108 protein-coding genes, 1 tRNA gene and 1 pseudogene (1 of these 110 running past the window's edge) are annotated in these 114,068 nt (G+C 54.4%); 61 read left to right on the plus strand and 49 right to left on the minus strand.

All coding sequences use genetic code 11. The features are described 5' to 3' along the window. Positions 1-217 (minus strand): annotated as a pseudogene (locus tag ATO67_RS23445) (hypothetical protein); the annotation flags it as partial. 259 nt (positions 218-476) lie between these two features. Here ATO67_RS23445 and ATO67_RS03820 point away from each other — a divergent pair. Together ATO67_RS03820 and ATO67_RS03825 are read left to right on the plus strand one after the other, a co-directional pair. Beyond that, the gene (locus ATO67_RS03820; protein ID WP_067644608.1) at positions 477-1,136 is read left to right on the plus strand and encodes a TetR family transcriptional regulator C-terminal domain-containing protein; all 660 of its coding nucleotides are present in this window, start codon (positions 477-479) and stop codon (positions 1,134-1,136) included. Between the two features lie 98 nt (positions 1,137-1,234). Further along, positions 1,235-1,648, plus strand: a complete 414-nt coding sequence (locus tag ATO67_RS03825) for a DUF2325 domain-containing protein (RefSeq protein WP_067644611.1) — start codon at positions 1,235-1,237, stop codon at positions 1,646-1,648. Positions 1,649-1,651: 3 nt separating this feature from the next. Here the strand turns inward: ATO67_RS03825 and ATO67_RS03830 are convergent, their stop codons facing one another. From ATO67_RS03830 to ATO67_RS03840, 3 genes are all read right to left on the minus strand, one after another. Continuing rightward, the gene (locus ATO67_RS03830; protein ID WP_067644614.1) at positions 1,652-2,020 is read right to left on the minus strand and encodes a DUF423 domain-containing protein; all 369 of its coding nucleotides are present in this window, start codon (positions 2,018-2,020) and stop codon (positions 1,652-1,654) included. Beyond that, a complete protein-coding gene (locus ATO67_RS03835) occupies positions 2,017-2,418 on the minus strand; it encodes a group II truncated hemoglobin (RefSeq protein WP_067644617.1) in 402 nt (133 codons plus the stop codon). Before ATO67_RS03835 ends, ATO67_RS03830 begins: the two co-directional genes overlap by 4 nt. Positions 2,419-2,521: 103 nt before the next feature. After that, positions 2,522-3,937, minus strand: a complete 1,416-nt coding sequence (locus ATO67_RS03840) for a phosphomannomutase (RefSeq protein WP_067644620.1) — start codon at positions 3,935-3,937, stop codon at positions 2,522-2,524. A gap of 212 nt (positions 3,938-4,149) precedes the next feature. On the opposite strand from ATO67_RS03840, the gene ATO67_RS03845 reads away from it, so the two are divergent. Then, entirely contained in the window at positions 4,150-4,359 is a 210-nt protein-coding gene (locus tag ATO67_RS03845) for a hypothetical protein (protein WP_067644623.1), read from the plus strand. On the opposite strand, the gene ATO67_RS03850 is transcribed toward ATO67_RS03845, so the two are convergent. The 3 genes from ATO67_RS03850 to ATO67_RS03860 are packed head-to-tail and all read right to left on the minus strand — an operon-like array spanning position 4,332 to position 6,709. Further along, on the minus strand, positions 4,332-4,883 hold the full coding sequence (locus ATO67_RS03850) for a hypothetical protein (protein WP_067644626.1): 552 nt from the start codon (positions 4,881-4,883) through the stop codon (positions 4,332-4,334). The two genes, ATO67_RS03845 and ATO67_RS03850, sit on opposite strands and share 28 nt — an antisense overlap. A 3-nt stretch (positions 4,884-4,886) precedes the next feature. Then, positions 4,887-5,918 carry an SAM-dependent methyltransferase gene (locus ATO67_RS03855; RefSeq protein WP_067644629.1) on the minus strand — a complete coding sequence of 344 codons (1,032 nt, stop codon included), beginning with the start codon at positions 5,916-5,918 and terminating at the stop codon, positions 4,887-4,889. A 2-nt stretch (positions 5,919-5,920) separates the two neighbouring features. Beyond that, entirely contained in the window at positions 5,921-6,709 is a 789-nt protein-coding gene (locus tag ATO67_RS03860; protein WP_067644632.1) for a DUF1295 domain-containing protein, read from the minus strand. A gap of 176 nt (positions 6,710-6,885) precedes the next feature. On the opposite strand from ATO67_RS03860, the gene ATO67_RS03865 reads away from it, so the two are divergent. From ATO67_RS03865 to ATO67_RS03875, 3 genes are read left to right on the plus strand one after another with little or no spacing between them, the layout of a single operon-like run. After that, positions 6,886-7,257 (plus strand): DUF2147 domain-containing protein, encoded by a 372-nt coding sequence (locus tag ATO67_RS03865; RefSeq protein ID WP_067644635.1) that lies wholly within the window; start codon positions 6,886-6,888, stop codon positions 7,255-7,257. Positions 7,258-7,280: 23 nt separating this feature from the next. Beyond that, positions 7,281-7,697 carry a DUF2177 family protein gene (locus ATO67_RS03870; RefSeq protein WP_067644638.1) on the plus strand — a complete coding sequence of 139 codons (417 nt, stop codon included), beginning with the start codon at positions 7,281-7,283 and terminating at the stop codon, positions 7,695-7,697. Positions 7,698-7,738: 41 nt separating this feature from the next. Continuing rightward, positions 7,739-8,743, plus strand: a complete 1,005-nt coding sequence (locus ATO67_RS03875; RefSeq protein WP_067644641.1) for an alpha/beta fold hydrolase — start codon at positions 7,739-7,741, stop codon at positions 8,741-8,743. A 50-nt stretch (positions 8,744-8,793) separates the two neighbouring features. On the opposite strand, the gene ATO67_RS03880 is transcribed toward ATO67_RS03875, so the two are convergent. Then, positions 8,794-9,582 (minus strand): DUF4394 domain-containing protein, encoded by a 789-nt coding sequence (locus ATO67_RS03880; RefSeq protein ID WP_067644644.1) that lies wholly within the window; start codon positions 9,580-9,582, stop codon positions 8,794-8,796. A gap of 186 nt (positions 9,583-9,768) precedes the next feature. Between ATO67_RS03880 and ATO67_RS03885 the strand changes: the two genes are divergently transcribed. The 4 genes from ATO67_RS03885 to ATO67_RS03900 all read left to right on the plus strand — a co-directional run bounded on the left by ATO67_RS03885 (position 9,769) and on the right by ATO67_RS03900 (position 13,144). Next, positions 9,769-10,329, plus strand: coding sequence for a sigma-70 family RNA polymerase sigma factor (locus ATO67_RS03885; protein WP_425352180.1), 561 nt, complete (start codon positions 9,769-9,771; stop codon positions 10,327-10,329). After that, complete coding sequence (locus tag ATO67_RS03890) at positions 10,326-11,033, plus strand: anti-sigma factor (protein WP_067644650.1); 708 nt, start codon at positions 10,326-10,328, stop codon at positions 11,031-11,033. Before ATO67_RS03885 ends, ATO67_RS03890 begins: the two co-directional genes overlap by 4 nt. A 301-nt stretch (positions 11,034-11,334) precedes the next feature. Next, positions 11,335-12,105: an FRG domain-containing protein gene (locus ATO67_RS03895; protein WP_067644653.1), complete on the plus strand. Its 771-nt coding sequence runs from the start codon at positions 11,335-11,337 to the stop codon at positions 12,103-12,105. Then, on the plus strand, positions 12,098-13,144 hold the full coding sequence (locus ATO67_RS03900; RefSeq protein WP_067644656.1) for a DUF262 domain-containing protein: 1,047 nt from the start codon (positions 12,098-12,100) through the stop codon (positions 13,142-13,144). The genes ATO67_RS03895 and ATO67_RS03900 overlap by 8 nt, the downstream gene beginning before the upstream one ends. A 43-nt stretch (positions 13,145-13,187) precedes the next feature. Here ATO67_RS03900 and ATO67_RS23450 read toward each other — a convergent pair whose 3' ends face one another. Then, positions 13,188-13,439 (minus strand): helix-turn-helix domain-containing protein, encoded by a 252-nt coding sequence (locus ATO67_RS23450; RefSeq protein ID WP_067645580.1) that lies wholly within the window; start codon positions 13,437-13,439, stop codon positions 13,188-13,190. Positions 13,440-13,585: 146 nt separating this feature from the next. Between ATO67_RS23450 and ATO67_RS03910 the strand changes: the two genes are divergently transcribed. The 3 genes from ATO67_RS03910 to ATO67_RS03920 are packed head-to-tail and all read left to right on the plus strand — an operon-like array spanning position 13,586 to position 16,064. Next, positions 13,586-14,299 carry an FmdB family zinc ribbon protein gene (locus ATO67_RS03910; RefSeq protein ID WP_158667338.1) on the plus strand — a complete coding sequence of 238 codons (714 nt, stop codon included), beginning with the start codon at positions 13,586-13,588 and terminating at the stop codon, positions 14,297-14,299. A gap of 11 nt (positions 14,300-14,310) precedes the next feature. Next, positions 14,311-14,643 carry a zinc ribbon domain-containing protein gene (locus ATO67_RS03915; RefSeq protein ID WP_067644662.1) on the plus strand — a complete coding sequence of 111 codons (333 nt, stop codon included), beginning with the start codon at positions 14,311-14,313 and terminating at the stop codon, positions 14,641-14,643. After that, a complete protein-coding gene (locus ATO67_RS03920; protein ID WP_067644665.1) occupies positions 14,643-16,064 on the plus strand; it encodes a hypothetical protein in 1,422 nt (473 codons plus the stop codon). The genes ATO67_RS03915 and ATO67_RS03920 overlap by 1 nt, the downstream gene beginning before the upstream one ends. Positions 16,065-16,147: 83 nt before the next feature. On the opposite strand, the gene ATO67_RS03925 is transcribed toward ATO67_RS03920, so the two are convergent. Together ATO67_RS03925 and ATO67_RS23035 are read right to left on the minus strand one after the other, a co-directional pair. Then, positions 16,148-16,399: a hypothetical protein gene (locus tag ATO67_RS03925; RefSeq protein WP_067644668.1), complete on the minus strand. Its 252-nt coding sequence runs from the start codon at positions 16,397-16,399 to the stop codon at positions 16,148-16,150. 44 nt (positions 16,400-16,443) lie between these two features. Continuing rightward, complete coding sequence (locus ATO67_RS23035) at positions 16,444-17,091, minus strand: hypothetical protein (RefSeq protein WP_158667339.1); 648 nt, start codon at positions 17,089-17,091, stop codon at positions 16,444-16,446. Positions 17,092-17,640: 549 nt separating this feature from the next. On the opposite strand from ATO67_RS23035, the gene ATO67_RS03935 reads away from it, so the two are divergent. Beyond that, positions 17,641-18,192 carry a recombinase family protein gene (locus tag ATO67_RS03935; RefSeq protein ID WP_067644674.1) on the plus strand — a complete coding sequence of 184 codons (552 nt, stop codon included), beginning with the start codon at positions 17,641-17,643 and terminating at the stop codon, positions 18,190-18,192. A gap of 105 nt (positions 18,193-18,297) precedes the next feature. Here the strand turns inward: ATO67_RS03935 and ATO67_RS03940 are convergent, their stop codons facing one another. Genes ATO67_RS03940 through ATO67_RS03950 form a run of 3 tightly spaced genes read right to left on the minus strand, consistent with a single transcriptional unit; the run spans position 18,298 to position 21,426 of the window. Next, entirely contained in the window at positions 18,298-19,179 is an 882-nt protein-coding gene (locus tag ATO67_RS03940) for a hypothetical protein (RefSeq protein WP_067644677.1), read from the minus strand. Between the two features lie 18 nt (positions 19,180-19,197). Continuing rightward, a complete protein-coding gene (locus ATO67_RS03945; RefSeq protein WP_067644680.1) occupies positions 19,198-19,920 on the minus strand; it encodes a hypothetical protein in 723 nt (240 codons plus the stop codon). A 27-nt stretch (positions 19,921-19,947) separates the two neighbouring features. Next, on the minus strand, positions 19,948-21,426 hold the full coding sequence (locus ATO67_RS03950) for a KAP family P-loop NTPase fold protein (protein ID WP_067644684.1): 1,479 nt from the start codon (positions 21,424-21,426) through the stop codon (positions 19,948-19,950). 1,164 nt (positions 21,427-22,590) lie between these two features. Between ATO67_RS03950 and ATO67_RS03955 the strand changes: the two genes are divergently transcribed. Together ATO67_RS03955 and ATO67_RS03960 are read left to right on the plus strand one after the other, a co-directional pair. After that, positions 22,591-23,274 (plus strand): HNH endonuclease, encoded by a 684-nt coding sequence (locus ATO67_RS03955; protein ID WP_067644686.1) that lies wholly within the window; start codon positions 22,591-22,593, stop codon positions 23,272-23,274. A 162-nt stretch (positions 23,275-23,436) separates the two neighbouring features. Continuing rightward, positions 23,437-23,820 (plus strand): hypothetical protein, encoded by a 384-nt coding sequence (locus ATO67_RS03960; protein ID WP_157940988.1) that lies wholly within the window; start codon positions 23,437-23,439, stop codon positions 23,818-23,820. 114 nt (positions 23,821-23,934) lie between these two features. Here the strand turns inward: ATO67_RS03960 and ATO67_RS23040 are convergent, their stop codons facing one another. The 3 genes from ATO67_RS23040 to ATO67_RS03970 all read right to left on the minus strand — a co-directional run bounded on the left by ATO67_RS23040 (position 23,935) and on the right by ATO67_RS03970 (position 25,970). Continuing rightward, on the minus strand, positions 23,935-24,117 hold the full coding sequence (locus ATO67_RS23040; protein WP_158667340.1) for a hypothetical protein: 183 nt from the start codon (positions 24,115-24,117) through the stop codon (positions 23,935-23,937). Between the two features lie 92 nt (positions 24,118-24,209). After that, positions 24,210-25,499 (minus strand): DUF6538 domain-containing protein, encoded by a 1,290-nt coding sequence (locus ATO67_RS03965; protein ID WP_342585709.1) that lies wholly within the window; start codon positions 25,497-25,499, stop codon positions 24,210-24,212. A gap of 394 nt (positions 25,500-25,893) precedes the next feature. Then, positions 25,894-25,970 (minus strand) — tRNA-Arg (locus ATO67_RS03970). Positions 25,971-26,418: 448 nt separating this feature from the next. On the opposite strand from ATO67_RS03970, the gene ATO67_RS03975 reads away from it, so the two are divergent. Continuing rightward, positions 26,419-26,928, plus strand: a complete 510-nt coding sequence (locus tag ATO67_RS03975) for a MarR family winged helix-turn-helix transcriptional regulator (RefSeq protein WP_082760150.1) — start codon at positions 26,419-26,421, stop codon at positions 26,926-26,928. Positions 26,929-27,006: 78 nt separating this feature from the next. On the opposite strand, the gene ATO67_RS03980 is transcribed toward ATO67_RS03975, so the two are convergent. From ATO67_RS03980 to xylF, 3 genes are all read right to left on the minus strand, one after another. Further along, positions 27,007-27,789: an ATP-binding cassette domain-containing protein gene (locus tag ATO67_RS03980; RefSeq protein WP_067644695.1), complete on the minus strand. Its 783-nt coding sequence runs from the start codon at positions 27,787-27,789 to the stop codon at positions 27,007-27,009. Positions 27,790-27,808: 19 nt separating this feature from the next. Then, positions 27,809-29,122, minus strand: a complete 1,314-nt coding sequence (locus ATO67_RS03985) for a sugar ABC transporter permease (RefSeq protein ID WP_067644698.1) — start codon at positions 29,120-29,122, stop codon at positions 27,809-27,811. Between the two features lie 136 nt (positions 29,123-29,258). Continuing rightward, positions 29,259-30,299 carry a D-xylose ABC transporter substrate-binding protein gene (xylF, locus tag ATO67_RS03990; protein ID WP_067644701.1) on the minus strand — a complete coding sequence of 347 codons (1,041 nt, stop codon included), beginning with the start codon at positions 30,297-30,299 and terminating at the stop codon, positions 29,259-29,261. 226 nt (positions 30,300-30,525) lie between these two features. On the opposite strand from xylF, the gene ATO67_RS03995 reads away from it, so the two are divergent. Both ATO67_RS03995 and ATO67_RS04000 read left to right on the plus strand, forming a co-directional pair. Further along, positions 30,526-31,746, plus strand: coding sequence for an ROK family transcriptional regulator (locus ATO67_RS03995; protein WP_067644704.1), 1,221 nt, complete (start codon positions 30,526-30,528; stop codon positions 31,744-31,746). Between the two features lie 28 nt (positions 31,747-31,774). Continuing rightward, positions 31,775-32,005, plus strand: a complete 231-nt coding sequence (locus tag ATO67_RS04000; RefSeq protein ID WP_067644707.1) for a hypothetical protein — start codon at positions 31,775-31,777, stop codon at positions 32,003-32,005. Here the strand turns inward: ATO67_RS04000 and ATO67_RS04005 are convergent, their stop codons facing one another. Together ATO67_RS04005 and ATO67_RS04010 are read right to left on the minus strand one after the other, a co-directional pair. After that, positions 32,006-32,455, minus strand: coding sequence for a hypothetical protein (locus tag ATO67_RS04005; protein WP_067644709.1), 450 nt, complete (start codon positions 32,453-32,455; stop codon positions 32,006-32,008). A gap of 76 nt (positions 32,456-32,531) precedes the next feature. Continuing rightward, on the minus strand, positions 32,532-33,524 hold the full coding sequence (locus tag ATO67_RS04010; protein ID WP_067644712.1) for a LysR family transcriptional regulator: 993 nt from the start codon (positions 33,522-33,524) through the stop codon (positions 32,532-32,534). Positions 33,525-33,787: 263 nt separating this feature from the next. Here ATO67_RS04010 and chvE point away from each other — a divergent pair, with 263 nt between their 5' ends. From chvE to araD1, 4 genes are all read left to right on the plus strand, one after another. Next, positions 33,788-34,852, plus strand: coding sequence for a sugar ABC transporter substrate-binding protein ChvE (chvE, locus tag ATO67_RS04015; RefSeq protein WP_067644714.1), 1,065 nt, complete (start codon positions 33,788-33,790; stop codon positions 34,850-34,852). Positions 34,853-34,940: 88 nt separating this feature from the next. Beyond that, positions 34,941-36,476 (plus strand): sugar ABC transporter ATP-binding protein GguA, encoded by a 1,536-nt coding sequence (gene gguA, locus ATO67_RS04020; protein ID WP_067644717.1) that lies wholly within the window; start codon positions 34,941-34,943, stop codon positions 36,474-36,476. Beyond that, complete coding sequence (gene mmsB / locus ATO67_RS04025; protein WP_067644720.1) at positions 36,476-37,672, plus strand: multiple monosaccharide ABC transporter permease; 1,197 nt, start codon at positions 36,476-36,478, stop codon at positions 37,670-37,672. The genes gguA and mmsB overlap by 1 nt, the downstream gene beginning before the upstream one ends. Positions 37,673-37,771: 99 nt before the next feature. Next, positions 37,772-38,767 (plus strand): AraD1 family protein, encoded by a 996-nt coding sequence (gene araD1, locus ATO67_RS04030; RefSeq protein WP_067644722.1) that lies wholly within the window; start codon positions 37,772-37,774, stop codon positions 38,765-38,767. A gap of 478 nt (positions 38,768-39,245) precedes the next feature. Here araD1 and ATO67_RS04035 read toward each other — a convergent pair whose 3' ends face one another. The 4 genes from ATO67_RS04035 to ATO67_RS04050 form a co-directional block, all read right to left on the minus strand. After that, on the minus strand, positions 39,246-43,085 hold the full coding sequence (locus tag ATO67_RS04035; protein ID WP_067644725.1) for a beta strand repeat-containing protein: 3,840 nt from the start codon (positions 43,083-43,085) through the stop codon (positions 39,246-39,248). An 845-nt stretch (positions 43,086-43,930) separates the two neighbouring features. Then, positions 43,931-44,752, minus strand: coding sequence for a transglutaminase family protein (locus tag ATO67_RS04040; protein ID WP_067644728.1), 822 nt, complete (start codon positions 44,750-44,752; stop codon positions 43,931-43,933). 27 nt (positions 44,753-44,779) lie between these two features. Then, positions 44,780-45,721 carry an alpha-E domain-containing protein gene (locus ATO67_RS04045; protein ID WP_067644731.1) on the minus strand — a complete coding sequence of 314 codons (942 nt, stop codon included), beginning with the start codon at positions 45,719-45,721 and terminating at the stop codon, positions 44,780-44,782. Between the two features lie 3 nt (positions 45,722-45,724). After that, on the minus strand, positions 45,725-47,134 hold the full coding sequence (locus ATO67_RS04050; protein ID WP_067645584.1) for a circularly permuted type 2 ATP-grasp protein: 1,410 nt from the start codon (positions 47,132-47,134) through the stop codon (positions 45,725-45,727). 372 nt (positions 47,135-47,506) lie between these two features. On the opposite strand from ATO67_RS04050, the gene ATO67_RS04055 reads away from it, so the two are divergent. The 4 genes from ATO67_RS04055 (at position 47,507) to ATO67_RS04070 (ending at position 50,787) form a co-directional block, all read left to right on the plus strand. Beyond that, on the plus strand, positions 47,507-48,127 hold the full coding sequence (locus ATO67_RS04055; RefSeq protein WP_067644734.1) for a L,D-transpeptidase: 621 nt from the start codon (positions 47,507-47,509) through the stop codon (positions 48,125-48,127). A 68-nt stretch (positions 48,128-48,195) separates the two neighbouring features. Continuing rightward, positions 48,196-48,993, plus strand: coding sequence for a class II glutamine amidotransferase (locus ATO67_RS04060; RefSeq protein WP_067644737.1), 798 nt, complete (start codon positions 48,196-48,198; stop codon positions 48,991-48,993). Between the two features lie 33 nt (positions 48,994-49,026). After that, positions 49,027-50,226, plus strand: a complete 1,200-nt coding sequence (locus ATO67_RS04065; protein WP_245303826.1) for an MFS transporter — start codon at positions 49,027-49,029, stop codon at positions 50,224-50,226. Positions 50,227-50,397: 171 nt separating this feature from the next. Then, positions 50,398-50,787 (plus strand): DoxX family protein, encoded by a 390-nt coding sequence (locus tag ATO67_RS04070; RefSeq protein WP_067644741.1) that lies wholly within the window; start codon positions 50,398-50,400, stop codon positions 50,785-50,787. A 55-nt stretch (positions 50,788-50,842) separates the two neighbouring features. Here the strand turns inward: ATO67_RS04070 and ATO67_RS04075 are convergent, their stop codons facing one another. Next, positions 50,843-54,490, minus strand: a complete 3,648-nt coding sequence (locus ATO67_RS04075; protein WP_245303828.1) for a response regulator — start codon at positions 54,488-54,490, stop codon at positions 50,843-50,845. A gap of 486 nt (positions 54,491-54,976) precedes the next feature. Here ATO67_RS04075 and ATO67_RS04080 point away from each other — a divergent pair, with 486 nt between their 5' ends. Then, positions 54,977-56,512, plus strand: coding sequence for a DEAD/DEAH box helicase (locus ATO67_RS04080; protein ID WP_067644747.1), 1,536 nt, complete (start codon positions 54,977-54,979; stop codon positions 56,510-56,512). A 53-nt stretch (positions 56,513-56,565) separates the two neighbouring features. Here ATO67_RS04080 and mnmC2 read toward each other — a convergent pair whose 3' ends face one another. Then, positions 56,566-57,288 carry a tRNA (5-methylaminomethyl-2-thiouridine)(34)-methyltransferase MnmC2 gene (mnmC2, locus tag ATO67_RS04085; RefSeq protein ID WP_067644750.1) on the minus strand — a complete coding sequence of 241 codons (723 nt, stop codon included), beginning with the start codon at positions 57,286-57,288 and terminating at the stop codon, positions 56,566-56,568. Here mnmC2 and ATO67_RS04090 point away from each other — a divergent pair. The 8 genes from ATO67_RS04090 (at position 57,287) to ATO67_RS04120 (ending at position 62,525) form a co-directional block, all read left to right on the plus strand. Beyond that, positions 57,287-58,480 (plus strand): NAD(P)/FAD-dependent oxidoreductase, encoded by a 1,194-nt coding sequence (locus ATO67_RS04090; protein ID WP_067644753.1) that lies wholly within the window; start codon positions 57,287-57,289, stop codon positions 58,478-58,480. The two genes, mnmC2 and ATO67_RS04090, sit on opposite strands and share 2 nt — an antisense overlap. A gap of 105 nt (positions 58,481-58,585) precedes the next feature. After that, on the plus strand, positions 58,586-59,293 hold the full coding sequence (locus ATO67_RS04095) for a DUF1045 domain-containing protein (protein ID WP_067644756.1): 708 nt from the start codon (positions 58,586-58,588) through the stop codon (positions 59,291-59,293). A 75-nt stretch (positions 59,294-59,368) separates the two neighbouring features. Then, a complete protein-coding gene (gene puuE / locus ATO67_RS04100; RefSeq protein WP_067644759.1) occupies positions 59,369-60,292 on the plus strand; it encodes an allantoinase PuuE in 924 nt (307 codons plus the stop codon). Next, complete coding sequence (gene uraD, locus ATO67_RS04105; protein ID WP_067644762.1) at positions 60,292-60,789, plus strand: 2-oxo-4-hydroxy-4-carboxy-5-ureidoimidazoline decarboxylase; 498 nt, start codon at positions 60,292-60,294, stop codon at positions 60,787-60,789. The genes puuE and uraD overlap by 1 nt, the downstream gene beginning before the upstream one ends. A gap of 4 nt (positions 60,790-60,793) precedes the next feature. Continuing rightward, on the plus strand, positions 60,794-60,922 hold the full coding sequence (locus ATO67_RS23690) for a ribonuclease HepT family protein (RefSeq protein WP_280940003.1): 129 nt from the start codon (positions 60,794-60,796) through the stop codon (positions 60,920-60,922). Positions 60,923-60,925: 3 nt separating this feature from the next. Then, positions 60,926-61,426, plus strand: a complete 501-nt coding sequence (locus ATO67_RS04110; RefSeq protein WP_067644765.1) for an ureidoglycolate lyase — start codon at positions 60,926-60,928, stop codon at positions 61,424-61,426. After that, the gene (gene uraH, locus ATO67_RS04115) at positions 61,423-61,779 is read left to right on the plus strand and encodes a hydroxyisourate hydrolase (RefSeq protein ID WP_067644768.1); all 357 of its coding nucleotides are present in this window, start codon (positions 61,423-61,425) and stop codon (positions 61,777-61,779) included. Before ATO67_RS04110 ends, uraH begins: the two co-directional genes overlap by 4 nt. 5 nt (positions 61,780-61,784) lie before the next feature. Further along, on the plus strand, positions 61,785-62,525 hold the full coding sequence (locus ATO67_RS04120; protein WP_067644771.1) for a metallophosphoesterase family protein: 741 nt from the start codon (positions 61,785-61,787) through the stop codon (positions 62,523-62,525). A 7-nt stretch (positions 62,526-62,532) separates the two neighbouring features. Here the strand turns inward: ATO67_RS04120 and ATO67_RS04125 are convergent, their stop codons facing one another. Beyond that, positions 62,533-63,798: a D-alanyl-D-alanine carboxypeptidase gene (locus tag ATO67_RS04125; protein ID WP_106404895.1), complete on the minus strand. Its 1,266-nt coding sequence runs from the start codon at positions 63,796-63,798 to the stop codon at positions 62,533-62,535. A gap of 175 nt (positions 63,799-63,973) precedes the next feature. Here ATO67_RS04125 and ATO67_RS04130 point away from each other — a divergent pair, with 175 nt between their 5' ends. Continuing rightward, on the plus strand, positions 63,974-64,546 hold the full coding sequence (locus ATO67_RS04130; RefSeq protein WP_067644777.1) for a TetR/AcrR family transcriptional regulator: 573 nt from the start codon (positions 63,974-63,976) through the stop codon (positions 64,544-64,546). Further along, positions 64,543-64,887 (plus strand): DMT family transporter, encoded by a 345-nt coding sequence (locus ATO67_RS04135; RefSeq protein ID WP_067644780.1) that lies wholly within the window; start codon positions 64,543-64,545, stop codon positions 64,885-64,887. The genes ATO67_RS04130 and ATO67_RS04135 overlap by 4 nt, the downstream gene beginning before the upstream one ends. 15 nt (positions 64,888-64,902) lie before the next feature. Here the strand turns inward: ATO67_RS04135 and ATO67_RS04140 are convergent, their stop codons facing one another. Continuing rightward, the gene (locus ATO67_RS04140) at positions 64,903-66,039 is read right to left on the minus strand and encodes an alpha-hydroxy acid oxidase (RefSeq protein WP_067644783.1); all 1,137 of its coding nucleotides are present in this window, start codon (positions 66,037-66,039) and stop codon (positions 64,903-64,905) included. Positions 66,040-66,290: 251 nt separating this feature from the next. On the opposite strand from ATO67_RS04140, the gene ATO67_RS04145 reads away from it, so the two are divergent. Continuing rightward, entirely contained in the window at positions 66,291-66,809 is a 519-nt protein-coding gene (locus ATO67_RS04145; RefSeq protein WP_067644786.1) for a hypothetical protein, read from the plus strand. A 118-nt stretch (positions 66,810-66,927) separates the two neighbouring features. Here ATO67_RS04145 and guaD read toward each other — a convergent pair whose 3' ends face one another. The 7 genes from guaD to ATO67_RS04180 form a co-directional block, all read right to left on the minus strand. Beyond that, positions 66,928-68,235: a guanine deaminase gene (gene guaD / locus ATO67_RS04150; protein ID WP_067644789.1), complete on the minus strand. Its 1,308-nt coding sequence runs from the start codon at positions 68,233-68,235 to the stop codon at positions 66,928-66,930. Next, positions 68,232-69,479, minus strand: a complete 1,248-nt coding sequence (puuD, locus tag ATO67_RS04155; protein WP_067644792.1) for a urate hydroxylase PuuD — start codon at positions 69,477-69,479, stop codon at positions 68,232-68,234. The genes guaD and puuD overlap by 4 nt, the downstream gene beginning before the upstream one ends. 92 nt (positions 69,480-69,571) lie before the next feature. After that, complete coding sequence (locus tag ATO67_RS04160; RefSeq protein ID WP_067645588.1) at positions 69,572-70,465, minus strand: LysR substrate-binding domain-containing protein; 894 nt, start codon at positions 70,463-70,465, stop codon at positions 69,572-69,574. 224 nt (positions 70,466-70,689) lie between these two features. Continuing rightward, complete coding sequence (gene xdhC / locus ATO67_RS04165; RefSeq protein WP_067644795.1) at positions 70,690-71,541, minus strand: xanthine dehydrogenase accessory protein XdhC; 852 nt, start codon at positions 71,539-71,541, stop codon at positions 70,690-70,692. A gap of 61 nt (positions 71,542-71,602) precedes the next feature. Beyond that, entirely contained in the window at positions 71,603-73,942 is a 2,340-nt protein-coding gene (gene xdhB / locus ATO67_RS04170; RefSeq protein WP_067644798.1) for a xanthine dehydrogenase molybdopterin binding subunit, read from the minus strand. A gap of 2 nt (positions 73,943-73,944) precedes the next feature. Beyond that, complete coding sequence (gene xdhA, locus ATO67_RS04175; protein ID WP_067644801.1) at positions 73,945-75,414, minus strand: xanthine dehydrogenase small subunit; 1,470 nt, start codon at positions 75,412-75,414, stop codon at positions 73,945-73,947. A gap of 24 nt (positions 75,415-75,438) precedes the next feature. Then, positions 75,439-76,215, minus strand: coding sequence for a 3-hydroxybutyrate dehydrogenase (locus ATO67_RS04180; protein WP_067644804.1), 777 nt, complete (start codon positions 76,213-76,215; stop codon positions 75,439-75,441). A gap of 158 nt (positions 76,216-76,373) precedes the next feature. Between ATO67_RS04180 and glpK the strand changes: the two genes are divergently transcribed. From glpK to sbmA, 6 genes are all read left to right on the plus strand, one after another. Continuing rightward, positions 76,374-77,873: a glycerol kinase GlpK gene (gene glpK, locus ATO67_RS04185; RefSeq protein WP_067644807.1), complete on the plus strand. Its 1,500-nt coding sequence runs from the start codon at positions 76,374-76,376 to the stop codon at positions 77,871-77,873. A gap of 63 nt (positions 77,874-77,936) precedes the next feature. Further along, entirely contained in the window at positions 77,937-78,404 is a 468-nt protein-coding gene (locus ATO67_RS04190; protein ID WP_067644810.1) for an SRPBCC family protein, read from the plus strand. A 165-nt stretch (positions 78,405-78,569) separates the two neighbouring features. Continuing rightward, a complete protein-coding gene (locus ATO67_RS04195; RefSeq protein WP_067645590.1) occupies positions 78,570-79,631 on the plus strand; it encodes an LLM class flavin-dependent oxidoreductase in 1,062 nt (353 codons plus the stop codon). Positions 79,632-79,649: 18 nt separating this feature from the next. Next, on the plus strand, positions 79,650-80,402 hold the full coding sequence (gene map / locus ATO67_RS04200; RefSeq protein ID WP_067644813.1) for a type I methionyl aminopeptidase: 753 nt from the start codon (positions 79,650-79,652) through the stop codon (positions 80,400-80,402). A gap of 75 nt (positions 80,403-80,477) precedes the next feature. Then, on the plus strand, positions 80,478-81,665 hold the full coding sequence (locus ATO67_RS04205) for an MFS transporter (RefSeq protein ID WP_067644816.1): 1,188 nt from the start codon (positions 80,478-80,480) through the stop codon (positions 81,663-81,665). Positions 81,666-81,809: 144 nt separating this feature from the next. Then, a complete protein-coding gene (gene sbmA / locus ATO67_RS04210; protein WP_067644819.1) occupies positions 81,810-83,081 on the plus strand; it encodes a peptide antibiotic transporter SbmA in 1,272 nt (423 codons plus the stop codon). A 53-nt stretch (positions 83,082-83,134) separates the two neighbouring features. On the opposite strand, the gene ATO67_RS04215 is transcribed toward sbmA, so the two are convergent. Next, positions 83,135-84,118, minus strand: coding sequence for a polysaccharide deacetylase family protein (locus tag ATO67_RS04215; protein ID WP_067644822.1), 984 nt, complete (start codon positions 84,116-84,118; stop codon positions 83,135-83,137). A 216-nt stretch (positions 84,119-84,334) separates the two neighbouring features. On the opposite strand from ATO67_RS04215, the gene ATO67_RS04220 reads away from it, so the two are divergent. From ATO67_RS04220 to ATO67_RS04235, 4 genes are all read left to right on the plus strand, one after another. Further along, positions 84,335-84,919, plus strand: a complete 585-nt coding sequence (locus tag ATO67_RS04220; protein WP_067645592.1) for an NnrU family protein — start codon at positions 84,335-84,337, stop codon at positions 84,917-84,919. Between the two features lie 154 nt (positions 84,920-85,073). After that, entirely contained in the window at positions 85,074-85,745 is a 672-nt protein-coding gene (locus ATO67_RS04225; RefSeq protein WP_067644825.1) for a tetratricopeptide repeat protein, read from the plus strand. A 33-nt stretch (positions 85,746-85,778) separates the two neighbouring features. After that, positions 85,779-87,212 (plus strand): ribosome biogenesis GTPase Der, encoded by a 1,434-nt coding sequence (gene der / locus ATO67_RS04230; RefSeq protein WP_067644828.1) that lies wholly within the window; start codon positions 85,779-85,781, stop codon positions 87,210-87,212. A gap of 209 nt (positions 87,213-87,421) precedes the next feature. Further along, positions 87,422-88,030, plus strand: coding sequence for a DUF2026 family protein (locus ATO67_RS04235; protein WP_067644831.1), 609 nt, complete (start codon positions 87,422-87,424; stop codon positions 88,028-88,030). A gap of 140 nt (positions 88,031-88,170) precedes the next feature. On the opposite strand, the gene ATO67_RS04240 is transcribed toward ATO67_RS04235, so the two are convergent. Both ATO67_RS04240 and ATO67_RS04245 read right to left on the minus strand, forming a co-directional pair. Further along, positions 88,171-89,259, minus strand: coding sequence for a bifunctional monoglucosyl/glucuronosyl diacylglycerol synthase (locus tag ATO67_RS04240; RefSeq protein WP_082760151.1), 1,089 nt, complete (start codon positions 89,257-89,259; stop codon positions 88,171-88,173). Between the two features lie 99 nt (positions 89,260-89,358). After that, on the minus strand, positions 89,359-90,276 hold the full coding sequence (locus tag ATO67_RS04245) for a sugar kinase (RefSeq protein WP_067644834.1): 918 nt from the start codon (positions 90,274-90,276) through the stop codon (positions 89,359-89,361). Positions 90,277-90,437: 161 nt separating this feature from the next. Between ATO67_RS04245 and bglA the strand changes: the two genes are divergently transcribed. Further along, positions 90,438-92,105: a beta-galactosidase BglA gene (gene bglA / locus ATO67_RS04250; protein WP_067644837.1), complete on the plus strand. Its 1,668-nt coding sequence runs from the start codon at positions 90,438-90,440 to the stop codon at positions 92,103-92,105. Between the two features lie 31 nt (positions 92,106-92,136). Here the strand turns inward: bglA and ATO67_RS04255 are convergent, their stop codons facing one another. From ATO67_RS04255 to ATO67_RS04265, 3 genes are all read right to left on the minus strand, one after another. Further along, on the minus strand, positions 92,137-93,087 hold the full coding sequence (locus tag ATO67_RS04255; RefSeq protein ID WP_158667341.1) for an HD-GYP domain-containing protein: 951 nt from the start codon (positions 93,085-93,087) through the stop codon (positions 92,137-92,139). Between the two features lie 96 nt (positions 93,088-93,183). Then, complete coding sequence (ade, locus tag ATO67_RS04260; RefSeq protein WP_067645594.1) at positions 93,184-94,893, minus strand: adenine deaminase; 1,710 nt, start codon at positions 94,891-94,893, stop codon at positions 93,184-93,186. 127 nt (positions 94,894-95,020) lie between these two features. Next, positions 95,021-96,127: an ABC transporter substrate-binding protein gene (locus ATO67_RS04265; protein ID WP_067644843.1), complete on the minus strand. Its 1,107-nt coding sequence runs from the start codon at positions 96,125-96,127 to the stop codon at positions 95,021-95,023. A 292-nt stretch (positions 96,128-96,419) separates the two neighbouring features. Between ATO67_RS04265 and ATO67_RS04270 the strand changes: the two genes are divergently transcribed. Beyond that, on the plus strand, positions 96,420-97,589 hold the full coding sequence (locus ATO67_RS04270; protein ID WP_067644846.1) for a DUF3095 domain-containing protein: 1,170 nt from the start codon (positions 96,420-96,422) through the stop codon (positions 97,587-97,589). 110 nt (positions 97,590-97,699) lie between these two features. Here the strand turns inward: ATO67_RS04270 and ATO67_RS04275 are convergent, their stop codons facing one another. The 4 genes from ATO67_RS04275 to ATO67_RS04290 all read right to left on the minus strand — a co-directional run bounded on the left by ATO67_RS04275 (position 97,700) and on the right by ATO67_RS04290 (position 101,445). Continuing rightward, a complete protein-coding gene (locus ATO67_RS04275) occupies positions 97,700-98,020 on the minus strand; it encodes an ArsR/SmtB family transcription factor (RefSeq protein WP_067644850.1) in 321 nt (106 codons plus the stop codon). A gap of 479 nt (positions 98,021-98,499) precedes the next feature. Next, a complete protein-coding gene (choV, locus tag ATO67_RS04280; RefSeq protein ID WP_067644853.1) occupies positions 98,500-99,546 on the minus strand; it encodes a choline ABC transporter ATP-binding protein in 1,047 nt (348 codons plus the stop codon). Continuing rightward, entirely contained in the window at positions 99,543-100,394 is an 852-nt protein-coding gene (choW, locus tag ATO67_RS04285) for a choline ABC transporter permease subunit (protein ID WP_067644856.1), read from the minus strand. Before choW ends, choV begins: the two co-directional genes overlap by 4 nt. Positions 100,395-100,485: 91 nt before the next feature. After that, the gene (locus tag ATO67_RS04290) at positions 100,486-101,445 is read right to left on the minus strand and encodes a choline ABC transporter substrate-binding protein (protein ID WP_067644858.1); all 960 of its coding nucleotides are present in this window, start codon (positions 101,443-101,445) and stop codon (positions 100,486-100,488) included. 228 nt (positions 101,446-101,673) lie between these two features. On the opposite strand from ATO67_RS04290, the gene ATO67_RS04295 reads away from it, so the two are divergent. From ATO67_RS04295 to ATO67_RS04310, 4 genes are all read left to right on the plus strand, one after another. After that, complete coding sequence (locus tag ATO67_RS04295; RefSeq protein ID WP_067644861.1) at positions 101,674-102,252, plus strand: thymidine kinase; 579 nt, start codon at positions 101,674-101,676, stop codon at positions 102,250-102,252. A 104-nt stretch (positions 102,253-102,356) separates the two neighbouring features. Continuing rightward, positions 102,357-102,806 (plus strand): pseudoazurin, encoded by a 450-nt coding sequence (locus ATO67_RS04300; RefSeq protein ID WP_067644865.1) that lies wholly within the window; start codon positions 102,357-102,359, stop codon positions 102,804-102,806. 95 nt (positions 102,807-102,901) lie between these two features. Further along, positions 102,902-103,927 (plus strand): hypothetical protein, encoded by a 1,026-nt coding sequence (locus tag ATO67_RS04305; protein WP_067644868.1) that lies wholly within the window; start codon positions 102,902-102,904, stop codon positions 103,925-103,927. Between the two features lie 223 nt (positions 103,928-104,150). After that, entirely contained in the window at positions 104,151-105,317 is a 1,167-nt protein-coding gene (locus tag ATO67_RS04310; protein ID WP_067644872.1) for a DUF2333 family protein, read from the plus strand. 32 nt (positions 105,318-105,349) lie between these two features. On the opposite strand, the gene ATO67_RS04315 is transcribed toward ATO67_RS04310, so the two are convergent. Further along, positions 105,350-106,066, minus strand: coding sequence for a helix-turn-helix transcriptional regulator (locus tag ATO67_RS04315; protein WP_067644875.1), 717 nt, complete (start codon positions 106,064-106,066; stop codon positions 105,350-105,352). 541 nt (positions 106,067-106,607) lie between these two features. Here ATO67_RS04315 and ATO67_RS04320 point away from each other — a divergent pair. Then, positions 106,608-108,857, plus strand: coding sequence for a TonB-dependent hemoglobin/transferrin/lactoferrin family receptor (locus ATO67_RS04320; protein WP_067644878.1), 2,250 nt, complete (start codon positions 106,608-106,610; stop codon positions 108,855-108,857). A 56-nt stretch (positions 108,858-108,913) separates the two neighbouring features. Here the strand turns inward: ATO67_RS04320 and ATO67_RS04325 are convergent, their stop codons facing one another. Further along, a complete protein-coding gene (locus tag ATO67_RS04325; RefSeq protein ID WP_067645595.1) occupies positions 108,914-109,726 on the minus strand; it encodes an extensin-like domain-containing protein in 813 nt (270 codons plus the stop codon). Here ATO67_RS04325 and ATO67_RS23045 point away from each other — a divergent pair, their 5' ends adjacent. The 5 genes from ATO67_RS23045 to ATO67_RS04345 all read left to right on the plus strand — a co-directional run. After that, the gene (locus ATO67_RS23045; protein WP_157940984.1) at positions 109,727-109,906 is read left to right on the plus strand and encodes a hypothetical protein; all 180 of its coding nucleotides are present in this window, start codon (positions 109,727-109,729) and stop codon (positions 109,904-109,906) included. A gap of 86 nt (positions 109,907-109,992) precedes the next feature. Further along, positions 109,993-112,182, plus strand: coding sequence for an anthranilate synthase (locus ATO67_RS04330; RefSeq protein WP_067644881.1), 2,190 nt, complete (start codon positions 109,993-109,995; stop codon positions 112,180-112,182). Between the two features lie 69 nt (positions 112,183-112,251). Continuing rightward, positions 112,252-112,956: a TIGR02117 family protein gene (locus ATO67_RS04335; RefSeq protein WP_245303831.1), complete on the plus strand. Its 705-nt coding sequence runs from the start codon at positions 112,252-112,254 to the stop codon at positions 112,954-112,956. A 76-nt stretch (positions 112,957-113,032) separates the two neighbouring features. Then, positions 113,033-113,668, plus strand: coding sequence for a LysE family translocator (locus ATO67_RS04340; RefSeq protein WP_067644884.1), 636 nt, complete (start codon positions 113,033-113,035; stop codon positions 113,666-113,668). A gap of 133 nt (positions 113,669-113,801) precedes the next feature. Beyond that, on the plus strand, positions 113,802-114,068 hold the 5' portion of the coding sequence (locus tag ATO67_RS04345) for a cation diffusion facilitator family transporter (protein WP_067645598.1). The gene runs 651 nt beyond the window's last position; 267 of the gene's 918 nt are visible here — the first part of the coding sequence; the start codon lies at positions 113,802-113,804; its stop codon lies off the right edge, out of view.

Raw genomic sequence — 114,068 nt, forward strand, 5'->3', positions numbered from 1 at the left:
GGTGTGTATCGACGCCGATGCTCATGCCCGCTGCTTCGCACCAGCGCTTAAAGAGATTTCGGCCTTCAGCGTCTTCATCGGTCAAGGTCTGGCGGTTGTTGCCGCCAGCAATGCCCGGGCCGATCTTCGCCATGTCCATCAGGCTGTCCCACAGACGGTTGCCATTAATGGTCAGATTTTCCCCGGGTGTCTGTTCTTTCGCGGGTGTTTCCGGCATGCCAGTCTTTTCCTCACCTGTTTTGATCGTCATGATGCAAGGGGCGTGCCGTTCCGTGAGGAAGTGGCAAAATGCTTTCTGAAATCGACGGCCCATAATTTGACCGACTGGTAAACATTGTGAAATTCAGCTTTGGCCCGTAAAAGAAACCGAGGGATTTTTCCCGTGTAAAGCGGTATTTTCTGATTGAGCTTTGATCATCGGCTATTTTTTGCCCATTCTGCCCGAAAACTGCATTTAAAACAGACAGAGACCTTTCATGCCCATACCCAGAGCGGCGAAAACACAGAAGCGAACACGGATACAGGAGGAGAAAGAAGAGACCATTCTCGAGGCTGCACTCGATGTTTTCTCGGCAAATGGCTTTCGTGGCACGACGATTGATCAGATCGCCGATGTCGCGGGTATGTCGAAACCGAATGTTCTCTATTATTTTCGCACCAAGGAAGCGATGCACCGTGCCTTGATCGAACGTGTGCTGGACACCTGGCTGGACCCGCTTCGTGCCTTCGATGCTACGGGTAATCCCGAAACGGAAATCCGCTCCTATCTCCGCCGCAAACTGGAAATGGCGCGTGACTATCCGCGCGAAAGCCGACTGTTTGCCAATGAAGTGTTGCAGGGTGCCCCGCACGTTGAAGACGAATTGAAGGGGCCACTGAAACGGCTGGTGGATGAGAAGGCCGAGGTCATCCGAACATGGGCCAAGGCGGGGAGGATTGCGGCTTGCGATCCCTATCATCTGATTTTCTCAATATGGGCAACAACGCAACACTACGCGGATTTCGACGTGCAGGTGCGCTCCGTTTTAGGTGAAGGCAATTCGGGTGAGGGGCGATTTGAGGACGCCGCCCGCTTTCTGGAACAGCTGTTCATGGGTGGCCTGGGGATAAATCCGGTACCTTTGAGAAAAACATGATCTAAATAATCAACTTTATACTTTACTCTAAAACTCATCTTTATTAACGTGGCACCAACCTGATCGTTCAGGGAGTGTTTTTGATGATGAGGTAAGGCATGGCGCGCAAGGACAAGAAGAAGGCGGAGCGAAACGGAAAGCGGGACAATCGCCCGCAGCAGGCATCGCAACCCGTCGCACAAGTCGCTGCCCCCGCCGGGCCGAGAAGCTTTCTCTATGTCGGCGGGCGTGATTGTCAGGTTGCCCATCTTCGCCAAATTGCCAGCAACTTCGATGCTGAACTCATTCACCACGATGGGGGCTTGCGTGAAGCGGTTTCACGCATCGATACACTGCTTCCATCAGTGGATTGCGTGTTTTGTCCCATCGACTGTATCAGCCACGATGCGTGTTTGCGGGTGAAGTCTGGCTGCAAAAAGTTCGGCAAGACATTCATTCCGCTGCGCAACGGCAGCAAATCCAGCCTTGAGCGTGCGCTTCAGACTATGAATGACCGCGCAGCCGCGAATTGATGGCTACAGGCGCGCCGTTTTGAAAAAAGCGGCGGCGGCCAGCGCCAACCAACCCAGGATCATGCCGACGCCGCCGATGGGGGCGGCCATGGGGAACGCGCCGCTGCCGGTGAAATGGCGTGAAATGAGATCGCCTGTAAAAAGCACGGTTCCGACACCGAGCAAGATCGCTGCCGGTGCTGCGGTTTTAATACGCTCCCAGCCTACGTAGATGCCCAGAAGAATGGGTGCATGGGCAAGACACATGGTGGATGCGTTGCCCAGCAGTTGCGTCGCGCCCGTATGCGTCGCCGCTGCTGCCAGCGCCACGCCGCCGGCACCCAGAAGGCCGGAGAGGAAAAGGCTTGTCGGACGCAGCCAGCTCTTGCTCATGATGCGGTGTCTTCCTGATTTTGCATGTGGAATGCGAGCCGTTCTATTGGCGTCCAGATAATGTCGCGAAGCTTGGGATTCTCGATGGTTTCATCCATTGCGCGGCGGAAGCACAGCAACCACTCGTCGCGCTCCGCAGCGCCGATGGGGGCAACGAAATGCCGTCGCCTCAGCATGGGATGACCGTATTTCTCGACATAAACAGGTGGTCCACCGAGATAGCCGAGCAGATAATCGGTAAATTTGCTTTCGCTGCTGGACAGGTCGGGTGGATGGATGGCGCGACAGCGGGAGGCTTCGGGCAAAGTATCCATCAATTCGTAGAAACGGCTGGTCAGTGCGCGGACGGTGGTCTCACCGCCGATGGCCTCATAAAGCGTGATGGTTTCGTCCGACACCGCGTGCAGTCTCCATTTCCCGTCGGTTTTGCCGATTCATAAAGAAAAGTGCAACAGGGAAAGGCAGGTGCGGCAATTCGCTTCGCCGCACCTAAAAGACATTTCAGCCGAAATTGCGGATGAGATCGAGCCCCTTGTTGAGCAGCGCTTCGGCTTCATCTTCATTGGCCGCTTCTACATAGCAGCGCATTTCCGGGGCATTGCCGGAGGGGCGGAAGTGGATGGTGTTGCCGTTGCTGAGCGTGACCCGCAGGCCATCGATATCGCTGGTTTCTTTGACCGCACCGACGGGCTTGAGGAAGTTTTCGAGATTGGTGGGTGAGGAGCGCAGATGCTCCATCAGGGCGGCACTCTTTTCCTGCGCAAAATCTTGCAGGCGGTCTGCGGCGGCGACCGGGAGTTTGTAGGCAGCGGCGATCTCGGACATCGGTTTTTCCTGTTCGGCTGCGAGTTTCAAGGCGGCGAGCAGAGGCAAGAAGCAATCGCGGGTCGGCAGGGCGGAAACCATCTCGCCATTCAGCGTGAAGGGGGAGGCCGTCAGAAAACCACCATTGGCTTCGAAGCCGATCACGCCCTTATTGCCCTTTGATAGAGCCTCTTCCATGCCCGCGATCACGAAGGGAGATCCGACTTTCGTGCGCAGAACCTCGAAATCGCCGCTGCTTTCGATGCCTGAATTGGAGGTCACCGGCGTAACCACGACATCTGCTTTCAAGAAATTCGCAGTCATGAGGCCGAGCAGATCGCCGCGCAAGGGAACGCCATGCTCATCCGCCAGCAAGGGGCGGTCGCCGTCACCATCAGCTGAAATGATTGCGTCGAGCTTGTGTTCAGCAGACCATGCCTTGAGCTTTTCCAATGTATCGGCAGAAACCGCTTCGGTGTCCACCGGGATAAAGGTTTCAGAGCGGCCCAGCGGCAGAACATCTGCGCCATAATGTGTGAGAGCCTCCACGAAAGCGTCGCGGGCAACCGTGCTGTGCTGATAGACGCCGATCTTGAGGCCGGAGAGCGATTTCTCTGGCAGGAGGGATGCGTTGCGTTTGAGGAAGAACGCATTCGCTTGATCCGCACGGTTTTCGGCTGTTGAAGGTTTGACGGCGACGTCTGCCGCCTCAACCTGTTTTGCGAATTCGGCAATCGCGATTTCGTCCTTCTTATCGATCTCACCATCCGGACGGTAGAATTTGATGCCGTTGCGATCTGCGGGAATATGGGAGCCAGTAATCATCAAGGCCGCTGCCTTGAGAGACAGGCTGTAGAGCGCCAAGGCAGGCGTTGGCAGCGCGCCGCAATCGATAGGCTTCAGCCCTGCCGCTGCGAGTGCGCTGATGCAGGTCTGCGCAATCGCTGGGCTTGAGTCTCTGAAATCCTGCCCGATCAGAATAGGATCGCCAGCTTTTGCCTGTCCGGAAGCGAGAAGATGTCGCGCGAAGGCCGTGGCATATATGGCGGATGCCTTGCCTTTCAAATCCTGCGAAAGTCCGCGAAGACCGCTTGTTCCAAACTTCAGGCTCATGTCGAATGCTTCCTTATTCCGGGTCGTTCCATGCTACTTCGATCAAAGAGATCGCAGACTTAACGCAAAAAGCGCCGCATTGATCCCCAATTTCGATATGCTTCTGGTTGGTACCTGATCGACAATGATCTCTCAAGTTTTGACAGTTCGCGGTGATCCGCCATATATCAAGTCGGTGTCGTAATCGGCAATTTTGATGGGAAGTGGGTCACATGGACACTGTATCGATCGATAATCGTGGTGATTTCGGTCTTTGGGCAATCGAGCGTGCCAAGGCCATTATCGCAGAGGAAGGGTCCGAACTTGCGATAGCGTCGCGGGATGGCGATCAGGATGCGATCCGCGAAGCGGCCAACAATCTGGGGGCGGCAATTTCAGCTGCACTTCTGGAAGTCTACGACGGTCTTGTGCCGGAGGAGTGATCGGCCCGACTGATCCCAGCATAGCGAAGCGCGATAAAGGCCGTGAGACAGGCGACGGCAAAAGCGTTGAGGTTGAAAAGCTTGGCAAGGTCAGGCGCGCTCCAGATGTAGAGCGCATCGCCAACCAGATAGCGGGTGAACAGGAAAGCTGCCAAAACGAAGCCCGTCATGCCGATCTGCCACAGTTTTTCTCCCGTCCGGAACGACAGTGCAACTAGCATGATGCAAGCGGCGAAGAATAGCTCGGTTCCAGCGGCGGTGCCGAACAGCTTGGTCTCGAAAATGGTGTCGATGGTGCCGATTAACGGCAACGAGACGCGGGCTGCAAGTGACGACCGGCGCGCAAGAACTGGAATGGCCAGAAAGAACAGCATGGAGGCGACGCTGATCAACGAGGCCTCGACGCCGTTTCCGACCAGCCACCAGATGGAAAGAGGATAGAACGGCTTGTTGAGAATGATGACCCACGCGACCGTCAGTGTCGCCGCCGTCAGGGGATCATGCGTGCTATCCTTCTCTGTCATGCGTCAGCTTCTCACGGGCGAGAGCAGATAGTGGCCAACGCCCCAGACGGCGCCCTTGTCATGGCCAAACAGCCCGGCGGTTGCCAGGAAGAACAAGCGCCAGCGGCGACGCCAGAGGTTTGCGTCAGGGCCATAGACCTGCTGCAGTATCGGCGTGATCCGAGCAGATTCGCGGTCGAAATTCGTAAGCCAATCCATTGCCGTCCGCCGGTAGTGATCCCCAGGCCACCGCCACTCAGCCTCGACATTGTAGATGTCATCGAAACGGTGGGGCAGGTCATGTGCGGGCATGATGCCGCCGGTGAAGAAATGATGTGCAATCCAGTCGGCCGGATCACTCTGGTCAAAACGATAGGATCGATCCTTGTGGGTGAAGACGTGAATGAAAAGCTTGCCGTCTTCTTTCAACCAGCTGCGCGTCCGTTCCATCAACGCGCGCCAGTTCGACATATGTTCGAACATCTCGACTGAGACGACGCGATCGAAGCTGCCGGATGGTGCAAAATCATTCATGTCTGCGGTGATGACAGTCAGATTGTGGATGCCCTGGCGTTCCGCCTGACTGACGATGTAGGCGCGCTGCGATGCCGAATTGGAAACGGACGTGATACGAGCATTCGGAAACTGACGGGCCATGGAAAGCGAAAGCGAACCCCAGCCACAGCCCAGTTCCAGAATATCCATGCCATCAGAGAGAGCTGCATGTTTGACTGTTTCTGCCAAAGCCGCTGTTTCCGCATCGTCCAGGGTGGTGGTGGCGCTGGGATAATAACAGCAGGAATATTTTCGCTGCGCGCCGAGCACCAGTGAGAAAAACTCAGCCGGCACCTCGTAATGCTGGCGATTGGCCTCATCCGTGTGCATGGCAACCGGGAAATCTGCCATGTTGCGCGCAAAGCCGAGTTCTTCGTCGTAGGGGACTCGCTCCATCTTGCGCTTTGTGCGAGCGCACAGAAAGTCAATGCCGGCTAGCGTCAAGCTGTCGGAGAGTGGTGCTCTTTCGGCGGTGTTGATGGCAAAAGCCAGCATGTTCATTGTTATTCCTCCTCTTTTCTCGGTCCGGGAAAAAATGCGTTGACGCGGCGCTGGAGCGAGCGAAATTTTTCGCCCCGCGATCGCAGCATGTGTTCTTCAAGCGGGGGAATGCCAGAGGCATGAACCAGCAACCAGTACATGAGGGCAGGGGCGAGCAATGCTGCCCAGCTCCATGGTGACGAACCCGTCAGCGCCAGCAATGGCCATGCACACCAGAACAGCCACTCGAAAAAGTAATTGGGATGGCGCGAATAGCGCCAGAGGCCTTCCTCGCAGACTTCAGTTTTTGCCTCCGGTTTCTTGCGAAAATGTGCAAGCTGGCGATCTGACAGAGCTTCGCCGCCCAAAGCCACCAGTGCGACGATGATCCCTGCAATATCCAGAATGCCCGGAAATTCAGAGCCATTGGATGCTGCAACATAGACCGCCAGCACGAGGATGAAGCCTGCGAGCGCCTGAATTTGCAGAAACTGAAACAGGCGGCGGCCCGCTTTGGTGCCCCATTCCTCGACCAGTTTAGCGTAGCGCGGATCCTCGCCACCACCCTTCGTGCGCGAACCGATGTGGCTTCCAAGACGGATCGACCATATTGCAACAATCAGAAAAGCAGCAACGCGCCGCTCGAATGTTCCTTCTGCCGCCAAGATCACGACAAGGCCACCGATTCCGATCGCAAAGGACCAGATCGTATCGATCCAGCCGCTGGCACCGGTTTTTCTCTGAATGGCCCATGCAGCTGTCATCGCCAGACTGAGGCCAACGGCGATTACGATCAGCAATCCATAATTCATCGCAATGCTCTTCCCATCAAATGGCCGTGCTTTCCAATAGACTACGGCGATGGAGCCAATTTGGTTTTCATGTCTGTCTAAAATTGATCGAACGAATACAAGTGATCCAAAATGTCGTCTTGATCGTTCTACTCTGCAAAAGCCGATGCCAACGCATCGCGGTGGAGGAAACTGTCATGAAAGCCTTAGTGAAATATGCAGCCTGCATTGTACTCGCTTGTGCCGGTAGCGCGTCCGCTGCCGATATCAACGGTCAGTGGGCGCGGGGTGATGGGAATGCGAAGGTTCAGATCGCCCCCTGCGGTTCGGACATTTGCGCAACCAACACGTGGATCAAACCCGGCACACCGAAAGAAAAAACTGGCGACCGACTTGTGATGAGCATCAAGCCGACGTCTGACGGCGAATATGCCGGGACCGCATTCGATCCGCAGCGTGATCTCACCTACAAGCTCACCGTTTCGGTAAAAGGCGATACGATGACGACCAAGGGCTGTGTTTTGGCAGGTATCATCTGCAAGGGCGTTGACTGGTCTCGCATACAGTAATGATTGGAAAGGCTAGGCTTGGAATGAAAAAACGTATGGTTGCCTACTTCTCGACGTTGGTCATTTTCATCGCAATTGACTTCGTCTGGCTTAGCGTCATGGCAAATGTTCTCTACAGGCCGGTGCTTGGCGACATGCTGGCAACGGAGTTCCGCCTGATGCCTGCGGTGTTGTTTTACCTGATGTATGCCGCTGGTCTGACCTTCTTCGCGGTACGCCCCGGTCTGGTAACCGCAAAATTCGGCACATCGTTTCTTTATGGCGGTCTGTTGGGCTTCATGGCTTATGGCACTTACGATCTCACCAATCAGGCGACCCTGGCCAACTGGTCCACGACGCTCACGGTCGCTGATCTGATCTGGGGCTCTCTTCTGTCTGCAATTTCAGCCTGTGCCGGGCACTGGGTGACCGAAAAAGTGAGTAGGCGCATCGTGCGTTAATGTTTCATCTTTTACGGTTTTCTCGTCACTGCAGGGTTATCATGGCGTCTTATCTCGTTGGTATGTGTGGTATCGTCTTTGCGGTGATGCTTGGGGGAAGCGCGTTGGCTTCTGAAAAAAATGATAGCGCACTCAAGTCCGGCGAGATCAAAATCGATGTTGGTGGCTTCAAGCTGAACAGCATTCTGCTCCCTGGAAAAAAGGGTGCGACACTTCCGCCTATCGTGTTCATCCATGGTGCCAGCTCCAGCCTTTATGACCCCATATATGCGTTCCGCGACAAGCTGGAAGGCAAGGCAACGCTCCTGTTTGTCGACAGGCCAGGTCACGGGCGGTCCGATGTCGGACCCAAAGACAATATTCAGCCGGATGCGCAGGCCGACGCCATCGCACGGCTGATGAAAAAGCGCGGCATCAGCAAGGCGATCATCGTCGGCCATTCTTTTGGTGGCGCAATAACGGCAGCTTTTGCCATGCGGCACAAGGATATGGTCGAGGGATTGGTGTTTCTGTCGCCAGCGCTTTATCCATGGCCGGGCGGCGTTTCCTGGTATTATGATGCCGCCAGTGTGCCTGTGGCTGGCGTACTGTTTAGCACGCTGATTGCGCCCGCCGCAGGTGCTCTGGTTATCGACGGTGCGGTCAAGTCCGTCTTTGCGCCTAATCCACGCCCTTCGGACTACATATCCAAAACGAAGGCCTATCAGGCCCTGCGCCCCGTTGCCTTTCGCCACAATGCGCAGGAAGTGGCTGGCCTCAATGCCTGGGCCAAAACGGCGTCTGCCGGATTTCGTGATATAAAGGCGCCGACGGTCATCATCGCTGGCGATACCGACAAAGTCGTTTCGACCGAAATCCACTCACGCCATCTGGCACGTGATATCCGTGGTGCAGAACTCATTGTCGTGCGTAATCTTGGTCATAAATCGGACTACGTGGCAAGTGATCTGGCCATCGCCGCAATAGAAAAAATCGCCGGTAAAAAGCGCAATCTGAAAGCCATCGCGAAATTGCTTGAAGCCAAAATCGCAAATGATGGCAAATAGTTGAGAGAAAACTGGCCGGTCTGAAACCGGCCAGTCATTGTTCCACCAGCTTACATGGCGGGGAGAACGGCGATGGCGCGGATCGGAGTCTCGACGCCGGTCACATCACCTGTTTTGGTTGCCTTGCCGGTTTCCAGATCGACGGTGTAGAGCGTCTTGTCTGCTGCCAGCCATGCGGTGTTCTTGCCTTCCGCAGTCGTCTGGATGTCGAAAGCGTATGTTGTCGGCTTGCCATCAATGCCAAGCTTGCCGATTGCCTTCAGCGTTCCATCATTTGGTTTTGTCTGCTGCACCAGCGCGCCGATAGTTGCATCGATGTTGTACATAGCCGTCTTTTCGGGCTTGCCATAGGAATTGGTATAGGCAGCAGCCACGACATTCGGAGTTTCACCCTTGTGCATGTCGCCGTCCTCATAGGCCAGCGTACCATCGACGGTCACTGCACCTGTATCTGGGTGGACGCGGTGGTTGGTTGTGCCGGTCATGTAGCGAAGGCGATCTGCCATGGGGTTGAAGTCCACGATGACAGGAGCCTGTGTCATGGCCAAAGGCTTGTCCATTTTCGCGACCTCGGTGGCGGCACCTGTTTCGAGGTTGATCGAGACGATGGTGTTATCAGGCGTCACACCGATGACGGTCTTGTTGCCGGGACGAAAATCGATGCCGACCAGCTTGTCCACGCCGGTAACATCCATTGTCTTCGTGACGGCAGGTTTTTCGGTATCGAACATGACAAGTGTCTTGTCGCCGGTTAGACCCAGAACGGGTGCTGCCGAGGCAAAGGTAGCGGTTGCTGCAAGCAGGGCAGAGGCAATCGATGCTGTGCGAAGGATGGTCATATCTTTCTCCCGTGTTTAATCCGTTTCAAGAGGCGGCCAGCAAGATGCTTTCCATCGCTCTTGAAGGTTAGACACATGGGGATGGTCGTTTGGATGCAGCCGTCTAGAATTTTTTTGTGATTTGCATCCATGCCCCTCTTTCATGTGTATGATTTCTGAAACGATATGGTCATCAGGAGAGCCTTTTTGGACGTGAAGCAGACACAGGCAGACGATTTTGGCGCAGCGCTTCACGCATGTGCCAAAGGAGATCGAAACGGCTTGCGGTTGATCTTCGACAAGGAGGCCGGGCGGCTGATTGCCGTGGCTGAACGCATCGTGCGCAGACGCGATCTGGCCGAAGAGGTGGTTCAGGAAGCCTTTATCCGCATTTGGAAGAACGCATCTCAATACGCGCCGGAACGCGGGTCCGCTCGCGGCTGGATTTACGCCATCGTGCGCAACCGCGCACTCAACATGCTCAGGGACGGAAGGCGTGAGGATCTGGTCGCCGATGACCGTCTGGATACGTTGCAGGAGGCGCAGCACGTCGAACACATCATGACATCCTGGCACCGGCTGGATCAGAACAGCAGGCTTCGCGATTGTCTTTCCACCCTGGATGAAACGAGGCGTCGGGGCATCCTCATGGCCTATGTGGGCGGCTACACGCACGGCGAAATCGCCGGGCGACTGAAGGTGCCGCTTGGAACGACGAAGTCGTGGATTCGACGTGGCCTGTCTTCGCTTCGGGAGTGCATGGCATGACGATATCAAAGGAAGACATGGCCCGCGTGGCGGATGAATATGTCCTTGGCCTTCTCGATGACGACGAAAGCCGACGCGTTGAGGCCGAAAGCCATAAGGACGAGGAACTGCGCGATGCTATCTCCGCCAGTCGCGAGCGCTTTCTACCGCTCGATCTATCCGTGGAAGAAGCAATGCCGAGCGCGTCGCTCTGGCAGCGGATTGATGCTGACCTGAGCGTCGCTCAAGAACAGCAGAGAGCACCCGTGCGTCCCGCCCCATCCAACGACAACCGTGTCCACGTCTGGAAGCGAACAGCCGTTGCGTCTCTGGCTGCATCGCTGTTGCTCACCGCAGGTCTTGGCTGGTCGCTGATGCGCGAGGTCGATCCGGTCGTCATCGCGATTTTGCTGAACGATGCGGGCGAACCGCAGGCAATCGTAGAGGACTTCAGCAACGAACAAGCCAGCATTCGTCTGCTCGCCGACTTCGTTGTGCCTGAAGGAAAAACCATGCAGGTCTGGACGCTTCCCAACCAGGAAACCGGCCCTGTTTCCCTCGGACTGCTGAACGAGCACCGCTCCGTCAAACTCGCAACGCCATCGCTTCCAAGGCCCAAGGACAAACAGCTCTACGAAATCACACTGGAGCAAAGAGGTGGGTCGCCAACGGGCAGGCCGACAGGGCCGATATTGGTGAAGGGACTGGCGAAGATACCGTTGTAATGGCGCACCCGACAGGTTTGAGCATGTGAATTTTACATAACTGATTCAATGGCATAGCGTGGTTAAAGCTGGAAAGTTCGTAGCATTGTTCGTAGCTTTTTCCAATCGAGGTTGAACACTTGGCGCAACGAAATTGTCTAAGTACCCGTTGAAAGGAGCTCGATGTGTGAATGTGGTGCGTCCTACAGCGAATATAGCGGTTTCTTTCCCATGAGTTCTCAGTTGCAGCGCCTATCGTCATTGACAACTCGTTGTTGTTTAGCGTTTGATGTCGTCGCAATCTGGGAGGGTGTTCAAGGGCATGATTTCGCGCTTCAACGAGTACATACAATATATTGAGAGCTTCAGATCGAAAGCTCCTCCGGGCGTTGAGTTATGGTATCGCGGGCACAGCTCAACGTCCTACAAGCTCGAACCCTACATCCATCGAAATCGGGTTGCTGAACATCGAACCGAAATTGAGGGTATGGAGAAAAGCGTTTACGATGAATTCCTGCGTCGTTCTCCTTTGTTCGACACCTATAAGCGAGATCAATGGGACTTACTCTTTTTGATGCAGCATTATCGGGCACCTACTCGGCTGCTAGACTGGACTGCCAGTCCGCTAGTGGCTCTATTCTTCGCTTTAATGTCAGGAAATGATGCCAACAATGCTATTGTGTGGTGTTTAAATCCGAGCGCTTGGAATGGAATAGTGCTTGATGATATCAAAGAGCCACCAAGAATTTTTGCTACCGATGAAAGTATAATAAAGCAGTACCATCCAACATTCAATGAAAAGAGTAGTAGAAGCGAGCCTCTCGCAATACAGGGCATCATGAATAACCCCAGGATAAACGCACAGAAGGGGCGGTTCGTTATTTTTGGCTCAGAGCCAAAAGATCAAAAAACTTATGCGCAACAATATAAAGTCAAGAATGATGTGCTCCGACAAGCCGTTATAGATAAGAATGCGAAGTCCAAAATTCTGTCTGACCTCGAAAGCTATGGAATCACGTATTCCACCATTTTCCCCGACCTTGAAGGTCTAGCAATCGAAATTCGACGTAGGCATGGAAGATCAAATGTTTGAAATTCAGCATCAACAATTTAAATCAGCGCGTTATTGGTTGACCCGTCGTAGTCAAATCGATCTTTCACCGTCCTACCAGCGAAAGGGTGGTCTTTGGAGAATAGAAGACAGGCAAGCTTTGATTGATACAATGATAAACGGCTATGATATGCCAAAATTGTACTTTGCAGACTTCACAACTATCAAATCGCCGCTGAACATTGCTGGAATGCGATACGCCGTCATTGACGGCAAGCAGCGCATAAATGCGATATTTGATTTTCTGTCTAACAGCATGCCTCTTTCTGAGACATTTGTACTTGAGGAAAACCCAAATCTAAAGCTAGCCGGGATGTATTATAAGGATGTTGCTGAAATTGCTTTCGATTTTGCAGAGAGGGTCGAAGAGTTTCCAATGCCAATTGTTCACGTAGTGACGGACGAATCGGCAAAAATCAGAGAGTTATTTCTGAGGCTGAACAAGGGCATAGTTCTTACCGGACCTGAGAAGCGAAACGCCATGATCGGTGGTGTACCCGAAGCAATTAAGGAACTTGCAGTTCATGAGTTTTTTCTTTCCTCTACGTCCTATAAAGACGACCGAGGGGAAAGTTTGAACAATGCCGCCAAAATTCTTGCTTTTGAACTTGCTGGTGATCCAGTTGAGACAAAGCGCGTCAATCTCGACCGAATGGTTTCCGAATTAGCCAATCAGGCTCAGCAGTTAGAGATTGCCAAACAAGACGCAATGCAAACTTTAGACAAAATGTCCGTAGTTTTCGGTAATCGCGATAGAATGCTCCGCTCGGCAGGTAGCATTCCAGCTTTTTATTGGTTCATCAGGGCTTTGGATGTCGAGGTTCTGAGGCTTGTGAGGTCGTATCTCGACGCAGTAACGACAGAACTTTCGGGTAAGGGAACTCCCGTATTTACGTCCGCGGATGACGCGGATCGTTACAAGTCCGCACTAAGAAATATCAATGATAAAGTATCCCACGCCGTACGAATTGATATTCTTAGCAGAGGCTTCAAGGTTTGGCTCAGTATTATAAAGAAGTGATGTAAATTGAAAATTTTCTGATTTCTGCAATAGCTAGCGTAGCTTATCTTATTTCTAGGATTGTGGGGATCAGCTTCTTTAATTCCTCTGCGGCATCAAATCCTATTGCTGAAGCTATTTGCACATATTCAACTACGTCTATCCTTCTTTCCTTGCTTTCAAGATGCGCCACCCAAGGCTGTGTTTGCCCGAGTGCTTTAGCTACATCTTCTTGCTTAAGCCCAGCCGCTTTCCGTTTCTCGATAATGAGATTGATGAGCGCGCGATGACCGTTTGTCCAGATCGTTTTTTGCAAGAAAAAGCCCTCCTGGTTGAAAGGGCTCTTTAAGTATATGGAAAAATCCGATATGGAAAAATCCCATATATGGAGCAACCACGTGGCTGGAAAAGCGCGGGCTTCTGCACATACGACTGGTTGAATTTGGGGGCTAAAGAGGGATCGTGAAATCAGATAGCTTATGGAAAGCATGCGAAGCCTGCGGCAAGCAGTTTTCGGTGAAGGCGAAGTCATGTCCGCATTGCGGTAAGGACGGCAGACGTTTCTCGAAAGTGAAGTGGGTCGGCGGCGGTTTCGCCGCATTAGTGATTTTCACTGCAATTCTTGGTTCAGGTGAATCAAAGAAAGGCGCGGTCGAGGGCAACAGCAAAATTGCTGTACCTAAGTCAGCCATAGAGTCCGCCGCCGCGCCTTTGCCACAACGACAGGTAAGCTTCATCGCAGCAATCAGCGAGTATAAGACCCGTTTTGACTCTGCGGTAAATGAGCTTCAGCAAAGTGTTCTGCGAGACGAGCGTAGTGTGGCAATCGTGAAAGCGGTCGGTGGGCAGCTTCGCGCCGATGGATGGTTAGGCACCCTTCGCAAGTTGGAGACCAACAGCGACGGCAATGCGGTCGTCATCGTACGTGTCGCGCAAAATATCGATCTGGCGACATGGAACAACGCGATCTCGGACGTTGTGCATTCGACCCTGATTGAAAAGGGAACTCCCCTTTACGCTGCCCTCGTGAACATGTCGGCTGGTGACAAGATAAAGCTCTCCGGCAACTTTATCCGTGCCGAGGCGGACGGATTATTCGAGCAAAGTATCACCGTTCGAGGCGCAATGACGGCTCCCGAATTTCTCTTCAAATTTACCGACATTTCCAAACAATAGGAGAACGAAAAATGGCAATGATCAATTGTCCAGAATGCAATAACAGCGTGAGCGATGCAGCGTACAAGTGCCCAACCTGCGGTGTCCAACTACGCAAAGCAAAGCGCGGCTTCTTTGGCAAGTTATTCAAATGGTCCTTCATTGGCTTTAATGCCTTGATGTTATTTTGGGCTATTGCAGGATTTAACACGGCGACGAAAGACATTGGGGCGCTTACTGGCGCGGAACAAGCGGGAGCCGCAATCGGAACCGGAATTGGTATGGCAATGGTGCTGACTGTCTGGGTATTGGGGGCAATCATTCTTGGGATGTTCGTGCTCTTCACCAGACCGAAGGTCGCCTGATGTATGAAGATCATGGGCGAAATGTTCCGTCCATTAAACTTAATCCGCTGGTGGACTTGCTGATGTTTATAAAACTCTCTGGCATTTCGTTTCTTGCGATTGTGGCATCAGCGATAGCCGCCCATTCTGCCTGTCTTAAAGAAACGGATATCCATCAGCAAAATGCGGATTTGGCATCTCATTCTGAGAATATTGGGCGAGAAGATGGAAGCATCGTTTCGATCTATCGACAGAAAGGCAGCACAAGGTTTGTCGAAGTGGTTCGCTATAATCGTTGTATTGCTACTGTCAAAATCTTGAGCGCTGACGAGTTAGATCGAAAGTACGACCTTATGTCTGAGCTTTGGGATGAGCGCGCCGTTGCTCAGGAAGAAGCTACCGACAACGAGGGTATGTCGGAAGCGGACGATGCCGAAGTCGTTTCGGGTGCTGATCTACCATTTCTGTCGATGGATCGATTTCCCGTGTCGAAAATCCACAAGGGTCCAATCAGGCTTCCCGATTTCAAAGGAAGGGATCGCGACTTTGCCACTTTTCGTACTCGCATTTCCAACGGCATGAAGGCGGGCGTCAATTTCGCCGGTCAATATGCGATTACGCAAGTCGGCTGCGGGTCAAGTTGTTCGATTACCTTTGTGAGTGATCTGAAGACCGGTCAGCAGTTCCGTTTTCCGTATGGTGGTGAAGAATCTGGACCGGTGACGATAAAGCACAGCGCGCGCAGTCGGCTTCTGATCGCAACGTGGCGAGATGGCGATCAATGCACACTTGGGTCTATGACATTCGACGGAAGAACCTGGGAATCGTTAGCGAAGCATCCGATTGGTAATTCAGATGCTTGCTATGAAGAAATTGACGAAAATATCCGCGCTTTCGAAAACAAACGAGAAATGAGCGGCACAAACGATGCGTTCGCTTCAGCAAACAAACGAGCTGACACTGAACGCCTCACAACACCGACAGATAAGGGACAGCCCCTCAACGCCGCCCCGAATGTGGGGATGACCGAATACGACAATATCAATGTCGCAGCTTTGCTGGACCTTTATGAGGGATACGACTCGATCCGTGCTTGCTTCAAAGCCAGAGAAAATCAATCTCCAATTTATTTGTCACAACAAGTGATGGAGAAAGCTGAAACAGATTTCCTGAAGGATGAGGCGGAAATTTTAAAGCGTGACCCAAGGATTGATAAGCAAGCCGTGTCTCGGAAAGCGCACGAGATGAACGCGTTGTTTACAATGGCTGTTATTCTGACGGGGATGAAAGATATGAATTATCAGCACTGGAAGGCATGCCAAAAGCTCGCATCGATTTTTCCACCCGGTATCGAAAACGCGAGACTGAAGAAGCGCGAAGTTGTTGGGCAGAAAAATACGGGCGGGGGGCTCATCGTTCCTCAAGACCCTCGCTTTAGATGAGCTTTTCAGAATGGCATCGCGGGGGGGGGGGAATTGCACGTTCTTGCCAGAGGCGACGGGATGAAACTCGCTTGCTTCCGAGATCAATATTGTGAATTTCCCCAGTCGATGTGCCAAGCGTTCTCTGGAATGTCTTTGAATACGGATGAGAGATGCGAAGTGGCACCCTCATCGTCACCTTTTCGGGTTGAAAGTCTCGACCAAACGAAAGTGTGGCGTCCGTCAATCGTACCTGTGTTGGCAAAGCTACTATGGTTTTCGAATGGCAAGGCGAGACCTTGATCGATGTGAACAACGATCTTTTGTTTGAAACTTCCAAAACCATTTGATTTCATTCGTCTTCCTAATGGTGAGATAAACTGGCGACCTCAGCTCTCGATCATAGTTGGTCACCAAAGCGGCTCCAAAACGGAAAATCGATTGACGACGCCGGGTAGAAATTGAACGGAGCATAATTTGTTCGATTATCTCTCAAGTGCCGTTCAAGTTTCAGCGAATAGCCCAAAAATTGATCGAGGTCGCAGAGGCTGTGCACCGGCTTAAAGTCTATCAATGAAATATCGGCTGTTGGATTAGTAATCTTATATCCGCCCTCTGGGGTAAGAAACCTGCGATTATTGTCTTGGAAATTCCCAAGTGTTCTTTCATGAAACAAGATGGCTCCATGAGCATGAGGATAAAGCGAATTGATGTGAAAACCATTTTCACGACTTCCTTCGATATCGAAAGCTGTGAAAGCCATTGGCTGTAGTTTTTTGTTCCGTCGCGTCACTTTCCCAGTTTTAAGGCATTGAGGTCTTAGTGTTGAAGCGTGATATCTCCCAAATGCTCGTTCAACTCTGCGCTGCCCTTCGATAATGTTGTGATAACCACCGTAATTTCTTAGCTGTACTGTAATAATGAACGAATTATCTGTAATATAATTTTGTAGTCTGTGCTCGTCTTGATTGTCTGAATTTAGTATATCGAATTTTGCTTTATGGATAATATTATCTAGAACCCATTCTTTTGTTTTATCGTTTGTCATCTTTCTCTGTTAATAGGCGATATAAATCTAATTGCGCCAATCATTGAGAGGCGCATGTGAAAGTTAAATAAAGAAAATCAAGATCGCTCTAGTGAGCGGACCCCTGATTGCCGAAAATCGGTCACTTCTTATTTAGTTGAGTTTTTCTTCTGTCGCGATTCAAACTTTACATAGAAGTGATGCCACGGAAGAATTCTATAATAACAAATTTCGTCAATATATTCAACTAAATTATTGAATAATTTGACATTTATTCTTCTTCTATTTCGAACTTGGGTCTCAGTATACGATTTCGCGAGACGCTTTGTCGGAGCATTACACGGCATAGCCCGGAGACAGACAATCCCAAACAACTGAACACCGGTCCGACATTAACAGTCCGATAAAGGTGACCTCAAGACGGATATTTACTTCAGTGACTGCGTCATTTGGGTAAACCGTAGCAAGACAATTGGATGAGACACTTTTCGCGTCTCATTAGGGTTTATTTTAGCCTTACGAGACGGTATGACTCAAACGTCTAGAACCAAATGATACAAGGGAAGTCAGATGTCGGTCATCTACGGATATGCCAGAGTGTCTTCAGTCGATCAGGATTTGACCATTCAGGAAGAGGCCCTTCGATCAGCCGGGGCAACGCTCATTCTGAAAGAGAAGAGAAGCGGCACCACAATAGAAGGCAGAGAAGAGCTTTCTAGATTGCTTGATTTCGTTCGGAAGGGTGACACCATCATCATTACCCGTATCGACCGTCTAGCCCGCTCCATTGGCGATCTGGCAGCTATCGTGAAACGTCTGGAGGAACGAGGCGTCTCGCTCAAGGCAACCGAACAGCCAATCGATACCAGCACTCCAGCCGGAAGAGCCTTCCTACAAATGCTTGGCGTCTTCGCTGAGTTTGAAACAGCTATTCGAAAGGAGCGCCAACTGGAAGGAATTGCCAAGGCAAAGAAGGAAGGCGTCTATAAGGGCAGGAAAGCCAGTGTGGATGGCGGCAAGATCAATGAGCTAGTTACCGCTGGCAAAGGCGCAACAGAGATCGCCAAGACACTCGGCATCGGCAGAGCAACTGTCTATCGGTATCTTGGCGAAAAGGGCTGAATTGATCGTGGATTGTTCAACAATAATGAAACGTCATACTTTTGGGCGATTTTTGCTGAAAATGTGGCAGGTCTCGGCTGGCGTGCGAGTAATGTGGTCAGGCGCTTAAAACAGGCTTGCCGATTCCATTGGTTTGGGTTTCGTCTCCTGCACCACCGCTACGATAATCTTATTCAACACGTCTTGAGAGATGTTGATACCACGGTCCTTCACCTCTTCGTGTACCCTGTCGATAAACCGCGATACATCAATATCGGAGGAGAGATCGAAATTTTCGAATTGCACAAGGGAACTGGCTAAGTTTTTCGCCATCGCCGCTGTTACTAGCATATCCTTGCGGTTCTGCGGTGGAGGATTGCTATTAGGGAGCCGAGAGCTCAAGCGGCTGATCTCACCCTGCAATGATTGTAATTGTTCGATGATATAGCGTTCAGAACTGACTTCCTTTGTTTCCAAGCCAGTGACCTTGAACTTGCCAAAATGACCAAGAAAAGGCGAGTAGGAAGCATCCTCTCTCTTCTTCGCGACGCTTGCTTTGATGGCGGCAGCGACCTTTTTTCCAAAGTCACGGACATCATCGAAGCGTAGATCGGCTCGATAGGATATGTGTTCGATTGGCGATGTATCAAAAGAGTACGCCGTTTGATCGTCCTTGATGACGATAGTTGGTTTGTCAAATGCCAATCGTAACCCAAGTTCAAACATAACGTTGGCATTCTTGCCACTGACATCACACACGACAATTGCATCATCATAGAGGTTTTGAACAATGCGAGCGTGGATCACACCGATATCTTCGCTTTCGCTGACTAAGCGTGGCGTATAGCCAGCATTTGCAATTGCTTCATCGAGAATAATGCGAACGCGATCCCAATGAGACTTTTCATATTGCCCCATAGCGGCAATAGGCATGATGATCCCGCAAAACGGCAGCTTTGCTGGCTGATCGGCATCTTCTGTTTTCGATCTGGCAGACTTCGTGCTCATGGCTTCTTTCCTCAAAAATCACTCATCGCTAATTCGTAACGACGCGAAGAATTTGTCTTTCCTTTCTTCAGGAAGAAAAAATTGTTCCCAAAGCCAACTTTCGGTCTGACCTATGCTCTCTGCTGCATCTTGGCTCTTAATAATGGCAGTCCGATTTCCCGCTCCGTCGCTTTGATACGTCGTATGCGCATCTCTAAGTTGCTCGAGCTCATAAATGACTTGGGCGATCTCACCAAAATATTCGTGCACGTCTCTCCCAAATACGAATGACGCTTTGTGCGTCAAATCGACCATTTCTAGATATGCGTCATCGTATTTTGAAGCTTCGTGCTGTTTACCGAAGGCAATGAACTCTTCGTAGATTTTGTAGCGTTCTTGGAACAGGCTCAGTCGATAAGTCCTCTTCGCGGTCTCTTCTGCCAAGGTATGCTGTTGCTGAAGTAGCCCGCTTTGCTCGTTTATCGTTTTCAACTGCGCATCGACAACCTTCTGATTTTCAGCAAACTGATCGCGAGTATCGGTCAGCTCCTGGCGCTGTGTAAGCACGGCAGCGACGAGCCAAATGAAGGCAAGCGGTGAAAAGAAACCAGCAATGAAGTCACCAACCTCATTCAGAGAATTATTAGCTGGGTAGCGCGCGATTCTATCATAGCCAATCCACCAAAGGAAAATGCCGAGGTAGCCTGCGGTGATGACTCCTGCAAGTATGAGCCAATTGATACCGTTCCAAATCTTTTTCATGCGGTCGTCACCAATGAGTGGCTATAATCATTGCATCGTCTGATTTAAATCAGTGTCAGACTGAACAAATCTGCCTGCCATTTTCACACGAGACGGATATGAAGCCAGCAGCGGTCTTCTATTCCTTCGCCCGTTAGTCCTGTGTTCTCTTTCCATGGTTTCATACGCGACCTGCGATACAAAACTTGTCGAGTTCCATTGAGCCGTGTCGTGAAGTTCCTTTTTCGAGCGTACCGCATCCGCTAGTGAGCTTCGGGTGAACCTACTGATCACATTAAAAAATTCTTGTATATTTCGTCCGCTTACTTCACGGGGTCTCATCGAATTGTTGGCAAGTTTAGTTCGGTAAACTTCGTTAATCTGTTCCGGCGTGTCGAGCGTGTTTCCTTTCAGAAAAGCAACAATCATCGGGAATATCAACGTTGTCTCAACCGGAACCTGTTCGTTCCATGTCGAGCAGATGACCGATAGCAAATCCACCGCTTTTTCAATTTGGCGTATCTCCAAACCGAATTGCATCCCGATTTCTGCAATGAATGTTGCTTCATCAATATCGAGAGAAATATCCCTTTTATCCGCAATCATAGCAGATGTGCTAATAAGATATTTTACCATTTCGATCCGGTCTGGAGCGGGGAGCATATAAGTTCGATCAAAGAACCTTGCCAGATAATGCCTGCTATCGAACTCGCTTCCGTAAACTGCTTTGATAGAATTGGCTAATTGCTTCGTATCGGTTGCGAGAATAAAAACCACGTTCTCCACTTCGAAAAGGTGCTTAATTCGCTCCAACATCTCAATGGCGTACGTTGGTCGGCAGCGGTCAAGCTCATCAACTAAAATGAAGAACGGAGGTTTGAAATCCTTGACAGTTAGTGCTTCGACCGCTTTGCCTAAACTGGTTTGAAAATTATCGAGACTGGTTTTTGCCTCATTGAATTGCGCCAGTTTTCTTTCTGCGAATTTATCGATCTTTGCATCCGTGAAATTGACAACGGCACCGGTAGCATCATCGACAATCGATTCAATGTCACCTGAGACCAATTCTTTCGCAGCCTGCACAACCTCTTCGGCTGCTTCTCCAACAACATAAGTAGCCGCGCGTTTCGCGAGGCCTCTAGCTGTCAGTAATGATAGCTTCCCAACATTGCGTCGAAATTCTTTACCGGCTGCTTTGACCTTCGTCGTAATCGTCCGGTTTGAGGATTTGAATGTGTTCAGAAAATTATCGAATTCGGCAACAACAGCCGTCAATGGGTCATCTGAAAAATCATCACGCCAAGCGTCGATCATAATCGCAGGATGACCGGCTTCTTTCAGGTCAGCAAACAGTCCCTTCATGAAGAAGGTTTTGCCTTCACCCCAAGTCGCATCAATATTCAGGACGTACGAGCCGGTCTTGCCACGCTCAATCCGTTCGGCAACACGTTGCTGTAAGAATTTGATGATGTACGCAGACTCTTCAGCCCGCCCAAGCTTGTCTTCGTTCTTGACCCAATACGACATTCTACCAACCCACTGCTTACTTTACCCAACGCAAACTAAATCACGGGTTGAGAGCGGCTTGCAATATCATTCCGAAATGGAAGTGGTCGTTTGTCGAGATATGCCCAGATAACTGCCAGCGCTGCCAACGCAATGATGGACGCAAGCACAACGGACAATACGCCTTGGGCAGAGACTTCCATTCCTAAGAATTTTATTGTGATTTTGGGCATTGGGCGCACCTTTTCATTTAAAAATCAAATAAAGGTGCTGCTGACTGCTGCGCACTGTGCTGATTTGCGATAACCGGGTCAAGACCTAGTTTGAAAGCTTTTATTAACCACCAGATTTGGTGCGTTGGACCTGTGGAGTACGGTGGAGAACTCGCATTACCGCATCCGGAGAAAAGCCAGCCCTATGATCGCCAGTGACAGAAAGAGCATTATCGATAGCGCAAACGAACCTGATCCGCTTGCTTCAAAAAACCAGATTTTCAGAGATAGTTGCTGTTCCATTTCCAAGCGTCCTTCAATGCGACAAGAGTTTCCGCCACTCTTATATTGATCGAATTCTACACATGGATACTACATATAGTATTAACAGCTTCTTGCTGTTTACATTTTTTTAACAATTTGCAAGGCTTTGAGCCACCGCATCCACAAGACGGATCAACTTCGCTTCCAGACGATGCCTAGAACAATCAGTGCGAGGATGAAGACAAAGCAAACGGACATAGCCCCGTTTGCCGAAGCTTCAAGAATGAAGAGTTTTACTGAGAGTTGATCCATGAGGGCGCACCTTTCCATTTAAAAATAAAATGAAGGTGCTGCTGCTGGCTGCTGCGCAATCTGCCGAAGACGGCATGGATCGTCAACTTACAAAACGAGAACAAAATTGGCTTGGCATCAAAAGTGGACCAATTAACCGCAAACGTCAGCTATTTTGCCTATTGAGCGTTTTCGATATCCGCCAGCTTTTCCAGAATTGTTCGACTCAGCTTACGCATTTCTGCGCTGATTGTCTTATGTTTCATGACCGGTCTCCCGTTTGATCATCAATGATATTGGGATTTTCAGCTTTTTGACGCATAAGCCAAACGCCCATGGCTTCGCTTGTCTCCAAGGCGCTTACTGTTCGTCAATAAGTTGTATTGTAAACCCCTTGAGCACAACTAGAGGGGGGGCAATGACGACACGAACGAGGCTGTATTTCGATCTACTTGATGGGGTTTGGGACGACATTAGAGGTCGGCTTTCCGGAACTTTCACGACGCAGGAATTCCAACGCCTACTTGAAGCGAGTGCTCCTGATGTGTGGGCACCATTCGTTGAAAAATGGGGTCCGGGCGGCAAAGGAAGCGGTAACTTCTATTCGCCTGCGAACGTTCTAAACAATTATCTCAAGGATAAAACGCGAAGTGGGGAGTTGCTAAACCTCCGCTTTGTGCCATCGGCGCAGGGATGGGGTGCCAGAGTAGTAAACCGATGGCAGTTCGTAGTAGCGGACGATATTCCCGCTTCAGAAGAAGACTGGGAATTCACAGAAGGTAGAAAGATTTTGAGATCCCATCTTTTTACCGAGCGAGCGGCTGGAGTGCGTAAGAAGTTACTGCGCTCACGAGGACGCGCCGGGCTATTCTGCGACATCTGTGAAACTACTGGAGAGCATCTTAGCGCAGGACTTCGGGATGCCCTGTTTGAAGCCCACCATTCAAGCGCCCCGATGTCAAACGGCGAACGGACGACCAGAAAGGATGATGTCGCGCTGTTGTGTGCTTGTTGTCACCGGCTGCTGCACCGCCTCGTGTTAGTTTCCGGAAATTGGGTGATGGTTTCCGAAGCGAAGGCGCTGCTCAAGATACAGGGGTAACGCAGTAAGAAATCTTTGATAGATATCGACAAACGGCAAAAAGCCCGTAGTTCAGGAGAGAAGCTACGGGCTTGGAGTTTGACCGTTGTTGACCGGTCGTTTCTTTCCGTAGCAATTTATCGTAATATAAATTTTCATATACTCAACTCAATGGTGACCCCGATGCCACAACTGCTTCAGACGTACACCGATGAGCCGTTGTCCCAACAACAGATGCAGTCAATCGCTGACGGCATGTTGGCGGCACAAGACTACGTATCGAAGAAGTGCGCGGGTTTGTCTGGAGAGATCGCAATCGCGTGTCGGGAAAAATTTCATCAGAGGTTCGTGCTTTGGGAAAGATTGGAAGCCTTCGGGGAAAGCGTTCTCATCCTCGCGTATTTTGCTGTACCTTTGTTGTTGGCTCTTGCCGCAGTGTATTTTTACAGAAGTTATGTCGAGAACTGGTTCGTCAACTTCGTCGCGAGCTTAATCAAGACAAGACGACAAGTCGGTGCGAAATCGGACCAAATCAAAAGCCGCATCAGAGAGAAGGCGAAGGAGTAGCGTTGTCTTGAAGAACAACTTCGTTCACGACATAGCCACGGAATGTCTTATGTCTAAATTCTTCGTAGTTGGCGGTTACGACTGCAATTTTCACAGTTGCCATATTTTTTCCTTTCAATTTAATAGTTCAAATTCGGTGATAATGCGTTTCCGAAGTCCAGCGTGAATAAGTGCGGCTTCTAAATATCCTGCTTGCTTCAATGGTTGGATTATAAGCCTGTCATACTGCTTCAAAAAGTGTTGTTGCAGGGCTATATCCATCATCAAGTCGTGGTAAGTCTTTCCTTTTAGTTTCAATTCATATCCTCTCGGATATGACTTTCTTTCATAATCTAAAGTTGGCTAGTGCCGTCACACGAAGTCATATGTTGGTTGGGGGTTGAAGTTTATTATGCGGGGAGGGCTTTCAATAAAGCGGCTGCTTTCTTCTCAAGGGTGAAGCCAGTGCCATAGCCAGCAGTCATGCCACCGTTGTGACCGACAATCGCCTTGAGAAGGCTGTCTTCAATGCCATCTGCATCTCTCAAAAGATCAAACAGCCGATGCCTGAACGAGTACGTTGTCTTGCCCGGTGCGACCGATTTGATGATCTTGTTGGCAGCGGAAGAGAGAGCTTCGGAGCCGCCTGAACGGCAGTAGCGAGGGAAACCGTTCGGATGACGCTTTGCAGCCTCTAGCGCAACCCCTACAAGCGGTATGTCGCGGTGTCTGGCACCACCGGTCTTCAACTTCTTGCGGTTCTCGTTGACGCCTATTCGAATGAATGGGATTGGAGCATCCAAAACGATGTCGTTTGCCGATGCGAGTACAATCTCCTTGGCATGAGCGCCTGTATTCTGCGCGATCTGAAGAATCGCTATCAATTCGTCGTTCGCATCGCAGTTTTGAAGGCGCTCCGTCACCGCAGCGATTTCAGTTTCCGTAAAGGGCTTGCGAGTTTCCTTGTCGCCCTCATAGTCGATGGAGGCATGTTCGAACGGGTTCGCACGATCAGGAAAGTTAGATTGGAAAACCTTTCTGACCATCGCGGACAAGAAGAGCAGCTTTTTCTTCGCGGTCTCGCTTTTGATTTCTCCACGCTTTATGCGCTCGCCTAGTTTAATGGCGTAGTCGAAAGCATGCTTTGGCTTGATGTCCAGCACGTCCATGTCACCCATGGTGTCTTTAAAATCTTGCACGGGGTTGGCATAGCGGTTCCACTTCTTGTCACGTGCCCGTTCGTCAAGGTCCAGCCATTTCGCGCCAGCCAACTTCTTGTATCGGGTCAGCATGTCGTCGAGGCTCAATTGCTCTGGAATTGCTCCCCCAACGACTGCCACATGCGCCTCATCTGGATTCTTCACCGATTCGAGTGAGGACAAAGACCTGATCAATGTTGTGAGGAGTTCAGAAGCGTTTTGCTGTTTCAGTTTTTCCGCTGGCAGGTAATCGACGCCAATGGCTTTCGCGCTTTCTTGGGCTTTCAAATACGTAAGGTCGTCGCCGCCCAATCCGATTGCTTCGATATTGGCGTGGTATTCGCTAATGTATTTGCCCGATAAAACATGCGCGACATCGCGATTGGACGTTTTCAAGCTTTTCCATATTTCTCTACCCAAACGGCTTTGATGTATTCGGGGAACACAAATGCGTAGGTAGTAAACCTTACCCCTCTGCATAAGACTACAATTTTTCTCCATATTAAATTTCCTTCATAATAGATAGCAACAGCCGGTCCCAACAGGCATCGGCGTGAATTTTGTTTTGAAAATATTTCGGGTTTGTCTCAAGGAAAACAGAAAGTATTTTTCGTTCCTTGGTGATGCCTATAAAATACTTGTCTAAACTTTACTGTCAACTAAAAATACGAAGTTTTTAGTAAATAATTTCAGACGTACATCGAAAACCGAAATATGTTTTCAAAACAACTTAGGTTAGGTGTCTGATTGGACTGGAAATATTTTGGCTGTGGTGAAGACAGCGAGGCGCGAAGGCGCGATTACTGCTGGAACGGAAAGTTCGTAGCAGTTTTCGTAGTAAAACAGGGCTAAATCTGCTGTTATTGAGCTAAGTGTTTGATTTTGTTGCATTTTATGGCGCACCCGACAGGATTCGAACCTGTGACCTTTGGAATCGGAATCCAACACTCTATCCAGCTGAGCTACGGGTGCATCCGTATGTGCGATGAATCGCATCTGGCAGCGATTGGTTCTTAGCCTAGCTTGTCTTTCGCATCAATGCGTAAAATTGAGACGCGGTTCTTCGAAGTGGCGGTTGCACAGTAATTTTAATCTAAATATCGTTTTTTCTCACTCAAGAATTGCACGATAAAAATCATCGCGTTGAAAATCCTGAGCTTTTTTGACAATTTCATCCTTTTTCGTTTGATCCGCGCCTAAATTATTTTCCTTCCCGCTTGAGATACGGATTCTTCATAAAAAGGTTGTTGAGCCAGAACACTGCTGTGCAACCAGCACTATGTTTGCGCTAACTTGAGATGACAATGATTATTCACGGGGAAAACTTTATGCCTTTGCTTTATCTATTATTAAACCTTGTTCTAATAAACGTAATTGGGTAATTTAACGATTATCACGACGAATCAACAAGGGGACGGATATGACGGTAGGTCTCGCATTCGAGCATGGCAGGGGTAAAATTACCTATGTGAAGGCCAATGACGTTCCATTGGTTTCCAAGGGTGAAATCGACTATTCGATTTTGTCCGAGGCTGTTGTTTACCGTCTCAGACGCGCTCAGCTATCGGTTGTAAGTGATTTTAACGAGAGCCTGTTCGAGTTCGGGCTCCGGCCGGCTGATTTTTCAGTATTGATCGTCGTTGCTAACAACACGGGTCTGAAGCAGAGCGATGTTGCAGAAGCGCTCGGTATTCAGCGTGCCAATTTCGTCGCCATTATCGATGGTCTGGAGGACAAGGGGCTTCTGCAAAGGCGCCGTTCCGATTCTGACCGGCGTGTCCACTATATTGAAATGACTGACGAAGGACGTTCCGTTCTGGAGGAGATTTCCGAAATATGGAAACGTCATGAAGCCAAGCTGATTGATCGTCTCGGTGGCGAAAAAGCGCGGGACCAGTTGATTGGCCTTCTTCGTCGTATTCAGGACTGAGCAGCGGCCTGTTCTGACTTCGATGCGAATGTAAAAAGGTGCGGCTCTGTCGCACCTTTTTAATTGCTTGTAGTACTCTCACATTTTCATCGCGCCGGGACCTGCCGTTGCGCCTGGCGGTACTTTGCCAAGAATGATCATGCCGAGCACTTCGTCCTTGGTAACATCCTGCGTTCTGGCATGGCCAACCACTTTGCCGTTCTTCATGACGAAAACACGGTCAGCAAGGTCGAAGACATCGTGGATGTCATGGCTGATCAGAAAAATGCCGATGCCCTCTTTCTTCAATTCCTTGACGAGATCGCCAACCTGAGCGGTTTCCTGCGGACCCAATGCCGCTGTGGGCTCATCCATGATGAGAATGCGGGCGTCGAAGAGGATAGCGCGGGCAATGGCGACCGATTGACGCTGGCCGCCGGAAAGCGCTTTCACCGGCTCCTTGAACCGCTTGAAGTTGGGGTTGAGGCGGCCCATCACTTCGCGAGCGGAGGCTTCCATGGCCACATCATCCAGCGTGCCCCAGGGGGTGCGTAACTCGCGACCCAGATAGAGATTGGCGGCAGCGTCGACATTATCTGCCACGGCCAGCGTCTGGTAGATTGTCTCGATGCCGTATTTCTTTGCATCGCGCGGATTACGAATATCGACGTCCTCACCGTTGATCAGGATTTCGCCGCCATCACGGCGATAGGCGCCCGAGAGAATCTTGATCAGTGTCGATTTGCCTGCGCCGTTGTGTCCCAGCAGCGCCACAACCTCACCAGAGTGGAGGTCGACCGAAGCGTTTTCCACCGCGTGAATGCCGCCGAAAGAGATGGAAATATTGCGCATTTCCACAAGCGGAGTGGATTGGTCCGTCATATCGGAAACTCCTCTTTTATTATTTGGCTCTGGCGCGATAAACGGTGTCCAGCCATACGGCCATGACGAGCACGATGCCGATGACGATACTCTGCAACGGCGTATCCATTCCCAGAAGCACCATGCCGGAATTGAGCGATTGCATGACGACCGCACCTAGAATGGCACCGGCGATCGTACCGGCACCACCGGCGAGCGAGGTGCCGCCGATGACGGCTGCGGCGATTGTGTACAGCTCGTCCAGAGTGCCCTGCGCATTGGTTGCGGCATTGAGGCGCGCTGTGGAGATGGCTGCCGCTACCGCGCAGAGCGCGCCCATCAGCGCGAAAATTCTAACCGTGACCCAGCGTGTCTTGATGCCGGCCAGCACCGCAGCCTCCGGATTGCCGCCAATGGCGAAGACGTACCGGCCGAAACGGGTGCGATTGGTGATGAAGTTCATGACGATTGCGATGCCAAGGGCAATCAGTACCGGTATGGCGATGCCAAGGGATATCTCGAGCCCCGCGTCCGGCCATGCCATGTTGTTGGCCTCGGCATATCTGCGTGCGAGATTGGTGGGCATGTAATAGCTGTTCAGGACCTTCACCGAACCAAGCACAAGGCCACAGCCGATCAGGCCCATAAAATACTCGGCCCAAACAGGCTTCAGGGGAAAGCCGAACCGTTTGCGTTGCCTTCGCGAATTGAGGATGGATAAAACGATCAGGACGCAGGCGATGATGCCGACGACCCAGCTTGCCGTCGCGCCTATGGAGCCATCGGCACCGCCACCCATCAGGCGGAAGCGAGTATCCATGGGTGCAACCGTTGCGCCGCTCGTTACCATCCACGCCGCTCCGCGCCAGACAAGCAGGCCACCGAGCGTGACGATGAAGGACGGCACATTCATGAAGGCGATGATGGCACCCTGAAATGCGCCGATTGCGGCACCCAGTGCAATGCCGATGCTCAAAGCCACCATCCACGACATCGGGTGATCATAGCCAAGCCAGCCGGGCAAAAAGCGTGTTTGCGTGACCGCCATGATCATGCCGACGAAACCGAGGATCGACCCGACAGAGAGGTCGATGTTGCGCGTGACGATAACAAGCACCATGCCGGTTGCCATGACGGAAACGGATGCGGCCTGGACCGAGAGATTCCAAAGGTTGCGCGATGTCAGGAATAGGCCGCCAGACAGGATTTCAAAACCGATCCAGATCGCGAATAGCGCAATCACCATGCCCAGCAGCCGGGTGTCTATTTCCGTCGCGTTCAAGAAACGGCGCAACGGGTTTCCCCGCTCTGTCTGTGCACCGGGCGACGGTGCGGCAATGGTTTGTTCCGCCATATTTCTAAAACTCCCTGAAATCCATCATGACTTGCACGTCCCGTTGACGCCGCAGGGTAAACCCTGCGACGCTTTCGGTTGAGGTCTCCTGAAATGAATGCGATTGGGCTTCACTTCGGGGGGGCTCGTTATGGCTTTATTTGCAAGCGGCGGCAGTCCCGGCCTTAACGCCCTGGCAAAGCTCGCTTTTGGTGATCCATTTGGCGTCCAGAACAACGTTCAGATTGTCCTTGGTGATAGCCTGAGGCTCCAGAAAGTATGAGCTCATTTCAATACCATTGGTGCCGCCCTTGAATTTGACGGTTCCTTCAAGCGTTTCCATCTTCGTACCCTTGGCCAGCGCAACGGCAACTTCGCCCGCCTTCTTGCCCAGCTTACGGCTGTCTTTCCACACGGAAACGGTCTGGGTGCCGAGTGCGACGCGGTTCAGTGCTGCCTTGTCACCATCCTGACCGGAGACCGGTACGGAGCCGGCAAGACCTTGCGCTTCGAGTGCCGCGACAACGCCGCCCGCCATGCCGTCATTGGACGAGACGACTGCATCGACCTTGTTGTTGTTGGCGGTTAGGAATTGCTCCATGTTCTTCTGGGCGATTTCCGGCTTCCAGCCATCGGTATAGGCTTCGCCGACATTCTTGATCTTGCCCGACGCGATGGCGTCCTTCAGCACTTCCATCTGGCCGGAAAAGACGAAGTTCGCGTTCGGGTCTGTCGAGCCGCCCTTGATGAAGACGTAATTACCGGTCGGCTTGATCTTGAAGACTTCTTTGGCCTGCAAGCGGCCGACTTCCTTGTTGTCGAAGGTGATGTAATAGGTGCTGGGGTTTTCGATCAGGCGGTCGTAACCGACGACTGGAATGCCTTCGGCATTTGCCTTCTCGATGGCCGGGCCAATCGCGCTCGAGTCCTGCGCAAGCACGATCAGTGCATTGGCGCCCTGCGCGATAAGGCTTTCAATATCGGTCAGCTGTTTTGCGGCGGATGTCTGAGCATCTGCGGAAATGTATTTGGCACCAGACGCTTGCAGCGCGTCCTTGATGGCGGCCTCATCGGTCTTCCAGCGTTCTTCCTGAAAGTTGGACCACGATACACCGACGATGAGATCGGCGGCAACGGCGACCGTGTGCAGAGAAACGAGTACGGCTGTACCCGCCAACAACTTGGCAAATGAATTCATGATGTCCTCCCGGGTAACGACGAAACGCCAAGGCACCTCCATGCCTGTACGATCGCCTGAAAACCTGTCGAGCTACGCCAAAAGCATTTTTCTCGACAGTCGAGAAATTAAATGTCAGAGAATCCTGAGGCTGTCAACAGCAGGTAGCGGTGGGTTTTACGGCTTCGGTTGCGGCGTGTACCTGCACGGTCTATGGCGGTGGAAACAGGCGGAGGAACCGGACAGCATGTCGGCCATAGCGAGCACCGAACTGGTGCGGCAACAAAACAGTCTGCGTGTGCTCACGGCATTGCGACGCCATGGTGACATTTCGCATACCGATCTGGCCGCACTGACTGGACTTGCCTCGGCAACCGTGTCTGCCATCACTGCAGAGTTGGAGCGGGTCGATCTTATCGAGCGAACCGAACAGCAGGCATCGTCGGGCAGGGGGCGTCCCCGCGTTCTGTTTCAGCCGAATCGGCGCTTTGGTTATGTCGCTGTGGTCGTCATATCGTCTGATGCAGTTCAATATTCCTTGGTAGACTTCACCGGTACACTGATGGACCGTTTTGGGGAGGGCAGGTCGGCTGCAAACGACTCTGATTTTGCCCAAGCCATTCTGGATGGATTGCTGCGTCTGGTCAGCCGCTCGAAGATTGCCCCAAGCGCGGTCCTGCACATTTCCATCAGCAGCAAAGGGTTGGTTGATCCCGCCAGCGCCACGCTGGTCTGGTCCCCTGTTCTCGGCGAGCGGCAGGTCAATTTTCGCGAGATATTATCGGCCCATTTTCGGGCGCAAATCTACCTTTATAACGAAACTCTTCTGGCAGCCGAGGCGCTGTGGGTTCGCATGCGTGCGCAAACAGGCGGAACCGGCGCATTGGCCGCCCTTTCCCTGGGCCATAGTATCGGTCTTGGTGTGGCCCGCGAAAGGGATGGGGAGCGCGCCGATGTCGTGGCACCCAATTTCGGGCACATGCTGCATATGCCGGATGGCGCGCTCTGCCGGTGCGGCGCAAAAGGATGTGTCGAGGCATATTGCGGGTTCTATGGCATATTGCGCACAGCCTTTGAGGTTCCCACAAACACGATCCCTGCGAAGTTCGTCCCCATCGTCGAAGTGGAAAAGATCGCCGCTTCGGCCCGTTCGGGCAATCGCATGGCGGCGTTTGCCTTTCGGCAGGCGGGGCTGGCGCTTGGAAACGGCCTATCACGGCTTTTCAGTCTCTACGGCCATATGCCTGTTTTCGTAACGGGACCCGGCACCCGTTTTTTCGACATCCTCAGGACCAGTATCCACGATGGCATGATGCAGACGAACGCCATACGGATTGGAGGCTTGCCGGAGATCACAATCGTGCAAGATGAGCAGACTTTGGTCTTCGAAGGCCATATGGGGCTTGCATTGTCGCGCCTAGATGGAGATATCGTCATGTCTGGCATGGCAGCGCCACAGATAGTCTAGCGCTGCTGGCACGGTGCATGGAGACGATATGCTGATCATCGATACGAACCATCCGATCTACCGGCCTCTCTGGGTCAGGCTGTTGATCGTCGGCTTTTGTGCGGGTTGGGCTATTATCGAATTCGTCAATCACGAGATTTTTTGGGCAACCGTCGTGGGTGGTGTCGCGGTCTACTCGGCCTATGTCCTGCTGATCACCTTCAAGCCTCCGCAGGAAAAAGTCGAAGAGACTGCTCCCGTCCAACACGATGACGCATAGTCATCTATCGAGAAACCGTATCGCCTGATCGATCAACAGGTTTGCTGCCGTCATACGACGGTTGGCGTTGTCTCTAAATTCTGGCCTTACCGCATCTGGATGATTCGCGCGGGCGAAGCTGCGTCGCTTTTCCCCCAACGTTTCCGCAGTATCTTTTTCAGTGATTGCCAGTTCGTCCGAGACGTCGGAGAGTGATGTTCTTTCCAGATAGGCTGGCATACGTTCCGGCTCAGGTGCGGGCGCAGGTGTCGGCTCCTCCAGAAAATCGAGATAGAAATCCAGCGGGAGATTCGCAGATGAGGGGTCTTGGGTTGTCGTGTCGAAGACGATGCTTGCGCTGAAACTGTTGATGCCGAAGGCAGAGGCGGGCTCTTCTGTAGGCGGAGTATCTTCCACCTCGCGCTCGAGACGTTCCACAACCGACTGAAAAACGGACTGTCCGAACAGCATCTAAATTTTCCTGTTGATGGGGTAGTCGATCACATGAGCGTGGCGCCTGGCTTGCGCGCCAGAGCGGTTCACGGCTTTAATTCCACGTCAGATTGAGGCTTTCCTCCAGCACAAGATCATAAAGCAGTTGCGCGCTGGGCGGCAATGCGCGGTCCTTTGTGACGATCAGGCTATAGGGTTTGACGTTGAGTTCGAACTCCGTGGGAAGAATTCGGATGTCGCCCATCGGCGAATGCTGGCCCGAAACGAACTGCGCCATTTCCAAGGCGATGGGCGCTATCGCGTTGGTTTGCGTCACGATTGCCAGCGTCAGAACGATTGATGGCGTGTTGATGATGTTGCGTGGCAAAGCGACGCCCTGTGCCAGGAAGACGTCTTCCATTGTTCGCCGCAGCAGCGCGCCGGGCGGCTGAAATACCCAGTCATATTGCGACAAATCCTCCAGTTGTGCGTGCGCGGCCTGCAAAAGCGGATGGTCCTTCCTCACCAGAAGACAGGCGCGCTCTATGCCGATTTCATGTGCGTTGAACAGGGCGGGATCGATATCGTCGGGTATGCGACCGATGACGAAATCATGTCGGGCGGCCAGCAGTTCCCGGGCCAGAATGTTGCTGGTCTCAACCTGCACATTGACCTCGATGCCCGGATAGGTATCCATCGCCTTGCGAAGTGCTGGCACCACCAGGCTGATCGCTGGCGCGGTAACGGAGCCGATAAACACCGATCCGCCGCTGCCGGATTTCATTTGCGCCAGTTCTCGGCTGGCTTCCCGCAACTCGAGAAGAATTTTTTTTGCACGTTTTGCAAGCGCCTCACCGAACTGCGTCAGCACTACACCACGGGATGCGCGCTGGCATAAGGGGCTCTTAACAATGGCCTCCATTTCAGACAACATACGTGATGCGGCAGGTTGGGTCATGTTGAGCGCAGCTGCCGCAGCGCTTACCTGGCCGTGTTCTTCAATGGTCACAAGCATACGCAAATGCGACATTTTCAGCCCGGCACGCAACAGTGGGTTGTCTTCGGTCAACGATAAAAATTCGAAACTATTCGTTCCATTTCGTTCCATAAAGCACCGTCCTTACCGGATTAAAAAATGGTTTAGGGATTTATATCGATTTAATATATCAAAAATGATATAGGAAAAGTCTTATATTGTATTTGACAGTTATATGGATTCAGAACAGTTTGCGCCGGTATCGAGGAGGAGAGGTGAAAGATCGGATTGTGTTTGCAGTCCGTTCGAGTAAGTTACACTCCTACGCTCGGGCGTGAATTTATCGGGGCATCGTGGAGTACGATGCCTAAAAGGGTTTCAAGGGAGAGAGTTTTATGAAATCAGTCATTTCGTTGTTTGCAGCCTGTGCCATCGGCGCTGCAGCATTTGCTTCGCCTGTCTGGGCGCAGGACAAGGGCGCTGTGGGCATTGCTATGCCAACGAAGTCCTCCGCACGCTGGATCGATGATGGTAACAATATCGTCAAGCAGCTTCAGGAAGCCGGTTACACCACCGATCTTCAGTATGCTGACGACGATATCCCGAATCAGCTTTCACAGATCGAGAACATGGTCACCAAGGGCGTCAAGGTCCTGGTTATCGCGTCCATCGACGGCACCACGCTGTCGGACGTTCTAAAGCAGGCTGGCGAGCAGGGCATCAAGGTCATCGCTTATGACCGCCTGATCCGCAACAGCGGCGACGTCAGCTACTATGCAACGTTCGACAACTTCCAGGTTGGCGTTCTGCAGGCAACGTCCATTGCTGACAAGCTTGGTCTGAAGGACGGCAAGGGTCCATTCAACATCGAACTGTTCGGCGGTTCCCCAGACGACAACAACGCCTTCTTCTTCTATGATGGCGCAATGTCTGTTCTCAAGCCTTACATCGACAGCGGCAAGCTGGTCGTAAAGTCCGGCCAGATGGGCATGGACAAGGTTGGCACGCTGCGTTGGGATCCTGCAACTGCGCAGGCTCGCATGGACAACCTGCTGTCTGCTTTCTACACAGACGCAAAGGTTGACGCTGTTCTGTCTCCTTACGATGGCATCTCCATCGGGATCATTTCCTCGCTCAAGGGCGTAGGTTATGGCTCGAAGGACCAGCCACTGCCGGTCGTTTCCGGTCAGGACGCTGAAGTTCCTTCCGTCAAGTCGATCATTGCTGGCGAACAGTATTCCACGATCTTCAAGGACACTCGCGAACTTGCGAAGGTTACTGTTGGCATGGTCAACGCTGCGATGCAGGGCAAAGAGCCTGAAGTCAACGACACCAAGACCTATGAAAATGGCGTCAAGGTCGTTCCTTCCTACCTGCTGAAGCCAGTTGCTGTTACCAAGGAGAACTACAAGCAGGTTCTCGTTGACGGCGGTTACTACAAAGAAGACCAGCTCAAGTAAGATTATATGACCGTGGCGGGGATGGGCTTCTTGTCCATCCCCGCTTCTCCACATAAGAACGCCGGACTGTACGGCGCTGGATTTTGACATGGACAATACCATCCTCGAAATGCGGAACATCACCAAGACGTTCCCGGGCGTGAAAGCGCTGGAGAATGTGAACCTCAAGGTTCGCCAAGGTGAAATACACGCACTCGTTGGCGAAAATGGCGCCGGAAAGTCGACCCTTATGAAGGTCCTTTCGGGTGTTTACCCCGCTGGCACCTATGACGGCGAAATTCATTATGAAGGTGAGCTGCGCAATTTCAAAGCTATCAATGATAGCGAGGAAGTCGGCGTCATCATCATCCACCAGGAGCTGGCGCTGGTTCCGCTTCTGTCGATCGCCGAAAACATTTTCCTCGGAAACGAGATCGCCACCAACGGCGTCATCAGCTGGCAGCAGACGTTCAATCGTACGCGCGAGCTCTTGAAGAAAGTTGGATTGAAGGAATCGCCAGAAACGTTGATCACCGACATCGGCGTGGGCAAGCAGCAGCTGGTGGAAATCGCCAAGGCTTTGTCGAAGAGCGTGAAGCTTCTCATCCTCGATGAGCCGACGGCGTCGTTGAACGAAAGCGATTCTGAAGCGCTTCTCAATCTGCTGATCGAGTTCCGCAAACAGGGTCTGACCTCCATCATCATCACGCACAAGCTGAATGAAGTGCGCAAGGTTGCGGACCAGATCACGGTTCTGCGTGACGGCATGACGGTGAAGACGCTCGACTGTCACAAGGAAGAGATCAGCGAGGACGTCATCATCAGAAACATGGTGGGCCGCGATCTCGACGACCGTTATCCGCCGCGTGACGTGCCGATCGGCGAAACCATTCTGGAAGTGAAGAACTGGAACGCCTACCACCAGCAGCACCGTGATCGCAAAGTGCTTCACGACATCAACGTCAACGTCCGCAAGGGCGAGGTCGTCGGTATCGCGGGTCTGATGGGTGCAGGTCGCACCGAGTTCGCCATGAGCGTGTTTGGCAAGTCCTATGGTCACAAGATCACGGGCGATGTTCTGATCCACGGCAAGCCGGTGGATGTCAGCACCGTTCGCAAAGCCATCGATGCCGGTCTGGCTTACGTCACCGAAGACCGCAAGCATCTCGGTCTCGTGCTCAACGATAATATTTTGCACAACACCACGCTTGCCAATCTGGCAGGTGTGTCGTCCGCAAGCGTCATCGACGACCACAAGGAAATGTCGGTCGCAAACGATTTCCGCAAGCGTCTGCGTATCCGGTCATCCGGTATTTTCCAGGAAACGGTCAATCTTTCCGGTGGCAACCAGCAAAAGGTCGTGCTGTCGAAATGGTTGTTCTCCAATCCTGACGTTCTGATTCTGGACGAGCCGACGCGCGGCATCGACGTTGGCGCGAAATATGAAATCTACACTATTATCAACCAGCTCGCTGCCGAAGGAAAAGGTGTTCTGATGATCTCATCGGAAATGCCTGAACTGCTCGGCAATTGTGACCGCATCTACGTTATGAACGAAGGACGCATTGTCGCGGAATTGCCGAAGGGAGAGGCGAGCCAGGAAAGTATCATGCGCGCTATCATGCGCTCAGGGGAGAAGAACTGATGAGTTCGGCCAACACATCCACCGAAGAAAGCAACGTCATTTCAGTCGGCTCGTATATCCGGTCCAATATCCGCGAATACGGCATGCTGATCGCGCTCGTCGCCATCATGGTTTTCTTCCAGTTTTACACCGGCGGTATTCTGTTCCGTCCGGTTAACCTGACAAACCTGATCCTGCAGAACTCGTTCATCGTCATCATGTCACTGGGCATGCTGCTGGTTATCGTCGCAGGACATATCGACCTCTCTGTCGGCTCGATCGTTGCCTTCGTCGGCGCAATCGCGGCCATCTTGACGGTGCAATGGGGCATGAACCCGCTTCTGGCAGCCTTGATCTGCCTTGGTGTCGGCGGGCTTATCGGCGCAGCGCAGGGTTACTGGATTGCCTATCACCGCATTCCGTCGTTCATCGTGACGCTGGCTGGCATGCTCGTATTCCGCGGACTGACGCTGTTCGTGCTGGGTGGCAAGAATATCGGTCCGTTCCCGGTCGATTTTCAGGTCGTCAGCACAGGCTTCCTGCCCGATATCGGTGGGATCGAAGGCATCAATGTCACCTCCATGGCGCTGACGCTTGCGATCACTCTTGCTCTGTTCGTGCTCGCTTTGCGCCGTCGCCAGGTCAATGTTCGCCACGGTATCGATGTCGAGCCATTTGGTTTCTTCCTCGTTCAAAACGTACTGATCGCAGCGGCCATTCTGTTCCTTGGCTACCAGCTGTCGACGTATCGTGGCCTGCCGAACGTGCTGATCGTCATGTTGGTACTGATCGCTGTTTACAGCTTCGTCACGCGCCGCACGACAATCGGTCGCCGCATCTACGCTATGGGCGGCAATGAAAAGGCAACGAAGCTTTCCGGTATCAACACCGAGCGCCTCAGCTTCCTGACCTTCGTGAACATGGGTGTTCTGGCCGGTCTCGCTGGCATGATCATCGCAACGCGTCTGAACTCGGCAACGCCAAAGGCGGGTGCGGGCTTCGAACTGGACGTGATCGCGGCCTGCTTCATCGGCGGTGCTTCGGCCTCCGGCGGCGTTGGCAAGATCACTGGTGCGGTCATCGGTGCCTTCATCATGGGCGTCATGAACAATGGTATGTCGATTGTCGGCCTCGGCATCGACTTCCAGCAGATGGTCAAGGGCCTGGTGCTTCTGGCTGCCGTGTTCTTCGACGTTTACAACAAGAACAAGGGTTGATCGAAAGATCGGCGTACCAGAGATTGAACGACATGAGTGGCCGGTTTCCGGCCACTTCCATGAGATGCAGGCGTCATAACGTCTTTGAAAGGAACTACCGTGCTGATTTCTCAGATCAAGGATGCGAGCGGAAATATCATCGTCGCCGTTCGTGAAGAGGGTGGGCAAGCGCGTGCCGTCAACAACGCAGGTTCTGTTTATGCGTTGGCGATGGAAGCTGCCAACGACGGAAAATCGCTGGCGGATGTGATCGCCGCGCACGGCTACGGTGAGATCATCGATCTCGAAGAGGCTTACGCCGAAGGTCGTTTCCTGCCGCCGATCACGCATCCCGATCCCGCGCATCTGCATTTGACGGGCACCGGCCTGACCCATCTTGGTTCAGCCGCCACGCGTGACAGCATGCACAAGAAAGCGAACGAATCATCTGACGAGACGCTCACGGACTCGATGAAGATGTTCAAGATGGGCCTTGAGAACGGCAAGCCGAAGTCTGGCGAAAAGGGTGTCCAGCCCGAGTGGTTCTATAAGGGCAATGGCAATGTTGCGACCGCTCCGGGCGCTGCGCTCGTCTCTCCCTCTTTTGCGCTGGATGGTGGCGAAGAGCCTGAAATGGCGGGAATCTATGTCATTTCCGACAAGGGTGACACGTTCCGTATCGGCTTTGCCGTTTCCAACGAGTTTTCCGATCACGTGACCGAGCGGATCAATTATCTCTATCTCGCGCATTCCAAGCTTCGCCCGGCCAGTTTCGGTCCGGAAATTCGTGTCGGCGCACCGCCATCGGATATTCGCGGCACGTCGCGCATCTTGCGCGATGGCAAGGTGATTTTCGAAAAGCCATTCCTGTCTGGTGAAGACAACATGTCTCACACTTTTGCCAACCTCGAATACCACCATTTCAAATACGGTCTGTTCCGGGCACCTGGCGAAGTGCATGTGCATATGTTCGGCACCGCGACGCTGTCCTTTGCCGATGGCGTGAAGCCGGAAGCAGGCGACGTGTTTGAAATCGAAGCGGCCGGGTTTGGCTTGCCACTGCGCAATGCGCTGAGGGTCGAGATGGAAGAGCCGGTTACCATCCACCAGCTTTAAGATCATAGGCCGATTTTCGAGAAGCCCTGAACCTCACGGTTCGGGGCTTTTTTTTTGAGATTAATCAGGTGCGCCGGGTGTTTCTAATGGATTGTGATCACGGCATCGCAGACATGAGCAGCACGCCTTTTCCCTGTCATTTCATATATCCGGTTTTAGATATCGCGAGCACGAAAGGACGGAGCGTGAAGCAGCTTATGCATCGCGTGTGACAAATAGGAATCCACAATAACGAACTATGCCAAAGGCGCTTCCAGTTCCAAAGAAACGCGCCGCAGGACGGGAGTGAACGAGGGGAACCAGCGTACCGATAACGAGCAGACGTTGATGAATGAGATTTCATGCCGATCACCGTCCAAAAGCCATGGGTGGCATCGGGAGTTACGAAGCTTGGAGGAACGACGAGGTATTACCTCCCACAAAAGAAAACGGCGCGACCTGGGTCGCGCCGTTCGATTTTTAGTTAGCACTAGTTACGTTATGCGTTCTGGTAGGCTGCAATGATCGCGTTGACCTGATCATTGTTGAGAGACTGAACCTGAGTGGAGGTCAGGCTCTGCAGCGAGGTGCTTGTAAGGCCGGAAATCGCATCTGTTGTCAGGCCGGTGAGCGACGTGACGGTCAGTGCAGCGATTTCGCTGGACGTGAAGCTGTTCAGTTCATCACCGTCGAGTGTTGCCACCTGAGCGGATGTCAGCACTGCAACCTGGGCGTCTGTCAGGGCTGCAATGTTGTCGGAGTTGAAGGTTGCCAACTGACCAGCGCTGAGTGCAGAAACCTGCGCCGCGCTGAGGGTTGCAACCTGCGTGCTCTGCAAGCCGGAGATAGCGTCCGTTGTCAGCGCCTTGACCTGTAGTGTGGACAGTCCACCAATTTGGCTGCTGGTCAGCACGCCAACCTGCTCGGATGTCATGGAAGCAACCTGGGCAGTGCCGAGCTTGGCAATCTGTCCGCTGGTCAGTGCAATAACGTTGTCAGTGCTCAGCCCTGCAAGAGCAGATGTGGTGAGGCCTGAGAGAGCAACAACGTTCAGAGCAGCAATTTCATCGGTGGTGAAGCTGTTCAGTTCATCCGCATCGAGCGTGGCAACCTGTGCCGAGCTCAAAGCGCCAACCTGTGTGCTGGTCAGAGCTGCCACATTGTCGGAGCTGAACGCTGCCAACTGTGTGGTTGTCAGCGCCTTCAGCTGGTTGTTGCTGAGAGCAGCGACCTGTGTGCTCTGAAGGCCGGCCAACATGTCGGTCGTCAGCGCTCCGATTTGAGCGGCCGTCAATGCAGCGACCTGACCTGTTGTCAGTGCGCCCAGCTGCTCCGATGTGACCGATGCGATCTGGGCAGTCGTCAGCGCTGCGACCTGCGTGCTTGTGAAGGCAACGAGGTTGTCAGTGCTGAGGGTGGCCAGTGCCGTTGTCGTCAGGCCAGCGAGTGCCTTTACGTTCAGCGCCGCAATTTCATCGGTGGTGAAGCTATTGAGTTCGTCCGCATCCAGTGTAGCGACCTGAGCGGAGCTCAGTGTAGCGACCTGCGTGCTGGTCAAAGCCGCGATGTTGTCGGAATTGAAGGCCTGAAGCTGTGATGCTGTGAGCGCAGTCAGCTGAACGGAGGACAGTCCAGAAACCTGCGAGCTCTGCAAACCGGAGATAGCGTCGGTTGTCAGCGCCTTGACCTGTAGTGCGGACAGTCCACCAATTTGGCTGCTGGTCAGCACGCCAACCTGCTCGGATGTCATCGAAGCAACCTGGGCAGTACCCAGCTTTGCAATCTGTCCGCTGGTAAGTGCTATAACATTATCGGTGCTCAAACCTGCAAGAGCAGATGTGGTAAGGCCTGAGAGAGCAACAACGTTCAGCGCCGCAATTTCATCGGTGGTGAAGCTGTTCAGTTCATCCGCATCGAGCGTGGCGATCTGCGCCGAGCTCAAAGTGCCAACCTGTGTGCTGGTCAGAGCTGCCACATTGTCGGAGCTGAATGCTGCCAACTGTGCAGTTGTCAGTGCCTTCAGCTGATTGTTGCTGAGTGCAGCGACCTGCGCGCTCTGAAGTCCAGCCAGCATGTCCGTGGTAAGGGCCGCAACCTGTTTGGCAGTCAGCGCGGCGATCAGGTCAGTCGTCAGTGAACCAAGCTGTTCCGACGTGACGGATGCGATCTGATTTGTCGACAACGTCGCAATCTGGGTCGTGCTCAGGGCTACGAGATTATCCGTGCTGAGGCCAGCCAGTGCCGTGGTTGTCAGGCCAGCGAGCGCCTTGACGTTGAGCGATGCGATTTCGCCAGTTGTGAAGCTGTTGAGTTCATCTGCATCAAGCGTCGCGACCTGTGCAGAGCTCAGCGCTGCAACCTGAGCATTGCTGAGGGCTGCAATGTTGTCGGAGTTAAAGGCCTGTAGCTGGGACGATGTAAGAGCAACGAGCTGCGTGGCGCTGAGTGAACCAACCTGAGCAGACTGCAAGCCAGCAAGAGCGTCGGTTGTCACAGCGACAATCTGCTTTGCTGTGAGCGCGCCGATCTGAGCGGATGTGAGTGCGCCAAGCTGTTCCGATGTGACGGAAGCGATCTGGGCAGTCGACAGCGTCGCAACCTGTGTGCTTGTGAAGGCAACGAGGTTGTCGGTGCTAAGGCCGGCCAGTGCCGTTGTCGTCAGGCCAGCGAGTGCCTTGACGTTCAGCGATGCAATTTCACTGGTGGAGAAGCTGTTGAGTTCATCTGCATCCAGTGTCGCAACCTGAGCAGAGCTGAGTGCAGCGACTTGCGTATCTGTGAGAGCGGCGATGTTATCGGAATTGAAGGCCTGGAGCTGCGTGGTGGTGAGAGCCGCGAGCTGCTTGGCATTCAGCGAGCCAACCTGAGTAGACTGGAGGCCAGCAAGAGCGTCGGTTGTCACAGCGACAATCTGCTTTGCTGTGAGGGCACCGATCTGAGCTGATGTGAGCGCGCCGAGCTGCTCAGATGTGACGGAAGCGATCTGGGCAGTCGACAGCGTTGCAACCTGCGTGCTTGTGAAAGCAACGAGGTTGTCGGTGCTGAGGCCAGCCAGTGCTGTGGTTGTCAGGCCAGCGAGTGCCTTGACATTGAGCGATGCGATTTCGCCAGTTGTGAAGCTGTTGAGTTCATCTGCATCCAGTGTCGCAACCTGAGCAGAGCTCAGTGCAGCAACCTGTGTGTCTGTCAGGGCTGCAATGTTGTCGGAATTGAAGGACTGAAGCTGTGTGGTGGTCATAGCAGCAAGCTGCTTGGCATTCAGCGAGCCAACCTGAGTGGACTGGAGGCCGGAAAGTGCGTCTGTTGTTACAGCCGCGATCTGTTTTACTGTCAGAGCGCCGATCTGCGCTGATGTGAGCGCGCCGAGCTGTTCCGATGTGACGGAAGCGATCTGTGCGGTCGACAGCGTTGCGATCTGTGTGCTTGTGAGGGCAATCAGGTTGTCGGTGCTGAGGCCGGCCAGTGCCGTTGTTGACAGGCCAGCGAGTGCCTTGACGTTCAGCGATGCAATTTCACTGGTGGAGAAGCTGTTGAGTTCATCTGCATCCAGTGTCGCGACCTGAGCAGAGCTGAGTGCAGCAACCTGCGTGTCTGTGAGAGCGGCGATGTTATCGGAATTGAAGGACTGAAGCTGTGTGGTGGTCATAGCAGCAAGCTGCTTGACGTTGAGCGAGCCAACCTGTGTGGACTGGAGACCGGAGAGTGCGTCAGTTGTTACAGCTGCGATCTGCTTTGCTGTTAGCGCGCCGAGCTGAGTTGTCGTCAGTGCGCCGAGCTGTTCAGATGTGACAGCAGCGATCTGAGCAGTCGACAGTGTTGCGATCTGCGTGCTTGTGAGGGCAATGAGGTTGTCAGTGCTGAGGCCAGCGAGGGCCGTTGTTGTCAGGCCAGACAATGCCTTGACGTTGAGAGCTGCGATTTCACCGGTTGTGAAGCTGTTGAGCTCATCTGCATCGAGGGTCGATATCTGGGCAGCTGTCAAAACTGCAACCTGCGTACCTGTGAGGGCAGCGATGTTCTCGGAAGAGAGCGCGCCCAACTGGCTGGAGTACATGGAAACGATCTGGCCAGTAGAAAGGACGGAAACCTGTTCCGAACCGATGGCGCCAAGCTGATCGACGGTCAGACCAACGATTGCTTTTGCAGAAATGGCGGAGATCGAAGAGCTTGTGAATGAGGAAATCGTATCGGTGCTGAAAGCTCCGATCTGTGCCGATGACAGAGCGGCGACCTGCTTGCTGGTCAAAGCTGCGACGTCATCGGATTTCAAGCTTGCGATGGTCGTGGTTGTTAGAGAGGAAATCTGCTTGATAGAAAGTGAAGCGATAATTGAAGTCATGGACACGTGCCCCCGTTGATAACTGGCCAAAGCGCCACACACCAAGCCGTTTTCGCGCCGCGCAGCCACAGGGCCGCATCCGATACCCCGGATGCGCTTTTGCGCGAATTGGCACAGTGTCTCAATCGGTCGACACGAGCGTCGATCGAGTAAGTGTCCGTTCGGGACAATAGCAATATTAAGCAGAACATGGCTCGTGTGAGCCGGCGCATCGGAAGGGCATCATGCGTACAGAACTCTGATCGTGTTCTGATCCCTACGCCATCGGACATTGGAGTGCCGCTTTTTAAGCAGGACTTTCGACATACCTGCTCGCACCAAAAATAGTGCGTTCACGAACACCTCATATGACCGACGCCACTATCATTCGAAATGTGTAAAATATTAGTTAACGAGTCGACCAGACTTATGTCTTGGTGAAGTTAACTTCGAGTCTAAAATCGCAGAATATTCTTAAAAGGCGATAGAGTTTGCGTCATTCTGAACGGATACCAAATCAATAGACCTGTATATGAATAGTATTGCGATCTTTTAGTTGGGTATGAAATAGAAATTTGGCCTTATCGCTTAGATGGTGACTTTTTTTGGGTCTTGAGCGTTTAAGGGCCGAGGTGTCAAATAAAAATTATTTCTGGTTGTGGTTTTCAAGGGTGACCGGGCCGTTTTTATCGTGTTCCGAGTTTTGAATTCAGTATATTTTAAGAATAATGGCACGTAGAGGGAATTTTAAATAATAAATCCATGCGCCTCGACAATAAAAAGAGGCGCTCATAAATGAGCGCTTCCTAACATACGGCGAGGCCGATGTCGGGTGCCGATGACGGAGCCCACTTCTAAGCCTAATGTCAGCTCTGCGATTGATCTTGGCTTTGAGATTGTTGCACTGTGACCGATACAGTCAGGCTTTCCCCTGAGAGCCCCACTCGCATGCCGGAAACCGGAGCGCAATCACGGTAGCTGAGGCCACTGGCGATGCGAACGTAGCGTTCGTCAGGGCAGAGCTTGTTGGCGGCATCAAAACCTACCCAGCCGAGGCCCGGAACATGTGCTTCTGCCCATGCATGGGTGGCGATCTGCTCTGCTACGTCTTCCATCATCAGGTATCCGGAAACATAGCGTGCCGGTAGCCCCATATTCCGGGCAGCGGAGATGAAAATGTGGGTGTGGTCCTGGCAAACGCCTTTCCCGGACTCCAGCGCCTCTTCGGCGGTGGTTTCCGTGCCGGTCGATCCGGTTTCGTATTCCACTTCGAGGTGGATGAGTGCCATCAACTCGTGCAGACGCTCCAACGGCGTGTCACCCGTCGATTGTCGTGTGAGTTCCCGAATGAGTTTACCCGACTTGGTCAGCGGGGTTTCACGCATGAAAAGCCACAATGGCGCGTTGCCAATATGGGGGCCGAACACGCCGGCCTTGTCGATCGTTTCAACTTCACCACGCGCAACGACTTTTACCGCGCTGCGAGGACCTTCTGTTTCCACCAGTTCAACGCGGTTGCCAAAGTGGTCGTCATATCGCACTTCCAGCTTTGCCCCATCAACTGTGACGTCCCATTCCTTCACCGTTTGTGTCGGTCCGCTCGCAGGCGTCAGCCGCAGACGTTGCAGCGAGTAGGGGACCGGCTCGTCATAGAGATATTCGGTCGTATGATTGATCTTTAAACGCATGCCATGTCCCCGTATTCCGCCCGCTCGTCATTGATAGAAGCGGTAGCCATCGGTAATTTCCTGTCCCAACTGCGCGTTCCTGTTGACGAAAAGCTCTAGGAACTCGTGCAGGCCCTGGTCCATTACGCGGTTTATCGTTGTTTTCTGCAACGTCGCCTTGATTGCGTCCGCCGTATCGTGAGCCTTGTGCCTCTCGCCGTAGTCCTCGGAAAGGTGTCCGAGGTTGCTGACGATCTTTTCGTAGCAATAGGCAAGAGAACGCGGCATTCTTCCATTCAAGATAAGAAAGTCGGCAATATTGGCAGGTTTATACTCTGCATCATAGACCCAACCATAGGAACGATGCGCTGAGACGGAGCGCAGTATGGATTCCCACTGCGCATTGTCCAGGGACGACCCCACCTGCGCCGCCGCTGGCAGCAACACGTAGTATTTCACATCCAGAATCCGTGCCGTGTTGTCAGCGCGCTCGATGAAGGTACCGATGCGCGAGAAGTTATAGAGATCGTTGCGTAACATCGAGCCATGAAACGCGCCGCGTACGAGGCCGGCGCGATGTTTGATGACATCAATGATCTGCGGCAGTTCCGCAGCCTTGACCTTGCGGCCAAGCAGGTTTTTCAATTCGATCCAGAACTCGTTGGTTGCTTCCCAGGTTTCGCGCGTCAACGCGGTTCGCACCATGCGGGCATTGTTCCTGCCGTATTCAATACAGGACATGACGCTGGATGGGTTGGATTTATCTCGAAGCATATAGTCGATGGCATCCGCCGAGGTTACCTTTTCATGGTGCTCAAGAAATTCCTCGTGGGCGCCTGCGCTTTGCAGCACGCCGTCCCAGTCCTCGTCGCCACCGCCACTTCTGGTCAATGAGACACGCATACCCGCATCAACCAGCCTTGCGATATTTTCCGCGCGCTCGATGTAGCGGAACATCCAATAGAGTCCGTTCGCCGTTCTTCCCAGCATGGCTTAGTCCTCCAGTACCCACGTATCCTTGGTGCCGCCGCCCTGGCTGGAATTCACGACGAGTGATCCCTGCTTGAGCGCAACGCGTGTCAGCCCGCCGGGGATGATCTTCACCTTGTCCGAAACCAGAACATAGGGACGAAGGTCGACGTGGCGCGGCGCGATCCCGTTTTTCACCATGATAGGCACTGTGGAAAGTGAAAGCGTGGGCTGAGCGATGTAGTTGGAAGGGCGGGAGCGAAGCTTATCTGCAAACAGCGCCCGCTCTTTCTTGGATGCCGTTGGCCCGACCAGCATTCCGTAGCCGCCAGAGCCGTGAACTTCCTTGACAACGAGATCTGCCAGATTGTCCAGAACGTATTTTAAGCTGTCAGGCTCGGAGCAGCGCCATGTTGGCACGTTCTCAAGTAGCGGCTTGCGGCCCGTATAAAACTCTACGATTTCAGGCATGTAGGAATAGATCGCCTTGTCATCGGATATGCCGGTGCCCGGCGCGTTGGCGATGGTGATGTTGCCAGCGCGGTAGACATCCATGATACCGGGGACGCCCAGTGCCGAATCCGGGCGGAAGGTGAGGGGGTCGAGAAAATCGTCATCCACGCGGCGATAGAGCACGTCGATGGCCTCGTATCCGCGCGTCGTGCGCATCTTCACCTTGCCGTCCATGACACGCAGGTCGGAGCCTTCCACCAGTTCGACGCCCATCATATCGGCGAGGAAAGAGTGCTCGTAATAGGCTGAGTTGTGAATGCCTGGGGTGAGAACCGCAACGCGCGGCTTGCCCTTGCAGCCCGGAGGAGCGAGTGATGAGAGTGATTGACGCAGCTGATACGGGTAGTCTTCGACCCGCCGTACTTTGTTTTCATGAAACAGCTCAGGAAACATCTGCATCATCGTTTCGCGATTTTCCAGCATGTAGCTGACACCGGACGGTGTGCGGGCATTGTCCTCGAGTACGTAGAACTGGTCTTCACCCGTGCGAACGATGTCTGTGCCGACAATGTGCGTGTAAACGCCACCCGGTGGTTTGAAGCCGATCATCTCAGGCAGAAACGCTTCGTTGCGCTCGATCAGTTCACGGGGAATGCGTCCGGCCCGAATGATTTCCTGCTTGTGGTAGATGTCATCCAAAAAGGCGTTCAGCGCAAGAACCCGTTGCTCGATCCCTAGCGCCAGTTTGCGCCACTCTTTGGCAGAGATGATGCGAGGAATGATGTCGAAGGGGATCAGCTTTTCGGCACTGTCGGCGTGACCGTATACGGCAAAGGTTATGCCGGTTTTTCGAAAGATGTTTTCAGCGTCCCGGGACTTCTGGATCAGATGCGATCTGTCCTGGCGGCTGTACCAGTCATTATACGTTTTATATGGGCTTCGCGGAGTGGAGTCCGCATCAATCATTTCGTCAAATGCCAACTTTATGTTCCCCATTTTTGCCCATTTGAATACAACGACGACAGCAATGCAAGAACCATGCGCTGTCTAGACCGAGATTTTTTGCCACCTGCAGCTTTGCTAAATATGCAAAAAATAAGCAGTTTCGCCTTTTGTGACGTAAAATGCGGCGCAGTGGCAAAGGGTTCCTCGGTCACACTCGGCGCAGTGCCGATTTACAGAGACTAACAGCGAATTCTCTGCCTAATTTTTGACCATTCTTTCGCCGCCAATCCGCCGGTGCTTTCGGTGCCCGCGCCTATACTTGGTTAATTGTCACAATCGCAATTAGAGGTTTGTTAACCATAAAATTATACTCCTTGGTAACAGAGATATGAATCGACCGGGGGTAATATGTCTATTTCGCGCCGTGGAGTCCTGTTTGGATTACCGCTTCTTCTTGCAGGTTGCGCCAGCACCAATTTCGTTCAGCAAAAACAGAATTACGCAGCCATTCCAGATGAGAAGTTTCCGCTAAAGGCGATGCCTCTGGACAAGATCGATCCAGAACTGCGTCGCCAGGAAGTCGCGTATCAGACGACATATCCGGCCGGAACTGTCGTCGTTGATACCCCCGCTCGCCGTCTGTATTACATCATGGGCAATGGTCGCGCCATGCGGTACGGCGTGGGCGTTGGCCGTCAGGGATTAGCGCTCAGGGGTAACGCCTATATCGGCCGCAAGGCCGAGTGGCCCAGTTGGACGCCAACCCCGAACATGATCCGCCGCGAGCCGGATCGTAACCGCAAATATGCGGGCGGTATGCCGGGTGGTCCAAACAATCCGCTCGGGGCACGCGCTTTGTACCTGTACCGCGATGGCGGCGATACCATGTTCCGTCTGCACGGCACCAACCAGCCGCAGTCTATCGGCCATGCCATGTCCAGCGGCTGTATCCGCATGCTGAACCACGACATCATCGACCTCTATCAGCGAGTGCCTGTTAGCTCGCGGGTGGTTGTTTTGCAGGCCTGAGCACCTTATTAACGCCGTGATCCGGCGCTCTTTGCACCGGATCACAATCTCAACCATGGCGGTACCGCATGTGTCGTTTTCTTGCCTATTCCGGCGTTCCCGTCTGGCTTGACAGTCTTCTGATCGAGCCGGAAAGCTCGCTCATCAGTCAGTCGATGGCGGCGCGTGAGGCGAAGACTGTGGTCAATGGCGATGGCTGCGGCATAGGCTGGTACGGGGAAAGAGGCGAACCCGGTATCTATCGCGGTATTCTTCCTGCTTGGTCTGATCGGAACCTGACGTCGCTGTGCCACCAACTGCGCTCCAGCATGTTTCTGGCCCATGTCCGCTCGGCCACGACCGGTGGCGTGTCTATGGCAAACTGTCATCCTTTTGGCTTCGGCCGCCACCTTTTCATGCACAACGGTCAAATTGGCGGATATGAAAAGGTCAAGCGCGCCATCGAAGCGTATATTCCGGATGAGGTTTATTGTTCGCGCGCAGGAAATGGTGACAGCGAAGCCATTTTTCTGATTGCTGCCGGCTATGGTCTAGACCGCGATCCGGTCGGTGCTCTTAGAAAAACCTTGCAGGAATGCCTGGATATCGTCGTCAATTCCGGAATCGACCAACCTATTCGGTTCAGTGCTATCCATGCTGATGGAGAAAAGTTGCACGCCTTTCGCTGGTCCAGCGATGCACGCCCGCCAACGCTTTACTGGCGAAATGTGGGGCAGGGGATAGCGATTGCGTCAGAACCCTTTGGTACCGGTGCTGAAAAATGGGAAATAATCCCAGCGAACTCGGTGGCGACAATCGTCGGCGCTAACATAACATTTGAGCCGTTCAATCCGATCGCGCAGCCGCAGGCCCGCATGATCGCCTGAACAACAGGGCTTCTCCATAAGTCAGGGTCGATTTTGCTTTCATTCTTGCGCGACAACATTCGCTGGCTGGGCGCCGGTTTCGCGATGCTTTTTGCGTCCTCTTTCGGCCAGACCTTTTTCATTTCGCTATCCGGTGGTGAAATACGCCGCGAGCTTGATCTCAGCGACGGCCAGTTTGGGCTTGTCTATATGGCCGTAACGCTCGCATCCGCCTTCAGCCTTGTATGGCTTGGTAAAATTCTGGATGTCAAAGCGGTTCGTTCCATTGTTGCCCTGGCCGTTCTCGCACTGGCGTCAGGGGCAATCGGGCTTGCCTACTCCTCATCCATCGTGGTGCTGGCGGTAAGCCTGTTTTTGCTACGTCTTTTCGGCCAGGGCATGATGGTGCACATTGCCTACACCACTATCGGGCGCTGGTTCTCAGCGGAACGGGGAAGGGCCGTGTCGATCTCGGCACTGGGGGTGAACGCCGGACAAGCCCTATTGCCCCTGCTTGCCGTCGCTGGCATGGCAGCATTCGGATGGCGTAATCTCTGGGTTATAGTTGCTGCGTTTATCATCTTGATATTGTTTCCCGTTCTACTGGCGCTGCTGAAAGTCGAGCGCGTGACCGCGCCTGTTCCGGTCTTGCCAACTGCTCAGGTTTCCCGCAACTGGATGCGCGGCGAGGTGCTACGTGATCCGTATTTCTATCTTCTGATGCTTGGAATGCTGCCGCCAGCCTTTATCAGCAACACGATCTTTTTCCATCAGGTGCATTTGTCGCAATCGAAGGGATGGCCGCTCGAAACTTTTGCATCGGCTTTCCTGATCTATGCGGTGGTCGCCGTATCGAATTCTTTGCTTTCCGGCTATCTGGTCGATCGGTTTTCGGCGCTTCGATTGCTTCCATTCTACCTGTTGCCTTTCGGGGTCGGTTGTCTGCTGCTGGGAGCTGTGGATGCGCCGTGGGTGGTTTTCGTCTTTATGGTTTTATACGGAATTTCCGACGGCTTTTCGCTCACGCTTTTCGGAAGTCTATGGCCGGAAGTCTACGGTGTGAAGTATCTGGGCGCGATCCGCGCCGTCATCGTCGCCACCATGGTCTTTGCGTCTGCGCTCGGTCCCGGCCTTGGCGGAATGCTCATCGATTCCGGCGTGGCCTTCACGTCCCAGATCATGGTCATGGGGGTCTATTGTGTTCTGATTTGTGCCGTCCTGCTGTCGCTTACGCGTCATATTCGCATGAGATGACAAGGCGAAATTCCACGCTTCCAAAAAGCTGATCACGATCGTTTGTACGCGTTGTGAATCGATGGGTAGGCTGTTGTTTTTGGTCGGGAAAAGTGTATCTCGAATAGTTGTATTTCCCAGTTAGGTTTTGAAGATCGTTAGGTCGAACCTGCTTTATAAGGACAAAATAAAATGGCATTTTTTGAAAAACTATCGCGATACCAGCCTTACGGTTTGGCTGCGCTGCGGATCATCGCGGCGCTCTTGTTCATCGAGCACGGCACGCAGAAACTGTTCGGTTTCCCGGCGTCGCAGATGGAAGGTTCTCTTCCTACAATGTTGCTGATCGCCGGGCTTCTCGAACTGGTCGGCGGACTTCTCATCCTCGTCGGACTTTTCACCCGTCCTGTTGCATTCCTTCTGTCGGGTCTGATGGCCGTTGCCTACTTCACGGCACACGCACCGAAAAGCTTCTTTCCAGTTTTGAACGGCGGCGATGCGGCCATTCTTTTCTGCTTCATCTTTCTTTACCTGGTCGTGGCTGGCCCAGGTGCCTTCTCCGCGGATGGGCAGCGCCGTTAATCGCTGGCAAGTCTGAGATTTTGAGCGCCGCGTGGGATATTCTCAGGCGGCGTTTTTAATTCGACTTCGAATCCGCGGTCATTTGCGGTTGTCTCATCAGCCATTTTTCGATTTTTGCCTGAAGAAGTTCGGGACTGATGGGCTTTGACAGATAATCATCCATCCCCACCGAAAGACACAGATCACGATCGCTGTCTTGTGCGTTAGCGGTAACGCCGATGATCGGAACCCGCGTCCCATTCGGCATATTTTGTTCTTCTGCACGAATAGCCTGAGTTGCCTGATGACCGTTCATGACAGGCATGGAAACATCCATCAAAATAATGGAAGGTCTATCGATTCTCCACGCTTCAACCGCCTTTTTTCCATTGCTGACAATACGGAAATCAAGATTGGTTTGCTGGAGAATCTGCGTGAAGACGATCTGGTTGACGTCATTGTCCTCGGCAATCAGGACATCCAGTGATCCTGTGTTTGGTCGTACCTCGGTTGCCCGGGTCTCGTCTCGGTGTCCTTGTTCACCAGCGTTTGGGCGATGGCCGGTATCGCTGCTTTTCCTCACCGGCGCAGGCGACTCCGATCCATCTCTACCGCCGAGTTGATCCTGCAACGCACGCTCAGCGCGCCGTGTGCGGACGACATCCGTCAATGTTTTGCGCAAAAGTCTGGCACGCACGGGCTTCATAAGATGTGCATCAAACTGGATTTCGGGCTCGCGGTGAACCGAATCCATCGATGTCAGGAAGACGATTGCGGTATCGCAAAGCCTAGGATCGCCTCTTATGGTGCGCGCCACCTGCACCCCATCCATATCCGGCATGTGACAATCCAGAATGACCGCATCGATATCGAAGCCGATTGCTGCGGCCTCTTCGAGAATAGCCAGACCCGCCGGGCCGCTGGCGGCTGCGTAGCCATCGACACCCCAACTTGTCAGTTGTTCGGTCAGTATCTGTCGGTTCACCGCGTTGTCATCGATCACGAGGACGCTGACTTTTTTGGTATCGATAGGGCCGGCGTTTTGCTCGGATCGATTTCCCACGATGCGCAATGGCAAGGTTACGGTAAAGGTCGAGCCTTGCCCCACCACGCTTTCCACATCCACTTTTCCACCGAAAAGCCCGACAAGTGCCACCGTGATTGCAAGACCGAGGCCGGTGCCTTCATGGCGGCGTGTCGAGGAGGTATCTGCCTGATTGAATTTTTCGAAAATGCGGTTCAACTGATGTTGCGCAATGCCGATACCGGTGTCCTGGACGCGCAGGTTCATGATGAGTTCGCTGTCGTCAACGCTCTCGGCTACAAGCTCGATCAGGACGTGGCCGGTTTCCGTGAACTTGATGGCGTTTCCGATGAGGTTCGTCGCTATCTGCCGGAAGCGTCCTGCGTCACCGCTCACCAGATGATGGAATGATGGATCAATGCTGACGATGAGTTCGATATTTTTTTCCATCGCCTGCGACGATAGAAGCGATGCAACATCCTCGACGGCTTCCGCCGCGTCGAAGGTCGTGCTGCGCAGCGTCATCTGACCTGCGTCGATCTTCGAGAAGTCGAGGATGTCGTTGATGATCGTCAGCAGCGCATTGCCGGATTTCACGATGACATCAGTAAATGTTCGCTGCCGGGTGTCGAGCTTGGATTTGGCCAGCAATTCCGCCATGCCGAGGACGCCGTTCATCGGCGTTCTGATCTCATGGCTCATATTGGCCAGAAATTCGGACTTGGCCATGTCGGCAGCTTTGGCGCGCGCCAGCAGGCCCTCAAGCTCTGCTTCACGCTGCTTCATCTCGGTGACGTCGGTTACGATGACAAGCCAGTATTCGCTGGCACTGATGGTCGCCTCCACATTGAGCCAGCGCTTCGCGTCCACTTGCTTGAGCGATGAAAAGGGTTTGCCAGCCGCAACATTATGCATCCATTCCAAACGCGTTGCTTCGGCGCTTTCGGCATCGCCAAAGTCGCCTCGGTCTGCGCAATAGGCAAAGAATGGCAGCCAGCTTTTACCAGCGGCGACCAGCTCTGGCGGGACATCGAACATGCGTGCCATCGCATCGTTCGACATGATGATCTCGCCGTTTTGAATCAGAGCCAATCCCTGGGCCATGACGCGTGTCGCATCCTGCAAATACTTACCAACACGCTGCAATTCCTGGCGGGCGGCACTGATTTCCTTGTCGCGGGCGCGCACGGCGGTGCTGTCGGAAAACGTGATAAGGATTTTGTTTCCGGCTATCCGCTGTTTTGAGAGGATCGTGAACTTGCCGGCCTTGCTTTCGACTTCCCGCGACGTATGACCATCGATCAGGTTCAGGCGGTTGATGCGGTCACGGCAAGCATCCTCAAAGCTGATATCGCCGAAATCATATTTTCCGCTTTCGTAGCCCATTTGCATATAACGCTTATAGGGCTGACCAACGAGATCGATTTGCTCTTCGACTTCCCAAAGGTCATAAAAACACGTGTTTGCGTACTCGATCGTCAGGTCCGATCCCAGCAACATGACGCCAACGGGAAGTGAATCGAGAATCGACTGAACCTCAGCGTGAAGCTTCTCAGCTTCATCGCGGGCAGCAAGCAGTGCCTGCTTTTGCTCCATCAGCGGCGTGGTGTCGGTTACGGAGCCGACTAGATAGGGTTCATCGTCTGGGCTTATCATGCGGCCCACCCTGATGATTGTCGGCACGGATGTGCCGTCGTTCAGCAGGATTTCTTCGGTTTTCTGCAGTTCCTCGCCGGTCTGGAGAACGTGATCATTTTCCTTTCGGAAGCGCTCACCCTCGTGAACGAAAATCTGCGACTCCGTCAGGCCGTAATATTTCCCACGGGGCTCGCGCCACAATGTTTCATAGGAAGCGTTCGCATAGGTAAGGCGACGTTCGCTATCCAGCATGAAAACGGCAACCGGCACACGCTCCAGCGCTTCCCGGAAAAGCCAGTTTTCGCGCGTGTGCTTCTCCAGCAGAATTTCTCGTGCTTTGGCTTCGCTGACGTCGATTCGAAGCGCAACCAGCATACCGTTTTCGAGACGCTTGTTGATGAAGCGTATGAAACGTCCGTCGCTCATCTCCTCGGTGAATTCGGAGTATGGCTCGCGGGCTTCAGCGAGCTTCGCTTCCAGCCAGGCCTCTTTGTCAGACGCGTCAGGGCTTCTGACCTTGACGACGATGTCATGGAAAGCCGCGGCGATTGTCTTCAGTTCAAGCCCGGCCTGCCAATCAAGGTTGAGGTCAGAGTATAACGTCTCGAACCGCTTGTTGGAGTAAATCAGCCTGTCTTCGGGGTCATAAACCGCAACAGCCACATCGAGAAGATCAAGCACATTTTTGCCGATCAGTGTCTCGTTTCCATCGGCCTCAATATCCGTCGCGACAGAAGGCGTTGTTTCGAAAATCTCGAACAGGAACAAAGCCCCATCTTCGGTTTCGAACCGTTCGCATTTTACCGCATGGCTTTCGTTGTGACCTTTGCACAATATCACTTCTTCCGTCGCAAAAACGAGCGAACGGCGTTCCTTATCCTGCCGCTCGTTATCTTCGGTTATGCCAAGCAATTCATGTGTTGTCTTGTTCTGGAAAGAGGCGATCGGGCGGCCGACAAAAAGTGCGTAGGCTGAATTAACGCAGACATAGCGCAATTGACTATCTTTAATGCAGGCGGGCAAATCCAGCGCTTGAACGCCTTCACATGCTTTTTCAAGCAATCCGCCCCCATTTATCAAGATATTCTCCGTAACTGCCTGTGACGTACGATAGAATCAGCACATCTGTTTTGTCGTGTTTGAAAATGAAAACTATTGTAGAATGACCGAACTGGCTACGCGCCGACGCGCTTTATTAAGGTTTGTTAACTATAGTTTTTCATGGATAGTTAAAGTTTCGGTCGCCGCTGGCGGCGCTATGGAAAATCAAGCACCTAAAACATTTGCTTGACTTTTCTCCGCAAAACGATCAAACCCCCTCAAGCTTTCACCCTCGGCAGCCGCGTGAGCTGCAGCGTCAACGAAAACGATACGACGCATGAAGGAAAAAGCGCATTGATACAGGAGCCGGCGAAATCGCCGCACTGAAGCGCAGAAAGTCATTCCAACCCACAAGTTCCCAATTCACGCGGGGTTCTTGACGCCAAGACAACCGGACAGCAAGGCTGATCCGGGTTCAAGCGTTTTGGCGCCCCGAAAGGTATACTATTGACCAGTTTTAGCGAACTCGGCCTCTCCGAAAAAATCGTGGCCGGCGTCACCCAGCTCGGTTACACCACACCTACGCCCATCCAGGAAAAAGCGATTCCGCTTCTTCTCGAAGGTCGCGACATGATCGGTCTTGCACAGACCGGCACAGGCAAGACGGCCGCTTTCGGCCTGCCGCTCATAGAAATGCTGTTGAAGCTACCTGATCGTCCTGCAAACAGAACCACCCGCACCCTTATTCTGGCGCCGACACGCGAACTGGTGAACCAGATTGGCGAGAGCCTCCGCGGCTTCGTGCGCAAGACGCATCTGAAGATCAATCAGGTCGTTGGTGGCGCGTCCATCAACAAGCAGCAACTGCAGTTGGAAAAGGGCACAGATATTCTGGTTGCCACGCCTGGTCGCCTGCTCGATCTGATCTCGCGCAACGCGATTTCCCTGTCCAAGGTGACTTTCCTCGTGCTTGACGAAGCCGACCAGATGCTCGACCTCGGCTTTATCCATGATCTGCGCAAGATTTCCAGGATGGTCCCTGCCGAGCGTCAGACACTGCTGTTTTCGGCCACCATGCCGAACTCGATCGCAGACCTGGCCGGCAGCTATCTGAAAAACCCGGTTACCGTTCAGGTTACGCCTCCGGGCAAGGCTGCCGACAAGGTAGAACAATATGTTCATTTCGTTGTAGGCAAGAACGACAAGACCGAGCTTCTCAAGAAGACCCTCAACGAAAACCCGGATAGCCGTTCTATCGTGTTTCTGCGCACCAAGCATGGGGCTGAAAAGCTGTCCAAGTATCTGGAACACATCGGCTTCAAGGTTGCTTCGATCCATGGCAACAAGAGCCAGGGCCAGCGCGAACGTGCGTTGAAGGGCTTCAAGGACGGCGAATTCAAGGTTCTGGTTGCGACTGACGTTGCCGCACGCGGTATCGATATTCCAGCCGTAACGCATGTCTTCAACTATGATCTGCCTGAAGTGGCTGACGCTTACGTTCACCGGATCGGTCGTACAGCCCGCGCTGGTCTCGACGGCATTGCCATTGCGTTCTGCGCACCGGACGAAACCCGTCTGCTGCATGACATCGAAAAGCTGATGAAGATCGAGATTCCGGTTCTGTCCGGCGAACGTCCAGCAGGTCTGTCGAGCCCGTCTCGCGGGAACAACAATAACCGTGGCGCTGGCAACCGCGCCAATGCAAACGGTCCTCGCCGTCAAGGTGCAGAACGTGGCGAGCGTGCACATGGTGATCGTCCACAGCGCGGTCCTCGTGACGGCGCTTCGCGTGACGGCGGACGCCGCAATGGCGAATTCCGTGGTCAACGCGCTGGTGAATTCGCACCTGTTGAACGCGACAACGATCTGGAAGTGACGTCAGATTTCAAGCGTCCAAATGCCGAAGGCGCAGCTGGCAAGCCAGCCGTTAACCGCAACCATCGCGGTGGCCAGGGTCGTCCGGCACGTAAACCCGGTTCCTTCGCACCTGCCGGTCAGGCTCGTCCTGCTGGTAACGCAGGTCGCGGTCGCAAGCGCGGCTGATCGGGTCTGATCTGAATTAAGAAACGCCCGGATGAAAATCCGGGCGTTTTTCGTTATGGCTTTACGCCACACAGCATTTCCCGTTTTCCCGCAAAGCCGGGTCGACGTTCGACGGTAAAGCCAACTGTGCCCAGATTGCGCCGCACGAAACCTGCCGCCGCGAATGTCGCAAAGGTTCCGCCTGGAGCGGTCTTCGCAAACAGCGCTGCCATGATCTCCAGCGACCACATATCCGGGTTCTTCGCGGGCGCAAAGCCATCGAGATACCAGGCGTCGAATGTATCCGTGCTCTGGATGATCCCCTGCATGGCGTCGCCGCAGAAGACGGTCAGACGCGTCTGCTCATCCAGAGTTATGTCAACCCAGCCTTCCGGGTCCGAGGGCCACTGCGCGACGAACGCTTTGCGCTCGGCGTCCAGCTGCGGCCAATGGGACAGCGCGCGGTCCAACTCACTCGTGGTCATCGGGTAGAGCTCGAAGGACACGAAATGCAGCTTGGCATTGGTGGGGCGGTGCAGTTTCCACTGCCGCCAGGTTTCGCACAGATTGAGTGCCGTCCCGAAACCGAGTTCACCGATGCGGAATGTTCCCTGCGCCGTTTGCCAGCGTTCAGGCAGGCCATTGCCCGACAGTGAGACGTGGCTGCATTCCTGCCGTCCGTCCGTCTGGCAATAAAAGTGGTCGCCAAAGGCCAGAGAATAGGGCATATCGCCCTCTCGCCAATCCAGCATATTTGAGCCGGCTCGTGCCGGCATATTTTCGTCGGGATGTCTCATGCTCCAAGCCGATAGTCTTCCCCGGCAAACAGGTCAATCATCTTTGCCAGCCAGCGTCTCATTGCTGATCATCGGCGGTGGCATCATGGGGCTGTGGGCGGCGGTAAAGGCGGAAAAGCTCGGTATCGACACGTTGCTGGTCGATGCCGACGGCATTGGAAGCGGTGCCAGTGGCGGTCTTCTGGGTGCTTTGATGCCGCACATGCCGGATCGCTGGTCCGACAAGAAGCAATTTCAATTCGATGCCTTGCTGAGCCTCGAAACCGAGATAGGGGCATTGGAGGCGCAAACGGGCCTGTCGGCAGGCTACCGGCGATGCGGGAGAATCATCCCGTTGCCCAAGCCCCATCTGCGCTCAATCGCGGAACGGCATCAAAGGGATGCCATATCGAATTGGGGCCAAGGTGGCCGGCAATTTCATTGGCACCTGCTGGATACGCCGCCGGTCGATGGATGGGTGAACGCAGCAGCGGGTGAGGCGGGTTTTGTACACGACACCTTCGCCGCCAAGGTTTCCCCCCGGGCATTCATTGCCATGTTGAAAGAGTATCTGCGACGGGCAAAACATGTGCAGGTGGTGGAGAACTGCGGTGTTGCGACGCTGGATAGGAATGGAGCGGCGATCTTGATGGATGGCCAGCGGATTGGCTTTGGTCACGCCATGGTCTCAGCCGGGCATCATTCATTTCCGCTTTTGACCGAAGCGTTGGGCTTCGCTGCGGATGCCGATCTTGGGCGGCCCGTCAAAGGGCAGGCCGCATTGTTGCAAGTCAATGCGGATCCCTTAATGCCTGTGGTGTTTCTGAACGGTCTCTATGTCGTGCCGCATGAGGATGGCACGGTTGCTATCGGCAGCACCAGCGAGGAAGACTTTGACGACGCTTTGACGACGGATGAGAAGCTGGATGGTCTGATTGCGCAGGCACGGCAGATCGTTCCCTCGCTTGCAGATGCTCCCGTTATCGAACGCTGGGCCGGTTTGCGTCCCAAGGCGATCGGGCGTGACCCTATGGTTGGTCCGCATCCTGATTACCCACGAATAATTGCATTGACCGGCGGCTTCAAGGTCAGTTTCGGCCTGGCACATCGCCTGGCGGATGCTGCTCTGGATGCTTTACAGGGCAAGCCCATGGATGTACCGGGCAGTTTTTCTTTTGAAGATCACATCTGCGTTTTCAACCTGCCTCATTGATTTATCAGCGTTTGCACGTCGTTAATCTGTCACGCAAATCACCTAACAGCTTGCCTTATGCAATATAGCTGATGAAAACCGTTTCGGACGGCGAGGTGACGACGCATGCGGTACGCCATTCATTTTACGCCTTCCCCGAACGACCCCTTGACCCATGCGGCTGCGGCTTGGCTTGGTCGCGATGTCTATTCCGGCCAGACGGTGGAACCACCCGCCGTTTCAAGCCTCGGCATGCAGGAAATTTCCTATCATACGGCTCTTCCACGTCGTTACGGTTTCCATGGCGCAATCAAGGCGCCATTCCGCTTGATGGATGATGTCGGCGAGGCAGCGCTGCTGCGTAGCCTGATGCATTTTGCCGGAACGCATCAACCCTTTACCTTGCCGCCGTTCGAAATTGCCAAACTCGGAAATCTGTATGGGCTGGTGCTGTCCTGGCCATCGGAAGCCCTGAATTTTCTCGCGGCAAGCGTTGTTCAGGAATTTGATCGGTATCGTGCGCCCCTATCCGACGCCGATATCGAGCGCGCCGACCCCGATCGTCTGTCTGCAACGCAACTGACCAATCTTCACCGTTGGGGCCATCCCTATGTGATGGACGAATTTCGGTTCCAGATGATCTTGACGGGTGGTGTAGTGCCTGCGGACTGCGTGCGTGTGGAGCGGGCAGTGCGTGGCGTCTTCGAGCCTGTTTTGGACAGGCAAGTCGAATTCTCCAACCTTGCCCTTTTCGTGGAAGACGAGCCGGGCGCCCCGTTCCGCGTGCATTCACTGCACCCCATGGGTCGCGTGTCTGCCCGAAAGATTGCATAACGACGCGATCGAAAATGCTCTCGACTTTCCGGTCCGCAATGCTACCGTTCACGAAATTTGCGTGAAGGTGATTTGATGATTTCCGTTGACTATCCCCGTAATCTCGTTGGTTACGGTCGTAATGCCCCTGATCCCAAATGGCCAGGCGATGCCAGAATCGCGGTACAATTCGTCATAAATTACGAAGAAGGTGGCGAAAGCTGCATTCTCGACAGCGACAAGGCGTCCGAGTCTCTGCTGTCGGAAATCGTCGGTGCGCAGCCATGGCCAGGGCAACGCAATCTCAACATGGAATCGATCTACGAATATGGATCGCGCGCCGGTTTCTGGCGGCTGTGGCGCATGTTCACCAGCCTCGGCGTCACGACCACCGTCTACGGCGTCACGTCAGCCATGGCGCGCAACCCTGAAGCCGTTGCTGCGATGAAAGAAGCAGGCTGGGAAATTGCCAGCCACGGTTATCGCTGGCTGGAATACAAGGACTTTTCAGAGGAAGAAGAGCGAAAGCATGTGCTTGAAGCCGTGCGCTTGCACACGGAGCTGACCGGCGAGCGCCCCTACGGCATGTATCAAGGCAAGCCCTCAGATAACACCTTGCGCCTCGTTATGGAGGAGGGCGGTTTCCTTTATTCTTCTGACAGCTATGCAGACGATCTGCCCTACTGGGTCAAAGGACTGAAGGATGATCCGTTCCTGATCATTCCCTACACGCTCGATGCAAACGACATGCGGTTTGCCACGCCGCAGGGCTTCAATTCCGGTGATCAGTTCTTGACCTACCTGAAGGACACCTTCGATGTGCTCTATCAGGAAGGGGCCGAAGGTGCAGCCAAGATGATGAGCATTGGCCTTCACTGCCGGCTCGTCGGTCGTCCCGGCCGGGCCGCAGCGCTTCGTCGTTTCATTGAATACGTGCTTGGCCATGAAAAGGTCTGGATACCCCAACGCGTCGAAATCGCACGTCACTGGCATGCACATCATAAGCCGGAGGCGCTTTGATGGTTGGTAGGGCCGAGTTTGTCAGCCGTTTCGGCGGCGTTTTCGAGCATTCGCCGTTTATTGCGGAACGCGCCTTTGATGCAGGCGACGTTCGGGAGCCTATGACGGCTGGCACCGTGCATGCCGCACTCACAAAACACTTTCGCGCGGCCTCCCAAGACGAAAGACTGGGCGTTCTGCGCGCCCATCCCGATCTTGCAGGAAAGCTGGCCATCGCCGGAGGGCTGACCGAAGACAGCCGCAAAGAACAGGCTGGGGCAGGTCTTGATCGCCTTTCTCCAAACGAGCATGCCCGATTTACGGAACTCAATGCTGCCTATGTCGAGAAGAACGGCTTTCCGTTCATTATCGCCGTCAAAGGTCTGACCAAAGACGATATCCTGCGCTCGTTCGAAACTCGCATCAATCATAATGTGCAGGATGAGTTTGCAACCGCGACAGAGCAGGTCGAGAAGATCGCTCTGTTGCGATTGACTGCCATCCTGCCGGAAAGCTGAGGCCATGCGCAATCTCATCTTGCATGATTATTCCGGCCTGCTGTCGGTTGTCTGGAGGACGGTCACTGAAAGTATCCCCGACTTGCAGGCGCGTATGGCACTCATCAGAAACTGGCGTGTCCAAGGTGAATGAATTTTGACTGAATTTCTTGAAATCCTGCCTTTGACCAAAGAGGTATTCGCACCCTTTGGCGATGTTATCGAGGCAGACACCGCAACGATCAAGCTCATCAATGGTGGCAATACCGAGCGGCATCATGCGCTCGCAGCGCCTGACGTGACAGGCGAGGGTGCTCGTGTCGTATTGAACATTTTTCGTGGCAAACCCAGGCGGTTTCCCTACGCCATCGATATGATGGAACGACATCCGCTTGGCAGCCAGAGCTTTACGCCGCTGTCCGGCAATCCGTTTCTGGTGGTCGTTTCTGAGGACGTGCAGGGGAAGCCTGGAAAACCGCGTGTATTTCTGGCCCGTGCGGATCAAGGCGTGAATTACCATCGCAATGTCTGGCATCATCCATTGATGACGCTCGATTCCACCAGTGATTTTCTGGTTGTGGATCGGGATGGCCCCGGTAACAATCTGGAAGAATTCTTTTTTGATCAGCCCTATTTCGTTGCGGAGCCCAAGCCATGACCGGTCTTACCACCCATGTTCTCGACGCCGCCAATGGCACCCCTGCGCAGGGTTTGAACATCGATCTTTACCGGTTGGATGGCGACAGCCGCGAAAAGCTGAAAACGGTGGAAACCAACAGTGACGGTCGTGTTGATGGTGGACCGTTGCTCATCGGCGATGAATTTCGCGCGGGGTACTATGAGTTGGTGTTCCACGCGGGCGATTATCTCCGAACCCGAGGTCTTGCTCTACCGGACCCCGCCTTTCTCGACATCATCCCCATTCGTTTTGGCATAGCAGATGAGAGCAGCCATTATCACGTGCCACTGCTGCTTTCGCCCTATAGTTACTCAACATACCGTGGAAGCTGAACTCGATGATTTTTGCCGCTATTGCCGATATCCACGGAAACTGCGCCGCACTGGAAGCCGTCCTTTCGGATATTGGAAAACTTGGGATTACCGATATCGTCAATCTCGGCGATTGCTTTAGCGGGCCGCTGGAAGCTGGCCGCACCGCTGATATTCTGGTGGGGCAGAACATCCCGACCGTTCGTGGCAATCATGATCGTGCTTTGATCGACCGCCCGTTCGAGAACATGGGAGACTGGGAAAAGCCTGCGCATGCGCAGCTCTCGACGGCTCATCTCGCCTGGTTGCAGGCCATGCCCTTCGACATGGTGTTCAAGGATGTTGCTTATTGCTGCCACGGCTCACCAAAAGGCGATCTGGAATATTGGCTAGAGAGGCTTTCACCCGAAGGCATTCTTAGCCTGCGCCCACTGAAAGAGATCGAAGCACTGGCGGAAGGTATCAAGCAACCGCTTATGCTGTGCGGTCACACCCATATAGCCCGCACCGTTCATCTTTCCGATGGCCGGTTGATCGTCAATCCGGGCAGTGTCGGTTGCCCGGGCTGGAAAGATGACGAACCGGTCTATCACCAGGTCGAAGCCGGTCATCCGCTTGCCAGTTATGCCGTGCTGGAAGAGACGGCTCACGGCTGGCAGGTTTATTTCCGGCAAGTCCGCTACGACCATGTCGCCATGGGTGAGCTTGCGCGGGCAAACGGCATGTCACAACTGGGCAATGCGATTGCTACCGGCTGGCTTGACTGATCCGCTCTCAACTCTCGTTTGCCATGACGACGCAGGAGTAGGAATGTGCCTTTAGATCCTTGCATGCAGACAGCGCTGCTGCCTGATTGTCGAAACCAGTGAAGCGGGCGCGGTAAAGTGTGGCGGAACCGCTTCTGACTGCTTCCGTGTAGGGCGCAATTCCTGAATAGCTGGATGCGATGGATGGGCGGGCGTTGCGCAGCAGGGAGAGGGCTGCTCTTTGCGAATCCGCTGCTGCGATCTGCACTTCCCATGCGCTGCGCTCCGAGGTCGTGGCGCGCACCGCAGATGTCTGCATCATATCCGGTATCACGGCGTTTCCGGCAGCGATCTGCGCGGCGATCGGGTCGCGGCGTTCCGCAAACATCGGCAAAGGCACGCTGGCAGGCGTCACGTCGAATGTTTTGCTTGAACTTGCGCTTGCGATGAGTTGCTGGTTGCCAGTTCCTCTGGACGCTTTCGGGAGTGTACGGTCCAGCAGGGACGCCATCTGATTGTCTCGACCACGGGCGGTCTTGCCACCCAGCACCACGCCAACGACGCTGCGGCCGTTGTGGTTGACCGCGCTGACGAGGTTGAATCCGGAGGCATTGGTGTAGCCGGTCTTGATGCCATCAACGCCTTGATAGCGCGCCATCAGCCGGTTGTGGCCGCGGATCGTCTTGCCGCGGAACTTGAAGGATTGCATTGCAAAAAGGTTATATTCTTTCGGAAAATCACGCTGTAGCGCGAGTCCAAGCTTTGCCATGTCGCGCGCCGTCGTGACCTGTGCCTTGTTCGGCAGGCCGGATGCGTTGCGGAAAACGGTTTTCGTCATGCCAAGCTGTCGCGCCTTGCGTGTCATGATCTGCGCGAACTTCGCTTGCGAGCCGCCCAGATGGTCGCCCATGCCTTCCGCCATATCGTTCGCGGATTTTACGATCATGCCATAGACCGCCTCGCGCACGGTGAAGGTCGTACCCGCTTTCACCCAGAGTTTCGAAGGGATGACGGCTGCACCGCGCTTCGACATCGTGATGCGCTCGTTCCAGCTGAGGCGACCATCGTGCAACGCCTCGAAAACCAGATAGAGCGTCATCATTTTCGTGAGGGATGCAGGGTAGTTTTTAACGTCGGCATTTTCCGACGCCAGTACTTTTCCTGTCTTCGCATCCATTACGAAATGCGCATAGCCCGCCTGCGCTTGAGACGCCTGCAGGGAGAGGACCGTGCAGAGGAAGGCCAAAGCAAACATCCATGTTCCAGCCAATCCCCGTCTGATCGTTCCCGACATAAATTCCCCCCTTGTCCGTCCACTCGTCGCCCCGCAAGCCTACCAATAGTTTCAGGCAGCGAAACCGTTCAAACTTTAAAGATCGCTTTCATCCTTAATTAAGTATGAAAATCGACCCCCATTGGTGGCGGGTAATTTTCTTGAAAAGAAACCTACCGTCCGGTATGTATTGACGATGGATAGTTTGACGGAACGTAAAAAGCAGCCTGACGTGGTGCGTAGAAATCTCATCGACTGCGCGGCCAGACTTGCTGCGGAGCAGGGGTTTTCGGCGGTCTCAGTGCAGGCCGTCGCATCCGCTGCTGGGGTAACGAAGGGCGGTTTGTTTCATCATTTTTCCTCCAAACACGCGCTGCTGGAGGCTTTGCTTAGCGACCTTTTGGCCAAGCTCGATGCCGACATCGACGCGCTGATCTCACGGGATCGTGACGGCTATGGATGCTTCACACGGGCCTATGTGAATGCCTTCTTTACCGATCGCAGGCGTGAAACCTATGCGCAATGGTCTGCGATGTCGGTTGCGCTGATCAGCGAACCGTCGCTGCGGCAGATGTGGCAAAGCTGGATCGACGGGCGCAATGCGCGCCATAAAAAGACGGATGGCGAGATCGGTCTCGAGCTTGTCAGGCTTGCCGTCGATGGCATCTGGCTTGCGGATTTGATGAGCGATAACGGTCACGCAGGTAACACTGGCGAGGCACTTCGCAAGAGGTTGATAGGGATGACACGCGGAGAGGACAAAACATGAATGGAGTTGTCACGACCTATGCGGCGCTCATTGCAGCTATCGTCTGCGAGGTCATCGGCACGTCTTTCCTGCAGCAATCGCAACAGTTTACCCGGCTTGTGCCAACGGTGCTCATGGCTGTCTTTTACGGTGCGGCGTTCTTCCTATTGTCCATCACCCTAAAAACGCTGCCCGTTGGTGTCGCCTACGCGATCTGGAGCGGTCTCGGCATCGTGCTGATTTCCGTCGTCGGTTATGTGTTCTTCCGCCAGACGCTTGATCTGGCCGCGATGATCGGGCTTGGGCTTATCATCGCAGGAGTCGTCGTTGTAAACGTGTTTTCAAAGACGGTTGGGCATTGACGGGCAGTGGCCTTTTCAACGTACGAGAATGGTCCGGTCAACATCGGTCAATAGTCGTTTGCCGCACAGCGCCATGGTGACATCCATTTCTTTGCGGATGATTTCCAGTGCGGTGGTAACGCCAAGCTTGCCGCCAGCGCCGAGACCATAGAGGAACGGCCGGCCGATATAGGTGCCCTTGGCGCCCAGCGCGATGGCCTTCAACACGTCCTGACCGGAGCGGATGCCGCCATCCATGTGCACTTCGATCTTGTCGCCAACGGCATCAACGATTTTCGGCAATATTTCGATGGATGAAAGCGCCCCGTCGAGCTGGCGGCCGCCATGATTGGAAACAATGATGGCATCCGCACCGGTATCGGCGGCGGCACGGGCGTCCTCCTCATCCAGAATGCCCTTGAGGATGAGTTTGCCACCCCAACGCTCCTTGATCCATTCGACATCCTTCCAGGACAGGCGCGGGTCGAACTGCTCCGCCGTCCACGACGACAGCGAGGACAGATCGGACACGTTCTTGGCATGGCCAACGATATTGCCAAAGCTGCGCCGTTTTGTGCGCGCCATATCCAGGCACCATTGCGGGCGCGTTGCCATCTGCCAGATATGCTTTGGCGTGAATTTTGGCGGCGCGGATAGCCCGTTTCGCAGATCCTTGTGACGCTGGCCGAGAATTTGAAGGTCTAGCGTCAGAACCAGCGCGGAGCACTTTGCGGCCTTGGCACGGTCGATCAGGTTATTGACGAAATCGCGGTCCTTCATCACGTAAAGCTGGAACCAGAACGGCCGCGAAGTGACGGAGGCGACGTCTTCGATGGAGCATATGCTCATGGTCGACAGAGTGAAGGGAACGCCGAACTCTTCCGCGGCTTTCGCGGCCAGCATCTCGCCGTCCGCGTGCTGCATACCGGTAAGGCCGGTGGGTGCAAGGGCCACGGGCATTGATACCTTTTCCCCAATCATCTCTGTCGCCAGCGACCGGTCTGTCATGTCAACGAGAACCCGTTGGCGCAGTTTGATCTTGGAAAAATCATCTTCGTTTGCGCGATAGGTGCTCTCCGTCCACGCGCCACTATCCGCATAATCGAAGAACATTTTCGGCACGCGACGTTGTGCCTGTTTCTTCAAGTCCGCAATGGTAAGAACTTTGCCCATGGATGAAGCCTTCAAATTTGAATAACATCTTCACCTAACATGAGAGTGTCATTTGTAACATCTGAATTTGTGTAAAAAGTCTCGATCGCTCGGATGCAGGACAGCGCTTTTGGCATGAGTTCGCGGATAACTCGAACCGCAGGTAAAGTCGCTTTGCCATAAAATCGCCTTTTACACGCTGTGAAACTCCAGATTATAAATTATACTACCTGAGATAGATTAATTCGAAATCGGTGTGATCGGAGTTAACCATGATATTGTTGAATTTCTGGCCTGCTGACCTTCCTGGACGTGTCGGTCATGTTTCGCTTTTGATTGGTGCCGGACAAAGTGCCGGTCAGCAAACATATGTCAGTTGGTGGCCTGGAAAAGATGACGGAAGTAAAGAAATGGGCGTACCCGTCCATCCATATACCTACGATCAGGATGTCGTCGCTGAAGGCGGCCCTCCTATAGGGCGGGTGTCGATTTCCGGCCTCGACGAGGCGCGGATGAAACGAACCTGGGAAGCTTTGCTTGCAAAGAAGGCGCGTTACTATCTGCTGCGCAGGAATTGTGCATGGACGGTCAAGGTGTTGCTGGATGCTGGAACAGGGGTTGATATTGGGTCGATCACGGCAGACTATCTGAATTCAAGGGTCGCTGCCGGCGTCTGGACGCCGAGGACTGTGTTCGAATATGCCAGCATGTTGAAGAACAGTCACCGGGATGTGCGGCAGAAGCGGTTCGATAAGGCAACAAACAGTCCATCCGGCCTTCTCGCTAGCTGATCATTTGTAGGCGGAAAAAAGGGCGGCAAAAGCCGCACATTTCATTTGCTCTGAGTTTTAAGCTCGGAACACTGGACGCAGCTCTGACCGGTGCGCAGACGGTATTGACTGGCGAAAGTCAGATAACGGTTTTTGCACCTATGCCTGCAATATAGGTTTCCTCTACTGCACGGTCGTCTCCCATCGTCAGCATGAGAAACAGTTCTTCTGTCAGGCTGTTAACAACCTCCATTTTCAGCGCCATTGCGGGCGTTGCTGATGCGTTTAGCACAGCAATATCCGCATCCGTGCCGACTTCGAGAGTGCCAATTTTGTCGACCATCGAAAGGGCTTCGGCATTGCCGCGCGTCATAAGATACCAGCTTTCCAGCGGGTTCAGACGTTCTCCCAGAAGTTGCTGAATCTTGTAGGCCTCATCCATGGTCCGCAGCATGGAATAGCTCGATCCGCCGCCAATATCGGTCGCAACGGCAATGCGCACTGGCTTTTCGCGCCGTTGCAGCGTCTTCATTGGAAACAGTCCGGAGCCGATGAACAGGTTGGATGTCGGGCAGTGAACAGCGACGGCGCCGGTTTCTGAGAGTACATCCGCTTCGCGATCCGACAGATGAATGGCGTGGCCGAGCAGCGTCTTGCTGCCCATCAGACCGTAGCGGACGTAGATATCCGTATAGTCGATGGCATCCGGGTAAAGCTCGCAGGTGTATTTGATCTCGTCCAGGTTTTCGGACAAATGGGTCTGGATGAACAGGTCAGGAAATTCCTGCGCAAGAGCCTGGGCGGCTTCCATCTGTTTCGGTGTCGAAGTAATGGCGAAGCGGGGGGTGATGGCGACGTGGTTGCGGCCTTTGCCGTGCCAGGCGGCAATCACCTGGCGCGTTTCGTCGTAACCGAGTTGCGGTGTGTCCAGCAGGCCTTGCGGAGCGTTGCGGTCCATCATCACCTTGCCGCCCACCATCAGCATGTTGCGCTTCATGGCTTCGGCGAAAAAGGCGTCGGCAGATGTTTTGTGAACAGAACAATAAGCCGCCGCCGTCGTCGTGCCGTGGCGAAGGAGTTCGTCGTAGAAATGCGTGGCGATGCGTTTTGCATGGGTGCTTTCCACGAAGCGGCATTCTTCCGGGAACGTATAGGTATTCAACCACTCCAACAGATTGGCGGCGTAGGAGCCGATGACCTGCATCTGCGGGAAATGCATGTGCAGATCAATCAGGCCGGGGACGATGAGGTGAGGCCGGTGGTCTTTTTTTTCCACACCCTCGGGCACCCGCGCAAGAATATCTTCATACTCGCCAATGGCGCTGATCTTGCCGTCCTCGATCAGCAACCCGCCATCTTCGATATAAAGGTAACTTGCTGTGTCATCGATGGAGTGCGGTGCGCGGTTGAAGCTCAAAAGTCGTCCGCGCAGCAGAAGCATGCTCATTCCGTTCTTCCTTGGGATACGGCGCTCTCATACCATGCGGTCAGCACCTTGCGTTCTTGCGGCGTGATCGCCGTGATGTTGCCGGGGGGCATGGCATGGCTGCGGCCCGCCTGTAAATAGATTTCCCGCGCATGCGCCGCAATTTGTGCATCCGTCTCAAGCTTTACCGACTTCGGGGTAAAGGGAACACCCTCCCAGACCGGCTCTGCCGCATGGCACATGGAACAGCGGCTCTGCACGACATCCCGCGCGGAGGCGAAATGAACATCAGCGGCAAAAAGCTGCTGTGTGGGGGAGAGTGTTGCCGCTTTCTCTTCCTGCTCACCCGTCAGTATCTTCGGCGCGGTGGAGAGCCACATGATGACGATGAAAATCAGGACCGTGACCAGCCATGTCCATGTTGGTCTACCCTTGCGGGCGTGGGTGGTGTTGAACCAGTGCCGGATCGTGACGCCCATCAGGAATACCAGTGCTGCAATTATCCAATTGAACTGCGTTGCAAAGGCCAGCGGATAGTGGTTCGACAGCATGAAAAAGATGACGGGCAGCGTCAGATAGTTGTTGTGCAACGAGCGCTGCTTGGCGATACGGCCATATTTCGGGTCCGGTGTGCGGCCTGCAATGAGGTCCGCGACGACGATCTTCTGGTTGGGAATGATGATCATGAAGACGTTGGCCGACATGATGGTGGCTGTGAAGGCGCCCAGATGCAGGAAAGCGGCACGACCGGTGAATATCTGCGTATAGCCCCAGGCCATGCCCACCAGCGCAATGTAAAGCACGGCCATCAGGCCCCAGGTGTTGTTGCCGATTGGCGATTTGCACAGCAGGTCATAAAACACCCAGCCAATGACAAGCGACGCCAGCGACAGACAGATGGCCTGGAACTGCGTGAGTTCCAGCACGGAATGATCGATGAGAAAGAGATCCGCGCCGCCATAGTAGACGATGCAGAGCATGGCAAATCCGGAGAGCCATGTGGCATAGCTTTCCCATTTGAACCATGTCAGATGTTCCGGCATCTGCGCAGGCGCGACCAGATATTTCTGGATATGATAGAAGCCGCCGCCATGCACCTGCCACTCTTCGCCATAAGCACCCGGCGGCAAATGCGCGCGCTTTACCAATCCCAGATCGAGCGCGATGAAATAGAAAGATGAGCCAATCCAGGCAATGGCGGTAATAACGTGCAGCCAGCGGACGGCAAAGGCCATCCATTCCCACGCAATGGCGTATTCGTACATTCTGTTCCCCTGACTTTGCAACGCACTGTGCGAAATATTTACCGATCAGAAAAGGGGCGTTGTGCGAAACGCGCAGATATTGTTGCTCTACATCAGGTTTCTGTCGGAAATTCCTCCTGCATCCACTCCGTGAAGGCTTTGATTTTGGCGACGTTGCGGCGCGCTTCGGTGTGAACCAGCCAGTAGTCATGACCATCGTTACAAACCAGATCGAACGGTTGCAACAGACGTCCAGAGGCGATGTCTTCCGCAAAGTGCACAGGATTGACGATGGCAACGCCGTGTCCTGCTATCGCCGCCTGCGCTTCCAGGTTTTGAATGCCGAAATCGCTCCGGGTGCGACTGTCCAGATCGGTTTCCGTGACACCAGCCTCCGCAAACCAATGTTTCCACCACCTGTCATTCGGGCTGATGATAGGCAGCTTGAGAATATCGGAGGGGTGCTTCATTCCGCCGATGGTCGCTGCCAGCGTGGGACTGACGACCGGCGCAAAATCGAGCCGCATGATGCGACGGCTGATCAGGCCAGGCCAATCGCCTTTGCCCCAACGTATACCGATATCGACGTTGGTGCGCGAAAAATCCACGATTTCGTTGGAAAGTGCCAGTTGCACCGCAATTTGCGGATGCCGCGCCTGAAACACGCCCAACCGTTTGGCCAACCACTGGTGCGCAAATGTCGTAGTGCAGGAAATGATGAGGATATCCGCCGTTCTGTTACGAGCTTCTTCCACTGCCGTTGCCAGAATGCTGAAGGCTTGCGACGCCCGGCCTGCCAGCAATTCGCCCGTTTCGGTCAACGCAACCTGCCTTGGCTTGCGTAAAAACAGCGGCGCGCCAACGAAATCCTCCAGCAATTTGATCTGGTAGCTCACCGCTGTCTGCGTCATGCCCAGTTCCTCGCCAGCCTTGGTAAAACTCAGGTGACGGGCGGCACTTTCCAGCACGCGCATCGCATTTAATGGGACGTTACGGGATAGCTTCATGGATAAGTTCTCTTTATCCATATCTTCAGAAGTTTCATTGGTTTTTCCATGGAAACAGGAGCATTTCTCTTGCATAGCATCAAAAGAGCTTAGGAGAAATGATATGAGTACAGCCGCTTTCAGCGTCTGGCCACGGCTATTTGCGCGACTATGGACAGCGGAGTGGTTTGTGCGAAAGTCAGCTCGGCCGGGTAATTCTCAGGAGGACGAGCTACAAGACCACATTAAGCGTGATCTTGGCCTGCTGGATGGCCGCGCTCAGATCGGGCCGGGGAGGGAGCAGCAAAGCGATGAATTGCGTGAAGCACTTCGGCTGCTACCAAGGTCGCTATGACGGCAGGGCGCTTGTCTTTTACGACAGTGCCGCCAATTGGCAGAACGAGCCGGGCCAGAGTCGAGGTCGGTTCACCTTCACGTTCCAGCCAATGCGCAAAGGTGGCGCGCTTGGTCTTTGAGCCGATCATGCCGACATAGGCAAGATCGGTTCGGTTAAGTGCCTCCTTCGCAATCAGGAAATCTAACGCATGGTCATGGGTGACGATGATGAGAGCACCACCTGTCGGAATGTTATTGACTATTACTTCCGGCATCGCAGTCAGATGTGATGTGACGGTCTCGGGCAGGTCCTGAAGTTCTTCCGCGCGGGTTTCAATAACTGAGACGGATAGCGGTAGTAACGACAATGTCTGCGCCAAGGCCTTGCCCACATGGCCCGCACCGAAAATGAAGACCGCGGGTTGGGATTTACGATCCTGTGCCAGGCGTTGCTTTAACGCCTCCGTTATCGCGGGCGTGACCTTGGTGAATTTCAGTAGCGTGCGGCCACCACAACATTGGCCGATTTCGGGACCGAGTGGAATGTCCATGATGTCAATTGCCGTTCTGCCCGCCAGCATGGCTCGGGCATGGTCAATCGCCATATATTCGAACTGCCCACCGCCGATGGTTTGCCATATGCGGTCATCGGAGACGAGCATGAACGTGCCAGCTTCCCGTGGAGCGGACCCTTTGACGGATTCGATTTCGATGAGGATGGTGGGGGATTCGAGGAAGCTCTGGAGGGAGGCATCAGGCATGGGCGTTGGCCTTGGCAAGCCAGAGGGGGGCTGCCCTGCACTCGAGCGCTGCTTCATCGCCTCACACCTTTTTCAACCGCTCTACCGCCATCAACACCCTTTCAGGCGTTGCTGGCGCGTCCAGCCGTGGGCAGACTTTGTAATCTGCGACACTGGCCACCGCCATAGACAGCGCCTCCAGCACCGAGTTCGCCAGCATGAAAGGCGGTTCGCCCACGGCCTTGGAACGGCCAATGGTGGGCTCGGCGTTTTCGGACCACTCTGCCAGTTTGACGTTGAAGATTTTCGGACGGTCGGAGGCTAGCGGTATCTTGTAAGTGGAGGGCGCGTGGGTGCGCAGTCGCCCCTTGGCATCCCACCACAATTCCTCGGTCGTCAGCCAGCCCATGCCCTGCACGAAAGCGCCTTCGACCTGGCCGATGTCGATGGCCGGGTTCAACGATTTGCCAACATCGTGGAGAATATCGGTGCGCTCCATCATATATTCGCCGGTCAGCGTATCGATGGAGACTTCCGACACGGATGCGCCGTAGGCGAAGTAATAGAACGGCGTGCCTTTGCCGGCTGCGCGGTCCCAATGGATTTTTGGTGTCTTGTAAAAGCCAGCGGCGGACAGTTGGACGCGGGCGAAATAGGCCTGTTTGATGAAGTCGTTGAAGGCGATTTCTTCTGTTCCGACACTGACACGGTTAGGAAGGAACCTCACCTGATCCTCGCCCACATTCCATTTTTCCATGGCGAACTTGACGAGGCGTTCCTTGATCTGGCGTGCGGCATCATATGCGGCCATGCCGTTGAGATCGGTGCCGGAGGAGGCGGCAGTGGCAGAGGTATTCGGTACCTTGCCGGTGGTGGTAGCCGTGATTTTGACCCTGTCGATATCCACCTGAAACGCATCGGCGACGACCTGGGCGACCTTGGTGTAAAGGCCCTGGCCCATTTCGGTGCCGCCATGGTTCAGGTGAATGGAGCCGTCATTGTAGATATGGACAAGGGCTCCGGCCTGATTGAAGGCGGTCATGGTGAAGGAGATGCCGAATTTTACCGGCGTCAGCGCAATGCCTTTGCGGATAACGGGACTGGTCTTGTTGAACTCGATGATAGCCTCTCGCCGCGCCTGATAATCGCTGGAGCTTTCCAATTCTTCAACGACACGAGCGATGATGTTGTCTTCGACTTCCTGATGGTAAGGCGTCAGGGTACGGCCTGAACCCTGCTGGCCGTAGAAATTCAGTTTGCGGATTTCAAGCGGGTCCTTGCCAACCGCGTAAGCGATTTCCTCGATGAAGCGTTCCGCCCCCAGCATGCCTTGCGGGCCGCCGAAACCGCGGAAGGCTGTGTTGGAAACCGTGTGTGTTTTCAAGGGCTTCGATTGCAGTTTTACATGCGGATAGAAATAGCTTGAATCCGCGTGGAAAAGTGCGCGGTCCGTGACGGGACCGGAGAGGTCGGACGAGAAGCCGCAGCGGGCTGCATAGGTTGCGTCTACGGCGTGAATTCGGCCTTCCTCATCGAAGCCGAGTTCGTAGTCGACGCGGAAGTCGTGGCGCTTGCCGGTGGCGGTCATGTCTTCATCGCGATCAGGGCGCATTTTGACGGCAAGGTTCAGTTTCTTGGCGGCGATAGCGCAGAGTGCGGCAAACTGATTGCCCTGCGTTTCCTTGCCGCCGAAGCCGCCGCCCATGCGACGTACCTGCACGGTCACGGCGTTGGAAGGCACTTGCAGAATATGGCTGACGATGTGCTGGATTTCGCTGGGGTGCTGAGTGGAACTCCACACCGTCACTTCATCGTCTTCGTCCGGCACCGCCATAGCGATGTGGCCTTCCAGATAAAAGTGCTCCTGCCCGCCGATCCGCATCGTGCCGGTCAACCGACGCGGCGCGACGTCCATTTCCAGTTCTGCTTCGCCACGTTGCAACACCATGCCAGGCGTGACCAGCGGTTCTCCGTTTTCAAGCGCTCCGTCGATGTCGCTCCAATGCGGCAGATCGTTGTATGTGATTTTCGCCTTGCGGGCAGCCTTACGGGCAATATCGCGGGTTTCGGCGAACACGGCAAAGATCGGCTGGCCGTGAAATTGCACCAGCTTTTCCGCCAGCAACGGCTCATCGTGACGTCCACCGGAGGAAACATCGTTTTCACCCGGAACATCCTTGCCGGTCATCACCCACAGAACGCCGGGCGTGGCTTCTACTTCGGACAAGTCGATCGACACGATTTCGGCGTGCGCTCGGTCGGCCATGCCGATGGCACCGTGGATCATGCCTGCGGGTTCTGGAATATCATCGATATATTCGGCACTTCCGGTGACATGCTTGTGTGCTGAATCATGCCGTAATGATCCATGCATCTTGCCGTCGATGACGGTTTTGGTGCGTTCGAAAGTGTTGGTATCCATGGTCAAGCCTCCGCCAGCGCGAAACGCTGCAACTCTTGGCGTTCACCGGATGTCTCAAGAAAGAACCGGGTGAGTAGGTTCTTTGCCGTCAGCATCCGGTACTCGGCGGTAGCGCGCCAGTCCGTCAGCGGCCGGAAATCCTCATCAATGGTATCACGAACAGCCTCGATGGTTTCCATGCTCCAGGTCTTTCCCATCAACGCTTCTTCCAGTTTTGCTGCACGCTTCGGCGTTACCGCCATGCCGCCGAAGGCGATGCGGATATCTTCCACGGTGCCTGCCGCATCAAGTTTGAGATGATAGGCGGCGCAGAGGGCGGAAATATCCTCATCATGGCGTTTGGAGATTTTGTAGATAGCGTAATGCGTATCGGCGGTTGGGACTGGTACGAAAATTTTCTCCACGAACTCGCCAGTGAGACGGTCCTGCTTGCCGTAATCGATGAAGTATTCTTCGAGCAGCATGGTCCGGCTACCGGACGCCGAGCGCAAGGTCAGCGTCGCACCCAGCGCAATCAGCGCCGGTGGGGTATCGCCGATAGGTGAGCCGTTGGCGATGTTGCCGCCTATCGTTCCCATATTGCGCACCTGCTGACCGCCGATGCGGTCGATCAGGCGGGCGAAGGGTGGAATGTGCTTTGCCAGAACGGTGAAGGCATGGGCGTAAGTCACGCCGGCGCCTATCGAAATGCCGTCATTCTCAACCGAAATGGATTGCAGGTCGTTCAAGTGATTAATGAAGATCACGGGATTCAACGCCCGCATCTGCTTTGTCACCCACAAGCCGACATCGGTGGAGCCGGCGACGATGGTCGCCTTGGGTTCGGCGGCGTATACTTGCGCGAATTCCGAGAGGTTGGAGGGGATGATCGAGCGACAGTCACCCTTGCTGACGACAATGGTCTCGTTCATCTGGATGGCCCATAGGCGGGACATGATGCTGGCGCGATCCCGCTCTATCGGGTCAAACAGAGTGCTCGGCTTGGCAGCCGTCACGCTTTCGGCAGCGCGTATGATCGGCTCGTAACCCGTGCAGCGACAGAGATTGCCCTGCAAGGCCTTTTCGATGTCTGCACGCGACGGCTTGTCGCTGGTCAACCACAGGCCATAGAGCGACATGACGAAACCGGGTGTGCAGAAGCCGCACTGCGAACCATGGTAATCGACCATTGCCTGCTGCACCGGATGCAGCATTCCATTTTTGCCAGCAAGATGCTCTATGGTGACGATATGCGTGCCGTGTAACGAGCCTATGAAGCGGATGCAGGCATTGACGGTCTCATAGCGCAACGAGCCATCGATCAGACGCCCGACCAGCACCGTGCAAGCGCCGCAGTCGCCTTCGGCGCAGCCCTCCTTGGTGCCGGTCAGTCGTTTTTGCAGCCTCAGATAATCGAGCAGCGTTTCCGTCGGGCCGAAATCCCGAAGAGACACTGTCTCGTTGTTGAGGATGAAGCTGATTGCGTCTTTCATGCGTAGCCTTCGTATGCGTTCTGATTATTGGGCGGTCCAACCGCCGTCGATGGAAATATGCGTGCCAGTGATCTGTTTGGCCGCATCGCTGGCCAGAAAAATCGCGGTCGCTGCGATGTCCTCGACCTTCACGAATTCCTTCGTCGCTTGCAGCCGTAGGAGAACATCGTTCTTCACCTCGTCCTCGCTGATGCCGCGTGCCTTGGCCGTATCGGGTATCTGCTTTTCCACCAGAGAGGTCAGCACATAGCCGGGGCATATGGCATTGACGGTAATTCCGGTTTCGGCAAGCTCGAGCGCTGCGGATTTTGTCAGCCCGATGATACCATGTTTTGCCGCGACATAGGCAGATTTATAAGGTGAGGCGACGAGCCCGTGGGCCGAGGCGATGTTGATGATGCGGCCTTTTCCCCCAGCTTTCATCAGTGGAATGGCAGCCCGCATGGTATGAAAAGAACTGGTCAGATTGATGGCGATGATCTGGTCCCACTTTTCCGGCGGGAAATCTTCCACCGGCGCAACGTGCTGAACGCCCGCATTGTTGACCAGGATGTCCACTGAGCCCAGCTTTTCGTGGGTTGTCTTGATGAGATCGGCAATCTCGTCCGGCTTGGTCATGTCGGCGGGGTGGTAGAGAACACGTGTTCCGCTCTCCGCTTCCATCAGGAGGCGCGTGTCTTCGATCTCATGCTCAACGCCGAATCCATTGAGCATGACGTTGCAGCCGTCATTGGCGAAGGCTTGCGCTATAGCCAGACCAATACCACTGGTTGAGCCTGTTACGATCACGGTCCGATGCATGCGTTCCCCTTTTTACCCAACGTTGCAACGATTTACGGCAGGTTATGCCTAAATCGTGGGGGCTGGCAATCGGATTTCACGTAAGGATAACACGCTGTGGCTTGACTTTGGGGGCCGCGCATATTGTCTTGCGCCAAACTTATATCCGGGAGGCATGTATGGGCGGTTATATTCTCGCCATCGACCAAGGCACGACATCGACACGCGCCATTGTTTTTGATGGTTCGATGCAGGTGGCAGGGACGGCACAAAAGGAGTTCCGGCAGATATTTCCCGATTCCGGCTGGGTGGAGCACGATCCGGAGGAAATATGGGAAAGCGTCGTCTGGTCCATCCGCCAAGCTCTCGAAAAAGCCAAGCTTAAAGCATCCGACATCGCTGCCATCGGCATTACCAACCAGCGCGAAACGACGCTGCTGTGGGATCGGGAAACCGGCAAACCGCTGCACAATGCCATTGTCTGGCAGGATCGGCGTACCGCCAAACTCTGCGAAAAGCTGAAAAAGGAAGGCCACGAAAAGACCTTCGTCAAGAAGACCGGCCTGCTGCTCGATCCTTATTTCTCCGGCACAAAGCTGTCCTGGCTGCTTTCCAAGATCAAAGGCGCACGCAAACGGGCCGAAAAGGGTGAGCTTTGCTTCGGCACCGTCGATACCTTCCTCATCTGGCGGCTGACGGGTGGGAAGTCCTTTGTGACCGATGCCACGAATGCATCGCGGACGCTGATGTTCAACATCGAAAAGAATGTGTGGGACAAGCAGCTACTCGACATTCTCGACGTTCCGTCGTCGATTCTGCCTGAAGTTCTGGATTGCGCGGCGGAATTCGGCGTTGCCGATGAGGAACTGTTCGGCGCACCTATTCCTATTCTCGGTGTCGCTGGTGATCAGCACGCGGCCGTTATCGGGCAGGCCTGCTTTGCGCCCGGCATGTTGAAATCCACCTATGGCACCGGCTGTTTTGCGCTTCTCAACACCGGTGAAGACATGGTGCGCTCCAAAAACCGGCTGTTGACGACGATTGCCTACCGCCTCGACGGCAAGACGACTTATGCGCTGGAAGGATCGATCTTCGTGGCGGGAGCTGCCGTTCAGTGGCTTCGTGACGGGCTGAAGATGATCGGTGCAGCGTCGGAAGCGGGTGCTTTGGCGGATAAGGCGGACGCCACGCAGGAGGTCTATCTGGTGCCGGCCTTCGTCGGCCTCGGCGCACCCTGGTGGGATGCGGAAGCGCGTGGCGCGATGTTCGGTCTGACGCGCGGCACGGGGCCAGCCGAGTTTGCCCGCGCGGCGCTGGAGGCCGTCTGCTACCAGACCGCCGATTTGCTGGACGCCATGCATAAGGACTGGAAGAACGCCAATGGCGACACTGTCTTGCGTGTCGATGGCGGCATGGTTGCCTCCGACTGGACGATGCAGCGTCTGTCCGACCTTATCGACGCGCCGGTGGATCGACCCGTCATTCTGGAAACAACCGCGCTGGGTGCGGCCTGGCTTGCGGGCAGCAAGGCAGGTGTATGGCCGGATATGAAAGCATTTTCCGACGCATGGTCCCGCGACAGTCGCTTCGAGCCGAAAATGGACGGCGAGATGCGAGAGCGCAAGATCAAAGGCTGGAGAAACGCCGTTACCCGCACCTTGAGCAACAGCCCAAAATAAGCAGTTATAGTAAAGTCTGAAATGCGATATTATGGCCGCTGTTCAAGGGGAGAGGGACAGCAAATGCCAGACATCGCAGAGCATGAATTGTCGCTGAGCCGTATTATCAACGCGACTCCTGAAAGGGTGTTTCAGGCATGGGTCGAACCCGAGTTGCTTATCCAGTGGTGGGCGCCGTTGCCGTATCAAACGTCGCAGGCTGTCATAGACCTGCGGCCGGGCGGTGCTTTCAATACCACAATGCATGCGCCGACGGGCGAAATATACGAAAACCTCGGCGTGTTTCTCGACGTCGTCCCCAACCGTCGCCTGGTCTTCACCGATGCGTTCCGGGAGGGTTGGATTCCGGGAGGACGTCCCTTCATGACCGGTTATGTCACGTTCGAAGACGCTGGAAACGGCGCCACGAAATATGTGGCGCGGGCGCTGCACTGGACTGCCGAAGATAAACAGACCCACGAGGAAATGGGCTTCGAAGAAGGGTGGAATGCGGCAGCTGAGCAGATGGAGGCGCTGTTACAGCGTCTTTAAGGGGCTTGAGGAACCGGATCCAATAGTTTTGCCAAGCGGTTGGTTTCCGATTCTTTTCCGCGCTCGCGGTCCATCGATTTTATCGAAGGGTTACTTCCAGATTTTGGATTTGCCTCCGTCCTGCTGTATCCCTATCTCTCAACGAACATCATTGAGGGATTAGGCATGGAATTGGGTCTCTATACGTTCGCGGATGTCGATCCGAATGCACCAAACGGTAAAGGACCGGAAGGTGCGCGCCGGCTGAAAGACCTGTTGGAAGAAATAGAGCTTGCCGATCAGGTGGGTCTGGATGTTTTCGGACTTGGCGAACATCACCGCCCGGATTATGCCGTTTCCTCGCCGTCCACGGTGCTTGCCGCCGCCGCCGTCAAAACAAAAAACATCCGGCTGACGAGCGCGGTTTCGGTGTTGAGTTCCGATGATCCCATTCGCGTGTTCCAGCAATTTGCAACAGTCGATCTGTTGTCCAATGGTCGTGCCGAAATCATGGCCGGTCGTGGCTCGTTTATCGAATCCTACCCGTTGTTCGGTTATGCGCTGGAGGATTATGACGAGCTTTTCAGCGAAAAGCTGGACCTGCTGCTGGCCCTTCGTGAAAAGGAAATTGTCACATGGTCCGGTACCAAGCATCCGCCCATCAATGGGCGCGGTGTCTATCCACGACCCTTGCAGGAGCATCTCCCGGTGTGGATTGCCGTTGGCGGCACACCGCAATCTGTTGCGCGGGCAGGGGCAATGGGTCTTCCGGTCGCACTGGCGATCATCGGCGGTGAATATAAACGCTATGCACCATTGTTCGATCTCTACCGCGAGGCGGCTCGGCGTGGCGGTCAGGATATTACGAAGCAGAAAACCAGTATAAATGTGCATGGCTTCATTGCCGACACGACCGACAAAGCCGCTGACCAGTTTTACGGTCCGCAGGCTGAAGTCATGAACCGTATCGGTCGTGAACGTGGCTGGGGACCGACCAACCGTGCCCAATATGATGTGGCCCGTGGCCCCGAGGGCAATCTGTTTCTGGGAGATCCGGAGTTGGTGGCTGAAAAGATCATAAAGGCACATGGCGTGTTCAAGAACGACCGCTTCCTGTTGCAGATGGCAATTGGCCCTATGCCGCACGATCAGATCATGCGCGGCATCGAGCTTTATGGCACCAAAGTCGCCCCAATCGTCAGAAAAGAATTGACTGGCCGCGCCGATAGCGCGAAAGCCACGGCCTGAAAAAACGACGGAACTACAATGGTTATCTCCACCGAAGAAGAACTGGCGAAGCTGAAAGACATTGGTCGCATCTGCGGACTGGCGATGCAGACCATGGCCGACAGGATGGAGCCGGGCATGACGACGCTGGAGATGGATACCATTGGTCGCAAGGTGCTGGAGGATAACGGCGCGCAATCTGCGCCGGCGTTCTGCTACCAGTTTCCGGGTGCCACCTGCATCAGCGTCAATGAAGAGGTGGCGCATGGCATTCCTGGCCCTCGTATCATCAAGGCGGGCGATCTCGTCAATATCGATGTTTCTGCGGTAAAGGATGGCTTTTTCGGCGATACCGGCTCCTCCTTTGCCGTTCCGCCGGTCAAGAAAGAGATTGAGCGTCTGTGCCGTGATGGCAAGCGGGCCATGTGGACCGGCCTGCAACAGATCAAGGCCGGTCGTCCGCTGGCAGATATCGGCAATGCCATTGGCGCATTTGCCAAGAAGAACCGCTATACGCTCATAACAAACCTCGCCAGCCACGGCATTGGCCGCTCCCTGCATGAGGAGCCGACCGAACTCGCCACATGGCCGGATAAGGATGAAACCCGCATTATGACCGAGGGCATGGTGTTCACTGTCGAGCCCTTCCTGTCCATGGGAGCCTATTGGGCAGAAGATGGCGACGATGATCCATGGACTCTCTACAGCGACCCTAGTGCACCCACGGTACAGTTCGAGCACACCGTCGTTTCCACCAAAAACGGCCCGCTGATCCTGACGCTTGTTGACTGATGCATAACGTCTTGTAATCGCTGCGATCAAAATAAGTTGGTTGTCGCGCACAAGCGACGCTGGAATAAGCGGCACATGACATCCAATGACAATATGCCCGCAGGTCGGGCGCTCGCGCTCGGTTTTTGCGGCACACTCGCGATGGCGTCCGCCATGGGCTTCGGCCGCTTCTCGTTTACTCCGATCCTGCCAGGCATGATGGCGGATATCCCGCTTTCGGCGGGGCAGGCGGGCATCATCGCTGCGGGGAATTTTTCCGGTTATCTGACCGGTGCTGTTCTTGCCGCTTATTCCTGGGGAACGGGGCGAGAGCGTCTTGTCGCACTCTCCGGGTTGTTCGCAACGGCGCTTCTGTTGTTTGCAATGGCAGCCGTCAGCTCCTTGGAAGCGTTCACGGTCATCCGGTTTCTTTCAGGCGTGGCAAGCGCTCTGACAATGATCTTCACGTCGCAGATTGTCATCGGTCACGCCGCCAAAGCCGGGAAGGACTATATACAGGCGCTGCATTTTGGCGGTGTCGGTACGGGTATCGCCATCTCCTCCCTTCTGGTGTTTTTGATTGGTGTGGTGTTCGATGCCGGTTCTGTCTCTTGGCGCGAGGAGTGGATCGCAGGCGGCGTCTTTACCCTGCTTTCCTTGGCATTCGTGTGGCGGATTTTGCCTGATGGCCCGCCTCGCTTTGCTGAGACGAGGGCCGAGCCGCCCATCCGCTGGCACATGCCACTGGCATTGGTGACACTCGCTTATGGCCTTTTTGGTTTTGGCTACGTTATCACGGCCACATTCATCGTGACGATTGCGCGCATGGCTGCGGCTGGAGCGATGGTAGAGTTTCTGGCATGGTTCGTTACTGGTTGCGCCGCTGCTGTTTCGCTTTTTGTCTGGAAGCCCGTGTTGCGCGCCGTGGGATTGAAGCACGCTTTCGTTATTGCGCTTGGCGTTGAGGCCGTCGGGGTGCTGGCGTCGGTTACGCTGCCGCCGGTTTTCGGCGTCCTCGTGGGTGGCCTGTTTCTCGGTCTGACATTTATGGTCATCACTGCTTACGGCCTTCAGTTGGGGCGTGAATTTTCTGCAGAAAGCCCACGCCGCGCCTTCGCCTTCATGACCGCTGCTTTCGGCACGGGGCAGATTATCGGGCCACTTGTCGCAGGCTGGGTAGCGCAGATGACCGGAAGCTTTACGGCGCCGACTATTCTCGCAGTGATCGTTCTCGTGTGCAGTATTTCCCTGATGATACCGATGTTGATACGGTCGCCTTCATAAAATACCTGAGGGTTAATGCAGCGCCCTGTCTTACATCTTGGTAAGTTAGCGTTTGTCTCATTGCTGTGCACAAATTTCTGGCCTAGTTTCCCCCCAAACTGCTTCGCCAATAATGGCTGACCCCAACTCGCGAGAGTTTGTAACGTGTTTCATTCCTTCTTCCCAAAACCAAACCTGTTTTTCACGTCTGCCGTTCTTTGGGCGTTTGTTGCCATTTTCGGCTGGTATTTCGTGTTTCAGGCACTTGGCGATTCGCTTGGATACGCGATGCCTGAGCAGGAACCGTACGACCTCAGCTATTTCATCGTTCCTGCAAATTTGTATTTCTACGCGTATCTTACTATTTGCCTTGGCTTATTCGGTGCGTTTTGGACCGTCGCTGCGCGGGAGCATCCGTGGAAATACTGGTCCATTTGGGGGTCGCTACTAATCATCGCAGTGACCTATTTCGGCGTTCAGGTCAGTGTGGTCATCAACAATTTCAGGCGACCTTTTGGTGACCTGCTCCAGAATGCACTCTCTAAGCAGCCAGGGATAACTGCTTGGGATTTCTACAGTTTGCAGATCGTTTTTGCTAAGCTTGTGTTCTTCAGCATGGCAGTATCGATCCTGACGGATTTCTTTACCAGCCACTATGTTTTTCGTTGGCGCACAGCGATGAACAATTTCTACATGTCCAAATGGGACAAGCTCCGCCATATTGAAGGCGCGTCTCAGCGCGTGCAAGAAGACACGATGCGGTTTTCTGCAACGGTTGAAGGGCTTGGTATCACGCTCATCAATTCTGTGATGACGCTTGTCGTCTTTCTCCCGATCCTGTTTGCGCTATCGAGCTATGTGTCGGAACTGCCAATTATCGGCGAAGTACCGCATGCTCTTTTCTGGCTTGCGATCCTCTGGTCAGCCTTCGGTACGATTTTGCTGGCAACGGTCGGCATCAAACTGCCAGGTTTGAATTTCCGAAATCAACGTGTTGAAGCGGCTTATCGTAAGGAGCTGGTCTACGGAGAAGACCATGCGGAGCGCGCAGATCCAGTGACGGTAAAAGAACTGTTCGGAAATGTCCGGAAGAATTATTTCCGCATGTACTGGCACTATCTCTACTTTAACGTAGCGCGCTATTTCTACATCCAGGCAGATGCAGTATTTTTGCTTCTAATGCTTGTTCCAACCATTGTTGCAGGTAAAATCACCTACGGCATCTACCAGCAGATCGCCACTGCGTTCGGTCAGGTCAGCAATTCGTTCCAGTATCTGGTCAATTCATGGACCACGATCATCGAACTGCTTTCCATCCACAAACGCTTGAAGGCCTTCGAAGCCGCGATTGACGATAAGCCCCTACCGGAGATCGACCAGCGCTATTTGAAGCGGGAAGCTGAAGATGGTGAGTTGGCAGCCAACAAGCCGACGTGAAACAAAAAGGGTGGCCATGTGCCACCTTTTTTTATTTCAGAACCAGACGCCCATTATCCCCCGGGCCTCTGCATTCGCCTTGCCTCGATCATCGGCATTGCCTGCGCGTAACTCACGCAAGCGACATCTTCGCGTTTGCACACGTCACGCAACAACCGCTCGAAGGCGTTCCAATAGGCGCCGCCATTCATCTTGACGAAGTGAAAGCCGAGCTGCAGCGGAATGCGCTCGCCGTCATATTGTTTGTCGAAGGCGGCGCGGAAGGCTTGATAGGCGCGCTCTTCGAATTCGGCTGATCTCTCTCTGTTTTCGATGGCCATGGAATGGCGCACGAAGAGATTGTAGTCCATGGCGATAATGGGCCGGTTGCTTGGGCCCTCGGGAATCAGCGGCAGGCCGAAATGTTCGATGCCGTCTTTCTGGACCGGCCATGCCGGACCCTTGGTGATGCTGGTTGCATCATAGATGAAGCCATGTTTTTTCTGCGCCGCCGTCAGTGCATCGCTCTGCGAGAGATAGGGTGCGCGAAAGCCGTTGATACCCTTGACGAGGTCACGCCAACCTTGTGGTTCCTCGTCCTTCTTGCCGATCATCTGCCAGGCGTTTTCCATCGTGCTGGTAAAGTTGGTAAATTCCGTATCCCATTGCTCTTCGTTCCAGTCACCACCATCGAAATGGCCGCAGGTGTGGTTGGCAATTTCGTGGCCTTCCTGTTTCGCTGCCCAGATGTTTTGCAAACGCGCCTCAACTTCCTCCACGGATTGGCCAAAGCCGACATTGGAGCGTCCGGCTTTCTTGCCCGGTCCCTGATAGCTCTTGGCACTGGTCTTGCGATCCATCACCAGTGTGCAGGCGAGAAAATAGGTGAAATGCGCACCAACCTCTTTCGCCGTTGCGCGGCTTCTCTCCCACAGCGAATTGTCGCCCGCGCCATCGAAGGAAACTATGACCAGCTGTTTTGGCTTTTCCGACGTCTGCGCGCATATGGGCGACGCGAAGGTAAGAGATAAGGTGAGAAGAGTTAGAGCACGCAACATTATGACCACATTTTCAAAAGGTGTTGCTTCTTGACGCCGCAATAAGGCGAAGCTTTGATTTCTCTGGCGATTTCGGACTGATCGCTCTTATCAATCCGTAGACACGTGTCTAAAGCGAGAAGCGATCGCAGATTAATGCTGGCGCTTTGGCGTGGTTGTTTTAAGCATATCCTCACACTGCTTCACACTTCGCGCCGCACGTTCAAGGGGCCATTCATGCTACTGCTTATTCTCTCTCTTGTCTTACTTCTCGGTACCCATTCGCTTCAGATCGTTGCACCAGCGTTTCGCAACGGCATGATCTCGCGCATGGGCGAGGGGGCGTGGAAGGGCATCTATTCCCTCTTTTCCATCGTTGAGGTCGCCTTTGTCGCCTATGCCTTTGACCAGGCACGACAGGTTACGGGCGTCCTTTACTCGCCACCCATCTGGACAAGCCACATCGCCCTGACGCTCATGGTGTTTTCGATGATCTGTCTCGTGACCAGCATTTTGCCTGCTGGCCACATCGCCACTAAAACCAAACACCCGCTTGTTCTGGCCGTCAAAATCTGGGCGCTGGCCCATCTTCTCGCCAATGGCGAGACATCTTCTGTGCTGCTTTTCGTTTCCGTTCTGGCGTGGGGTGTGGTGATGCGCATTTCATTGAAGCGCCGTGCGAGGGCGGGCGAGGTCGTCACACGTCCTTTCGTGTCGGCACGCTACGACATCGTTGCCGTGGTGCTGGGCATTGCATTGTGGGCCGCTTTCATCTGGAAGCTGCACGAATGGTTGATCGGCGTTCAGCCACTCGCAATGTAAGAAATTGAGTTTTCCCCTTACATATAAGGGAAAATAGGCTAGAAGGCCGACCAATGACCGTGGTTGGCCTTTTTGCTGGCCTCGGCAAAGGGCTTTGGCATGTCCGCAGACCGGGTGAACGGTGACGGTTCCGGTGCGGGTAATGGAGAATTCGATGGCGAACGAGAATGATACCTTCATCCGCGAAGTGAACGAGCAGATCCGCTCGGAGCAGATGAGCAATTTCTGGGGACGGTACGGAATTGTCGTCATCATTGCTGCGGTGCTGGTTGTTTTTGGTGCGGCTGGTGCCGGCATCTATGAATACTGGAACAGCAACCGCGCATCGGCTTCCGGAGATCAGTTCGCGGGCGCGCTGAAGCTTGCTGCTGAAGGCAAGAATGATGAGGCGCTGAAGGCGCTTGCCGATCTGGAAACGGCCGGTCATGGCTCCTACCCGGTGCTGGCCAAGTTCCGCTCCGCCACGCTTCTGGCCCAGAAGGGCGATGCAGCCGCCGCAATCGCAGCCTTCACCGCCATCGGCAACGATACATCCGCACCGCAGGTTTTCCGCGATACGGCCAAGGTGCGCGCCGCATGGCTGCTGGTTGATACCGGCACATACGAACAGGTTTCCGCCCAGGCGGAAGTGCTGTCGAGCGAGGGGCAGGCGATGCGCAACTCCGCACGTGAGGCGCTTGGTCTTTCCGCTTACAAGGCAGGCGATTTCGTCAAGGCAAAGCAATGGTTCCAGCAGATTATTTCTGATGCACAGGCTCCGCGCAACGTCACCAGCCGCGCGCAGATCATGCTCGACAATATTGCCGCATCCGGCAAGGCAGCGTAAGTTCGCGCCGTAGTTTCAAGTTAGGGTTTCCCCATGAGTTTCACCGTCGCCATCGTAGGGCGTCCCAACGTCGGCAAGTCTACGCTGTTCAACCGCCTTGTCGGTAAGAAACTGGCGCTCGTTGACGATACGCCGGGCGTGACCCGCGACCGCCGTCCCGGTGATGCGAAGCTCATCGATTTGCGCTTCACCATCATCGACACCGCCGGTCTGGAGCAATCCGGTCCGGAAACGCTTCAAGGTCGCATGTGGGCGCAGACGGAAGAGGCCATAGACGAGGCCGATCTTACGCTGTTTGTGGTGGACGCCAAGTTCGGCCTGACGCCTGCCGACAAGACGCTGGCGGAAATGCTGCGCCGTGGTGGCAAGCCGGTGGTGCTGGTTGCCAACAAGTCCGAAGCGCGCGGTTCAGACGGCGGCTTTTACGATGCCTATACTCTGGGTCTCGGTGAGCCTTGCCCCATTTCGGCAGAACACGGCCAGGGCATGATCGACCTGCGCGACGCTATCGTTGCGGCCATCGGTGAAGAAGTTGCGTTTCCGAAGGATGATTTTGACGAGGCGGAAACGGATGTCATCATACCCCGTGGCGAAGATGGTGAGGACGATGACGAAGAAGAAGAGCCGGTTTACGACGAAACCAAGCCGCTTCGCGTGGCAATCATCGGTCGTCCGAACGCTGGCAAATCCACACTCATCAACCGCTATCTCGGAGAAGAGCGCCTTCTGACCGGACCTGAAGCGGGCATTACCCGCGACAGTATTTCAGTCGAGTGGGACTGGCGCGGCCGTACCATCAAGATGTTCGATACGGCAGGTATGCGCCGCAAGGCGCGCGTGATCGAGAAGCTGGAAAAGCTTTCGGTGGCGGATTCGCTGCGCTCCATCCGCTTTGCCGAAACCGTCGTGATCGTGTTCGATTCCACCATTCCCTTCGAAAAGCAGGATTTGCAGCTCGTTGATCTGGTGATCCGTGAAGGGCGCGCCGCCGTGCTCGCCTTCAACAAGTGGGACCTTGTGGAAGACCCGCAAGCGTTTCTGGCAGACCTGCGCGAAAAGACCGAGCGTCTGCTGCCGCAGGCGCGTGGCATTCGCGCAGTGCCGATGTCCGGCCAGTCTGGCTACGGCCTCGACCGGCTGATGCAGAGCATTGTGGACACCGACAAGATCTGGAACCGACGCATCTCCACAGCCAAGCTCAACAAATGGCTGGACGCGCAGGTTACCCAACACCCACCACCGGCAGTATCCGGTCGCCGCCTGCGGTTGAAATACATGACGCAGGTCAAGGCCCGCCCACCGGCCTTCATGGTTTCCTGCACACGTCCGGAAGCCATTCCCGAATCCTATACGCGCTATCTCGTCAACAATCTGCGCAAGGACTTCGACATGCCCGGCGTGCCGATCCGCGTCCATTATCGTGGTTCGGACAATCCGTTCGAGAGCAAGGCGAAGAAGAAGCGGTGATTGCGGTTTCTGATTCGATGAAGTGACCTTTCATAACCCTCGGGCTTGACCCGTGGGTCCATTGCGTTGGACGTTGTGGCTCGTTAGATCCTCGGGTCAAGCCCGAGGATGACGGCCGAGGAGTTGTCGAGCTTCATCGATAAATTGGGAGAGTTGCACCCATTTTTCGATTGATGTCGCATTGAACTGTTAATTCTCAGGTAAAACCCATGCTGATCAAGCAGACCGATTATCACCGCATCTACCGGGTCATCAACAGCCTGCTGATCAATGAAAATGCTGATCCAGCCACCGCCAGCATGTATTTCAGCACCTTCGGTGCCTTCATTCTGGAGCATCATTACAAGGTCAAGGCAAAGCCCAAGGGTGGGTTGGCTGCCTATAATTTTGATGGCAAACGCATCCTGTTTGCGGATCATCGCGACGATGGCCATGTGACCGGGGCTGGTGAGAATTTTCATTGCTGGGTGGAGGCGGATGGGTGGGCCATTGACTTCATGGCACCTACGTTCACGCAGGCGGCGCGTGATCTCGCCGTGCCGTCGAAGATGTTTCAAAAACCGCTGTCATCCATGGCACCATCCATCAATGATCTCGCGAAATCCGGCGATTTTTTCTACAAGTCCGAACCGGAGGCGTCGGCGCGGCGTTTTGCCGATTGGCGCAAACAGGCAATGATTGGCGACTTGGCAACGATCGCGGTGGGCTGGTTCCGCAAGTCTCCGAAGCAGATACAATCGTTGATTTCGGTCAGCGACGATAAGGGACAATCCACAACGATCCCGTTGTCGGGTAATTCGCTGGTCGGAAGCTGGTAATTTGGGGATGAATAAGGACGGCCAGCGTGAACCCGCGGCAGCCGCCTGACGTCAATCAGCAGCCCGACCCCGCTCTAAAGATAGCGGCGGTCGCGTCCCGACGCGTCTTGTGACAGTGTTGCCCGCATTCGTCCACATGCCTATCTGGAAAAAGCGTCGAATTTCATGATATTTCCACCGCGGCTGCCCTTCCGGGAGCCGAACTCGGTTAGGCCACTGCTGGCAGCGGATGTGACGTTGTCCAGAAACTGCCGCGAAGCCTTTTCCCAGGAATAGGTTTTGGATAGCGCTAACGCCGCCTCCTGAGAGCATTCAAGTGCATCCATACAGGCAGTCCGCAAGTCCGCGTTCAACGCGCCAGCCTTGGGGTGGGCACCGAGAATATCGATAGGTCCGGTCACGGGAAATGCCGCCACGGGCACGCCACTTGCCAGCGCTTCCAGTATCGTATTGCCGAAAGTGTCGGTCTTGGATGGAAAGACGAACACATCGGCTTGCGCATAGGCATCGGCCAGCTCTTCACCGGTCTTGATGCCCGTGAAGTGCACATCGGGATATTTTTCCTGAAGCTCGGCGCGGGCCGGTCCATCGCCGATCACGACTTTTGAGCCGGGTAGGTGGAGGTCAAGAAACTCAGGCAGGTTCTTTTCCACCGAGACGCGACCGACTGTCATGAAGATAGGGCGAGGCAAGTCGAAGGGGCGTGCCAGCTTTTCTCGCGGGTGAAACAAAGCGGCGTCGATGCCACGGCTCCAGCGCTTGAGGTTCTTGACCCCGCGCGCATCCAGTTCTGTCTCGAGGCTCGGCGTTGCCACCATGCAGGCGCTGCCACCGTTGTGGAACCACCGCACGAAAGCATAAAGCCAGCTTTCGGGAACTGGAAAACGCGCCGCGACATATTCCGGGAAGCGGGTGTGGTAGCTCGTAGAAAAGCGCATGCCGTGCTTTATGCACCAGCGCCGCGCCATGAAGCCCAGTGGTCCCTCGGTGGCGATATGCACGTAGGATGGCTGGCTTTTCTCGATCTCTTTGGAAACGCGGCGATAACCGGCTACGGATAGTCGAATTTCAGGATAGGTCGGGCAGGGGATGGAGTGGAAGCTTTGCGGCGTGACCATGCAGACTTCGACGCCCATGCGTTCCAGTTCGGCATTGGTGTTCTCTATCGAGCGCACCACGCCGTTGACCTGCGGATGCCATGCATCTGTAACAATGGTTATTTTGGTCATGACGTGCCGACCTCCGCTCGCGCATTTGCGAATCCCGATATGTGCCGGGTCTTCGCGTGTATGCGACAGGCGTGTTACAGCATCATGTCAGCCGATTATTCAACTGCGGGGTAGCAGGCCGGGATCGATGAGTGCGCCGTGGTGGCCGATGACGGTTGCCGCAGCTTTGGCGGCGAACGTGGCGGCGTCAGCAGGTGTGCTACCGGTGATCAGTTTCGATAGGAATGCACCATTGAAGCTATCCCCCGCGCTGGTGGTATCCACCACTGATGCTGCTTTGACGGCGGGTGCATGGCTGCGTTGTCCGGCGAAATCGAGCGTCGCGCCCTTTTCGCCGTCCTTGACAACGATATTGGCGACGCCCAACCCGCGATAGCGCTTTATCGTCGCTTCGATATCGGCATCTCCAAAACTGCCCGTCTCGTCATCGAAACTCGGCATGACAGTGGTCGCGGCTCGGGCGCCATCGGTGATGATGCTCAGCATGGTGTGCTTGTCGGCCCATAGGCGCGGGCGAATGTTTGGATCGAACACCACATGTTTGCCCGCTGCCTTGGCGCGGCGCAACTCTGACAGGAATGTATCGACGGCCATGGGTGTTGCGAGGATGGCAAGTGTTATGCCGGAAAAATAGATGAGATCGGCGGCTTCTATCGTGCCGCGCAGGTGGTCCGCGTCGGTCGCAAGCTGGCGGGCAGCGGATGTGCTGCGCCAATAGCTGAAGGTGCGCTCGCCATCTTTCAGGTTGATCAGGTAGAGCCCCGGCGTGCCACCTTTGATGCGTGAGATGTTGCCGGTTTCGATACCTGCTGCCTGAATGAAACTGCGCATTTCCTCGGAGAGCGGATCATCGCCCAGTGCGGTAAAGTAGTCGACGGTCCAGTCGGCGGGCAGGCAGGCGCGGGCATACCATGCGGTGTTGAGCGTATCGCCGGCAAATCCCTTGCGCAGCAGACCGTCTCCTGCCTGCGAGAGTTCCACCATGCATTCACCGATAGAAAGAAACCGTCCACCCATTCCAATGCCTCCCGTATGTGACCTTTCGCTTACGACGCCTGATAGAAGCTGGCAAGTGCAAGTCATCATATGAGTGAGATGGCAGACGAATGGAACGCGATTGCCGTTTACGAATTGAAGTGGGCTTTATATGCTCTGCACAAATTCACTGGAGATTGCCTATGTCAGACCCGAATGCCTCCACCCCTGATGGCGCAGAACATGCAGACTGGTGGAGGGGGGCGGTAATCTATCAGGTCTATCCACGGTCTTTTCAGGATACGACCGGTGATGGTTATGGAGATCTTCCGGGCATTACCAAACACCTGCCCTATATCTCGTCCCTCGGCGTCGATGCCATCTGGCTCTCGCCCTTTTTCACGTCTCCCATGGCGGATATGGGCTATGATGTCTCGGATTACTGCAATGTCGATCCGATGTTCGGAACCTTGGCGGATTTCGATACGCTGATTGCCGAAGCGCACCGGTTGGGACTGAAAATCGTCATCGATCAGGTCATCTCTCATACTTCCGACCAGCATCCATGGTTCAAGGACAGTCGCGCTAGCCGCACGAACCCCAAAGCCGACTGGTATGTCTGGGCAGACCCGAAGCCGGACGGCACAGCGCCCACCAACTGGCTGTCGGTGTTCGGTGGTCCGGCCTGGGAATGGGACGGCGTCCGCAAGCAATATTACATGCACAATTTCCTCGGCTCGCAGCCGGACCTGAATTTTCACAATGTCGAGGTTCAGGATGCATTGCTGGAGACCGTTCGGTTCTGGCTGGAGCGAGGCGTCGACGGTTTTCGTCTGGATACAGTCAACTATTATTTCCATGACAAGCTGCTGCGCGATAACCCGCCGCACGAACCAGACAGCGATGACGCCGGTCTCGATGCACCGGACGTCAATCCTTACGGCATGCAGAGCCACATCCACGACAAGACTCAGGTCGAAAATATTGCATTTCTCAAGCGTTTTCGGGCGCTTCTCGATGAGTACCAGGGCCGTATGACGGTGGGTGAAGTCGGCGATGGCGCTCGCTCGTTGAAGACAGTGGCGTCATACACCGCTGACGGCGACAAGCTGAACATGTGCTATACGTTCGATCTTCTGGGTGGAGAATTTTCCGCGAACCATATCCGCAGTGCGGTCAGTGGTTTTCAAAAAGCAGTGACGGATGGTTGGGTCTGCTGGGCTTTTTCCAACCATGATGTCATCCGTCATCTCAGCCGCTTTGCTGAAAACAGTGAAGAACAGACACGCGTTGCCAAACTGGCCTGCAGCGTGCTCGCCACGCTGCGCGGCTCCATCTGCCTGTATCAGGGCGAGGAACTGGCGCTGACGGAAGCGGAGCTAGCGTTCGAAGATCTGCGTGATCCCTATGGCATTCGCTTCTGGCCTGCCTTCAAGGGCCGCGATGGATGCCGCACACCGATGGTGTGGGAAACCGGACATCCCAATGCGGGTTTCACCACTGCCGAAAAACCATGGCTGCCAGTGCCATACGCCCACGCCATGCTGGCGGCAGACGGACAGGAACGCAAGCCGGACTCGGTGCTGAACCATTATAAGGCGGTTTTGGCATTCCGCAGGAACCACGACGCGCTGCGCGATGGCGATATGGTGTTTCTGGATACGCAGCAGGATTTGCTGGCGTTTACGCGCAACAAGGGTGACGAACGTCTGCTGTTCGTCTTCAACCTGACGCGGGAGCCGATGGATTATTTGATTCCTGCTGATCTGAGGATCAGCGAAGTCCTGTCCATGCCTGGTTTTCAGCCGTTGTTTGACGCAGGCACGGTGAAGCTGGATGGGCTTGACGTGTTTTGCTGCCGGATTGCCTAGCTCTTGAGCGTGCTGTTTCGGTAGCGCGCTTTTACAAAATACCCTTCGTCATCTCAGGGTCGAGGCTGAGGACGAATTGCCACATGAGGCCTTTGTCGAACTGCTCTTCGCGGCACATCATCCAGCTGAGCGCCTGTTGCGATGACCAGCCCTTTTTGTATGAGCGGGCGGAGGTCAAAGCGTCGAAGACGTCGCAAATGGTGCTCATGCGCACTTCCTTGCTGATGGCGTCGGCTTGCAGCCTGTCGGGATATCCTTTGCCATCCAGTCGCTCGTGGTGGGAGCGGCAGATCTGGAGTACCAGTGTTGGCATGTTCAGGTTTGTCGACAGCAGTTCGTAACCGAGGCCGGGGTGTTGTTCAACGATACTGCGTTCTGCTGCGTTCAGTGGTCCCTGCTTTTGCAGAACCTGCTTCGGGATGGAAAGCTTGCCGATGTCGTGCAGTAGTCCAGCCACGCACAAATGCTGAACGGTCTCTTCGTCCATCTGTAAGGATCTGCTGAAATGAAGAAGCAACGCTGCGACAGAAAGTGAATGGACGAATGTGGCGTTATCGCGAGATCGCAGGCGTGACATGCCGATATAAAGCGACGGGTTTTCTTCCATCGTTCGCGCAACGTCATCAATCAGCGGCGTGAAGGCCTCGACAGTGACGGCTCTGCCCTCGAAAATATCGACGATCAACGATTTGGTTTCAGCAGCGTGCCCCTGAATTTTCGTTGCCGTTTCGAATCGATCCTGCTTGGTCGCGTTTGCGATATTTTTCGCACCCGAAGGTAGAGACGATCCCGATGTATTTCGTCCCAGTGCCGTGTTGATGAAGACACCGCTGATATTGCTGTTGAGGATAATATCGATCTCGTGGCCCGAACGGATCGTAAAACGTCTTCCCAAGGTTGATGAATTGTGCCACGTACCCTCTATAGCTTCAACGAACATGCCGACTTTAAGTTGTGTTTTGTCGATCTTCGTTACAGTCACAGATTGCCTCGATCGCTATGCTCCATCCTCGGAACTTGTTATCTAACGCAACTGTCTTAATTTAATATGAGTATTCTAAATATACTTCCCTGTTTGCTAAGCTTGACTTGATGTTATGAGTGCAAACCGGTCGACATCCACCATGCCCATGTCTGAAATCTTGAGATGTGGAATGACAGGCAGGGGCAGGAAGGCCACTTGGAGGAAAGGTTCTTCCAGTGTCGTGCCGAGCGCGTAGGCGGCCTTGCGCAGTTTGTGCAGCGTGTCGCGTACGATTTCATAGGGCTCAAGGCTCATTAGACCTGCAACGGGCAGGGCAATTTCACCCGTGATCTTGCCGTCTTCCACGACAACGAACCCGCCCTTGATAACACCAAGGCGATTTGCGGCCTGTGCCATGTCGTCCTCGCTGACGCCGACGACACAGATATTGTGGCTGTCATGCCCGACAGTCGAGGCGATCGCGCCTTTCTTCAGGCCGAAGCCCTGCACGAAACCGTTGGCATGGTTGCCGTTTTTGCCGTGGCGCTCGATGACTGCAACCTTGATGATGTCGTTGTCCAGATCGACGCTTGTCTGGTTGCCATCCGATGGAAGTTTGTAGCGGCGGTGTTCGGTGATGATCTTACCGGGCATGACGCCGATCACGGGCGTTTCGCCTTCTGTGACTGGAACGCCGAAATGCGATGCCAGAACGGGGCGTGCCTTGACGCTATCGAGACCCACCGGCGCGATGGGTTTGCGGGTGGCGAAAAGCTCCTTCGTCACTCTGCGTCCCGCGGAAAACACCATGCTGGCCTTGCAGTTCTGCAACGTGTCGATGACAACAAGATCGGCGCGCCAGCCGGGAGCAACCAGTCCGCGATCGCGCAATCCGAAGGCTTTGGCTGCCGAAATCGAAGCGGCACGGTAAATGGCCAGTGGTTCGATACCTGCCCCAATTGCTGTGCGGATCATGTAGTCCAGATGACCCTGCTCGGCGATGTCGAGCGGATTGCGATCATCCGTGCATAGCGCCAGATAAGGAGAAAGGCGTTCGGTGATGATTGGCATCAGCGCGTGCAAATCCTTGGAAACGGAGCCTTCCCGCACCAGAATGTGCATGCCCTTGCGGATTTTCTCCAGCGCTTCCTCGGCTGTCGTGCATTCGTGTTCTGTACGGATACCAGCGGACAGGTAGCCGTTTAGGGAAGTACCCAATAGCAGCGGCGCGTGACCATCGATATGCTGGCCCTGAAAGGCTTCGAGCTTGGCCATGCAGATCGGGTCTTTGTGGATGACGCCCGGGAAATTCATGAACTCGGCAAGGCCGATGACTTTTGAGTGGCCGCGAAACGGTAGCAGCTTTTCAATCGGCAGATCGGCCCCGGATGTTTCGAGATGCGTTGCGGGAACGCAGGAGGAAAGCTGGACCCGGATGTCCATGATGGTTTCCAGCGAGGAATCGAGAAAGAACTGGATGCCTTCGACGCCCAGCACATTGGCAATTTCATGCGGATCGCAGATCGCCGTCGTGACACCGTAGGGAAGGACGCAGCGATCGAATTCATGCGGCGTGACCAGAGACGATTCGATGTGCAGATGCGTGTCGATAAAGCCGGGCACGACTATCTTGCCAGTGATATCGATGACCTCGACACCCTCATAGCCCTCGCATGTACCGATGATGGTGTCGCCGCAGATCGCGATGTCGGAGACAACGAGTTCGCCCGTGACTAGATCGAAGAAGCGTCCGCCTCTCAGCACGATGTCGGCCTTCTCGCGACCTGTTCCCTGATCGATCTTGCGTTCGAGTGTCGAAGCCACGTTGTACCTCATTTCGATTCTGCCGTTGAAACTGAGTAAGCCAGACGAGCGGAGCGCTTGTCCAGCACGTAAAACAAAACCGGGCGCGAAGGTCGCGCCCGGTCGTATGGTTTCAACTCCGTAGTGATTATTCGGCAGAGACGATCTTGCCGCCTTCCCACTTGTAAAGTGAGAAAGCCTGTGAGGTCAGATCGCCGGTTTCGCCGTAGGTCAGCTTGCCGATGGCCGTTGCCACGGGCTCGCCTGCCTTGAGGACCTTGGCTACGGCTTCTGCGTCTTCGGCGCTGCCTGCCTTTTCGATCCCGGCTTTCAGCACTTCAACGGCTGCATAGGCGTTCAGCGTGAAGGCTTCCGCTGGAATATTGGCGGCGGTCAGTGCATCTGCTGCGGCCTTGGAGTCTGCGCTCTTGGTGGCGTCGGCAGCGTTGGTGAAGATGGTACCGGCAGCAGCGTTGCCGCCGATGCTCCAGAACTCGGAGTTGGACAGGCCATCGCCGCCGATGACGGTTGCCTTAGTACCGGCATCATTCAACTGGCGCACCAGAAGGCCTGCTTCCGGGTGGTAACCGCCGAAATAGATGACATCGACATTTTCTGACTTCAGGCGGGTGGTCAGCGCGCTGAGATCCTTGTCGCCTGCCGTCAGTGCGTCATAGAACACTTCGGTTACGCCACCGTCGTTCAGCGTCTTCTTGAACGAGTCAGCCAGACCTTTGCCGTAAGCCCCCTTGTCGTGAATGATGGCGATGCGGCGATCCTTCAGCTGTGCGAGCACCAGCTTGCCTGCTACTTCCGCCTGCTGGTCATCACGACCGCAGGTGCGCAGCACGTTCCACAATTCGCGGTTCGTAAGGTCAGGTGCTGTTGCGGTTGGCGTTACCATCAGCACGCCGTTTTCGGCAAACACGTCGGACGCGGGAATGGCTACGCCTGACGTGACAGGGCCAACGACGAAACGAATGCCTTCGGCAACCAGTTGGTTGGCAGCTGAAACGCCCTGCTTGGGCTCGCCACCATCATCAGCCAGTTTCAAAACGACCTGCTCGCCCATAATGCCGCCATTCTTGTTGATAACGTCTACCGCCGTCTGCGCGCCGTTCTTCACCTGTGCGCCATAGGCCGCGACCGGGCCGGTCAGCGGCGCGATAAGGCCGATGACGATCTCGGCGTGGGCCAGCGGTGCGAAAGCGACCGATGCGGCCAGCGTGAGGCCGGATAAAATCTTGAGTTTCATTTCAGTTTCTCCTTGGGTTGGGTCTTATCCCGAATCTACCGTCGCTAACCGGGCGCGCTTGAGACAGCGCAAATCAGCCGGTCCGCCCGACGACAAGGTGTCGTTCCATGTTTGATTTCCGACGTCCTGTCCCGGTTCATACCCACCAGAGCCGATTGCGCAAGCCATGTTTGATCCAAAGCCGGCTCAGCAACGTAAATCATCTGTGAAGGCAAGGCAGACCCACTCTCACACCGACTGAATTCCTTGCCCGCATCTGGCTTTTCATCTCGCGCAGGAGGATAGTGCCGTCATGACATCGCCAGACGAAGAGTTCCTGAGCAATCTTCCGGTCTTCCTGCATTTCGAGGATGTAGCAGACCCGATGCTCTACCGTGCACTGCCTGAGGGCTGGGCGCTGGCGCTTGCCGATATTATCGACTCCACCGGTGCAATCGATAAAGGGCGGTACAAGGCTGTCAACATGGCAGGTGCTGGCGTCATTTCCGGTATTCTCAATGCTCTCGATCGGCACGATTTGCCCTTTGTCTTTGGCGGCGATGGTGCAGCCGTTGCGGTCCCTCCAAATCAGGTCGAGGCAGCCCGGCAGGCTTTGTCAAAGGTGCAGAGCTGGGTGGCTGACGATATCGGCCTGACGCTTAGAGCGGCCATCGTTCCGCTCTCCGTCATTCGCGAACATGGTTTCGATGTGCGCGTTGCCCGGTTTCAGGCGAGCGAGGATGTGTCCTATGCCATGTTTTCCGGTGGGGGCAATCATTGGGCCGACGAGCAGATGAAGCAGGGCCACTATCTGGTTGATGCTGCCGGTCGCGGCGAACGTCCTGACCTGACAGGCCTTTCCTGCCGCTGGAACCCTATCAAGACGACCCATGGGAAGGTGGTGTCGATTATAGCCATTCCTGGTCCGACGGGCGATTCCGCCGCTTTTCGGGACATTGTCTCCGAAATCGTAGCACTTGCCAACGAAGACGGGCGTGGCGGGCATCCTGTTCCAGTCGACGGGCCACCGCTGGGTTTCATTCGGGAAGGAATGGTTCTGGAAGCCCGTGCCCTTTCCGCTTACCGTGACAGGATATCGCAGATCCGTAAAGGCGCATGGGTGCTGTTGCAGACGGCGATCATCACGGTGCTTTACGTGCTTCGCAAGCCTGCCGGGCGTTTCGACCCTGTTCAATACAAGCGTTCTGTCGCCAGCAACACCGATTTCCGCAAGTTCGACGATGGGCTGAAGATGACGGTGGATGTTGATCCGGAGCGTATGAAGACAATCAAGGCCAGACTGGAAGGCGCTGCGCGTGAAGGTGTGTGCTGGTATGGTCTGCACGAGCAGGATACGGCTCTTATGACCTGTATCGTGCCGTCACCACTGTCGAAAGACCACATGCATTTTGTCGATGGCGGGGAGGGTGGCTATGCCAAGGCGGCGGCCAGTCTCAAAATGCAGATGCAGCCTGCTACCTGACATTATTGAAAACGCCACGTGTCGAGAGGAAACGTGGCGTTTTACGTTGCTTCATCAGGGCGCGTACAGCTCTCGTGAGGCTGAGCAAAACCCGATGTTCGCGCTATCATTTAGGCAGCTGTTTTCTCGGTGCTTGCAGGTGCGCAGTAAATGCCTTCGAGCGTCGCCAGAATTTTTTTCACCGATTCAGACGTGCTGGAATAGTAGATCGTCTGTGCGTCGCGACGTGTCTTGACGAGGCGTTGGGCGCGCAGTTTGGAGAGATGCTGGGAGAGAGCAGACTGGCTGAGGCCAACCTGTGTTGCGAGTACGCCGACCGGTACTTCACCTTCGACCAAGCTGCACAGGATCATCAGGCGTTTTGGATTTGCCATTGCGGAGAGAAGACCAGCTGCCGCATTGGACTGTTCTGATAGCGATTCTGTATTCATATTCTTACTTCTCCTGAGTTAAGTCCTGCTCGGACCATCTCAATGGCAAATCGAAATTTTATATGAGCTAAGTGTATCGATTCGGTATTATCGTTGTATATACCTAAATCTAAGGTACAGCCTACTCTTTATTAGAGATATATAAAATTCTAATGTTTTCGTCACCTCTTCACTAAAATAGTAAAAAATTCTATTTTAGTGAATCTTAAAATCCTTTGTTGTTATTTTTTTTGTATAATTAACGAAAATAGGAATTTCGTACCAAAAAAATTAGACGCAACGTATGAGCGAGCATTTTTGAGTTTTCGTGTCTTTCCCCTAAATTTCGCACTTGGTAAAAAAAGTGGAAAGCAGTCTGACAGATTCGGCGGGGGCGAACGGTCTCAAGGGACTCCATCTCATCACGGTTCAATTTGAAAAATTGCCGTGTTTTGGGATTTGCGGCAACGGGGCAGTATCCCACCCCGCAGCCATCTGTGTTATTTTCGTCTATGAAGTGTCAATCCACGAACCACGTCATCTGCTGAAACAGTCCCCACGACCGAACCGTTGTCGACAATCCCGATCGCGCCTGGTTGTTTTACCAGTGCGTCCAGAATATCGACCAATGGTGAGTTTGGGCGTGCGGTGCCGGAAACAGACAGTCCGGCGTTTTCAGCCGTCACGCCCGGGCGCATCACATCTGCTGCCGTCAGCATGGTGATCGGGTTCATGTTCTGCACGAAATCGGCCACGTATTGATTGGACGGGTTTTTGACGATGTCCTGAGGCGTCCCACATTGGATGATATGTCCGCCATCCATCATCGCAATCCGGTTGCCGATCCGGAAAGCTTCATCCAGATCGTGACTGACGAATAGGATGGTCTTTTTCAGGCGGCTCTGGAATTCCAGAAGTTCATCCTGAAGACGGCTGCGGATCAGGGGATCGAGTGCCGAGAACGGCTCATCCATCAGCAGTATCGGTGCGCCGGTGGCAAAGGCTCTCGCCAGCCCCACACGCTGTTGCATGCCACCGGACAATTCGCCCACCTTGCGTGTTGCCCAATCCGAGAGATTGACGAGCTCCAGTTGTTCCGCCACGCGCTTTTTGCGCTCGGCATCGGGCATGCCTGAGAGTTCGAGACCGAACCCGACATTGTCGGCCACATTGCGCCATGGCAGCAGTCCAAACTGCTGGAACACCATGGAGACCGTGTGCATACGAAGATCACGCAGCGCCTTTGTCGATGTTTTGTAGGGATCGATATAGCCCGACGGCGTTTTTACGCTGACATTGCCGCGAACGACGGGTGCCAGCCGGTTGACGGCGCGCAGAAGCGTGGACTTTCCCGAGCCGGAAAGCCCCATCAAAACGAGAATTTCCCCTTCTTTCACCGTCAGCGAGGCATTTGCCACGCCCAGCACAAGGCCGGTTTCCGTGTTGATTTCTGCTCTGGTTCGGCCTGCATCTATCAGGGGCAGTGCCGGACCGGGGTTGCTGCCGAAAACGATGTCGACGTTTTCAAATATGATTGCATCACTCATCCCTCATCCTCCGAACCAGGTAAGCGGAAAAGACGGTCGAGAATGATCGCAACGATGACGATGCAAAGCCCGGCCTCGAAACCCATGGCGATATTGACGGTGTTCAAAGCCCGTACCACTGGCACGCCGAGGCCGTTTGCGCCGACAAGTGCGGAAATGACCACCATGGACAGAGACAGCATGATGGTTTGCGTCAGCCCTGCCATGATCTGCGGCGTGGCGAAAGGCAATTCCACTTTTCGCAGCACCTGTGATGGTGTCGCGCCAAAGGCGACGGCAGCTTCCACAAGGGCGGGCGGGGTGGAAATGATGCCAAGCCGAGTGAGGCGGATCGGTGCAGGCAGGGCGAAGATGACCGTTGCAATCAGCCCTGGAACCATTCCCAAGCCGAACAGCACGAGTGCTGGAATGAGATAGACGAATGTCGGGATTGTCTGCATCAGATCAAGGGCCGGCCGCATGAAGGCGTAGACCCATTTGCGTCGTGCAGCGAGAATGCCAAGCGGAACGCCGACGACCATGCAGACAGCACTGGCCGCCAGAACCAGAGCTAGGGTTTCCGTCGTCGCCTTCCAATATCCAAGGTTGATGATGAGCAGCAACCCGAGTGCGGTAAACAACGGCATGCCGATGGATCGGCGCAGCCACGCCGAAAGTGCCGTTAAAATGGCAACGATGATAAGCGGATGCGGTGCCTGTAAGACATAGAGGACAGCGTTGATCACGCTTTCGAAAATGAAAGATAGCCAATCAAAGAAAAAAGAAAGATTTCCGGTCAACCAGTCGACAGCCTCCTTGGCATATCGACCGATCGGTAAACGATTTTGAGAAGCGCTGAGCCATTCCACGGTAAGAACAAACCTTTCGTGAACGGAGTCGTGATCGTCTTCCGACCCTTTATGAGATCGGAAGACGGGTTCAATGCAGAGTCTTCAAAGGCTAGAGGCCGATATTCTTCTTTGCAGCGGCCAGCGCATCTTCGCTGCCATCCTTGGTCTTTACGCCTGCAAGCCATGGCTCGATGGTTTTGGGATTGGCCTTCAACCACTCGGTGGCTGCAGCTTCAGCTTCAGTGCCGTCATTGAGAATCTTGCCCATGATCTCATTTTCCATGGGCAGTGTGAATTGCAGATTTTTCAGGAACGTTCCAACATTCGGGCATTCCTGCACATAGCCTGCACGGGCGTTGGTGTAGATCGTCGCACCGCCAAGGTTGGGGCCGAACACGTCATCACCGCCGGTGAGGTAGGTCAGTTTGAAGTTGGAGTTCATCGGGTGGGGTTCCCAGCCGAGGAACACGATTGGGTCGCCGGATTTTTCAGCGCGGGCAACCTGTGCCAGCATGCCCTGTTCGGAAGATTCCACGACCTGGAAGTCTTTCAGGCCGAATGTACCCTTTTCAACCATGCCCAAAATCAGGCGGTTTCCATCATTGCCCGGCTCGATGCCATATATCTTGCCGCTCAGTTCATCGCTGTGGGCTGCGATATCCTTGAAGTCCTTGATGCCCAGTTCGGCACCCTTCGTATTGGTCGCCAATGTGTATTTCGCGCCAGTCAGGTTTTCGCGCACCGTTTCCACAGATTTATCATCGCGGTAGGCTTTGATATCGCCTTCCATTGTAGGCATCCAGTTGCCGAGGAAAACGTCGATATCCTTATTTTTCAGGGAGGTGTAGGTGACGGGAACCGAAAGAATCTTCACATCAGTTTCGTAGCCCAGGCTCTTCAGAATGACGGAGGCGGTGGCCGTGGTGGCTGTGATATCGGTCCAGCCGACATCAGAGAAGCGGACCGTCCCGCAACTTGCCGGTTCTGCGGCAGAGGCAGTGTTGGTGAAGAGGGCCATTGCAGAAACTGCTGCGGCAAGGGCCAGACAGCGGTGATTTTTTGCAAGCATTGCTTACTCCCTGTTTTTTAAGTTCCCTAACCATTATCAATATCTTCGACGCGTAATCAACTAGTGCTTGTTTGCGTGCCTTGCGGTGCCGTTTGCGACGCGCGCAGAAAATTGTGCAATGCAACATGGCGGATCGGATTGCGAAAACTGTGTTTTTCGTCATTCCACTCTTGCCCTTTGCATCGCCCAACCTGCACAAGACCCTCAATAAGCGACGCGGAGGGCATGATGGCCAAGCTCTACTTCAACTATGCGGCAATGAATGCTGGCAAATCCACCATGCTGTTGCAGGCATCCTATAACTACCACGAGCGCGGCATGCGCACGGTCATCTTCACGGCAGCCTTCGATAGTCGCGCAGGGATCGGCAAGGTGGCGTCACGCATAGGGCTTTCGTCCGACGCGCTGGTCTTCGATGACAGCACGGATATTTTCGCCGAAGTGCAGCGCCTGTCCGCTGAAGAGAGTGTTGCATGCGTTTTCATCGATGAGGCCAATTTTCTGTCGGAGCATCACGTTTGGCAATTGGCCGACATTGCCGACAAGCTGGGCATTCCCGTCATGGCCTATGGTTTGCGCACTGATTTTCAGGGCAAGCTTTTCCCCGCGTCCAGAGAGCTTTTGGCCATTGCCGACGAACTGCGGGAAATCCGCACGATTTGCCATTGTGGCCGCAAGGCTTCGATGGTCGCACGTTTTGATTCAGAGGGTAAAGTCGTCAAGGAAGGCGCGCAGATCGATGTCGGGGGCAATGAAAAATACGTATCCTTCTGCCGCCGTCATTGGGTCGAGGCCGTGAAGGGCTGAGGCAAATTGGCCGTTTGATTTTGGTCAAGGAATGTCCGCGCTCCGACGCGTAAAACCAGATGCGAAAGATCGCATCATCGCGGTTTCGCTCAGGAGTTAGGTTCATGCAGAATAATATTCTTCGTCTTTTGACCATGGCCGCCGTTGCCGGCTTTTTCACATTTCCCGCGTCTAGCGCCGATATTGAAATCAAAATGCTCAACAAGGGCTCAGATGGTCAGGCTATGGTGTTCGAACCGGCTGCGATCAAAGCCAATGTGGGTGACGTCATCACCTTCGTGCCGACGGACAAGGGTCATGATGCCTCAGTGGTGAAAGGCCTCATTCCCGATGGTTCTGAAGAATTCAAAGGCAAGATGAACGAGGCTTTGAAGATCACCGTTGAAAAAGAAGGTGCGTATGTTTTCAAATGCGCGCCGCATTTGGGTATGGGAATGGTGGCACTGGTTGTCGTGGGAACTACACCCGCCAATCTCGATGCGGTGAAGGCTGGCAAACTGCCGAAAAAGGCGCGTGAGAGACTGGACGCAGAGATCAGCAAACTCGAACTTTGAGTGCTGCTACTTTCCATCTCCCGCATTGAGAAAAGGTCGCGCATATTTATATGGGTGGCCTTTTACCACAAATCCGATTCGGGGGATGATGTTTCATGGCGAGATCGACGTCTTTCGACAGCGACATCGAGCAGGCAAGAGCCGATGCGGCGGCTGTCCAAGAACAGTCCTCCCGCCTGGCGCAATCCTTTGCAGCGCTTCCAGACGATGTTTCGGAGTCGGCTTTTGCCCTGGAAACTGCTCAGTTCACCGAATTGCAGGCGTTGGAAACGGCGTTTCAGGATCGTATCCTAACGCTGATCAATGGTTTTGGCACGCGGACAGACGCCGCCTATGCTGCCTTCGACAGGGTCGAGGACGTGACGAGGGCCCAGATACTTATCGCCTTTTTCAAGCGACGGAGGGCTGGTTCTTTCAAGGTCGTGCGCTCGCGAAAACTTGTTATCGCCGAAACGTTGAAAGCCATTCTTCTGGAGGCCGCAATCGTCCACAGCCTGCTTCAGGACCGGAAAGAACAGGCGACGGCGTTGCGCTCTGCCATTGAGCCTAACCTTGTCGCCAGCATGGAGACGCGTGGTGGCATTGTCTCTGCCATGGACAATGCCCGGCAAAGGGACAAAGTTTTGGCCGCTTCGCTCGCCACCTTGCAACGCAAGATCGCCGACCCGTATGACGAGACCCGCCTGGACCAGTGGAAGGCCGAGGAAGCCGAGGCGACATCGCAGCGCGCGACCGTGTTGTCGGAGCGCAAGAGATTGAGCTCCAGGCACCAGGCACTCGACCATCAGGCAATTTTGCTTGGAAATATCATCGATTTGCTGAACGAAGAAATTTCCATGCACGCGCTTTTTCTCAATAAACTCAACATCGAAGCGGAACGGTGCATCCACCTCTATGACGCTGCGTTCGGTTCACTGGAGCCGCTTTTGGCAGATGCACAGTCCCATCTTCCCCACGCAGACGGAGAAGAAGAAGCGCCCATGCCCCTTGGCATTTTCAGCGAGCTTCTGACCCTGCATGGACAAGGGATCGTGACCTTGCAGGATATTCAGACGCGAAAACACCGGGCAGACGAGACGCTTCTTCGTCGCCGTGCGGGCGGCTTGGATACGACCGGCTGAGCAAACATCGCGGGAAATCTTGCGCCCATCCGTTGTATCGGACACGGTGGCACCATATGTGAGTGACAGCCGGTCTGCAGCGCTGACCGAGCGGTTGTGTCGCGCTGGAGTGTCATACGCTGGTTACGAGCGTGAAAGACGCTTCCGCCAGTGAAACCAAGGTATTTGCCCTGTTACAATCGAACGAGATTGGAACGGTCTATGCACTCAGGAGAGTTGAACGATGGTCGATCAGGTTATCGCGTTTTTCAAGCGCATTTTCGCAGCGCTTGGAAGAGGTGCGTCTGTCGTGATCGCATGGCTGTTCTGGCCTTTCCGGGCTGCTCATGGCTGGTATGGAAATCGAAATGGCGTGATCAAAATCCCCATTGCCATAGCGCTGGTATTTTTCATCGGACTTTATGGCTACTTCATCTGGCAGACACAGGTCTGGACGAATTTTAATCCAGACTATGTCAAGGATTACAAATTCGCCGAACGGACGTTAGCTGCAGGTCAGGAGTTGCCAGTTCCTGCTCCAATTACCACGGCCGCACCTGCTCCATCGACGACAGAACCGGCAGTTGCCGCCGCCAGGAGCTGCCAGAGCTCTGCCATCGTTGATGTGTCCGCTGGCCTGATCGACTATAACGTCGACCAGAATGCGTGGATTTCTTCGATGCTGCTGTACCGGCTGGGGCTATTCGGCATGGATTGGGACAGCACGCCGTTTCTGGATAACAAGGCGTCGTTCCAGCGTGGTGTCAATCAGGCAGTACGCCGTACATCAGTCGAACTGGTGGATTCGCTCGGTCGCGTTCGCGGCACCTCGGGTATCGATGCCAATCTGCAAAGCGCGCGCGGCAATCTTCAGTTCGATGAGTATTCCTGGTATTTCGGCCTGAACCCGTTCGGCCCAAAGACGCCGAGCCCGAGCTACTACCGTTCTGCAGCTGAAAGCCTTCGCAAATTCAATGCCAGTCTTGCGCTGTGCAATTCTGTTTTCGACGGCCGCGCCGATAACCTTATCCAGTTTGTGGACCGTATCGCCAACGACATCGGTGGCACCTCCGCCATTCTTCGCGAGCGTTCCGAAAACTACAATGGCGGCTGGTTCGATACGCGTGCAGATGATCGTTTCTGGTTCGCCTATGGTCAGCTTTATGGTTATTACGGCATTCTATCTGCTGCGGGTGCCGACTTCTCTCAGGTCATCCGCGAGCGTAACCTCACCAGCTTGTGGAACGACACGCTTCTTCAGACCCGCGCCGCATTGCGCATTCAGCCGATGATTATTTCCAACGGGGATGAAAGCGGCTGGGTCATGCCTTCGCATCTTGCAACGATGGGTTTTTACGTGCTTCGAGTGCGTTCGAACCTTGTCGAACTCCGGTCCGTTCTGGACCGTTGATAAAGCGGGCTGACACTTCGTTGGTCGAAGTGTCAGTTGATCAGCTTCAGCCGGATCGATTTTGCAACGAGTTGCGTGCGGTTGACGCAATCGAGCTTGCGGATCGCATTGTTCAGGTAGGCGTTGATCGTGTGGTCGGAAAGCGACAGGATCTGGCCGATCTCTGCGGACGTCTTGCCCTGTGAGGTCCAGTGGATGACCTCCAGCTCGCGCTTCGTCAAGGCGCGTGGCGCAACCATCTCCGTTCTGCGCATTCTCTCGTAAGCGTCAAATGCGTGAAGCGCGATCATACCGATTTCGTTGAGGGCAACTTGAGAAGGCTGGTCGCATTGACCATCGAACCGCATCAGGTGCCGGTCTCCGTTCAAGGCATTCGTTGGAATGATGAGGCCGTTGGAAATGCCATATTGGGTCAGGAGATCAACGATCGGGGCGGCGTCCGGCTGATCGGTGCCAAGGTCGGCCAGTGACCATGACTGCGGCATTATGGAATGTTTGACCTTTGGCAGGATAGGGCAAAAACGCAACAAGCGCATTTCATCGAATTCGCGAACAAAACGGATCGGTAGAGTCGTTTCCACAAGGTTCGGGGCGAGCAGATCGTCCTCCGGCCTCGGTACGCACATCAGGCTCACATAGGAATAGCCGAACTCTTTCGCCACGCCTTGGACAACCTGCAGCCAGCGAGGACGGCTTTCAGCTGCCGATATCTCCTTACCCAGTAGCGATTGCCGTTCAAGCGTAATCATCAGTGATTTCGATCGTGATAAATTTAATATGTTAACGGTGAGAAATATACCAATTGCCCGGAAATTCCACCCCTTAATTCCGATGTGGTTCCTGTTAACGGCTTAAAACCGTTGCGTTTTGATTCAAATTGAGGTGGCAAAAACGCCGGTTTTGCCTGTTTGACGTTTTTGATATGTGGAATCATCAGTTTTTCTAAAATAATCGCTCAAAGTTCCCGTCAATACGATCTCGGCGGGCCTTTTTCTCTGAAATTCACTATTATTCAAAGATCGTCAAATTCTCCGTTTTTAATCGTAGCCCGTAATCCGTTTCATCCGACATCGCGGCCGTTGAGACGGCGGTTGTCACATTTCTGCAACGCAGCATAATCGCTCTAAAGATGATATAAAAAATCATGTTTTATTAATTGACTCCAATACTCATGTTTTATAGTTCTCTGCCGACGGCGGGGCCGTAGAAATCAAGGGTATTTATCAAGCCACACTGCGACGGCGCTTCGTGTTGCCGCGCGCTTTCGTGTGCTTGCATCAGGGGGTAATCATGACGATCCGGGCTTCTCAATCCGCGTTGCTGCTCTGCACAAGCATGGCGCTTGTTTCCAGCTATTCCATCGGCCACGCGCAGGACGCTAACGTCCAGAACGGCCCGACGGTTCTTGAGCATATTACCATCAAGGGTAAACGCGTTAAGGCGGGAGACGCCGCTTCTGACACGCCTTTGGCCAGTACGATGGACGCCGAGGTCATTCGCAAGAAGGAAATCAGCAACGCACGCGACCTCGGCAACACCACAGAACCTGGCGTCGAATTGATTGAATCCAAGCCAGGTAAACCAGGTGGTTTGTTTATCAGAGGTCTTGGTGGAGCGCGCGTTACGACGCTGATCGATGATATCCCTGTTCCTTATTTCGAAAACTACCCGCGCGCTGGCGTTGCGACCACTTCCATGAGTGACACCAACAACAGTTACGATTTCTCTTCGCTTTCCCGAGTTGATGTTGTGCGCGGAGCAGATTCAAGCCGCATCGGGCCGGGTGCACTGGGTGGAGCACTTGTGTTGCGCACGCTTGAGCCCGAGGATCTAATAACGGAAGGACGCGATTGGGGCGGTGTGGCGAAGCTGACGTATGACAGCGAAGACAGAAGTTTCGGCGGCTCTGTCGCTGTTGCGAAGAAGATACAAAACACATCGGTTATGTTTCAGGGTGGTTACAAAAAGGGCGACGAGCGTAAAAGCCAAGGTACGGACGATATCATTGGCGTTAATCGCACCAAAGCCAACCCTTCTGATTACGATCAGTACAATCTGCTTTTCAAAATCCGTCAGGATCTCGAAGGCGGACACCGCATTGGTATGACGGCCGAACGCTTTAATCTCGACAGCACATCCGACTTGAAAACACTTCAGTCCGCCACCGGCCCAACGAGCAACCGAGTTGGCGACTATTGGGGGTATGACGATACTCGCCGCGAACGCGTATCGCTGGACTATGAATATGAGGCCCCGTCTACCGATGCGCAGGTCGACAGCGCGAGAATGTCGCTGTACTGGCAACGACTAGTCAAGGATGCCGGGTCTTACGGTACGCGTAACAACGGCAGCGATTATGGTCGCTACAATGAAATGGAAGAAAGCTCTGTCGGTTTGACGGGAAGCGCTGTTTCCGAGTTCACCACCGGCAATCTGAACCACGAAGTCCGTTTCGGCGGTAACCTCCAGTTTTCTCAAACCGAGCAATTCCTGACGGTCGTACCCTTTACGACAGTCGTTTCGCAGTCTGATATGCCAGATGTCGATGGAAAACGGCTCGGACTGTATTTGGATGACCGTATAGGTTTCGGCGATAGTGGTTTTGCGCTGACACCCGGCGTGCGGTTCGACTGGTATGATTACGAACCAAAGCCATCGTCAGGGTTCAGTAGCAACACCGGTTCGGGCGTTTTTGGACTACCGGAAGGGCAAGATGGTGTTCGCCTCTCGCCTAAGCTCTTGGCCACATATGATCTGACACCCGAAGTACAACTGTTCGGCCAATGGTCGATGGCTTACCGTCCGCCGACGGTCAACGAACTTTATGTCAACTTCACAAATGGAACGTTCTACGCCAATATCGGCAATCCCGATCTGAAGCCTGAAACCTCCCAGGGCTTTGAACTGGGCGCCAGCTATCAGGGCAATGATCTGACCGGAAAGATTACCGCGTTTCACAATATCTATTCCAATTTCATCGACGCATTTGGAACACCCGGAAACACCGCCGCCGGAGAACCGGCGACATTGTATACGTGGAGAAACCGAGACAAGGTCGAGATTTCGGGCGTAGAAATCAGCGCGCGTAAGGATTTCGGAAACGGCATCTTTGTTCATGGCTCGCTCGCCTATGCCTATGGCAAGGACAGCGATACCGGCGAGTTCATCCGCACAGTGGCGCCGTTCAAGTCTATTCTGGGTGTGGGCTACGAGCAGGAGCAATGGGGTCTCGACCTCTCCACCATTCTGTCGGCCGGTATGAGAGAAGACGGGCTCGCCACGACAATTACCGGGGCGACCTATCAGACATTCGACGCACCTGGTTATGGTATCACCAACCTGACGGCCTGGTGGGAGCCGGAGCAGACCAAGGGGCTCCGGATTCAGGCAGGGGTCTATAATATTTTCGACAAGACCTACTGGAATGCCGTCGGAACACGCGATGTAAGTACAAGTGGAGTAACGACTGCCAACCAACCGGTTGCGTTTTACAGCGAACCCGGTCGTTCATTCAAAATTTCTCTCACGCAGAAATTCTGATCGCAATCCCCTGACGTCAACAAAAGGCGGGGCTCATGCTCCGCCATTTCGCGTTCTTAACGGCAATACAAATATCCGCCCTTACGCTCAAGCACATCCATATGGAGGTGGTCTTGATGCGTCGCGTCGCTGCCGGGGGAGAGGACGGTGCGGAAGAACAGGCAGGCGGCGGTGGTGACTGTGCGTTGGAAAGCGCCTTCCATGGTACCGTCTTCGCCGCGAGACTTCATGACCAGCGGTTCGCCCTTGTCAAAGGTGAGTGTGGCGATATCGACTGCGTTGCCCTTGGCGTGTTCCGACATCTTGCCGGTTTCTGCGCTGTTGCGGTTGCGGCAGATATAGGTCGATGCGTTGCCGAAAGCGGTGACGTTTTTGCCCGGAAGCGCGATTTTCGCCGTTGGCACCACCACATTTTTTGCCCAGCGTGAAAGCGCAAGTGCGGCTTCACACCGCATGGTGCCTTCAGGCTCCAGTGTTATGCCTGGAATGACTGTCGATAGCTCCAGAGGCGAAGCGATGCCGCAGCCATCCTCTTCGCCTTTGATCGGCGGAAGTTCCTTGAACTCTGCGCCCAGCTCTTTCAGTTCCGTAAGGCAGGCTTTGAGCTCTTCCGGATTTTCTGCTTTCACCGGATCGCGCGGGGGCTCCTCCGACTTTTTTTCTTCTTCTTTTTTAGTTTCTTCCGGCTTCGGCACGGCGCTCTCTGCGGGCGGTTGAGCAGGCTGCTGCTCGTCCTTTTTCGTTTCTGCAGGTGCGGGTGTCACGTCCTCCTGCTCCGGTTTGGGCTGAGGAACCGGCACATCCTGTGGCGGTTGCGAGGCTGCAATCAGCAGCGCACTGGCTGCGACTATCATGAGACGATGAAGCATGTGACCGTTCGTTCCCCCGTTGCGGCAGACCCACAACGTTTCAACAGTCTTTCGGTTCAAATCCGCTTGCCATCGCCTGCGCTTGCGGCTAACAATTTGCGCCATGAACACACAGTCGAAGAACCTTGCAATCTGGTGGTGGGGCAGCTTTACGCGGCCTTGAGCACCCATGTCCTTTGACTAAGTCCAAGCCGCCCGAATTTTCAGGCGGCTTTTTTGTTATTATGCCGCCTGTCATCGGGCTTTAGAAACGGGAAGCGGAATAAATGGTAACGATTATTCAGGATGACGGGTCGGAAACTTACGAGACCAGAGGCGGCGTCAAAGTCACGCGCCAGCGCCGTGCTGCCGACTATGCAACGGCTATCGACAGCTACGTAACCGGCCTTGATGAACGTCGTGGCGCAGTGTTTTCCTCGAATTATGAATATCCCGGTCGCTACACCCGTTGGGACACCGCCATCATCGATCCGCCACTCGGCATTTCCTGTTTCGGCCGTACCATGTGGATCGAAGCCTATAATGGTCGCGGCGAGGCACTGCTGACGTTCATCACGGAAAAGTTGAAAACGACGCCGGATCTGAAGCTTGGCACCTCAACCGCCCGCCGTCTGGACCTGATCGTCAACGAGCCGGACCGTGTCTTCACCGAAGAAGAACGCTCGAAGATACCAACTGTCTTCACGGCGCTGCGCGCTATTGTCGATCTATTCTATTCCAGCGCAGATGCGGCCATCGGTCTGTTCGGCGCTTTCGGCTACGACTTGGCCTTCCAGTTCGATGCCATCAAGCTTTCACTGGAACGACCGGAGGACCAGCGCGATATGGTGCTGTTTTTGCCGGATGAAATTCTCGTTGTCGATCACCACTCCGCAAAGGCCTGGATCGACCGTTACGACTTCGAAAAGGACGGCGTAACGACGCATGGCAAGGCGCAGGACATCGTGCCAGAGCCGTTCGTCAAGACGGACACCATTCCGCCGCGCGGCGATCATCACCCGGGCGAATACTCGGAACTGGTGACGAAAGCCAAGGAAAGCTTCCGCCGTGGCGACCTGTTCGAGGTCGTGCCAGGACAGAAGTTCATGGAACGTTGCGACAGCAATCCCTCGGCTATTTCGCGCCGCTTGAAAGCCATCAATCCGTCTCCCTATTCCTTCTTTATAAATCTGGGCCATCAGGAATATCTGGTGGGCGCGTCGCCGGAAATGTTCGTGCGTGTGTCCGGTCGCCGCATCGAGACATGCCCGATTTCCGGCACCATCAAGCGTGGCGAGGACCCGATTGCCGATAGCGAGCAGATCCTCAAGCTCTTGAATTCCAAGAAGGACGAATCCGAACTGACCATGTGTTCGGATGTGGACCGCAACGACAAGAGCCGCGTGTGCGAGCCGGGTTCCGTCAAGGTCATCGGCCGCCGCCAGATCGAGATGTATTCCCGCCTCATCCACACCGTGGACCACATAGAAGGCCGCTTGCGGGATGATATGGATGCATTCGACGGCTTCCTGTCGCACGCATGGGCCGTTACCGTTACCGGTGCGCCGAAGCTGTGGGCCATGCGCTTTATCGAAGCTCATGAAAAGAGCTCGCGCGTCTGGTATGGCGGCGCCATCGGCATGGTTGGTTTCAACGGCGATATGAACACGGGCATGACGCTGCGCACCATCCGCATCAAGGATGGTATTGCCGAAGTGCGGGCAGGGGCAACCTTGCTCAACGATTCCAATCCGCAGGAAGAAGAGGCCGAAACCGAACTAAAGGCATCTGCCATGATTTCAGCTATCCGAGACGCGAAGGGCCAGAACTCCGCGGTAATGCAGCGGGACTTGGCCAAGGTGGGAACTGGCGTTAAAATTCTGCTGGTGGACCACGAAGACAGCTTCGTGCACACGCTCGCCAATTATTTCCGCCAGACGGGCGCGACCGTTTCCACCGTACGTTCGCCGGTGGCGGCAGAGGTGTTTGATCGCTTCCAGCCGGACCTTGTCGTTCTCTCTCCCGGACCCGGCAACCCCAGCGATTTCGATTGCAAGGCGACGATCAAGGCGGCTCGTTCCCGCGATTTGCCAATCTTCGGTGTCTGCCTCGGGCTGCAAGCGCTTGCGGAAGCCTATGGCGGTGAGCTTCGCCATCTGGCAGTTCCCATGCATGGCAAGCCGTCGCGTATCCGCGTGCTGGAACCCGGTCTGGTTTTCTCCGGTCTCGGTAAAGAGGTGACGGTCGGTCGTTATCACTCGATCTTCGCCGACCCTGCTACACTCCACCGGGATTTCATCATCACGGCGGAAAGCGAAGATGGCACGATCATGGGCATCGAACATTCCAAAGAGCCGGTTGCGGCAGTTCAGTTCCACCCGGAATCGATCATGACGCTGGGTGGCGATGCCGGCATGCGGATGATCGAAAACGTGGTCACGCATCTGGTGCGCAAGGCAAAGACCAAGGCCGCCTGACCTGGCCCACGAACAACGGCGGCGTTATGAAACGCCGCCGTCTCCTATGATCCGCGCAGGTGATGCACAGTGAAGATTTTCAAATATCTATGCATCGCCGTGGCCTTGATTGTCGCAAGCCTTGGCGCTGGAACCTTGCTGCCAAAGCCGCTCACCCACAATCAATCGACGGTCGTGGACGCCACGTCCCGCCGCGTTTTGGTTCTCAGCAATCCCATCCACACTGACATAGCCCTTCCTGTTGATGCAGAGCTGCTGGCGCAATTTGCGTTTCTGCGCGATGGAAATCTCGACATCGATTTCCCCGGTGTTCGGTATCTCGTTTTCGGCTGGGGAGGGCGGGCTTTCTACACACAGACGCCAACATGGGCCGATCTGAAGCCGTTCCCCCTGCTCAAGGGCCTAACGCTCGACCATTCGGTCATGCATATCGCTCTTGCAGGAGATATCCCTCTCACGGACGCGAGTGTCACGTTGCTTGATCTTTCGGGGGAGGAGCATCGAAAACTCGTCGATTTCATCGTTGGCAGCTTTGCCTACTCTCAGGAAAAGCCGATCCCGCTATTGGGGCAATCATACGGCCGCAATGATGCTTTTTTCGAGGCTGTAGGGTATTTCAATGCAGTGGTGGGCTGTAACACATGGACTGCGGCGGCCCTGCGGTATGCCGGTTTGCAAACCGGATGGTGGACGCCTTTGCCGCCGCTTCTCACGGCCTCGCTACGGATGCATAATGATGCCAGCATATTTTCCGTTGCCGTTCCGGCGCGTTGAGATGTGGGAATTGACAAAATCAATCCAACTGCCTTAATCGTTTGATTGTTTTGGCTTTTCTGTTTGCAGGGCGGTAATGATCGATTTCCATCAGCTTTTACTGGTTTACATCGCTTATATTATCGCCGTGGCTAGCCCCGGCCCCAGCAACATGACCATCATGGGCGTAGCCATGAGCCGAGGACGCGCACCGGCCATCGTTCTGGCAATCGGCGTCATCACCGGCTCACTGTTCTGGGCGACACTGACGGCCACCGGCCTGTCCGCAGTTTTGGCGACCTACGCCAATGCGCTGTTCTTCATCAAGATCGCCGGTGGCTTTTATCTGCTATACCTGGCCTATAAATCCGCTCGCTCGGCCTTTTCACCTGTCACGCCTCAAACCGTCGTGCAGGAAGCTCCTGTTGACCGCGCGGAATATCTGCAACTCTACCGTCGCGGATTGCTGCTTCATTTGACCAACCCCAAGGCCATTCTCGGCTGGATAGCCATCATGTCCCTCGGCCTGAAGCCCGGCGCGGGAGCATCGACCCTCGCGGCCATCATCGGCGGCTGCGGACTGTTGGGGATTACCATTTTCTGTGGCTACGCCCTCCTGTTTTCAACAGCACCGGCAATCCGCGTCTATCAGCGCGCCAAGCGATATATCGAAACCGTGCTGGCCCTGTTTTTCGGTTTTGCGGGTATCAAGTTGCTGCTGAGCAGAGTGTAGGGACTTGACCTTGCCCTCGCTTTAAATCATAGAAGCCGCAAATATGAACCGCCTGCTTGGAACCTCCGAGCGGGCGGTTCATGCGTTTTGGTGTCCATTTCTGCAATTCATTCGCATCCGCACGGGGTCAGTCATGAACGAACAGGGCAACACGCTCGTCAGGAAACTTGCTTTCTGGGGCATCCCGTTTTCCATTACGGTTTTGTGCCTGAAGCTTTCGGCATGGTGGGTTACCGGCTCTGTGGCGCTGCTGTCGGATGGTCTGGAATCCACCGTCAACGTTGTCGCAGCCTTCATCGCCTATTTCGTCATTCGTTACGCGCAAAAACCTGCCGATGACGATCATCAGTTCGGGCATCACAAGGCGGAATATCTGTCCGCCGTGGTCGAGGGCGTTTTG

The organism is Agrobacterium bohemicum, from assembly GCF_001562555.1.
Taxonomy (GTDB): Bacteria; Pseudomonadota; Alphaproteobacteria; order Rhizobiales; family Rhizobiaceae; genus Agrobacterium; species Agrobacterium bohemicum.

What these genes read in the sequence shown, in the direction of transcription:
- ATO67_RS04055 (WP_067644734.1), top strand. Translation starts at nt 47,507, where the DNA reads ATGTCTATTTCGCGCCGTGGAGTCCTGTTTGGATTACCGCTTCTTCTT.
- map (WP_067644813.1), top strand. Translation starts at nt 79,650, where the DNA reads ATGGTTATCTCCACCGAAGAAGAACTGGCGAAGCTGAAAGACATTGGT.
- xylF (WP_067644701.1), bottom strand. Translation starts at nt 30,299, where the DNA reads ATGAATTCATTTGCCAAGTTGTTGGCGGGTACAGCCGTACTCGTTTCT.
- ATO67_RS04240 (WP_082760151.1), bottom strand. Translation starts at nt 89,259, where the DNA reads ATGACCAAAATAACCATTGTTACAGATGCATGGCATCCGCAGGTCAAC.
- guaD (WP_067644789.1), bottom strand. Translation starts at nt 68,235, where the DNA reads ATGAGCATGCTTCTGCTGCGCGGACGACTTTTGAGCTTCAACCGCGCA.
- ATO67_RS03985 (WP_067644698.1), bottom strand. Translation starts at nt 29,122, where the DNA reads ATGGCGGAACAAACCATTGCCGCACCGTCGCCCGGTGCACAGACAGAG.
- ATO67_RS04220 (WP_067645592.1), top strand. Translation starts at nt 84,335, where the DNA reads ATGCTACTGCTTATTCTCTCTCTTGTCTTACTTCTCGGTACCCATTCG.
- xdhB (WP_067644798.1), bottom strand. Translation starts at nt 73,942, where the DNA reads ATGGATACCAACACTTTCGAACGCACCAAAACCGTCATCGACGGCAAG.
- mmsB (WP_067644720.1), top strand. Translation starts at nt 36,476, where the DNA reads ATGAGTTCGGCCAACACATCCACCGAAGAAAGCAACGTCATTTCAGTC.
- ATO67_RS03820 (WP_067644608.1), top strand. Translation starts at nt 477, where the DNA reads ATGCCCATACCCAGAGCGGCGAAAACACAGAAGCGAACACGGATACAG.
- ATO67_RS04245 (WP_067644834.1), bottom strand. Translation starts at nt 90,276, where the DNA reads ATGGGTGGACGGTTTCTTTCTATCGGTGAATGCATGGTGGAACTCTCG.
- ATO67_RS03960 (WP_157940988.1), top strand. Translation starts at nt 23,437, where the DNA reads ATGCCACAACTGCTTCAGACGTACACCGATGAGCCGTTGTCCCAACAA.
- ATO67_RS03975 (WP_082760150.1), top strand. Translation starts at nt 26,419, where the DNA reads ATGACGGTAGGTCTCGCATTCGAGCATGGCAGGGGTAAAATTACCTAT.
- ATO67_RS04275 (WP_067644850.1), bottom strand. Translation starts at nt 98,020, where the DNA reads ATGAATACAGAATCGCTATCAGAACAGTCCAATGCGGCAGCTGGTCTT.
- ATO67_RS03825 (WP_067644611.1), top strand. Translation starts at nt 1,235, where the DNA reads ATGGCGCGCAAGGACAAGAAGAAGGCGGAGCGAAACGGAAAGCGGGAC.
- ATO67_RS03865 (WP_067644635.1), top strand. Translation starts at nt 6,886, where the DNA reads ATGAAAGCCTTAGTGAAATATGCAGCCTGCATTGTACTCGCTTGTGCC.
- ATO67_RS03830 (WP_067644614.1), bottom strand. Translation starts at nt 2,020, where the DNA reads ATGAGCAAGAGCTGGCTGCGTCCGACAAGCCTTTTCCTCTCCGGCCTT.
- ATO67_RS04270 (WP_067644846.1), top strand. Translation starts at nt 96,420, where the DNA reads ATGACATCGCCAGACGAAGAGTTCCTGAGCAATCTTCCGGTCTTCCTG.
- ATO67_RS03890 (WP_067644650.1), top strand. Translation starts at nt 10,326, where the DNA reads ATGACGATATCAAAGGAAGACATGGCCCGCGTGGCGGATGAATATGTC.
- ATO67_RS04160 (WP_067645588.1), bottom strand. Translation starts at nt 70,465, where the DNA reads ATGAAGCTATCCCGTAACGTCCCATTAAATGCGATGCGCGTGCTGGAA.
- ATO67_RS04135 (WP_067644780.1), top strand. Translation starts at nt 64,543, where the DNA reads ATGAATGGAGTTGTCACGACCTATGCGGCGCTCATTGCAGCTATCGTC.
- ATO67_RS04040 (WP_067644728.1), bottom strand. Translation starts at nt 44,752, where the DNA reads ATGCGTTTAAAGATCAATCATACGACCGAATATCTCTATGACGAGCCG.
- ATO67_RS03920 (WP_067644665.1), top strand. Translation starts at nt 14,643, where the DNA reads ATGTATGAAGATCATGGGCGAAATGTTCCGTCCATTAAACTTAATCCG.
- ATO67_RS04090 (WP_067644753.1), top strand. Translation starts at nt 57,287, where the DNA reads ATGCTCCAAGCCGATAGTCTTCCCCGGCAAACAGGTCAATCATCTTTG.
- ATO67_RS23690 (WP_280940003.1), top strand. Translation starts at nt 60,794, where the DNA reads ATGCGCAATCTCATCTTGCATGATTATTCCGGCCTGCTGTCGGTTGTC.
- ATO67_RS04095 (WP_067644756.1), top strand. Translation starts at nt 58,586, where the DNA reads ATGCGGTACGCCATTCATTTTACGCCTTCCCCGAACGACCCCTTGACC.
- puuE (WP_067644759.1), top strand. Translation starts at nt 59,369, where the DNA reads ATGATTTCCGTTGACTATCCCCGTAATCTCGTTGGTTACGGTCGTAAT.
- ATO67_RS03965 (WP_342585709.1), bottom strand. Translation starts at nt 25,499, where the DNA reads ATGGAGAAAAATTGTAGTCTTATGCAGAGGGGTAAGGTTTACTACCTA.
- ATO67_RS04125 (WP_106404895.1), bottom strand. Translation starts at nt 63,798, where the DNA reads ATGTCGGGAACGATCAGACGGGGATTGGCTGGAACATGGATGTTTGCT.
- ATO67_RS03845 (WP_067644623.1), top strand. Translation starts at nt 4,150, where the DNA reads ATGGACACTGTATCGATCGATAATCGTGGTGATTTCGGTCTTTGGGCA.
- mnmC2 (WP_067644750.1), bottom strand. Translation starts at nt 57,288, where the DNA reads ATGAGACATCCCGACGAAAATATGCCGGCACGAGCCGGCTCAAATATG.
- ATO67_RS03950 (WP_067644684.1), bottom strand. Translation starts at nt 21,426, where the DNA reads ATGTCGTATTGGGTCAAGAACGAAGACAAGCTTGGGCGGGCTGAAGAG.
- ATO67_RS04000 (WP_067644707.1), top strand. Translation starts at nt 31,775, where the DNA reads ATGCTGATCATCGATACGAACCATCCGATCTACCGGCCTCTCTGGGTC.
- ATO67_RS04295 (WP_067644861.1), top strand. Translation starts at nt 101,674, where the DNA reads ATGGCCAAGCTCTACTTCAACTATGCGGCAATGAATGCTGGCAAATCC.
- ATO67_RS03980 (WP_067644695.1), bottom strand. Translation starts at nt 27,789, where the DNA reads ATGACGGACCAATCCACTCCGCTTGTGGAAATGCGCAATATTTCCATC.
- ATO67_RS04325 (WP_067645595.1), bottom strand. Translation starts at nt 109,726, where the DNA reads ATGCTTCATCGTCTCATGATAGTCGCAGCCAGTGCGCTGCTGATTGCA.
- ATO67_RS03935 (WP_067644674.1), top strand. Translation starts at nt 17,641, where the DNA reads ATGTCGGTCATCTACGGATATGCCAGAGTGTCTTCAGTCGATCAGGAT.
- ATO67_RS04310 (WP_067644872.1), top strand. Translation starts at nt 104,151, where the DNA reads ATGGTCGATCAGGTTATCGCGTTTTTCAAGCGCATTTTCGCAGCGCTT.
- ATO67_RS03915 (WP_067644662.1), top strand. Translation starts at nt 14,311, where the DNA reads ATGGCAATGATCAATTGTCCAGAATGCAATAACAGCGTGAGCGATGCA.
- uraD (WP_067644762.1), top strand. Translation starts at nt 60,292, where the DNA reads ATGGTTGGTAGGGCCGAGTTTGTCAGCCGTTTCGGCGGCGTTTTCGAG.
- ATO67_RS04035 (WP_067644725.1), bottom strand. Translation starts at nt 43,085, where the DNA reads ATGACTTCAATTATCGCTTCACTTTCTATCAAGCAGATTTCCTCTCTA.
- ATO67_RS04315 (WP_067644875.1), bottom strand. Translation starts at nt 106,066, where the DNA reads ATGATTACGCTTGAACGGCAATCGCTACTGGGTAAGGAGATATCGGCA.
- ATO67_RS04305 (WP_067644868.1), top strand. Translation starts at nt 102,902, where the DNA reads ATGGCGAGATCGACGTCTTTCGACAGCGACATCGAGCAGGCAAGAGCC.
- der (WP_067644828.1), top strand. Translation starts at nt 85,779, where the DNA reads ATGAGTTTCACCGTCGCCATCGTAGGGCGTCCCAACGTCGGCAAGTCT.
- ATO67_RS04005 (WP_067644709.1), bottom strand. Translation starts at nt 32,455, where the DNA reads ATGCTGTTCGGACAGTCCGTTTTTCAGTCGGTTGTGGAACGTCTCGAG.
- ATO67_RS03840 (WP_067644620.1), bottom strand. Translation starts at nt 3,937, where the DNA reads ATGAGCCTGAAGTTTGGAACAAGCGGTCTTCGCGGACTTTCGCAGGAT.
- puuD (WP_067644792.1), bottom strand. Translation starts at nt 69,479, where the DNA reads ATGTACGAATACGCCATTGCGTGGGAATGGATGGCCTTTGCCGTCCGC.
- ATO67_RS03860 (WP_067644632.1), bottom strand. Translation starts at nt 6,709, where the DNA reads ATGAATTATGGATTGCTGATCGTAATCGCCGTTGGCCTCAGTCTGGCG.
- ATO67_RS04120 (WP_067644771.1), top strand. Translation starts at nt 61,785, where the DNA reads ATGATTTTTGCCGCTATTGCCGATATCCACGGAAACTGCGCCGCACTG.
- ATO67_RS03900 (WP_067644656.1), top strand. Translation starts at nt 12,098, where the DNA reads ATGTTTGAAATTCAGCATCAACAATTTAAATCAGCGCGTTATTGGTTG.
- bglA (WP_067644837.1), top strand. Translation starts at nt 90,438, where the DNA reads ATGTCAGACCCGAATGCCTCCACCCCTGATGGCGCAGAACATGCAGAC.
- ATO67_RS04225 (WP_067644825.1), top strand. Translation starts at nt 85,074, where the DNA reads ATGGCGAACGAGAATGATACCTTCATCCGCGAAGTGAACGAGCAGATC.
- ATO67_RS04235 (WP_067644831.1), top strand. Translation starts at nt 87,422, where the DNA reads ATGCTGATCAAGCAGACCGATTATCACCGCATCTACCGGGTCATCAAC.
- ATO67_RS03870 (WP_067644638.1), top strand. Translation starts at nt 7,281, where the DNA reads ATGAAAAAACGTATGGTTGCCTACTTCTCGACGTTGGTCATTTTCATC.
- ATO67_RS03880 (WP_067644644.1), bottom strand. Translation starts at nt 9,582, where the DNA reads ATGACCATCCTTCGCACAGCATCGATTGCCTCTGCCCTGCTTGCAGCA.
- ATO67_RS03875 (WP_067644641.1), top strand. Translation starts at nt 7,739, where the DNA reads ATGGCGTCTTATCTCGTTGGTATGTGTGGTATCGTCTTTGCGGTGATG.
- gguA (WP_067644717.1), top strand. Translation starts at nt 34,941, where the DNA reads ATGGACAATACCATCCTCGAAATGCGGAACATCACCAAGACGTTCCCG.
- ATO67_RS04130 (WP_067644777.1), top strand. Translation starts at nt 63,974, where the DNA reads ATGGATAGTTTGACGGAACGTAAAAAGCAGCCTGACGTGGTGCGTAGA.
- ATO67_RS03955 (WP_067644686.1), top strand. Translation starts at nt 22,591, where the DNA reads ATGACGACACGAACGAGGCTGTATTTCGATCTACTTGATGGGGTTTGG.
- xdhC (WP_067644795.1), bottom strand. Translation starts at nt 71,541, where the DNA reads ATGCCTGATGCCTCCCTCCAGAGCTTCCTCGAATCCCCCACCATCCTC.
- ATO67_RS04145 (WP_067644786.1), top strand. Translation starts at nt 66,291, where the DNA reads ATGATATTGTTGAATTTCTGGCCTGCTGACCTTCCTGGACGTGTCGGT.
- ATO67_RS04215 (WP_067644822.1), bottom strand. Translation starts at nt 84,118, where the DNA reads ATGTTGCGTGCTCTAACTCTTCTCACCTTATCTCTTACCTTCGCGTCG.
- ATO67_RS04140 (WP_067644783.1), bottom strand. Translation starts at nt 66,039, where the DNA reads ATGGGCAAAGTTCTTACCATTGCGGACTTGAAGAAACAGGCACAACGT.
- choV (WP_067644853.1), bottom strand. Translation starts at nt 99,546, where the DNA reads ATGAGTGATGCAATCATATTTGAAAACGTCGACATCGTTTTCGGCAGC.
- ATO67_RS03895 (WP_067644653.1), top strand. Translation starts at nt 11,335, where the DNA reads ATGATTTCGCGCTTCAACGAGTACATACAATATATTGAGAGCTTCAGA.
- ATO67_RS04330 (WP_067644881.1), top strand. Translation starts at nt 109,993, where the DNA reads ATGGTAACGATTATTCAGGATGACGGGTCGGAAACTTACGAGACCAGA.
- ATO67_RS04320 (WP_067644878.1), top strand. Translation starts at nt 106,608, where the DNA reads ATGACGATCCGGGCTTCTCAATCCGCGTTGCTGCTCTGCACAAGCATG.
- ATO67_RS23035 (WP_158667339.1), bottom strand. Translation starts at nt 17,091, where the DNA reads ATGACAAACGATAAAACAAAAGAATGGGTTCTAGATAATATTATCCAT.
- glpK (WP_067644807.1), top strand. Translation starts at nt 76,374, where the DNA reads ATGGGCGGTTATATTCTCGCCATCGACCAAGGCACGACATCGACACGC.
- ATO67_RS04340 (WP_067644884.1), top strand. Translation starts at nt 113,033, where the DNA reads ATGATCGATTTCCATCAGCTTTTACTGGTTTACATCGCTTATATTATC.
- ATO67_RS04195 (WP_067645590.1), top strand. Translation starts at nt 78,570, where the DNA reads ATGGAATTGGGTCTCTATACGTTCGCGGATGTCGATCCGAATGCACCA.
- ATO67_RS03940 (WP_067644677.1), bottom strand. Translation starts at nt 19,179, where the DNA reads ATGAGCACGAAGTCTGCCAGATCGAAAACAGAAGATGCCGATCAGCCA.
- ATO67_RS03945 (WP_067644680.1), bottom strand. Translation starts at nt 19,920, where the DNA reads ATGAAAAAGATTTGGAACGGTATCAATTGGCTCATACTTGCAGGAGTC.
- ATO67_RS03850 (WP_067644626.1), bottom strand. Translation starts at nt 4,883, where the DNA reads ATGACAGAGAAGGATAGCACGCATGATCCCCTGACGGCGGCGACACTG.
- ATO67_RS04045 (WP_067644731.1), bottom strand. Translation starts at nt 45,721, where the DNA reads ATGCTGGGAAGAACGGCGAACGGACTCTATTGGATGTTCCGCTACATC.
- ATO67_RS04290 (WP_067644858.1), bottom strand. Translation starts at nt 101,445, where the DNA reads ATGCTTGCAAAAAATCACCGCTGTCTGGCCCTTGCCGCAGCAGTTTCT.
- chvE (WP_067644714.1), top strand. Translation starts at nt 33,788, where the DNA reads ATGAAATCAGTCATTTCGTTGTTTGCAGCCTGTGCCATCGGCGCTGCA.
- xdhA (WP_067644801.1), bottom strand. Translation starts at nt 75,414, where the DNA reads ATGAAAGACGCAATCAGCTTCATCCTCAACAACGAGACAGTGTCTCTT.
- ATO67_RS04070 (WP_067644741.1), top strand. Translation starts at nt 50,398, where the DNA reads ATGGCATTTTTTGAAAAACTATCGCGATACCAGCCTTACGGTTTGGCT.
- ATO67_RS04265 (WP_067644843.1), bottom strand. Translation starts at nt 96,127, where the DNA reads ATGAAACTCAAGATTTTATCCGGCCTCACGCTGGCCGCATCGGTCGCT.
- ATO67_RS04180 (WP_067644804.1), bottom strand. Translation starts at nt 76,215, where the DNA reads ATGCATCGGACCGTGATCGTAACAGGCTCAACCAGTGGTATTGGTCTG.
- ATO67_RS03925 (WP_067644668.1), bottom strand. Translation starts at nt 16,399, where the DNA reads ATGAAATCAAATGGTTTTGGAAGTTTCAAACAAAAGATCGTTGTTCAC.
- uraH (WP_067644768.1), top strand. Translation starts at nt 61,423, where the DNA reads ATGACCGGTCTTACCACCCATGTTCTCGACGCCGCCAATGGCACCCCT.
- ATO67_RS04010 (WP_067644712.1), bottom strand. Translation starts at nt 33,524, where the DNA reads ATGGAACGAAATGGAACGAATAGTTTCGAATTTTTATCGTTGACCGAA.
- ATO67_RS04300 (WP_067644865.1), top strand. Translation starts at nt 102,357, where the DNA reads ATGCAGAATAATATTCTTCGTCTTTTGACCATGGCCGCCGTTGCCGGC.
- ATO67_RS03995 (WP_067644704.1), top strand. Translation starts at nt 30,526, where the DNA reads ATGTCGGCCATAGCGAGCACCGAACTGGTGCGGCAACAAAACAGTCTG.
- ATO67_RS03855 (WP_067644629.1), bottom strand. Translation starts at nt 5,918, where the DNA reads ATGAACATGCTGGCTTTTGCCATCAACACCGCCGAAAGAGCACCACTC.
- ATO67_RS04060 (WP_067644737.1), top strand. Translation starts at nt 48,196, where the DNA reads ATGTGTCGTTTTCTTGCCTATTCCGGCGTTCCCGTCTGGCTTGACAGT.
- ATO67_RS04205 (WP_067644816.1), top strand. Translation starts at nt 80,478, where the DNA reads ATGACATCCAATGACAATATGCCCGCAGGTCGGGCGCTCGCGCTCGGT.
- ATO67_RS04190 (WP_067644810.1), top strand. Translation starts at nt 77,937, where the DNA reads ATGCCAGACATCGCAGAGCATGAATTGTCGCTGAGCCGTATTATCAAC.